The sequence below is a fragment of the Streptomyces sp. NBC_00669 genome (assembly GCF_036226785.1).
Classification (GTDB): Bacteria; Actinomycetota; Actinomycetes; order Streptomycetales; family Streptomycetaceae; genus Actinacidiphila.
The window spans coordinates 6,900,550-7,015,149 of the sequence record NZ_CP109018.1 but is presented as its reverse complement, the minus strand read 5'-3'; the positions used below and the strand labels follow the sequence as shown (position 1 = coordinate 7,015,149).

The following is a 114,600-nucleotide window of genomic DNA, read 5'->3' as shown; positions in this document are numbered from 1 at the left end:
AGCGGCCGGCGGTCGGGAGCGGATCGCGGTCGCCGAGGCGTGGACGCCGACCATCGAGCGGGCCGCGCTCTACCTGCGCCCCGACGAGCTGCACCAGGCGTTCAACTTCGAGTACCTGACCGCCGGTTGGAGCGCGGGCGCGCTGCGCGAGGTGATCGACCGGTCGCTGCACGCGATGGGCGCGGTCGGCGCGCCCGCGACCTGGGTGCTGTCCAACCACGACGTGACCCGGCACACCACCCGGCTCGGCAACCTCCCGCCGGTCAGCGCGGGGCAGAACCCCGAGGCGCCGCCGACCCAGTTGCGCACCCCGGGCGACCGCGCGCTCGGCCTGCGCCGGGCCCGCGCGGCGACCTTGCTGATGCTGGCCCTGCCCGGCTCGGCCTACCTCTACCAGGGCGAGGAGTTGGGGCTGCCCGACGTCACCGACCTGCCTGACGAGGTGCGCCAGGACCCGTCGTTCTTCCGCGCGGCCGGGCAGGACGGCTTCCGTGACGGCTGCCGGGTGCCGATCCCGTGGTCGGGCGGGGCCGCGCCGTACGGCTTCGGGCCGGCCGAGGGCGGGCCGAGCTGGCTGCCGCAGCCCGGGCAGTGGGCCGAGCTGAGCGTCGAGGCGCAGACCGGCGACCCCGACTCGACCCTGGAGCTGTACCGCGCCGCGCTCGCGGTGCGCCGCGACCACCCCGCGCTCGGCGCCGGCACCGCCGTGGACTGGCTCGACGCGCCCGAGGGGGTGCTCGCCTTCCGCCGTGACGCGACCGGCGGCGCCTTCGTCTGCACCCTCAACCCCACCTCCTCCCCGGTACGGCTGCCCCGGCCGGGACGGCTGCTGCTGTCCAGCGAGGGACCGGCCGCGGCACCGGACACCCGGCGCCCGGACACCCGGCGACCCGACCCGCTGGGTACCGACGGCGACCCGATTACCGGAGGTTCGGGCGAATTCGTCACGATCGCCGCCGACACGGCAATTTGGTGGGCGATCTGACATGGCGGTGTTCCGCCCCGTAGCATCCGGTGCTGTGACCGCGCGGCTCGCAGACATCGCAGCCCAGGCGGGGGTCAGTGAGGCGACGGTCAGCCGGGTGCTCAACGGCAAGCCAGGTGTTTCCGCGGCCACCCGTGAATCCGTGCTGGCCGCGCTGGACCTGCTCGGGTACGAACGCCCGGTCCGGTTGCGGCAGCGCAGCGCCGGCCTGGTCGGGCTGATCACGCCCGAGTTGGGGAACCCGATCTTCCCGGCGATGGCGCAGGTCATCGGCCAGGCGCTGACCCGGCAGGGCTACACCCCGGTGCTGGCCACCCAGACCCCGGGCGGCTCCACCGAGGACGAACTCGTGGAGATGCTGGTCGAGCGCGGGGTGGCGGGCATCATCTTCGCCTCCGGCCTGCACGCCGACTCCACCGCCGACACCGAGCGGTACGCCCGGCTCAAGGGCCAGGGCGTGCCGTTCGTACTGATCAGCGGCCACTCCGACAAGATCGACGCGCCGTCGGTGTCGGTGGACGACCGCGCCGCGGTCCGGCTGGCCGTCACGCACCTGGCCGCGCTCGGGCACCGCAGGATCGGCCTGGCCGTCGGGCAGAAACGGTTCGTGCCGGTGCAGCGGAAGATCGAGGGCTTCCTCGCGTCCATGGGCGACGTGCTGGGGCTGTCCGCCGACGACGCCCAGGCGCTGGTGCAGCACTCGCTGTACACGCTGGAGGGCGGGCAGGCCGCGGCCGGCGCGCTGATAGCCGACGGCTGCACCGCGATCGTCTGCGCCTCGGACATGATGGCGCTCGGCGCGATCCGTGCCGCCCGGCAACTGGGCCACACGGTGCCCGGCGACATCTCGGTGGTCGGTTTCGACGACTCCCCGCTGATCGCCTTCACCGATCCGCCGCTGACCACCATCAGGCAGCCGGTTCCCGCCATGTGTCAGGCCGCGGTGAACGCGCTGCTGGAGGAGATCGGCGACAACCCGCCCCCGCACAGCGAGTTCGTCTTCATGCCCGAACTGGTGGTCCGCGGCTCGACGGCCGCCGGACCCGCCGACCGCGGGGCGCCGGCGGGCGGTTGACCGGTGGCGGTCGGGCACGACACGCGGGATGTCCGGTTCAGCGGGCATGGCACCCGTTTGACCGGCCGGGTCTGGCAGACTGGTGTCCCATGGGGGAATCGACCGCCAACACCGCCAAGTCGCTGAAGGACCGTCGTACCGACCCTTCGGACGCCGCCGGAAACGGCGCCGGGCGGGGCGCGGGCGGCGCCTATCGGGCGCCCGGCCCCGGCTGGTCGCCCGGCGCGCTGCTGCACCGGCTGCGCACCCCGCGCCGGCCCCGGCTCTGGTTCGAACTGGTGCTGATCGGCGTCAGCTACTGGGTGTACTCCCTGATCCGCAACGCGGTCCCCGCCGAGCGCAGCACCGCGCTGCGGCACGCCGCCGACGTGTGGAGCTTCGAACGCCACCTCGACCTCGGCATCGAGCACAGCGTCAACCATGCGCTGAACTCGGTGACATGGCTGATCGTGGGGATGAACTACTACTACGCCTCACTGCACTTCGTGATCACCATCGGTGTGCTGGTGTGGCTGTACGTCGCCCACCCCGACCGCTACGCGCCGCCCCGGCTGGTGCTGTTCGCGACCACCTGGCTGGCGCTGATCGGCTTCTGGGCCTATCCGTTGGCCCCGCCGCGGCTGCTGGCCGGCGCCGGCTTCATCGACACGGTCGCCGTGCACCACACCTGGGGCTCGCTCTCCCAGGGCAGCCTGGCGCACGTGTCGAACCAGTACGCGGCGATGCCGTCGATGCACATCGGCTGGTCGCTGTGGTGCGGCGTCACCGTCTTCAACCTGGCCAAGCGGAAGTGGGTGCGGGTGGTGGCCCTGCTCTACCCGCTGTTCACCCTCACGGTGATCATCGCCACCGGCAACCACTTCTGGCTGGACGCGATCGGCGGCGTGGTCTGCCTCGGCGCCGGCTACGGCCTGGTGTGCCTGCTGTACGGACGGTGGGTGTACCACCTGCCGCGGTCCTGGGAGCAGCAGTTGGAGGAGCAGCACACCGCGAAGCGCTGACCGAGGCAGGCCCTGAGCGCGGCAGGCCCCGGGCCCGGGGCTTCAACCCGAAGGTCCCGAACCCGCAGGTCCCGCACCCCTCCCGCTTGCGCCCGATCCGCGTCACGCCTCGTAGAACAGCCGCTCCACCACCGCGCGGGCGCGGCGGGTACGGCGGCGGTAGTCCTCCAGCATGTCCCCGACGTGGCCGGCCGGGTAGCCGAGGTAGCGGCCCACCGCGGCCAGCTCCCGCCCGTCGCCGGGGAAGGTGTCGCCGGGGCGGCCGCGGACCAGCATCACCGCGTTGCGCACCCGCGTCGCCAGCACCCACGCCTCGTCCAGTATCCGCAGGTCCGGCTCCGCGATCAGACCCTCGGTGTGCGCGGCGGCCAGCGCGTCCCGGGTGCCGGTGGTACGCAGCGACGGCAGCCGGGCGCCGTGCTGGAGTTGGAGCAGCTGCACCGTCCACTCCACGTCGGACAGCCCACCGCGGCCGAGCTTGGCGTGGGTGGTGCGGTCGGCGCCACGCGGCATCCGCTCGCTCTCCATCCGCGCCTTGAGCCGGCGGATCTCGCGCACCGCCTCCTCTTCGAGACCGTCCTCGGGGTAGCGCAACGGGTCTATCAGCGCGATGAACCGCTCCCCCAGCTCCAGGTCGCCGGCCACCGGGCGGGCCCGCAGCAGCGCCTGGCTCTCCCACCCCAGCGACCAGCGCCGGTAGTACGCCTCGTACGACGCCAGGCTGCGCACCAGCGGGCCGGACTTGCCCTCCGGCCGCAGGTCGGCGTCGATCAGCAGCGGCGGGTCGGCGGTGGGGATCTGCAGCAGCCGGCGCAGCTCGTTGGCGACGGCGATCGCGGCCCGGCCGGCGTCGCCGCTGTCGGCGCCCTCGCGCGGCTCGTGCACGAACATCACGTCGGCGTCGGAGCCGTAGCCGAGTTCGCGACCGCCGAAGCGGCCCATGCCGATCACGGCGAGGCGGGTGGGCAGCGGGTGGGCGTCGCCGCCGGTGACCGCGTTGACCGCGGCCCGCAGCGCGCCGGCCACGGTGGCCGAGGTCAGCCCGTACACGGCGGTGCCGACCCGGTCGACGAGGACGGCCGGGTCGAGCGGGCCGTCGGACTCCTCGTCGTCGCCGTAGGTGTCGATCAGGTCGCCGGCGGCGGTGCGGAACAGCTCGCGGCGGCGGACCCCGCGCACGGCCGCGATGGCCTGCTCGGGGCTGTCCGCGCGGCCGACGGCGGCCAGCACCTCCTGCTCAAGCGCCAGGTGGTCGCGCGGGATCAGGCCGTCCCTGGAGCCGAGCAGGGCGACCGCCTCGGGGGCGCGCATCAGCAGGTCGGGGGCGAGCCGGCCGGAGGAGAGCACCCGGGCCAACCGCTGGGCGGCGGCGCCCTCGTCGCGCAGCAGCCGCAGGTACCACGGGGTCTTGCCCAGCGCGTCGGAGACCTTGCGGAAGCCCAGCAGCCCCGCGTCCGGGTCGGCGGAGTCCGCGAACCAGCCGAGCAGCACCGGCAGCAGGGTGCGCTGGATCGCGGCCTTGCGGCTCACCCCGCTGGCCAGCGCCTCCAGGTGGCGCATCGCCGCGACCGGGTCGGCGTAGCCGAGCGCCTGGAGCCGGGTCCGGGCGGCGTCGGTGCTCAGCCGCGTCTCGTCGCTGTCGAGTTGGGCGACGGCGTCCAGCAGCGGGCGGTAGAACAGCTTCTCGTGCAGCCGCCGCACCTCGCGGGCGTGCCGCTTCCACTCCCGGTTGAGGCTCTGCACCGGCTCCGCGCGAAAGCCCAGGCCCCGGCCGAGCCGGCGCAGTCCCGCCTCGTCGTCGGGCACCAGGTGGGTGCGGCGCATCTTCTGGAGCTGGATGCGGTGTTCCATCAGCCGCAGGAAGCGGTAGGCGGCGTCCAGCGCGGCGGCGTCGGCGCGGCCGACGTAGCCGCCCCGGGCCAGGTCGGCGAGCGCGGTGAGGGTGGTGGCGCTGCGCAGGCTCGTGTCGCTGCGGCCGTGCACGAGTTGGAGGAGCTGCACCGCGAACTCCACGTCGCGCAGCCCGCCGGGGCCGAGCTTCAGCTCCCGCTCGACCTGCGCGGCGGGGATGGTGTCGACGACCCGCCGGCGCATCTCCTGCACGTCGGTGACGAAGTTCTCCCGCTCGGCGGCCTGCCACACCATCGGGCGGATCGCGGCGACGTACTCGGCGCCCAGCGCGGCGTCCCCGGCGACCGGCCGCGCCTTCAACAGCGCCTGGAACTCCCAGGTCTTCGCCCAGCGGTGGTAGTACGCGACGTGGCTGCTGAGGGTGCGCACCAGCGGGCCGTTCTTGCCCTCGGGCCGCAGGTTGGGGTCCACCGGCCAGATGGTGCCCTCGGCGGTGGTGTCGGAGCAGATGCCCATCATCCGCACGGCCAGCCGGGTCGCGGACCGCAGCGCCGCGGTGTCGTCGGCGGTGCCGTCGCCCTCGGCGGCGTCCTCGGCCGGTTCCGCGACGAAGATGACGTCCACGTCGGAGACGTAGTTCAGTTCGTGGCCGCCGCACTTGCCCATCCCGATCACCGCGAGCCGGCAGGCCGCCGCGTCCTGCGGCAGCTCCGCGGCGGCGATCGCCAGCGCGGCCCGCAGCGTGGCCGTCGCCAGGTCGGCCAACTCCGCGGCGGTACGCACCAGGTCGTTGGTGCCGCAGACGTCCCTGGCCGCTATGCCGAGCAGGCACCGCCGGTACGCCGCGCGCAGCGCGTCCGGGGTGCGGACGGCGGCCAGCCCCTCCTCGAACTCCTCGACCCCCGGGTGCAGGTCGCGCGCCTCGTACGTCACCAGGGCGTGCCAGTCCTCGGGGTGCCGGGCCAGGTGGTCGCCCAGCGCCTCGGAGGCGCCCATCACGCCCAGCAGCCGGTCCCGCAGCGGTTTGGCGCTGGTCACGGTGTCCAGCAGGGTGCGGCGCTCGCCCGGGTCCAGTGCCTCGGCGAGCCGGACCAGGCCGAGCAGCGCCTGGTCGGGGTCGGCGGTGGCGCCGAGCGCTTCGAGCAGCACCGGGTCACCGCGTACGCCCGCCAGCACGTCGTCCTCCAGCAGGCGCTCGGCGGTCGCGGCATCGGTGAAGCCGTGCCGCAGCAACCGGGAGAAGGTACTGCTGCGTCGCCCCTGCATCGGCCCTCCCGGGGGTCACCACACTCAACCCGCACTACAACCCGCACTCACCGCACGGCCAACGGCCGCACCCGCTCCAGTCGCCCTTCCGAGCCTAGCCGTCCGGCGGGCCCGGGGCGCCCTGCGGGGCCTGCGGGTTCGCCGGATCGACCTGCCGCGCGGGCACGAGTACCCCGTCGCGCGCGATCCAGTGCCCGGCCGCGCCCGGACGTGCGGCGAGGTAGCGCGCGATGTCCGAGGCACGCCGGCCGCCCGCCTCGCGCAGGCCCGCCGCGAGGTGGTCGAGGTAGGCGGCGGACGGCACCGTCCACGGCACCTCGGCCATCGACCAGGGCGCGGTGAACGTCAGCAGCGGCACGCCGTCCAGCGAGCCGGCCCGCACCAGCGTCTCGTAGCGGCCCGGACCCAGCCGGTCCCGCCCGGTGGCCAGCACCCGCGTGAGGTCGAGGTCGCGGCCGGGCTCGGCGTACATCTCCTGTGCGGCGATGTCGGAGAACTGGCCGACGGTGATCAGGTGCGCGCGGGCCAGGGCGCGGCCGGGCGTGTCCGGGTCGTAGAAGGCACGGCCGCCGCCCCACACCGGGGAGTGCGTCGCGAAGTACACGGTGCCGGGCAGCTCCCACGGCACGGATCTGGCCGGCGGCGCGGCGTCCCGGCACCCCGGGTAGGCCCGCGCGCCGCCCGCCGGACGGCCCCCGACCAGGTACCGGGTCAGCCGGGCGAGATGCGTGTTCGAGCCGTAGGAGACGTACCAGACCGTGTGCGCGCCCATCCACCCAGTGTGACCCGCGCGGACCCTTACGGCATCAGAGTGGCACGGGTGCCGGTGCGGGTTCACAGTGGTAGGGAGCCCGCATTTCGTCAGCGAGCAGTCGAGAGGGAAGGGGCTTGCCCCATGACAACCGCGGAGAGCACTGCGAAGACAGCACCCGGGCGCAAGAAGGACACCGCCGGGAAGACGACGATCGCCAACACGGTGGTGGCCACCATCGCCGGGATCGCCACCCGGGAGGTCGAAGGGGTTTACGCGATGGGCGGCGGCGCCGCTCGTGCCGTGGGGGCGGTCCGCGACCGCGTCTCCCGCTCCGACGACCACACCCGCGGGGTGAAGGTCGAGGTCGGCGAGGAGCAGGCGGCCCTCGACATCGACGTGGTCGTCGACTACGGCACGCACATCGCCGAGACCGCCTCCGACATCCGGGGCAGCGTCACCAGCGCGGTGGAGCTGATGACCGGACTCGAGGTCGTCGAGATCAACATCAACGTCCGCGACGTCCACGTCCCCGGCGAGGACTCCGACACCGACGAGGACGAGGGCCGCGTCCGCTGACCCGCCCCCGGGCACCCCTGTCCTGCCACCCCCGGAGCACCGCCCTAAGGCGGGCCCGGGGGCGCCTCGCTCAGTCGCCGACCTGCGGTTACAGGTTCGGCAGGTTCTTCCGCAGCTCGAACGCGGTGACCTCGGAGCGGTACTCCTCCCACTCCTGCTTCTTGTTGCGCAGGAACTGACGCCGCGCCCTGCCCACCTGCCCGACGACGACCGCCCGGCCGCGTGACCTGCGGCGGAGCGGTCGTCGTTGGTCGTTGTCGGTCGCCCGTGGCTGACGCCTGACGGCCCATGGACGGCCCCGACGGCGGATCATCTCGGTAGATTGGCTCTTCTGCCCGGATCGCGATCAAGCAGTGCCACACAGCGCAGAATGTGTTCACGGGCGGGACGTTCTCGATGCGCACCCGACGCCAAGGCTGCTGATAGCCATGCCGGTCCCTTGGCCACTGGCAAGCTAGGAGCGAACCCCTCAAGTTCCCCAACGGTCACAAGAACGATTCCCAAATCATCCAATGCACCGATAAGCTCTTGAGCCGCCGGAGCGGACTGTCCACGAAATGCGAGCTCCCCGTACTTCTTCAATTCCGCCCACGGGCTTTCTTGGATACGGAGCTGAACGCTCAATTCAGCTTTAGCCTTAGCGTCAAATGGCTCGCTCTCGCGCCCAGCGAACACGGAATTCACGGCCGCCACGACGTGGCCCACGGTGACCGGAGTTCCTCGCTGCCCCCTAAACTGGGCCGTCGCAATATCATAGCTATGACGAAGAAGCCCCCAGTCCCCACCGACAGCGCTCACAAGTCGTGAAATATTCGCTTCGTCATTCAATATATCAATATCTGGAATGACGACAGTTGGCACATGGATGGATCGCAGCGCGCCCGCCAGCTTATGCATTGCCGACTTACCATAAGCGGGCACAAATAGCACATCGGTGGCGGGAATTGGAATTTCAGAAACTGGTTCGTGCTCACCCAAAGCAGCGGAGTAGAAGCGGCAATCACGATCCGACTCGCCAATCACCGTAAGTCTATGGAACAGTGAATCCAGCACGTTAGTGTATTTCAGCAGAGGATCGCTCCACAACTCTCTAATTTCATCTACAGCGAGTTGGTGAGCCGTCGATTCTCCACCCTGACTCCGATCCAACCTAACCACCGTCGTATCTACGCTGGACGCCAGGATGCCAGTTAGCAGATTTTTATCATGCGTTGCCAGGACTACTTGAATTTTCTTCTCTTTAGCGATTCTGCCCAGGATGCGCCCCAGCGCGTTGGCTTGCGGCGGATGCAGGAACGCTTCTGGCTCGTCGATGAAAACAATAGGACGAAGCGCGGAGATTAGCGGAAGGAGGAGACCGATTAGGCTCTTCATACCTTCTCCTTGCTCATTCAGCGGAGGGAGACTTGCCACGCTCATTCGGTACTCACGAGTGACAGCGTCAGCAGGCGGCGCCTTCAAATCTACAGCCCCCACCCTCAATTGGATCATCTTAGCCATTGAATCGAGCGTCAATTCTTGCCTAAACACCTCCCTACAGATCCCCTTGATCTCCTCCAATAGCTCCAGGGAGTCTTCAACTCTATGGATAGGAGTGAGCGCGGGCGAGTCAATATTATCCCGCATTTCTTGAGGTTGGACGAAACCCACCCTCTGCCATGGATCGCCAAATAGCGCAAAAAGATCAAAAAGATCAGAGAAAGTGTCGGGTTCTTGCCCACGGAACTGATACATAAGGCGGACGCTGTGTTCATTTACCGGTCCAGAACCGCCAAAGTGAACCAACCCGCTCCTATAATATAGGCCGTGATTCTCGACAAGCCAGGCTGCGCAGTCCCGAACACTCCCGGCGATATCCACCTCAACTTCGGAAACCAATCGCCAGCGATCAATATTCCGAGCCTGCCCTACTCCGCGACGCAGATACTCACTCGACTGCCTCAGGAACGTCGACTTTCCTACATTATTTCCCCCGACGATAACAGTGACTCCCGTTTTCGGAGTTTCAACCCGAAATCCATTCGAGAGCAAAATCGATTCAATCGATACGGAGAAATCATCGGCGTTTCCGTCGGCGAGGTCCGGAGGTAGCGCGCCAGCTTCCATGTCCACTCCAGTTTCTCCGACCCCACGAGTCATCCAACTCCCAGGGGTAACAATCCTGCGATCCATCAAGCATCTCCGAGAGCAACTACTCTTTCACATGAGAGGGAGCGAACAGCAAGGAATTGTCAACTAGACACCTACGGAGGGAAGCTAGACGCGACCGGGACCAACGAAGGGAGCATCATGTCTGATCGGGTCAGCCCGCGCGGCACCTACAAGAAGGTAGCCGACGCCCTTAGGAGTCGAGTCCAGTCAGATGTCACCGTGACCGAGCTACCCTCCCATGCTGAGATCGTTCATGAGTTCGATGTGTCACGTGGTGTGGCGATCCGGGCAGTCAATCTACTCAAGGAGGAGGGGTTGGTTGAGTCAGTTCCCGGCTTGCGTTGGCGCGTCGTGAGGGGTGACCGGCAGCCACCCCCACGTCTATTGATGGATCGGATCGCTGAGGTCATCACCGAGGATGGACTGACGGTTGGTGCGTCCTTCCCCAGCACCGCCGCGCTGTGTGAGCGTTTTGGCATGTCGCGGCCGACCGTGCGGCGGGCGCTGGACAAGTTGGAGGCGCAGGGGTTGTTGAGTGCGGGCAGTCAGGGGAAGGTTCGGACTGTGCTTGCTCTGCCGGGCCGGGAAGGGACTGCGAAGCCTTGAGCGATGGTGGACTGACCGCGTGGGCGTATCCGCTCGCTGAGTCGTTGCTCGCCGATGCGTTGCCGCGGCGGTGGGCGCACGTGCAGGGGGTTGCCGCGCGGGCGCGGACCCTCGCGCCGATCCTCGGGGCGGATGCGGAGCTCCTGGAAGCCGCCGCCGTGCTGCACGACATCGGTTACGCGCCGGACTTGGTGAAGTCCGGGCTTCACCCGCTGGACGGGGCCCGGTACCTGCGTGAGGTCGCGCACGCCGACGAACGCGTTGTGCGGCTGGTGGCGCACCACTCGTGTGCGTGGATGGAAGCCGAAGCCCGCGGGCTGGTTGCCGAGTTGGGCGAGTTCGCGCACGGGGCACCGGAGTTGGACGACGCTCTGTGCTACTGCGACATGAACACCACCCCGGACGGGACACCGACGAACCCGATCGACCGGATCAACGAGATCACGAGTCGGTACGGGCCGGAGAGCCTGATCGGGACGTTCATCCGGCGCGCCGAACCCGAGATTCTGGCCAGCACGGCGCGCGTGCTCGAACGGGTCGCCGCGGTGAAGCGTCAGCCGATGTAGGTACCGGGGCGGGACCGGTCAAGGGCGTGGTCGATGCGCATCCGCATCGTGGGGTGCACGTCGTAGTTCGGCAGGTCGGCGATTGGCACCCACCGCACTTGTACGGTCTCGCTGCTCGTACGCAGTTCGCCACCGACCGGCTGGGCGCGGAAGCACAAGCTGAACTGCTGCCGTGCCTCGCCGTCGTCGTACAGCATGATGTGCCCGGGGTCTGTGTAGACGCCCGACAGGTCTGTGACCTCGACATCGAGCCCGGTCTCTTCCCGTACCTCCCGGCGTACGGTGTCGCCGATCGACTCCCCCAAGTCGTGACCGCCGCCCGGCAGGGCCCAACGGCCATTGTCCGAGCGCTGGATGAGAAGCACGTCGCCCGCATCGTTCTGGACCAGGGCGACCGCGCCAGGGTGCACCGAGTTGGCCGGCGGGGCGGCGGGGTCGTGCAGGAAGTCGGTGCGTCCCATGGCTCAAGCTCCCGTGATGTCGTGCTCAGTGACTTCGCGGGCTGCGGCCCACGTCTGATCGATGCTATTCGCGTACGTGTCGAACAGGCCGCCCCCGGGGAGGCGCCGCAGGTGGAGCACTGGCGCCATGTACGCGCCGATGCCGTAGACGTGCGTGTTCACCAGCACCTCGTCATCCGCTCTGAACAGCGAGTTGTACAGGGTGGCGTCGTGCAGCCGAAAGTCGATGTCCGGGTGGCTGGCTGCCAACGGGCGGTAGTTGAACAGGGCGTTGCGGATCTTCCCGTCCATGATCCCGTGCCCCTCGTCTATCCCGCGCTGCCGCACGGCTGAGCAGCCGGGGTCCCCGAGCAACAGCCGGATCTGAACTCCCCGCTCGACCTTGGTCTTGAGCAGGTTGAGGAAGAGCGGGTCTTCGGAGAGCCACAGGCCGGCGTATACGAGCACGTCGATACGCCGTTCGGCCCGTCCGAAGATCTCGCGCCACAGGCCGGCGGGCACCGTGTGCCGGTGCGGGTACACGGTAACGATCTCCGCCCTGCTGAGGTCCGTAGCGGACTCGACCGCCCGGGAGTCGTCCCACAGCGTCGTGACATCGACCTTCAGCAGTGCCGCGGTGGCGTACTGGTGGCGCCGGTACGGGACTTTGCCCTGTGTGATCCAGCGTTCAACCGTCTTCGGGTTGACCTCGATCGCGTCGGCGAGGTCGCCGACGGTCATGCCCTGCGCGAGGAGGGCTGACCTTAACCGCTCGTTGGACATCGCTACCCCCGATGGGACGTCTAGGGACGTCTCGACGGTAGCCAGATGCACCCGAGCTGTCCATGGGCGAGGTAACGAACGCCCCTCACCTGGGGCGACTCTGATGGTGCGCCAGGAAGTCCCGGCGCGAAGCCAAGGAACTCAGTCGAGTGACTTGACACGAAGGCAATGCAGTACATGTAATACATGTACTGCATTGCAGCGCCTGAGGTTCCTCGGGTGAAGCAGAGGGCGGGGACGCTGCAATCCCGCTAAAGGCCAGGTGGAACAGGGCTTCGGCCCGTACTGGCGAGGTGGCCCGGCGACCGCGAGCAACGGCCGGAGTGTGGGGACCGCGGTCCCCCTTGCAGTGCTTCACCCCTGTCCCTTCGGCCGAGAGGAGATCCGCCGATGAGCCGTCGATGTACCTGGGGTGCCGCCGGGAACTGACCAGCCGGCCGCAGCCCTTCGCGTCGTTGCGTGGTGCCGAGAAGGCGGGATAGCCGCCGGCATCGCGAGTGCACGTCGAGCGCGCACGGGCCGTTCCGCCCTCGTCCTTCTGGGATCGGGGGCGGCGCAGTCCGTGGCTGCTCGAACGATCAGCCGAAACGAGCGCAGCGCCCGGGTGGCCGCCCGGGCGCTGCTGTACAGGCACCGCTTGGAGGTCCCTGTGTTGTTCATCATCGGGCTTACGGACGCCGACCGGGAAGAGCTGTCCCGCAGGGTGGCCGAGGCCAACAAGCGCTCCGAGCAGGGACGGGGGCGCTGATGTTCAGTGCCGTCATCGCGGTCATCGGGACCCTGGCTGGGTCCGTGGTCGCCTACATTTTGCAGGAACGAGCCGGCCGTGCGGCCCGGGCCGACGCGCGCGCCGCCGACCAGGCCAAGGAGCGGCTTGCGGCGCTCACCGCTCTGGTGTCCGCGCTGGCGGATCACCGCCGGGCGATGTGGGTTCGTGAGGACCTGCGACTGACCGGCGACGCTCCCGAGGCGTATGCGGCTGCGCGGGCCGAGAGCCACGCCACCCGCGCCGCGATCACCGCACCGTTGACCATGCTGGCGATCCTCGCCCCCGAGTTGGCCCCTGTGGCCCGCGAGGCGGCCGATGCCACCTACGCCCTGCGCGGTGCCCCGGACCCCGATGCGCTCACCGCCCGCCGCACCGAGGCCATCGCCGCGGTGGACCGGCTGATTGCCGAGGGCGCCCGGAACTGACCCCGCACCACCAGCCCCGGCCCCGCCCGTGCGGGGGCCGCGACGACGCCCGATCAGATCGGGCCCGGGGCGCTTTTCTTCTTCGCCGCGGCGGTGGGACTCCCGACCAAGGTCCGCCCGCCGCCGCGGCTCTCCCTGTCCACTCTTCCCGTTGGGAGTTTCCATGCACGCTGCCACCTTCGCGGCGACGTTCGTTGCCTTGTACGTCGCGCATTCGGTGGGTGACCACTGGGTGCAGACCTCGGCTCAGTCCGCGGCCAAGGGCCGCCCCGGGTGGGTCGGTCGCCTGGCCGGTGCCCGCCACGTCGCCACCCTGACCCTGACCAAGTTGGTTGTGCTGCTGCCGGCCGGGCTGCTGCTCGGTCTGCATCTGTCGGTGTGGGGTCTGATCGCTGGTCTGGGAGTCGATGCGCTCACGCACTGGTGGGCAGATCGCCGTTCCACGCTCGCGCGTCTCGCCGAGGTGCTGGGTCAGGGCGGCTTCTACCGCCTCGGTGCCCCGCGGCCCGGCCACGACGACAACCCGTCGCTGGGCACCGGCGCCTACGCGCTCGATCAGAGCTGGCACCACCTGTGGCTTCTGGTCGGCGCGCTGCTGATCACCCTCGTCTGACCGGCCTGACGACTGCCTGATCCGCCCATCCCTGCCGGTCTGGTGGGGACGGGCGGTGAGGGGAGTCGGACAGTCCGGCCCGGAGAGGAACCCATGCCTGCTATGACCGCCGCTGAGCTGCGCGACCGCGCTATCCGGCACCTGACGGGCGCCGCCCGACCGACGCCGCAGGACATCGCCGAGGCGGACGTGTGGTCCCGCCTTGCGGTCTCCGCCGCGATCAGCGAGACCGGCACCATCCCGGTTGCCGCCGCGGACCCTTCCTGACCTGCACCACCCGCCCCGGCATCACGCCGTGAGGGCGCCGGATCGAATCCGGCCCGGGGCGCTTTTCTTCCTGGCTGCGGCGGTGGGACTCCCGACCAAGGTCCGCCCGCCGCCACGGCTCTCCCTTCCCCTTCGATTGACGGAGATCTCCCATGCGTGCGTACATCGGCCGCCACCTGGCGGCCACCGACAACGACTTCGTGGAACTGGCGTTGGGTACCCCGGTTGAGCTGTGGCTCGGGGTGCCCGGCGAGAGCGACGAAGAGCGCGCGGCGCGGCTTGCTGCGGCGGCTGACATCCTCGCCGACGACCCGACGATGCCGGACCGGGTGAGCCGCGTCGCGGCCGAGGCGATCGAGGCGTACGCGCCGGAGCTGTACGCGGTCGCGGTGCTGCCGCGGCCGGCCGCGCGTCGCCGGAAGAACCCGGGCGGGGTGGCGGCATGAGTGCCGTGGTGGAGCTTCCGCCGCTGTCGCGGGGTGAGCGCGTCTTACTCGCGGGCGCGTCGGTGCTGGGTGTGGGTGTGGGCGGTGTCGGTCTGGCCATGAGCTTTGACACGGTGACGGCGGCTGCCGCGCGGTGGGGGTTCGCCACGCCGCAGATGCTGCCGTTGGCCATCGACCTTGCCATTCCGACGTTCACCGCGGTGACGCTGCTGCTGATCCGTATGGGCATGGCGCTGGCGTGGGTGCGGTTCGTGCCGTGGGCGTTGACGCTGGTGACGTGCTGGCTCAACATCGCCGCCGGTACGTCGCTGTCCGCTCGGGTGGCGCACGGGACCATGCCGTTGCTGTGGGTGGTGCTGTCGGAGGTCGCGGCGCACGTCTACGCGGTGCGGGTCGGTATCGCCACGGGCAAGCGGATGGAGAAGATCCGCAAGTCCCGGTGGCTGCTCGCCCCGATCACCACGTTCGCGTTGTGGCGGCGGATGACGCTGTGGGAGATCACCTCCTACGGCGATGCGCTGGCCCGTGAGCGTGACCGGCAGCTTGTCCGCGCGGACCTGCGCGCTGAGCACGGGCGGCGGTGGCGGTCGAAGACGGACTGCCGTATGCGGGTGCTGCTCAAGCTCGGGGAACTCGCCCCCACCACCACGGGGGTTCCCGCCCCGGCGACACCGTCTGCGTCTGCGGAACCGGTGCAGGCACCTGCCGAGTCGCCTACGCCGGCGCCGCGCAAGCGCCCCGCCAAGCCGCCGGCCAAGCGCCCGGCCCGCCGCAGCCTTGACGACGTGCTGGCCGACGCCCGCACCGCCACCGAAGGGTGGCCGGTCCCGGAGCTGACGGCCGACCGTATCCGGCAGGCCGTGAACTGCGGCGCCGCCCACGCCCGCAGCGCTCGTGACGTGCTGCGCGCCGAGCGCGGCACGGCCGCCGAACCGGTCGGCGACGCTGAGGCGGTGGCCGCATGAACACGCTGCTCGCCGCGACCGCGGCCAGCGTCCCGGTGGCGGCCGGATGGTCGGCGCACTGGGCGTGGCTGCGCGGCCGGTTGACCGCCGCCCGCCGTGACCCGCTCACCGGGTTGTGGACGAGGGAGGCGTTCACCCGCCGCGCGGCCCGGCTGCTGCGCGACCCGCGCGCGGTGGTGGTGCTCGCCGACGTGGACCACTTCAAGCAGGTCAACGACACCCACGGCCACGCGGCCGGTGACGCCCTGCTCGCCGCGACCGCCGCCCGGCTGGCCCACTACACCGGCCGCGCCGGGGTTGCCGGGCGGCTCGGGGGCGACGAGTTCGCCGCGGTCCTCATCGACCGCGACAACACCGCCGCCGACCTGCTCGCGGTGCTCGGTGGGGTGCTGGCCCGGCCGGCCGACGGTATCGACCCGGCGGTGCACACCACGGTTTCGCTGGGGTGGGCCCGTGCCGCGGACTTCCCCGGCGAGGACCTGTCCGCGCTGCTGCGGCGGGCGGATGAGGCGATGTACGCGGCCAAGCGCACCCGCGCGCTGGTGGGTCGGGCCGGTCTCGGCTCGCTGCTGGCGACCCTGGCCGGCCGCCGCCCCGGACGGCGCGGCACCTCTGCGGGGGTGGCGGCGTGAGCGGGGTGCGGATCGGTTCGCTGTGCACGGGCTACGGCGGGCTGGACATGGCCGTCCAGACCGTGTTCGGCGGGTCCCTGGCGTGGGTTGCGGACAACGACCCGGGCGCGGCACGCATCCTGGCCCACCACCACCCCGAGGTGCCGAACCTGGGGGATCTGACCGCTGTCGACTGGGCCTCGGTGGCGCCGGTGGACGTGGTGTGCGGTGGGTATCCGTGTCAGCCGTTCAGTACCGCGGGCAAGAGGAAGGGAACCGCCGATGCCCGGCACATCTGGCCCCACTTCGCCACCGCCCTTCGCGTTCTACGACCCCGCCTCGGGGTCTTTGAGAACGTCGCAGGGCACCTTTCCCTCGGATTCGACACCGTGCTCGCCGACCTTGCCGCCGGCGGGTTCGATGCGGAGTGGTGCACTCTTCGCGCGTCGGACGTCGGCGCCGCCCACCACCGCAACCGGCTCTTCCTCCTCGTGTGGCCTGCCGACACCGGCCGCCCGGGACTGGCGGGGCGGCGGTCAACGCGGGCAACTGCCGACGGCCGTGGCCGCACTGCTGCCGACTCCTTCCACGTCGGAGGCGCGGGGAGCCGGCCACGCGGCGCAGGGCGGGATGAACCTTCGCCACGCGGTCTCGCTGCTGCCGACTCCGGTGGTGGGGGACTCCAAGGGCGCCCGGCAGGCGACCGCGGACCGTCCGCGCAGCAACTCCCCCACGTTGACGGACCTGGCGTTCTCCGGGGTGCTGCTGCCCACGCCACGGGCGAGCGACGGGGCCAAGGGAGGCCCGAACCAGCGCGGCAGCAAGGGGGATCTGACGTTGCCGTCGGCGGTGCACCGCACTGGGGACGCTACCGTCCGGCCATCGCCCGGTGGGAGACGATCCTCGGCCGCCCCGCCCCCCGGGCAGTTGACGATCTGGGACGCCTGAACCCCGTACTCGTCGAGTGGCTGATGGGCCTGCCCGCCGGCCATGTCACCGCCGTACCCGGCCTGTCCCGAACCGCACAACTCAAAGCCCTCGGCAACGGCGTCGTACCCCGCCAGGCGGAAAGCGCCCTGCGACTCCTGGCGGCTCGCGCCCGCCTGGACCTCGACGAGCCGCCGACGGCACTCCGACGGGAGGCGGCATGAGCACCCCGATCGTCGGCGCCGACCTCTTCCGGACCGTGATGGACGGGGCCGGCGGCCGGTGCTGGTGCACGGGGCAGTGCGGACAGTCTCACCGCAAGACCGAAGGGCGCTGCCTGAAACGGCATGGCCAGGGCCGGGTGCGGCTCATCGCCGCACCCGCCGACCCCACCGTCACCGAACGCGCCGCCATGGGCCTGCCGGTGTCCGGTCTGCGGGCGTGGTGCCCGACCTGCCACACCGGAGCCTGCCGGGCCGTACAACGCACGGCAGCAGCGGCTCCGGAGCCGGACCAGTACGGCTTGTTCGATCTGTAAATCCGCGGGCCCGGCCGCTCACCGACCAAAGCGTCGGCCGGGCCCGCTTCACCTCCTGGAAGGGAAGCAACAGCAGTGAACCACGAAGACGAGAACGAGTTCTTCGACCGGTTGGAAGCCGACCTGTCGGCCGACTACGGCGGGGATGTGGTGGACCTGGGCAAGGCCCGGGCCGCCCGTGAGTCGGCCGACCCGGACCGGCCTGCGTCGGCCGACGCGTCGGCGGATCGGTCGGCCGACACCAACCCCGATCGGTCGCCCGACCCGGCGCCCGACGTGTCGGGTGGTGAGTCGCCCGACTCGGGTGCGGTGATGGTGGACGCTCCCGGGCCGACGGGTCCGGGCGTGATGGACCGTATCCGGGGCGGGCAGCGTCGGGCGGTGCTGCCGCCGTGGGCGCGCTCGCGCCCGGAGTTCGTCACCGCCGCCGGGTGGCTGGCCGGTCACGCCCGGCACACCGCCGCCTTCCACGCCGTGCGCACCCCCTGGTACGCGGCGGTGCTCACCGCCCGCGCCCCGGTCGGCGCGGCGAAGTTCATCGGCGGGGCCCTGCGGTGGGTCGCTGACGCCGAGGGCGAGCCGTTGCGGCAGGCCGCGGCGAAGCGGGAGGACGCCGACGACTACCTGAAGCTGTCCCGGCAGCGCGATGGCCGGGTGAAGCTGCGCGGCATCCTGTTCACCCTGGCGTGCATCGCCGGGCCGGTCCTGGCGTTGGCCCTGTGGGTGCTCGCCCCGACGTGGATGCTCGCGGTCACGGTGGCCGCGCTGGTGGCCGTGTTCGGGTTCGCCGGCGCCCCCGCGGACAAGCCCGTCGTCACCCGCGCCGTGGTCGCGACCGAGGTGGAACGCCTCACCTCCGGCATCGTCGAACGCGCCCTGGGCGCGCTGGGCAATGCGGAGATCAACAAGGCGTTGGGCAAGGGCGGGGAGGGCATCAAGTTCCCCGCGCCGATCACCCGTGACGGTCCCGGGTGGCGGGCCGACGTGGACTTGCCCTACGGCGTGACGGTGACGGACATCCTCGACCGGCGGGACCGGCTCGCGTCGGGTCTGCGTCGCCCGCTGGGGTGCGTGTGGCCGGAGCCGGTGGCCGATGAGCACGCCGGGCGGATGATGCTCTGGGTCGGCGATCGCGCGTTGAACAAGCTCCCCCCGGTGCCGGGTCCGCTGGCCAAGGCCGGTGCGATCTCGCTGTTCAAGCCGGTGCCGTTCGGCCTGGATCAGCGCGGGCGGCCGGTGGACGTGACGCTGATGTACGACAACGTGCTGATCGGCGCCATGCCCGGCATGGGCAAGACCTTCTCCCTGCGCCTGCCGCTGCTGGCCGCCGCCCTCGACCCGCTGGCCGAACTGCTGGTGTGGGAGTTGAAGGGCACCGGCGACCTGGGGCCGCTGGAGAAGGTCGCGGCGGACTACGGGTCCGGCCCGGACGACGCGACCGCGGCGGCAGCGCTGGAGTCGATCCGGTACGTCTACGGCGACCTGGAGCGCCGGGCGAAGGTCATCAGCAGCCTGCCGAAGGACAAGTGCCCGGAGAACAAGGTCACCCCGGAACTCGCCCAGGTGCGCTCGTTGGGCCTTCACCCGCTGGTCCTGGCGATCGATGAGTGCCAGGAGCTGTTCTCCCACCCGGAGTTCGGCAAGGAGGCCGGCCACCTGTGCACGGCCATCATCAAGCGCGGCCGGGCGTTGGGCGTGATGCTGCTGCTGGCCACGCAGCGCCCCGACAAGGACTCCCTGCCCACGTCGATCAGCGCGAACGTCGGCACCCGGTTCTGCTTGCGGGTCATGGGCCAGATCGAGAACGACATGATCCTGGGCACGTCCGCGTACAAGAACGGCATCCGGGCGACCACGTTCACCAAGCGCGACCGCGGCATCGGCTACCTCGCCGGCGCGGCCGACGACCCGCAGATCGTCCGCACGTACTACCTCGACAACCCCGCCGCCGACGCCATCTGCGAACGCGCCCGCACCGCCCGCGAGAGCGCGGGCACCCTGACCGGCCTGGCCGCAGGTCAGGCACCCGACCGGCGCGACAGCACCGCGGACACGCTGCTGGAGGACATCGCCGCAGTCACGCCCGCCAAGGAAGCCAAGGCGTGGAACGACGTGACCGTGGACCGGCTCGCCGAGCTGCGCCCGGAACTGTACGGGGCGTGGGGCGAGATGGAGCCGGCCGACAAGGCGCGGCAGCTCACCACCGCGCTCAAGCCGCACGGCATCACCACGGGGCAGGTCGCCCGGCGGATCGAGGGCAAGACCGTCAACCGGACCGGTTTCGAGCGGGCCCACATCACCGCGGCGATCGCGGAGCGTGACCGTAAGCGGTCCGCGGGCTGACGACCAGGGGTCTCTAGCGCTAGAGGGCCAACCCTCTAGCGCTAGAGACCCCGCTAGCACCCCGCACCCCACGTGATCAGGCCGCTAGATGATAGCGGCCCACCTGCGCAAACCCCGAAAACCGCTCCCGGAGGCACCCCGTGACCCCCATCCTCGCCGCTATCGCCCTCCTCCTCGTCATCACTCTTGGTTACGTCGGTGTGTGTGCGGCTCAGCCGTTCGCCCGGTGCGGGAAGTGCCACGGCTTCGGCTTCGCCACCACCACCGACCGCAAGGGACGCCCCAAGCGCGGCAAGACCTGCCGCCGCTGCCACGGTCACGGCATCCGCATACGCCGCGGCCGGCACGCCTACAACCTCGCCCGCGGCATCCACCGCGACGGCACCCGCTGACCACCCCGACCGGAGCCCCGCCCGTGATCCTGTCCATCTCCGCCGTGCTGCTCTTCGGCGCCGGCACCGCCTTCGCCATCCGCGCCAAGTCCACCTCGTTCGGCGCCGCGATCGTCGTGTTCCTGTTCGGCTTCTACGCCGCGGCCACCGGCGCCGCCGAGCCCATCACCGAGATCGTCACCGCCACCGCACACGCCATCGGCAGCATGCGCGGCTAACCGCAGAACGGAGGAACCCCGGCCATGAAACCCACCGCCTACACCCCGCCCGGCACCACCACCCCGCTCGTACAGCGCCACTGGCTCGCGACCGCCGCGCCCAAGGCCGCCCCGGCCCTGGCCACCACGACCGTGCTCGCGCTGGCCCGGATCTGGAACGCCAACGGTGCTGAGCACTCCATCGGCGACGCCTCGGTCATGGGCGCGCTCGCCATCGGCGCCGCGTTCGCCGGCAACGCCCTGGCCCGCGGTCAGTCCGGTGAACCGGTCGCCGCCGCGGCCGGCTTCACCGCCGCCGGAACGTTTGCTCTCGCCGGGGTCGCCGCCTACACCGACGGTCTGCCCCTGCCCCTGCTGCTGTGGGGCATCGCCACCGTGCTCGGCTACGTCGTCGCCGCCCGCCACTGGCGCACCGACCACCGCGAGCACATCGCGTACGAGCGCGCGACCGAGACGCGCCGCGAGACGCAGCACCACGTCGAAACCGTCGAACTCATCCGCGCCCGCGCCGCCGTGGAAACCGCCCACGCCGGCGGCGAGTACACCGCCGCCCTCGCCGCGGCCCTCACCGCCCGCGCGGCCCTGCCGGGCTGCAACCCCACCGCGCTCACCATGGCCGGCTTGCCCGAACTCCCCACCGCCCGGCACGACACCGCCGCGTAGGAGAACCGTGTTCGACATCCGCATCATCTGCGACCCGGCCGACGCCGACCGCATCACCGAAACCCTCGCCGCGTTCCTGATCACCGGCACCGCCCGCACCTACCCCACCCACGACGGCATGCGCACCCGCCTCTACCTCACCGCCGACCTGCCCAAGCCGACCCTCTCCCCGGAGGACTGACAGCCCGTGCCGAACTATCACGACGCCCACCGGCCGTACATCGCCGCAGTGGTCAACGCCCTGACCACCGCCGGTATCGGCGTGAGCGACTGGTTCGCCGACCCCAACGACCCCCGCGACGCCTGCATCACGCTGACCACCGACGCCACCGAACCCCACTACCCCGGCCAAACGATCGTGCTGACCTGGAACGAGGAAGCCGGCTGGCTCATCGGCGGCGGCGAGCCCGACGAACTCCTCAACTGGGTGGGCGAACTCGACACCCGCGATGTGCTGCCCACCCCGCAGCAGGTAGTCGCCGCTGCCCGCACCGCCTTCACCACCACGCCCCCGACCCTGTACGGCCTGGCGCCCGTCTACCGCGAGTTCGAAGACGACAACGACGGCTTCGAGGCACGCCTCGCGGCCTACGACACCCCCGAAGACTGACACACCGCGGCGGCGGGACTCCCGACCAGGTCCTCCCGCCGCCGCGGCTCTCCCTCTCCGCCCGAAGACAGACAGGAGACCACCAGAATGCCCTATCCCGACCCCGCCGCGCCGCTGTTCGCAGCCCTCGGTCTGGCCGGTACCGGCGTGCCCGTGCTGCCCCTGCGCGCGGGCAAGGTCCCGTTCGGCAACTGCCCCGCGTGCGCGCGGAACGCCTGCGGTGGCCGGGCCAGCATGAAGACCCACGGCCCGTGCTCGTGCCCGCACCCCTGCCACGGGTGGGCCGCCGCCACCACCGACCCCGCTGTGATCGGCTCCCCGGCATGGCGGCCGGCATGGCGGGCTGCCGCGGCGATCGCGTACCACCCGGGCGGTGCCGGGCTGACGGTCGTGGACCTTGACCACGCCGACGCGATCACCTGGGCCCGCGCCCACCTGCCCGTCACCCGTACCGTGCGGACCACCCGCGGCGAGCACTGGCTCTACCGCGGCACCATGCAGTCAGCCAACGGCGTTCGGAACGGCGTGGACATCAAGTCCACCATGGCCTACGCCCGGTGGCTCGGACCCGGCACCGGCACCCTCACCGCCCTCCCGGACACCGTGCGCGGGCTGGCCGAGCGGAAGCCGTCCGCGGCCCGGCCGGTTTCCGTCGCCGTGCCCGCGGCGGGCGCGGGTGGGTGCTGCCCGCACCGCAGTCCCGCGTACTTGGAGCGGGGGATCACGATGGCGGAGCAGACCATCACCGCCGCCCCCAGCGCCGTGCACACGACCGTCTACCGCACGTTCCTCGCGGTGCTGTCCGCGCACGGCCGGTGCGGCTGCCTCACCGACCACCACGTCACCCGGCTGTTCACCGCCGCGCAGTCCAAGGGCGAGAGTGCCCGGCACTGCGCGGACGCGTGGGCCAACGCCCGTGCCCGGTTGGGGGTGTAGCGGTGTCCGACGACGACAAGACCCCGGGCCGTGAGGTCATCGCCGACTACGCCCAGACGCACTTCCGGTACTTCCGCACCGCCGACGGCACCGTCTACGCCCAGCGCAACGGCCACCCTGTGGCCCGGCCGATCCGCTCCCAGGGCACCACCGGCAGCCACCGGCAGGAACTCATGGTCGGCCTGTTCCGCGACGGCGTCGGCGTCTTCAACGGCACCGCGTTGAAGGAGGCCCTGGACCTGATTGAAGCCCTTGCGCTGTCGGAGGACGTGCAGCCGGTGCACATCCGCGTGGCCCCCGGGTTCGACGGGGCGACGTGGCTGGACCTGGGCAGGAACGACGGCCGGTCGGTCCGTATCCACCCCACCGGATGGGACATCACGGTCCCGGACCCGCGGGAAGTGTGCTGGCGCCGCACCCAGCTCACCGGGGAACTCCCCCTCCCGGCCAAGGGCACGGATGGCAAGGGGATCGACCTGCTGTTGGGGCTGTGCAACTTCGCCACCGCCGAGACCGAGTGCCTGGCCATCGCGTGGCTGATCGGCTGCCTCGCACCGGGCGTGCCGGTGCCGGCGCCGTTCCTCACCGGCCCGCAGGGCGCGGGGAAGTCCACCGGCGGGCGGATGCTGATCCGGATCATCGAGGGCATGAGCGGGGACCTGCGCCGGGCCCCGAAGGATGAGGAGAACCTCATCGCCGCGGTGGCGGCCGGGTGGGTCACCGCGCTGGACAACCTGTCCCACATGACGCCGGACCTGTCCGACGCGATGTGCTGCATCGTCACCGGCGCGGAGAACGTCAAGCGGGCCCTGTTCACCGACGGCGACGTCCACCGCTCCCGCTACCGCCGCCCCCTGCTGCTGACCGGGATCGATGTCGGGGTCATCCGCCCGGACCTGGCCGAACGACTGCTGCCGCTGCGGCTGGAGCGGCCCCGTATCCGGCGCACCGAGGCGGAGTTGTGGGCGGAGTACGCCGAGGCGCTGCCGGTCGTGCTCGGGTCCCTGCTGGACCTGACCGTCAAGGTCCGCGCGATCACGGCGGAGACCCCGACGGACCTGCGGATGGCGGACTTCGCGCACCTGTGCGCCCAGCTCGACGCCGCCACCGGGCTGGGGGCCCTGCGCTCCTACCGGGCCAGTTTGGACGACCTGAACGACGACGTGATCGAAGGCGACCTGCTGGCACAGACCGTTCTCCTGCACGCCGAGAGCATGCCGCCGGGCACCGAGCAGCGCATGACCTCCACCGAGTGGCTGCACGCCCTCAGCCGCCTCTACAGCGGTGAGGACTGCCGGCCCCTGCCCAAAGGGTGGCCGACGACCGGAAAGGTCCTCTCCGACCGCCTCAAGCGCCTCCAACCCACCCTCGCCGCCCGCGGCGTCCTCATCGACACCGGCCGCACCTTTGAAGGCCGCTACCTCGAACTGGCCCGGCCCGCGCCGACCCAGCCCGAGCAGCAGAGGTTCTAACCGCCGGGCGGGACAAGCAAGAAGAGCACCACGGGCACCACGGCCGGGTGCTCTTCTTGCTGTTCGGCCCACGGCCGCCCAAGGGGCGCGCCGCGAAGCGGCCCCTTCTTCGCGCTCTGAGTCGCGCGCAACGACTACAGACACCCCCTCTCTTGTCCTAAGAGGGAAGACGCTGCGTCATGTGCGTCATGTGGGCCGCAAAACCGCCGCCCACCTGCGGGAAAGACCATGACGCAGACGGCCCGCCCTGCGTCATGGCTGCGTCATGTGCGTCATGGGCGCGACACCCCATGACGCAGCCCATGACGCACGCATGACGCAGACCCCCGCCACTGCGTCACGCAAACCCGCAGGTCAGCACCCCGCATGACGCACATGACGCAATGACGCAGAAATCCGAACCTCGGACACAGCCCGACACCCGACCACTCACGAGGACACCCGTGCCCGTCCCACCCACGGACCCCCGGGCAACGCTTCGCTCCGGCCTGCCCGACCGCTATCTCACCCCCGACGACATCTGCGCGCTGCTCTCGGTGCCGCTGGAGACCGTCTACGCCTGGCGCAAGAAGCGCACCGGCCCGCCCGGATTCCGCATCGGGAAGCACCTGCGCTACGACCCCGCCGCCGTGCACCGCTGGATCACCGAACAGCAAACGGCCGCCGACGCCGCTTGACTCCCGCCCCACCCACCGGGGGCGGCCGCACCACGGCCGCCCCCGGTTTCCGTCCTGGAAGGACACCATGGCAGGACACATCCAAGACCGCTGGTACAAGACCTCGGAGGACGCGAACGGCAAGACCGTCCGCGTGAAGACCGACCGCTACGGCACCGGCCTCCGCTACCGCGCCCGCTACATCGGCCCCGACGGGACCGAGAAGTCCAAGAGCTTCCCCGACCGGCAGAAGCGCAAGGCCGAACTCTGGCTGTCGGAGATCGAGGCCGACATGTCGCGCGGGGCGTACATCGACCCGGCGGCCGGCCGGACGACGTTCCGGCAGTACGCGGAGAAGTGGCTCACCTCCCAGACCACGGACGCGACAACGCGCACGAGCGTGGAGTCACAGATCAAGCTGCACGCCATGCCGTATCTCGGCTCTCGGCCGCTCGACTCGTTCAAGCCGCAGCACATTCGGAACTGGCTGAGCGAACTGGAACGCGTACTGCCGGCTTCCTCCTACCGCCGGGTCATCTTCGCCAGCGTTTCGGCAGTGCTGGCCGCGGCCGTGGAAGACAGCCTGCTCGCCAAGAACCCCTGCAAGGCGCGTACGGTCCGTGCCCCCTCCCCGGGCACGGGACGCGTACGGCCGTGGGCCACGGCGCGGGTGTTCGCCGTACGGGCCGCGCTGCCCGATCGGTACCAAGCGACGATCGACCTCGGAGCCGGGTGCGGCCTGCGGCAGGGCGAGATATTCGGCCTGCCGGATGACGAGGACGAATGGGCGGGCGGGTGGCTGCACGTCGCCAATCAGGTGAAGGTCGCGAACGGGCGACTGGTCTTTGGCCCGCCCAAGCGGGCGAAGGAGAGGGACGTGCCGATCTCCGCGAGCGTGGTCGACGCCCTGAAAAGGCACCGCGAGCGGTTCCCTCCGGTCGACGTGTCCCTGCCCTGGTTGAATCCGACCGGTCCCATGGTGACCAAACGACTGCTGTTCTCCCTGCCCGGCGGGGGTGCGGTCCGGCGGACGGATTTCAATACGCGGGTGTGGAAGCCCGCGCTCGTGACCGCCGGTGTCATTCCGGAGCCGGAGAAGGGGAAGCGGTACGCGGCGGCCCGGGAACACGGGATGCACGCCCTGCGGCACTTCTACGCCTCGGTCCTGCTGGACGCCGGCGAGAACATCAAGGCCCTGAGCACCTACCTGGGGCACGCCGACCCCGGCTTCACCCTGCGGACCTACACGCACCTCATGCCGAGCAGCGAGGGGCGCACCCGCGACGCCGTGGACAGCATGTACCGGGCCGCCGCTTCCGCACCGGACGGCCCACAGACGGCCCAGGAGTGATGAGGCGGCCCCGTCCGGCCGGTGGGGGCGCCACCGGCCGGACCTCGCGAGCAACCCGAGCGTACGGTCTGACCTGCGGTTACAGGTTCGGCAGGTTCTTGCGCAGCTCGAACGCGGTGACCTCGGAGCGGTACTCCTCCCACTCCTGCTTCTTGTTGCGCAGGAAGAAGTCGAAGACGTGCTCGCCGAGGGTCTCGGCGACGAGCTCGCTGCGCTGCATGAGGTCGATCGCCTCGCCGAGGTTCTGGGGCAGGGGCTCGATGCCGAGGGCGCGGCGCTCGGAGTCGGTGAGGGCCCAGACGTCGTCGTCGGCGCCGGCCGGGAGTTCGTAGCCCTCCTGGATGCCCTTCATGCCGGCGGCGAGGAGGACGGCGTAGGAGAGGTAGGGGTTGGCGCCGGAGTCGAGGGAGCGGACCTCGACCCGGGTGGAGCCGGTCTTCCCGGGCTTGTACATCGGCACGCGGATGAGCGCGGACCGGTTGTTGTGGCCCCAGCAGATGTACGAGGGGGCCTCGCCACCGGCGCCCGCGGTGCGCTGGGAGCCGCCCCAGATCCGCTTGTAGGAGTTGACCCACTGGTTGGTGACGGCGGCGGTCTCGGCGGCGTGCCGGAGCAGGCCCGCGATGAAGGACCGGCCGACCTTGGAGAGCTGGAACTCCGCGCCGGACTCGTAGAACGCGTTGCGGTCGCCCTCGAAGAGCGAGAGGTGGGTGTGCATGCCGGAGCCGGGGTACTCCGAGAACGGCTTGGGCATGAAGGTGGCGTGCACGCCCTGCTCCAGGGCCACCTGCTTCATCACCAGCCGGAACGTCATCACGTTGTCGGCGGTGGACAGCGCGTCGGCGTAGCGCAGGTCGATCTCCTGCTGGCCGGGGGCGCCTTCGTGGTGGGAGAACTCGACCGAGATGCCCATCGACTCCAGCATGGTGATCGCCTGGCGGCGGAAGTCCATGCCGACGTTCTGCGGGGTGTGGTCGAAGTAGCCGGAGTTGTCCGCGGGGGTCGGCCGGCTGCCGTCCAGCGGGCGCTCCTTGAGCAGGAAGAACTCGATCTCGGGGTGCGTGTAGAAGGTGAAGCCGAGGTCGGAGGTCTTGGCCAGGGCGCGCTTGAGGACGTAGCGCGGGTCCGCGTAGGAGGGGGAGCCGTCGGGCATCAGGATGTCGCAGAACATCCGGGCGGTGCCGGGTGCCTCCGCGCGCCAGGGCAGGATCTGGAAGGTGCTCGGGTCCGGCTTGGCGATCATGTCGGACTCGTACACCCGGGCGAAGCCCTCGATCGCGGAGCCGTCGAAGCCCATGCCCTCGTCGAACGCCTGCTCCAGCTCGGCGGGGGCGACGGCGACCGACTTCAGGTAGCCGAGCACGTCGGTGAACCACAGCCGTACAAAGCGGATGTCCCGCTCCTCCAGGGTGCGGAGAACGAACTCCTGCTGCTTGTCCATATCCATCCATCCTCGCCGGTCAGGCACCGCTCCCCCGCCGTCGGCAACCCGGGGGATCAGGAGCATTGCACCACACCGTTTCGCACGGGTTGCGGGCGCCGCTCCTCCATAGTGCACGCCGGACGGGATCGGGCGGAGACGTCAGCTGAAGGTGTCGATCGAGGCGATCTTCCAGCTGCCCGCCTGGCGGACCGCGTCGACCGCGAACATGGCCGCCGAGTAGGCGCTGCCGGCGTTCGCGCCCTTGGCTGTGGAGGTGTTCGCCTGGTCGGCGTAGACCAGCACCCGGGCCCGGTCGCCGCTGATCATCTCCACGCCGGTGTCGGTGACGGTGGTGGTCAGCACGAGCTTCTGCTTCGGGGCGGCCGCCTTCACCTGGGCGATCATCGTGGCGTACTGCTGGACCGCCTTGCCGGTGAGCACCTTCTTCGCGGCGGTGTCGGTCCGGGCGGTGTCGGTGTAGTCGTAGGAGAAGACGGAGTTCACGTCCTGCGCGATCTGGCCCTTGACCTCGGCGGTGCGGGCGTTGTCGGTGAGCGCGGTGTTGGAGGTGGCCGAGCCGTCGTGCAGGGCGGACGCCTTCCCGGCCGCCCAGGCCGCGAAGCCGCCGAGCAGCACGGTGAGCAGGGCGAGCACGGCGATGGTGAGGGGGAAGCGGGCGGGCAGCCGCAGGGACGCGGTACGGCGCTGCGCCGCCTCGTCCTTCCCGGCGGTCTCGGTCCGGGCGGCGGGGCGGCGCGGGCGGACCGCGGTCGCGGTCACGGTCGCGGTCCGGCCGGACCTGCCGGGGGCGCGCTCGGCCGTGCCGCTGCCCGTGCCGCTGCCCGTGCCGGAGCCGGCGCCCGCGGCCGTACGGTCGGGCCGGTCGGTACCGTCGGTACGGTCGCGGGCCGGTCGTACGGTGCGCTCGGTCGCCGCCGCGGACGCCGCGGCGAGCCTGCGCTGCCGGTTGATGAGGTGGCGGGTGGTCGACATGGGCTGCGGTCCTCTCGCGGACGACGTGCGGCGGTACGGCGGTGCGGGCGTCAGTGGCCGGCGGTGGCGGTGGGATCGGCGGTCGGGGCTGCCGTGGGGTCGGCCGCGGTGGAGGCGCTGTCGCCCATCGGCGCGTCACCGAGCGCGCTGAGCTTCCACCCGGCCGAGGTGCGGGTCATCTCGCCGAGCAGCCGGCTCTCCTTCACCGCGGGCTTCGACTTGGGCGCCTGCACGGTGATCTGGAGCGCGACCATCACATCGGCCTTGCCGGTGCGGTCGTCGAGGTCGGTCACCGCGCCGCTCAGCACCTTCGCGGTGCTGACCGTCTGCGCCTGCTGCACCTGCTTCTCGAAGTCGGCCCGGCCCTGCACGAGTTGGCTGTGCAGGTCGCCCGTGGTGCTCTGCTCCCAGACGGCGAGGCCCGCCGCGAGGTGGGCGTGGTCGAGCGTGTTCATGTTCTGCACGGCCTGCTCGCCCGCGGCCAGCACGGTGTCCCGGGTACGGGCGAACGCCGCGTTGTCGTCGTGCGCGGCGGAGTACCACGACCAGCCGGTCCACGCGGCGGCGACGGCCGCGGCCACCACCAGGGCGACCGCCGCGCCCAGCAGCGGCCGCCGTCCGGTGGGCGCGGGGGGCCGTACCCGCGCGGGCTCGGCCGCCTTCGCGACGTCCTCGACATCCGCGATGTCCGCGACGTGCTCGACGTGCTCGACGCCCTCGGGGTCGTCCTTGCGCGGTGGGCGCGAGCCGAAACGCATACGTGGCATCTGCCTCTCCCCTAGCGGGCCTTGAGAGCGGTGATCCGCCAGTGGCCGTTCTTCTGCTCGGCGGTGACCGAGAGTTGGGCGGCGGCACTGGTGGCGGTGGAGCCCGCGCGCTGCGCGGTCTGGTCGAGGAAGACCAGCAGGCGGGCGTGGTCGGCGGTGAGGCTGACCACGCCGGCCCGTACGACCCTTGTGGTGAGGGTGAGTTGCTGGGTGGCGACGTTCTGCTTGATCTGCGCGAACAGCGCCTGGTACTGGGTGGCCGCGCTGCCCGCGAGGACGTTGCGGGCGGCCTGCTCGGTGGCGTCGGTGCCGTCGGGCGTGTACGCGAAGATCTGGCTCAGCGCGCTGCTGACGTCGCCGATCACCTGGTCGGTGGCGGCGCTGTCGGTGAGCGCGTGGTTGCGGGTGGCCGCCGGGTCCTTGAGGTCCTGCGCGGCGTAGAGCAGGCCGCCGGAGCCCAGCAGCAGGACGGCGATCGCGGCGGCCCCGGCGATCCGCTGCCATCCGTACGACCGTGCGCGCCGCAGCACCCGCCCGGCCCACGCGCCCCGCCCGCCCGCGCCCGGCTCCGCCGAACGGTCGGTGTCGGCGTCGGTGTCGACGGGATCGGCCGGGTCGGCGCGCTCGATTCGCTCGGCGCGCTCGGCTTCCTCGGGCGCGGCCGCGGTCTTGTCCGTTGTCGTCATGTCGGTGGTCATCCCTTAGCTCGCGCCGATCGGGACCGCGGTGAGGGCGGCGAGTTTCCAGGTGCCGGCGGTACGGGACAGGTTGGCTTCGAAGCGTTTGCGATCGGTGCTGGCCGTACCGGACTTGGGGGTGAGGCGGACCTGGACGGTGACGATGATCTTCGCGGTGCCGGCCCGGGTGTCGAGCTCGGTGACGGCCGCGTCCGTGACGGTGCCGTTCGTGGAGGTGCCGGCCGCCTTCATCGTCGCGGTGTCGGAGCCGTGCGTACGGGTCAGCTGGTCGTGCAGCGGGCCGGTGGTCACGCCGAGCCAGCTGTCGAGGTCGCGGTCGACGTGCGCGGAGTCCACGGTGTTGAGCCGGGCCACCCCGCGCTCCCCCGCGCCCAGAGCGGCGTCGCGGGACTTGCCGTAGGACAGCGCGCCGTCGCCACGGGTGTCGGCGTAGGACCAGGCGGAGAGCCCGCACAGCAGCAGCGCGGCGGTCAGCATCGTGGCCCAGGCGACCGCGGTGCGCCGGGCCCGCAGCGCGCGCAGCACGCCGGCGGCCCGGCGGCGCGGAGTGGACCTCCCCTCGGCGACCGCCGCGGCCCCCTCGTCCGCACCCGGCCCCGACTCCGGCGCCGGGTCCGGCTCGACCTCCGGGTCCGGCTCGACCTCCGTTTCCGGCTCCCCCTTCGCATCCGGCCCCGACCCCTGGTCCGGCTCCGGCTCCGCCTCCGTACTCACGTCCGGCTCCGCCTCATCCGTCGTACCGCTCATCGTTGGTCCTCCAGGCCGAGCAGGCCCGCCATGGTGGTGGGCCCGGCGGCGGGCAGCGCGGGCAGGGCGAGGGCGCCGGGCAGCGCCGGCCCCACGGCGGGCGTGGCAGCGGGAGCCGCGCCCGTCGACGACTGCGTGGACGTCGGCAGGACCGACCCCGGCTGCGCGGGGGTCGGCACTCCCCCGCCGCCGGGCGCGTGCGCGGAGCCGCGGACGTCGGTGCCGGAGGAGGCGGGCGCGGTGCAGCGGGCCGCGGTGTTGAACGCGGTGGCCGGCGGGCTGGTGTCGAGGCCGTTGCGGTAGGTGGTGCCGCCGTATCCCGACGTGCACGGCAGCGGTGAGAAGAAAGTGACGGCCATGCCGAAGTCCAGCTTGCCGTTCTTGACCGCCGAGGAGCCCGCGGCGGCCACGGCGGGCATCTTCACCAGGAACTCCTGGATGCCATTCTGCCGGGTGACCGCGATGTCGGAGGTGGTCAGCAGGTTGGCCAGCACCACGCTGAGGTTGGGGCCGACGTCCCGCAGCAGCGCGCTGACCTGGGTCGCGGCGCCGGGCGCGGCGGCGATGAGGCGGCGCAGGTCGGTGTCGGAGTCGTCGAGCTGCGCGGCGAGCTGGTTGGCGCTGGTGGCGAAGTTCTTGATCGCGTCGGACTCGTCGACCTGGGTACGCAGCACCGTCCGCCCGTCGTTGATGAGCGTGGTGTCGGCGGGGAGGTTGGCGTCGGCGGCGGTCAGGAACTCGCTGCTGGTGTCGAGCAGGGACTGGAGGTTGTCGCCCTGGCCGCTGAACGCCAGGCCGAGTTCGTCGACATCGGTGCGCAGGGCGTCCAACGGCACGGACTGGGCGAGGTCGTTGACGCTGGTGAGCAGGTTGGTGACGGGCGCGGGCACCTTGGTGCTGGCCTGCGCGATGGTCGAACCGCCGTGCAGGTAGGGCCCGTCGCTGGTGCGGGGTTGCAGGTCGATGTACTGCTCGCCGACCGCGGACAGGCTCGCGACGACCGCGGAGAGCCGGCTGGGGATGTGCGGGGCGGAGTTGTTGATCCGCAGTTCCGCCTCGACGCCGTCGGGGGTGAGCCGGATCGGGCCGACCCGGCCGACCGAGACACCCCGGTAAGTGACGTCGGCGTGCTCGAACAGGCCGCCCGCCTCGGGGAGTTGCACGTCCACGGTGTAGTAGCCGCGCAGGCCCACGTAGCGGCCGAGGTCGGCGTAGCGGACGCCGACGAAGCCGATCACGAGGACCGCGACGATCAGGAAGGCGATGTTCTTGGCGACGGTGGCGCGGGTCAGCATCAGTGGCCCCCTGAAGTGGTGGCCGACGGGGAGGTGCCCGAGGCGGTGGTGCCCGAAGGCGTGGCGCCCGAAGGGGTGCTGCCCGACGGCGTCGTGACCGAGGGCAGCGGCAACGGCGGACCGGTCGGGGGCTTCGCGGACTTCTTCCGCACCGAGGGGTCCACGGACTGCAGGCCCGGGTAGTCGCTGTCGCCGGCCTGGAGTTCGGGGATGAGCTGGGTGCCGGAGGCCGCGGTGAGGTCGAGGTAGACGTTGAGGTAGTCGCCCTTGACGCCGTTGAGTACCTCGTCGGTGAACGGGTAGGTGAGCAGCACCTGGAGGGAGTCGGGCAGGTCGTCGCCGGCGTCGGCGAGCCGTTGGAGGGTGGGGCCGAGGGACTTCAGGTCGGCGACGATGTCGTCCTTGCTCCGGTTGACCGTGTCGGTGGCGACGCCCGAGAGGGTGTCGAGCGAGCGGAGCATGGTGACCAGCGAACCGCGCTGCTGCTCCAGCACCTTCAGGCCCGGGCTGAGGCTGGTGAGCACGGTGCCGATCTTCTGGTCACGGGTGGCGAGGGTCGCGGAGAGCTTGTTGACGCCGTCGAGCGCGTCGGTGATGTCCTTCTTGTGGGCGTCCAGGTCGGAGACGAGCGTGTTGACCTGGGTGAGCATGTCGCGGACCGCGGGTTCGTTGCCGCTGAGCGCCTTGTTGAGCTGGGTGCTGATGGTGTGGATCTGCTGGATGCCGCCGCCGTTGAGCACCAGGGACAGCGCGCCGAAGACCTCTTCCACCTCGGGGTTGCGGTTGGTGTGCGAGGTGGGGATGGTGTCGCCGGCTTGGAGCTTGCCGGTGGCGGGTTCGGTGCTGGGCGGGTCGGCGAGCTGGATGTACTTCTCGCCGAGCAGGCTGGACTGCTCCAGGTGCGCGTAGGCGTTCGACGGGAGTTTCACGTTGCCGTTGAGCTTCATGGTGACGATGGCCGACCAACCGCTGTGCGCCAGCGCGATCTTGGTGACCCGGCCGACGGCGACGTCGTTGACCCGTACCGACGCCTGCGGCACCAGGTCGAGGACGTCGGCGAACTGGGCCCTGACGGTGTAGGGGTGGCTGCCGAGGTTGGCGCCGCCGGGCAGCGGCATGCTCTGCACGTTGGTGAAGGAGCAGCCGGTGAGGGTGAGGGCGGTCGCGGTGAGCAGGGCCGCGGCGGCCGCGTGGCGGGCGTTCACTTGGCCGCCCCCTTGCTGCCGCTGCCGGTGCTGCCGGTGCTGCCGCCGCTGCCGCCGCTGCCGTAGACCGTGCCGACCGGTGGCAGCGGCAGCGGTGGGGTCGAGGCGTTCGGGCCCGAAGTGGCCTTCTTGGCAGCGGTGTTGGAGGTCGTGCCGGTGGTGCCCGTGTCGGTCGGGTCGACGCTGCCGCCCATGCTCAGCTCGTTGATGTCGGTGCGGCCGTCGAGCGTTCCGGTCTTCGGGTTGTACGTGTTGAGGAGGTTGTCGGCGGCGAGCGGGGCGTCGTCGAGGAGTTCGGCGAGCGAGGCGCGCTGGTCGACGAGCGTCTGCGTGATCGGGGTGAGCTTGGTGATGCTGGTCTTCAGCCGGCTGCGGTTGTCCTGGATGAAGGTCTTCACCGAGCCGAGCGCGGTGGACAGTTGCTGGAGCGCGCCGCCGAGGTCCTCCTTGTCGTCGGCGAGGAAGCCGCTGACGGTGGAGAGCTGGTCGGTGGCGGTCTTCACCTTGCCGTCGTTGTTCTTGAGCATGGTGGTGAAGGACTGGAGGTAGGCGAGGGTGGAGAACAGGTCGTCGCTGTGGCCGTTGAGGGTCTTGGTGGCCTGGCCGAGCTGGTCGATGCTGTCGCCGATGTCCTTGCCGTTGCCCTTGAGGTTCTGCGACCCGACGTCGAGCAGGTTCGACAGGGCGCCGGTGGTGTTCGCGCCGTTGGGGCCGAGCGCCTTGCTGAGCTGGGTGACGGAGGCGTAGAGCTGGTCGATCTCGACCGGTGTCGCGGTGCGGCTGGCCGGGATGACGCCGTGATCGGCCAGTTGGGCACCGCCGGTGTACGCGGGGGTGAGCTGGATGTAGCGGTCGGCGACCACGCTGGGCGCGACCACCACGGCGCCGGCCTTCGCCGGCACCTTGATGCCGTGATCCAGCCGCAGCGCCACCTTGACCTGCTTGCCCTGCGGCTTGACGGACTCCACCGTGCCGACCTTCACACCGAGGATGCGCAGGTCGGACCCCGCGTACACGCCGACCGTACGGTCGAAGTACGCGGTGACGTGCTTGCCGGACGGCCCGCCGAAGGCGACGAACCCGGCGGTGACGGCCGCGGCCGCGACGATCACCAGCACCACCGCCACGGACAGCGCGCGGCGCGGTAGCCGGGCCGCGCGGCCCGGCAGGCCCCGGCGGCCCGCGCCGCCTCCGCCGATCTCGTCGTTCTCCCTCGGGAGGTCCGGCAGCGTCAGTCTGCTGGTACGGCGCAGCCGCCGCGGGAAGGCGCTCACGACGCTCCTCCGGTCGCCTTGGGCGGCATGCAGCCGGTGGTCGGCGGGGTGCCGCTGGGCAGGTAGTTCTTCGGCACCAGCCCGCACAGGTAGCTGTCGAACCAGCGGCCGTTGCCGAGGGTGTTGCCGACCACCTGGTAGTAGGGGCCGGCCAGTGCCAGCACCTTGTCGAGGCTGCTCTGGTTGGCGAGCAGCACGTTGGTGACGCGGTCGAGGGCGGCCAGGGTGGGCGCGAGCTGCTTGTCGTTGTCGGCGACCAGGCCGTTGAGCTGGGTGCCCAGGTTCTGGGTGCCGGTGAGCAGGGAGTGGATGGCGGTCCGCCGTTTCTCGACCTCCCCGAGCAGCAGGTTGCCGTCGGAGATCAGCTCCTGGAAGCGGCTGTTCTGGTCGGAGAGGGTCTTGGTGAGCTTCTTGCTGCCGCTGAGCAGCGAGGCGAGCTGCGCGTCACGGCTGGAGATGGTCTTGGACAGCGACGACAGCCCGGTGGCGGCGGTGCGCACCGAGGCCGGGGTGTCCTTGAACGTGTCGGAGATCGCCTGGAAGCTCGCCGCGAGCTGGTCGGTGTCGATCGCGCCGAAGGTCTGTCCGAGCCCGTTGAACGCCTGCGTCACGTCGTACGGCGAGGTGGTGCGGGACTTGGGGATGGTGTCGCCGGGGTCCTGCTCGCGGTCGCCGAGCGGGTCCAGCGCGAGGTACTTCTCGCCGAGCAGCGTCTTGATGCCGATGGCGGCGGTGCTGGCGTCGCCGATCCAGGTGTGCCGGACCCGGAAGGTGACCTTGACCTGGGCGCCGTCCAGCCCCACATGGGTGACCTTGCCGACCTTGACGCCCGCCACCCGCACCTCGTTGCCGCTCTTCAGGCCGGCCGCCTCGGTGAAGTGGGCGGAGTACGTGGTGCCGCCGCCGATCAGCGGCAGCGCGTCGGCGTTGTACGCGACGAGGCTGAGCAGGGCGAGCACCAGCAGGCCGACGACGCCGACCGCGATCTGGTTGCGCTCGCGCAGCGGCCGGAAGAGCGGGTGGCCGCGCCGGGCGGGGTGGCGGCGCAGGCGGAGCGTGGGCGGTCTCAGCCTCATGACCGGCACCTCGATTCGGTGATCGCTATACCGGTGGGCGGCGCGCTGCCGTCGGAGGTGGTGACGCCGTGCACGGTGGCCTGGCACAGGTAGAGGTTGAGCCACGAGCCGTAGGAGGCCAGCCGGCCGATGGTCTGGAACTTGCCCGGGGTGGTGGTGAGGAACTTCTGCAACTGCGGTGTGTTGTCACCGAGGTTGGTGGAGACCCGGTTGAGCTGGGCGATGGAGTTCTTCAGCGGCTGCCGGCCGTCCTGGAGCAACCCGGCGGTGCTGGTGGTGAGTTGGGAGATGGCGGTGATGGACTGGCCGATCGGCTCGCGGTCGGCGGAGAAGCCGGTGACGAGTTGCTGGAGCGAGGTGATCAGGTCGTTGAAGCCGGCCTCGCGGGTGTTGACGGTGGTCAGCACCGAGTTGAGGTTGTCGATCACCTGGCCGATCACCTGGTCCTTCGCGGCGAGCGTGGTGGTGAGCGAGCCGATGTTGCTGAGCAGGCTGTCCACGGTGCCGCCCTCGCCCTGGAGGACCTGCACGATCTCCCCGGAGAGCTGGTTGACGTCCTTCGGGGAGAGCCCCTCGAAGAGCGGCTGGAAGCCGTTGAAGAGTTCGGTGAGGTCCAGCGCGGGCGTGGTGTGGCCGAGCGGGATGGTGGCGCCCGGGTGCAGGGTGCCGCCGACCGGGCCGCTGCCCTGCTGGAGGTCGACGTAGCGCTGGCCGACCAGGTTGAGGTACTTGATGGTCGCGGTGGCCGAGGCGGGCAGGGTGCGGCCCTTCTGCACGGAGAAGTGCACCTTCGCGACCCGGTGCCTGACCACCTTGATCGACTCGACCTGCCCGACCTTGACGCCGGCGATCCGGATGCTGTCGCCCTTGTTGAGCCCGGTGGTGTCGGTGAACTCGGCGTTGTAGCCGGAGGTGTTGCCGACCCCGGCGCCCGCGATGCTCACCGCGAGCACGGTGGTGGCGAAGGCGGTGACCAGGATGAAGATCAGCGACTTGACGATCGGCCCGGTCAGGCTGCGGCGGTTCACTTCACCGTCACCTCCGCCCCGCGGTAGACCGGCCCGGTCAGCACGCTGCTCCAGTCCGGCAGCTTCCCGGGCGAGGTGTTCATGCCGGGCGCGAGCAACTCGTCGACCAGCTCGTTCTCCTGCGGGGAGTTGGCGATCGGGGTGGTGCCGCGGCCGGTGTACGGCACCGGGTAGCACTGCGGGCCGCCGCTCGCGTCGTACACCGGGGTGTCCTTGCCGGCCACGTACTTGCCGCGGGAGGCGACGGCGGTGACGTTGACGTGCAGGCCGGGTTCGTCGGTGCCCTTGCCGAGCGCCTTGTCCATCGCCGGCACGAAGTCGGCGAGGGTGCGCAGCGTGCAGGGGAAGGACGGGGCGTACTGGGCGAGCAGTTGCAGGGTGCCGCGGCTGTCGGCGGCGAGGTGGATCAGGTTCTCCTTGTTCTGCCGCAGGTAGGTGGTGAGGTCCTGCGCGGTGGCGGTCGTCGAGCCGTACAGCGTGCTGAGGTTGGCCTGCTGCTGGGCGATGGTGCCGCTGGTCTTGGTGAAGTCGGTGAGCGCCTGGACGATGTCGGGCGCGGCCGCGTTGTAGGTGTTGCTGACCGTCACCAGTTGCTTGATGTCGTCGGTGAGCGCGGGCAGTTGGGGGTTGAGCTTGGTGAGGTAGCGGTCGAGCTGGACCAGGGTGGTGCCGAGTTCCTGGCCGCGGCCGTCGAGCGCGGTGGCGACCGCGTTGAGGGTGGCGGCGAGTTTCTGCGGCTGGACGGCCGTCAGCAGCGGCATCACGTTGTCCAGCACCTGTTCGAGTTCGACGGCGTCGGCGGAGCGGTCCTGCGGGATGGTGCTGTGCGCGGCCAGCGCGGGGCCGCCCGAGGGGCTGCCGGCCGGCGGTACGAGCGCGACGAACCGCTCGCCGAACAGCGTGGTCGGCAGCATCTGCGCGGTGACGCCGGCCGGGATCTGGTGCAGCTTGCCGGGGTCGATGGCCAGCGTCAGCCGGGCGCCGGTGCCGTTGGCGTGGATGGCGGTGACCCGGCCGACCACGACGCCGCGCATCTTCACGTCGGCGCCGAGGTTCATCTCGTTGCCGGCGCTTCCGGTGTCCACGGTGACCTTGGCGGCGTTGCTGAACGACTTGTCGTAGACGGCGACCGCGAGCCAGGCCAGCAGCGCGGGCACCAGCAGGAAGATGATGCCGGCGGTGCGGCGGCGGGCGGCGCCGCTGCCGCGGACCGGGCGGGCCGGCGGGGCGGGCGGGGCCGGCGGCGGCCCCGGGGTACGGGTGTCGGTGGTGGTCATCCCGCCACCCGCACGGTGGTGGTGGCGCCCCACAGCGCCAGCGACAGGAAGAAGTCGGTGAGCGAGATGATCACGATCGCGTTGCGCACCGACCGTCCGACGGCGATCCCGACCCCGGCCGGGCCGCCCTTGGCGGTGAAGCCGTAGTAGCAGTGCGCGAGGATCACCACGACGCTGAAGATCAGCACCTTCAGTATGGACAGCAGTACGTCCTCCGGTGCGAGGAAGAGGTTGAAGTAGTGGTCGTAGGTGCCGGGCGACTGGCCGTTGAACCACACGGTCACCAGCCGGGAGGCCGCGTAGCTGCTGAGCAGGCCGATGCCGTAGAGCGGGATGATCGCGACCACGCCGGCGATGATCCGGGTCGTGACGAGGTAGGGCATCGAGCGCACGCCCATGCTCTCCAGCGCGTCGACCTCCTCGTTGATCCGCATCGCGCCGAGCTGCGCGGTGAACCCGGCGCCGACGGTCGCGGACAGCGCGAGGCCGGCGATCAGCGGGGCGATCTCGCGGGTGTTGAAGTAGGCGGAGATGAAGCCGGTGAACGCGGCGGTGCCCAGCTCGTTCATCGCCGCGTAGCCCTGGAGGCCGACGACGGTGCCGGTGGCCAGCGTCATGCCGATCATCACGCCGACGGTGCCGCCGATGACGCTCAGGCCGCCGCTGCCGAAGGCGACCTCCGACAGCAGCCGCAGCACCTCTTTGAGGTAGCGGCGCAGGGTGCGCGGGACCCACAGCACGGCCTTGACGTGGAAGAGCAGGTGGTCGCCGGTGTCGTCGAGCCAGCGCAGCCAGCGTCCCGGGCGCGCCCGGCGGGCGCGGGGCGGCGGCGGGGCGGCGGGCTCGGGCGGCTCGGGCCGCGGGGCGTCCTTGTCGAGCAGGGCCATCGCTCAGGCTCCCTTCTGCGGCACGAGCTGGAGGTAGATCGCGGTCAGCACCACGTTGACCACGAACAGCAGCAGGAAGGTGATGACCACGGACTGGTTGACCGCGTCGCCGACGCCCTTCGGGCCGCCCTTGGGGTGCAGCCCGCGGTAGGCGGCGACGATCCCGGCGATGAAGCCGAAGATCACCGCCTTGATCTCGGAGATGTACAGGTCGGGCAGTTGGGCGAGCGCCGAGAAGCTGGACAGGTACGCGCCCGGGGTGCCGTGCTGCACGATCACGTTGAAGAAGTAGCCGCCGGCGGTGCCGACCACCGACACCAGGCCGTTGAGCATCAGGGCGACGAGCATCGTGGCCAGCACCCGCGGCACGATCAGCCGCTGCACCGGGGAGACGCCCATCACCTCCATCGCGTCCAGCTCCTCGCGGATCTTCCGCGAGCCGAGGTCCGCGCAGATCGCGCTGCCGCCGGCGCCCGCGATCAGCAGCGCCACGATCAGCGGGCTGGCCTGCTGGATCACCGCCAGCACGCTCGCCCCGCCGGTGAACGACTGGGCCCCCAACTGCTGGGCCAGCGAACCGACCTGGAGCGCGATCACGGCGCCGAACGGGATCGACACCAGCGCCGCGGGCAGGATCGTCACGCTCGCCACGAACCAGAACTGCTCGATCAGTTCGCGGATCTGGAACGGCCGCCGGAAGGTGTCCCGGACGGTGGTCGCCGCAAGCGTCAGGAGCTGGCCGGTCTCGCGCAGCGCACCGGCGCCGGGGATGGAGCGGCGCGGGACGGCCGCGGCGCGCGCGGGCGGGGCTGCCTCCGGCGCGGACTCCGGTACGGGCGGCGCGGTCATCCGGCCACCTCCGCGGCGGGCCCGGTCATGCGTGCTCCTCCTGTACGGGGGCGAGTCCGGCCTTCATGGCCGTCCGCGCGGCGACCGGCAGGTCGTCCCACATCGCCAGCACCCGGGCCCGGCGGCGCTGCACGGCCAGGCGCGGCGGCAGTCCGGGGCTCGGTTCGAGCTGGGGGGCGATCCGGCGCGGCAGTTCGGCGGGCAGGTCGGTCGACTGCTCGCGGGCCAGGGTCGCTTCGTCCTTCTCCTCGGCCATCCCGATCGGCCCCTCCTTGCGGCCGCCCAGGAACTGCCGCACCACCGGCTCGTCGCTGGTCAGCAGCAACTCGCGCGGCCCGAAGGCGACCAGCCGGCGCCGGAAGAGCATGCCCATGTTGTCCGGCACGGTCGAGGCGATGTCGAGGTTGTGCGTGACGATCAGCATCGTGGCGTCGATCTGCGCGTTGAGGTCGATCAACTGCTGCGAGATGTACGAGGTGCGCACCGGGTCGAGCCCGGAGTCCGGTTCGTCGCACAGGATGATCTGCGGGTCCAGCACCAACGCCCGTGCCAGCCCGGCGCGTTTGCGCATCCCGCCGGATATCTCGCCGGGCAGCTTCCCCTCCGACCCGATCAGGCCGACCATGTCCATCCGCTCCATGACGATGCGGCGGATCTCCGACTCCTTCTTGCGGGTGTGCTCCCGCAGCGGGAAGGCGATGTTGTCGAAGAGGTTCATCGAGCCGAACAGCGCGCCGTCCTGGAACATCAGGCCGAACAGCTTGCGGGTCTCGTAGATGTCCCGTTCCTTGCCGCCGACCATGTCGACGCCGTTCACCATCACCCGTCCCCGCTCCGGTTTGAGCAGGCCGATCACGGACTTCAGGAACACGGTCTTGCCGGTACCGGAGGGACCGAGCATCACGCTGACCTCGCCGGGCGGCAGAGTGAGCGTCACGTCTTCCCAGACGGTCTGTTTGCCAAAGGACTTCGTCAGACCCTCGACGATCACTTCGATTCCCATTGCACCTCCCGGGGGCGGTTGTGGTGGACGGACGGGTGGGGGGCGGTGGTGCGGTGGACGGAGGTACGTCCGGCGGCGGCGGTCACTTGGTGGACCCGGCGCGGACGGGGAGCTGGGGCAGGGGGATGTCGGGCTGGTCGCAGTACTCCGCATCGGTGCTCGAACACAGCGGCGCCTGGACGAAGTTGAGGGTGTTGCCCGGCCCCGACAGGGACGCTGTGAACAGCGCGTCCAGGTTGTCGCCGTCGTGCGTGTCGCAGCCGGTAAAGGGCGGGATGACCAGGTTGCCGTCCACCAGTGGGCCACCCAACTGGATCGTGTAGTCCGGCCTGCCGTCGTCGCCGGGCAGCCCCTCGTCCTGGCGGCCGGTGAGCACGACGTTGAGCGGTGTGGCGGTGTGGCAACCGGACCCGATGTTCATGGACACGCCGTTGACCTTCACGTTGCTGAGGCGTAGGTCCTGGTAGCCGCCCACGATGGTGATCTGAGGGATGCCACCGCTCTGCGGGTCGCCGGAACTGACGACTGTCATGGGACCCTCGGCGACGAAGTTCACGTCCGCGGTGATGGGCACGAATCCGAAACCGAGGAAGGTCGAATGTGACGAGGGAAGGTCGATCCCGAGAAGGGAATCCACCTCGTAGTAGTCCTCACTCGTATTGAGAGCGAGCCGACGGTTCGAGTTGAGGGTGGCCAACGCGGGCGTGCCACGAGGGTCGTTGACGATCATTGCGCCGCTGAGCTTGTTGACATTGGAGAAGCCGGTGAAGTAACCGCACAGGAGGACATCCGGATAGACCACTCCGGCGGGGGGCAGGACGATCGCGCCAGGTGGTGGAGTAGGCAGTCGGCTAGGGTCCAACTCGCCCTTCGGCGCCGCGTCGCAAGTGGTCCGTCCGGAGTGCGGAGGGGACGCGTCCAGCGGGACGATGGTGCTGCGGGTTCCGGTCGGCGAACCGCCCGCGGGCGTGGAGGACGTGGGGGAGCCGGACGGCGTACCGGGCTTCCCCGTGGCGCCGGTCGAGGTGCCTGAGGACGGCGTCGAAGAGGTGCCACCGGGCACCGTCACCGTCCCGAGGGTGATGTCCTGACCTGCCTTGGCCGCGCACAGCCCGGTGATGTCGGTGAGCGGCCCTGCGGCGCTGCCACTGGCGACGGTGCCGGAACCGGAACCGGAACCGGAACCGGCGGGAGCGTTGCCGGAGATGTCCGACGGGCTGACCGCTCCACTGTCGTCCGAACTGCTTCCGCCCGTACCGGAATCGGCGGGGGTCGACGGGTCCGCGGTGGGTGTGCCCGGGTCCGAGGGCGTACCGGCAGCGGACTGCGGATGCAGCGTCAGGTCCAGGTCGCCGGCAGCGAAGACCAGATCACCCCCGGCCGTCACCGAGACACCCGGCACCTTGCCGGTGAAGACCAGGTCGAGATCGCCGCTGCCGGCCACGGTGGTGGACTTCGCGGTCAGGTCCGGCCAGATCACCACGGTCCGCGAGGTGCCCTGGGTGATGTTCGTCTTCATGTCGGTGCTGCCGCTGAGGGTGTCGGCCTCGGCCGGGACCAGCGCGGTGACGGCGGCCCGCGGGATGCCGACGGTCAGCGTCAGGTCGCCCGGCTGGATCGGCTTGCCGACGGTCCCGTCCGCCGGGTACGCCTGCTTGATGCCGACGCTGATGTCCTGCGGGTCCTGGCCGGCACCGAACTGGCAGGTGTACGCCAGCGAGACCCCGTCGGGCTCGCCGCTCGCCGCCGAGTCCGTGCCCGGCAGCAGCCCCGCCAGGAGCGCGGCGGCCGCGACGCCCGCGAGCTGCACCACTCGACGCGGACGCGGTCGGCTCACTCGCACGGCACCCCTCATTTCCGAACTCCTCTTCCAGCCCTGGCGGCAGGACATTACGTGTGGGTAATAAGGGTGGACAAGTGATCGAACGGCCGAAGATCCGGCGAATTTCCGGAGCCCGGAATTCTTGTCATCGGGTGACAAACGGCAACCGGAATTTTGTCCTCCAGTGAGTACTGGAGACCCCGCGCGGCAACGGTCAGCCGGTCACGCCGTCCGGCCGGATCGTCTGCGCCGGGGTGACGGGCATGGTGGTCCCGAAGTCCACCGGGTCACCGTCGTTGAGCAGGCCGATAATCGCGCCGTGGACGTTGTACGCCTCCATGTTCCCTCCGGTGAGGGTGAGTTGATGAGTGGCGTTGTCGTAGCTGAACGTGACGGAGCCCGTGCCGGAGCCGGGACCGCCAGGACCGTCGAAGTCGGCGGTCGCCGCAGACCCCACCGCGTGCAACGAAAGCCCCGTCAAGGTGCCCGTTGTGGTGTCCGTCGCCGGGGCGTAGCTCGTCGCATCCAAGTGCCAGGGCATGTCGCCCGCTGTGAAGTTCAGGTTCCAATCCAGCGGACCCCCGCAGTAGAACCCTTCGACGGAGCTCCACTCCCCAACGCCCTGCCCCGTCGGCACCGAACCTGCCATCAGCGTCCCCAAAGCGGTCACGGGCTGAGGTTCGTACGGGGTCCCGCACACCCACTGCACTCCGTACACCTCGTCGGTCACCGTCATCCCGCCCGAGACCGTGAACGCTCCCCCCGGTGTGACCGTCCACCCCCCGTCCGCGGCGGGCCGTGGTTCCGCCGACGCCGGAGCGCCCACCATGAGCGCGCCGCCTACAGCAGCCGCGCACAGCACGGCGCTCGCCCTGATCCCTCGCCGGGTGAATGTCATCCCGCCCTCCCCCTCGAAGCCGTTCTCATGACGCGCGTCCCCTCCCTGGCACAGGGACCCCGGCCTCAGACCACGGGCCGGGGTCCCTGCTGGTGCGGCGGTACAGCAATGCCCTGGTGCGGCAATGCCCTGGTGCAGCGGTGCGGTGGTGCAGCGAACCCGCCCGCTACGAGACCCGCCGGGTCACGGCGAGGTGATCTGCAGGGTGCTCGGCGAGACGATGTAGTCACCGGTGTAGGAGGTCGCGTCACCGGTGTTGATCAGGCCGAGGCAGGTGCCCGACACGTTGTAGGCGTGCAGGTTGCCGGTGCCCAGCACCTTCAGGTCGTGCGTGGAGTTGGTGTAGCTCACGTCCAGCGTGGCCGGCGTGGTGGCGCTCGCGCCCGCGAAGGTGGCGGTGCAGCCGAGGCCGCTGATGTGCGCCTCGACACCGGTCAGGGTGCCGGTGGTGACGCCGCCGCTGTAGCTGACGGCGTTCAGCGCCCACGGGGTGTTGTCGGCCGTGACGGTGAACGTGATGCCCAGCGGCCCGGAGCAGGTGGTCCAGGTCACGCCGGCGATCGACGCGATGCCGGTGCCGCTGGCACCGGTGGTGTTCGGCGCGCTGCCGGTCGCGGAGGACGTCTTGCAGGTGAGCGTGGTGCCGGTGACGGTGTCCTTCAGCACGGTGTTGGTGGAGGTGGCGGTGAACGCACCGCCGCCGGTGACCGACCACGTGCCGGCCGCGGAGGCCGGGCTGATGGCGAGGACGAGGGACGCGGCGAGCGCCGCGCCGGTGACGACGCCACCCTTGACGAGAGGGGAGACCTTACGCATGGGCTGTTCCTTCCTGGGAGTTGGTGTGCCTGATAAAACCGATGTCTGCGCTGCTCGGGCGCAATTCGGTTGCGACTCACTACCTGGAACGTGGGTACCGATTCCAGTCGGTTGCCCTTGCGGTGGAGGACGTTACGCACGGGTAACCGAACGGCGCAAGAATCCGGCCGAAGAATCTCCACCGGCCACTACCGACCGGTATTTTTCTGTCACCGGGGCAACATCGCCACCGGGCGGTTTGTAAAAGAGTGAGCACTTGCAGGTCCGCGGCCCACTTCGCGATCAGTGCGCCCCCGCGGCCGCGAACACTGTGCTACGGCTGCCCGCCCGCGGGCGAACACGGACCCGCGCAACCAGGGATGACAACGTTTCCGTGTCCATGGGGCTGCGCTCCGTAGACGTTTGGTCTATGTTGCACCGAGGTCACCGAGGCGCGATGGGGCGCACGGGAGGGGGCGGACATGACCGTAATGCGGCAGACCCCGGAGCAAACGGAGGCACCGGGTCCGATTCCACGGGAGTTCGCCGCGATCATGCGCCCTGAACTGCCGAGTCTATTAAAAGAGATGGCGGCTGAAATCGTCGCCGCGATCCCCGAATACGGGCATCTCCTGGAGGGCCCCAACAGCCGGGTGATCAAAATCGGGATCGAGCAGAGCATCGCCACGTTCGTGGACCGGGTGGCCGCCCCCACCGCCACCACCTCGCTGCGTGACGACCTCTGCCGCCGGTTCGGCCGCTTCGAGGCGTACGAGGGCCGCAGCCTGGACAACCTCCAGGCCGCGTACCGGATCGGCTGCCAGGTGGCGCTGCGCCGGGTGCGTACGGTCGGGCGCCGCTACAACCTGTCCGCGTCCTTCATGCTGACCTTCGCCGACGCGCTCTTCGCCTACATGGGCGACCTGGCCGAGCTGTCCCGCGAGGGATACGTGCAGGCGCTCGCCGAGTTGGGCGAGGAGCCGGACAACCGGCGCCGCCGGCTGCTGCGCCGCATCCTCGGCGGCACCGCGGTGGCGCGCAGCGCGCTGGCCGAACTCGCCGAGCACGCCGCGTGGCCGCTGCCGGAGGAGGTCACGATGGTGGCGGTCGCCTTCGGCACCCGGCCGGCCCGCACCGCGCTCGATCGGGACGTCCTCCAGGACTTCGCCGATCCCGAACCGCACCTGCTGATACCGGGGCCGTTCACCGAGGAGCGGCGCGCCTCGCTGACCGCGGCGCTCGGCGGCTGCCGGGCCGCGGTCGGGCTGACCACGGCGCTCGGCGAGGCGGCGGATTCGCTGCGCTGGGCGCGGCACACGCTGGCGCTGGCCAGTTCGGGGGTGGTCGGGGGTTCCGGGGCGGCCGGGCGTGCGGGGGTGAGCGGGGGCGCCGGTTCCGGAACGGTCGACGGTGCCTCCGACGACGACTCGCTCATCCTCAGCGAGGACCATCTGCTGCCGCTGTGGCTGCTGGGAGACCCGGCGCTCGCCGACCAGATGGCCCGGAAGTACCTCGGCCCGCTGGTCGGGTTGACGCCGGCGCAGCGCACCCGCCTGATCGACACCTTACGGATCTGGCTGACCACCCGCGGCACCGCGGGCCAGGTCGCCGACCAGTTGGGGGTCCACCCGCAGACGGTCCGCTACCGGATGCGCATCCTCGACCGCGCCTTCGGCGACCAACTGGCCCACCCGGACGACCGTTTCGCCACGGAGATCGCGCTGCGGGCCTTACACCTGCGCCAGTACGGGGAAGACGGCTCCCCCACCGCGTAATACGGCCCCTGCCACGGAACCGGCCACGGTCCCGGCCTCACCGCGACGCGCGCTCGCCCTGGGTTCCCGGCGCCCGCGTCGCCCCACCGCACGCCCGCCGAAACCCGTTTGCCGCCCGCACCGGCCCCTGCTACTTTTCCGGAAGCCGTGCGAGAGAACAAGGAGGTGGTACCCGTGAACACAGTATCTCCATGGGTGCTCCCCTCCAGGGTCACGGCCGGGCGATAGGTCGTCCGGGAGCGCCGATCACGCGCACTCCCGAAAGGCACGACCATGCAGTTCGTTTCCGAGCAACGCCTCGACGACGGCGTCCTCGCCCGCGAGTTCACCCTCAGCGACATCCCCGGCACCCTGTGGACGCCGGAATCCGCCGTACCGACCCCGCTGATCCTGATGGCCCACAACAACGGCCTGCCCAGGACGGAAGCCCGACTGGTGGCCCGGGCCCGGCACCACGCGGCGGCCGGCTACGCGGTCGCCTCCATCGACGCCCCCGGAAGCGGTGACCGGCCCCGTTCGGCCACCGACGACCAGGCCCGCGGCGAGCTCCGCCGGGCGATGCGGGCCGGCGAACCGGTCGACGAGATCTTCGAGTCCTTCGTCGGCCCGCTGGTCGAGAAGGCGGTCCCGGAATGGCGGACCACCCTGGACGCCCTCCTCACGCTGCCCGAGATCCACGGCGGCCCGGTCGGGTACTCGGGGTGGACCGCCGTCGGGATCGGGCTGGCGGTGGCCGAGCCGCGCATCAAAGCCGCCGGTCTCTTCGCCGGCGGTTACGTGCCCCGCGCCCAGCGCGAGGAGGCCCGCCAGTTCACCGTTCCGCTGCTGTTCCTGCTCCAGTGGGACGACAGGGGCAACCCCCGGCAGCGGGCCCTGGACCTCTTCGACGCCTTCGGCACGCAGGAGAAGACGCTGCACGCCAACCTCGGCGGGCACACCGGCACCCCGGCGTTCGAGCTGGTGGACGGGACGCGGTTCTTCGACCGCCACCTGAAGTAGGACCGAGCCGCCAGGCCGGAAGTAAGACCGAACCGCCAGGCCGGCCCCGGACGGTAGGGGGAGGCCGTGGGCGGTGCGGCTCAGGCCGCCGCGCATCGAGGACCGGCCCTGCCCCTCCTCGATGCGCGGCGAACCTCGACGTTCTCCACGGCCGGCCGCACGCCGAGGACGCCCTCGGCACCGAGGGCAGATGGGGGCGCCCGACGTTCGGCTGCCACAATGGCCCCCATGGACGCAGCAGAAACGAGGAGCAACCTCGGACCAGCCCGCCGTTCCCACGACGCTTCGGCGCGTCCGCCCCTGCCGCTCTGGGTGCCGCCGGTGTGCGCCGTCATGTTCGGCGCCGCCGTGGCCCTCCAGACTCCCCGTGACGGCATGCCGGGCCTGACGGCTCCCCTCGTCGGCCTCGTCCTCGCCCTCGGCGCCTACGCGCTGGTCACGGGCGTCCGCGCCCGCCAGGGCACGCCGAAGCGGCGCGTTTCCCCGGCGGCCCTGGCCGCGACCGCGACCGGCGTCGCCGCCTTCTCGACGTCCTCCCTCAACAGCACCAGCACGTCCGACCTGCGCTGGCTCTATCTCGCCGCGGGTGTCGTCGTCGCCGGGATCGTCTGGTACCGCCTTCAGAGGAACGCGCCTGGCAGCGCCCGCAGTTGACGGTGCCCCCGCGCGGGGAACCCGTCGGCTCGAAACGAGTGGTCAGAGCGGTCCTGGGAGGGCGCGGGAGCCCGTCACCGATCCGTGAGGAGCCCGGGCAGCTTGCGCATGTCGTCGAAGACGACGGTGCCGGGGCCTTCGAGCCGGTGCGCGGGAATCATTCCCCCCGCGTAGGCGAACGCGCGCATGCCCGCGGCTCGGGCCGCCTGAAGTCCGTACGGGCTGTCCTCGACGACGGCGCACGCCTGCGGTGAGACGCCCATCCGCTGCGCGGCGTGGAGGAACAGGTCAGGCGCCGGTTTGCCGTGCTCGACCTCGTCGGCGCTGAAGATGCGGCCCTCGAAGCGTTGACGGAGACCGGTCAGTCCCAGGGTGAAGCGCATCTTGTCGTGGCTTCCGCTGGACGCGATGCAGGTGGAGAGATCGGCAATCGCGTCAAGGGCGTCAAGGGCATCGACGACTCCGGGGACGGGGACGAGGTCGGCGGCCAGCGCCTCGCGGTAGAGCGGCTCGATCTCGTCCTGCCAGCCGGCCGGCAGGCTCTCCCCGAGGTGGGCCTCCACCTCCCTCGCCATGGACTGGTTCGAGCGGCCCATGAACCGCTCGACGATCTCGGCCTCGGTGAGGTGCCACCCCCACTTCGCCAGGACGAGGGCATCCACGCGCACGGCGATGCGCTCGCTGTCGACCAGTACCCCGTCGCAGTCGAAAATGACGAGTTCCATCGCATGGCTCATAACTGCAGCGTAGACGGGTCTTCTGGACCCGGGTACGCGACGACGAACCCGTGCTCTGCCACGGGGCAGGACACCCCGACGCCCCGGCGCGCGAGCCTTGACCCGGACCGCAGATCCGGCAGGCACCCAACGGCCCTGCGCTCCGGACCGGTCCGGACCACAGGGCCGCCACGGGCTACCGCGAGGGAAGCTCCCCCGTCCGGACGCTGCGCACGAACGCGCTCCAGACGTCCGCGGGAAAGACGAGCGCGGGGCCGTCAGGGTCCTTCGAGTCCCGAACCGGAACCACTCCGGGCATGCCGTCGACGACTTCAAGGCAGCTGCCCTGATCAGAGCCGCTGTAGCTGCTCTTGCGCCAACCGGTGAGCGTCGAGGCCGTTGCGATTATGTGGTCAGTGGTCATGTCCGAAATCCTTCGCTGTGGCTCGCAGGAGGGTGAGCGACTCCTTCAGCGGGAGCGCGTCCGTCAGGGCAAGATCGTATGTGTTCTGGAACCGCTCAACCATCGCCGGTGAGTCGTGCACCTTGCCCGTGTACAGGCCCTCGACGTAGGCGACCGGCGGTTGGTCCTCGAACCACATCAACGAGACCATGCTGGCGAGCAGCGAGTGCGTCCCGACGCCGAAGGGCAGCACGTGCACGCGGATGCGTCCGCTCTCGACCAGGTCGGCAAGGTGGAGCAGTTGCTCGGCCATGACCCGGGGACCGCCGATCGGTCGCCGCAATACGGCTTCATCAAGTACCGCCCACACGACGGGCGTCACGGGATCTTCGAGGACCAGGGCTCGTTCAAGCCGGGTGACCACGGCTCTGTCACGCGTTTCGGTGCTCAAGGGCGGGTATCCAGCGCTCAGCACCGCTCGTGCGTAGTCCTTGGTCTGCAAGAGGCCAGGGACGTATGACAGCGCGAACTCCCGGATGACGGTCGCCTGTTGTTCGAGCTGTAGGGCCGTTTCGAAGTGGTCGGCAACCTGCGCCCCCTTACCCGTCGGCAGGAAGCTGGTCAGGACGTCACCCGTGTTCAGCGCGGCGTCCAGGCGTCTCGCGTCGTCCTCCGACGGCCATCGCCGACCGGCTTCGATGTGGGCGATATGGGAACGGGTCATCATCGCCGCGTCGGCTAATTCCTGCTGGGTCATACCCGCTTTGATGCGCTGCTCTCTCAGCCACTCTCCATAGGCCATGGCCATGGCTCAACTCCATCTTGTGACGGTCGATTTGTCACCGGTTACCCCCTGTTGATCGTAAGGCGCGCACCCCACGCTTGACTACGGAAGTCGAGGTTTCGGTCACGCAGCGATGAACAATCCGCGCCGGCGTACGGACGAACCGACTCTGACGGGACCCCCGCGACCGGGCCAACGGTCCGGGGGCATGGACAACCTGAAGAAAGCAGGCTGACATGTGCGAGTTTATGGGCTCGTGGTGGTCCGGGGCGAGGGTAAATCCGACCCGCCGACGTTCCACAGGGGCTACGGGGCGGGCGGCGCGGTGAGCGTTCGGCGGCTTCCGTGGGCAGGGCCCGGCGGACAGGCGTGTTACCTGACCTCGGACGGAAGCGACGCGTCCTCGGCGATGTGGCGGCTGGCCGACGAGATGGAGTCCGTGCAGCTCGGGATAGGCCGGGAACTGCTGGGCTTTGCCCGTCGGACGCTGACGGAGACGGCACCGTCGGATGGCGAACTACGGGGCGTGGTAGCGCAGTTGTGCAGGGCGTTGTCGGACGCGTTGCGGGTTGCCGACAGCCGGGGGGCGTTGCTGGGCTTGCCCGTGAACGGGGACCAGGGGACACCGGCGGACAAGGGAGCACGGTGATCCGTCACGCCTTTGACGCGTGAACTCCCCCTTGTAGCTCAGTCAGGAAGAGCCCGGGCAGCACCGCACGCTCTCCGTTCATTCGTGCGGGCAGGCCCGATGACTCCGGTTCGAGTCCGGACAAGGGGACGTGGCGGCCCGGCACGCGGAATTCCCGCGCGCCCAGGCCGAATACCACCACGACCGACACCGTGGAAAGGAGAGCCGTATGGCCGGCACGAGCGGCGGGGACGGCAAGACGAAGATGCTCATCGACTGGGAGTGGTTATCCGCGCGGGAGTTGTACGCGAGCGAACTGGCCTACCGGCGGCAGCAGGCGGGGCTGACGCTCATGGAACTCGCGGCAAAGTGCATGTACGAACAGTCCTATCTCCACCGGCTGGAGCGGGGACAGCGACTCGGCACCCTGGAAGCGGCCACGGCACTGGACAAGGTGTACGGCACCGGCGACCTCCTGGTGAAGCTGTGGCACCTGGCCAAACGCGAAGCGAAGGACAAGCCGTTCCTCGGACTTGCCCCGTTGGAAGCCGACGCGGTGAGCGTCCAGGAGTACGCCGTCAGCGCCGTGCCGTACCTGCTCCAGACCCGCGCCTACGCCGAAGAACAGCTCCGCACCGCCCGCCCGCGCAGCATCAAGCAATTGAGCGCCCAGGTCGCCGCGCGACTGAAGCGGCAGGACCGCCTCACCGGACCCAACCCCGTCCACTACCGCGCACTGATCGACGAAGCCGTACTACGACGCAAAGCCCGCGACCCCCAGACGTGGACCGGCCAACTGGAACACCTCATCGAGACCGCCCAGCAGCCCGACGTCTCCCTGCACGTCGTCCCGTTCGGCACCGGACCCCACCACATCCGCAGCTGCCTGGAACTCATCTTCTTCCAGGACGGCCACACCGTCGCCTACACGCAGAGCAGTTGGAGCGGCCACCTCGTCGAGGAACCCGAAGACGTCGAACCCCTACGCCTCGCCTACGACCTGCTGCGGGACAGCGCCCTCACGCCGGCGGACTCGCTGACCTTCCTCCGCACCGTGCTGGCCGAGCACGCACCGCACAGGTGAAGGGTGCCCCCGTCCCCGGCTGGAGTTCCGGGAACAGGGGCACCCTGGGTCGCGCACGTGCCGTAGGGCCGTAGGGCGAACTACGAGGCGTAGGCCTCCAGTTCGGAGAGCTGGGCGGCGGGCCAGCCCGTGTTGGCCGTGAAGGTGAGCTTCAGGTAGCGGGTGGAGGCCGAACCGAGGGAGACCGTCGCGGTGTTGCCGGAGGACGGGTCGAAGGTGTAGCCGGCCGAGGACTTGAGCGAGGTGAAGGTCGAGCCGTCGGTGGAGCCGAGGACGGAGAGGGTCTCGGTCCGGGTGGCCCACGCGGTGGCCGGCGGCAGCTTCAGGACGAGGCGGCCGACGGTCTGGGTGGAGCCGAGGTCGACAGTGAGGGACTGCGGGAAGGCGTTGTCCGTGCTCTCCCAGTAGGAGTTGGCGTCGCCGTCGACCGCGTTGGACGCGACGTAGACATCGTCGTGGCCGGTGTCGGTGACCGGGCGGCCCTGCGCCAGGTTGCCGTTGGGCGGGGGCGTCGTGCCGCCGGTGGTCCCACCGTCGGTCGAACCGGAAGTCGTGCCGGAGGACGTACCCGAAGAGGTACCCGAGGACGTACCCGACGACGTGCCGCCGCTGCTGTCACCGGCACCCGGCTGCGGCCAGGTCGAGCAGTCGCCCCACGTGCCGGTCCACCCGCTGTTGCCCGTGCCCTGGTTGATGGTGAAGGGCGCGAGGCCCACCGGGTAGGAGCAGTTGTAGACGCCGGTGGCGCCGGTGCCGGTGGCCGTGACGTTGCTGAACGTCGCGGAGCCGGGCGTCTCGGCCTGCACCACCACGGTGCCGGTGTTGGTCGCGGTCGCGCCGCTGACCGTCACCCCGCTGACGTCGTAGCCGTGGCCGCCGCCCGAGACGAACTCGAAGTCGCTGTAGGGGCTGTCGATGAAGGTGGTGTCACTGATCTGGACGTCCACCGTGGTGATCGCCGAGTCGTACGAGTCGACCCGCAACGCCCCCATCGGGTGGCTCCAGTTGGGGTTCATCGCGCCGGTGCGGATGAGGGTGTTCCCGGAGACCGTGACCTTGCCCGAGAGCGGGTTGAACGGCTGCAGGAACGCCTGGTTGGAGATGGCCATGCCGCTGCCGAGCGCGTTGGTGTCGGCGATCACGTTGTTCGACGCGGTGTTGTTCGAACCGCCGTAAATCGCGATGCCGTTGGCCAGGTTCGGCTGCACGATGGTGTTGCCGGTGAAGGTGTTGCCGGTGTCCGGCGAGCCCAGCGACCACATGGCGAGCGAGTCGTCACCCTGGTTGCGCAGGAAGTTGTTCTTGACGGTGACGCCCTGCGCGCTGCCGTCGAGGTTGAGGCCGTCGGCGGTGGTGCCGATGATCCGGTTGTTCTCGACGGTGAGGTTGTCGTTGTTGCCCGTCAGCCACAGGCCGCACTTCTCGCGCTGAATCCACATCCCGGAGACCACGGAGTTCGGGCCGAGGCTGCCGGTGACGAAACTGTCGGGCGAGCTGTCGTTGCGGGTGCTGACCGCGCCGATGACCGCGAAGTCGTAGAGCTTGGTGTTGCCGGTCGCGCTGGTCTGGTCGATGAAGTGCGAACTGTGCACCACCGAGTACCAGTTGCCCGCCCCGCGCACGGTGACGTCGTCGATCGGGAGCTGCGAGGTGATCGTGTAGACGCCGGACGGTATCCACACCTCCTTGCCCGCGGCCTTGGCGTCGGTGATCGCCTGGCGGAACGCCTGGGTCGAGTCGCCGCTGCCGCTGGGGTCGGCGCCGTCGTCGACCACCGAGACCGAGTTCGCGGGCTGCGCGGCGGCCGCCGCGACCTGCTCGAAGTCGGCCACGTCGATGGTGGCGGTGCCGGTGTCGCCCGAGTCGAGCTGGAGCTTGACCTTGTCGCCGGAACCGAGGTTCTGGCCCAGTTGTATACGGGAGTCGTCGAAGAAGTGGTGGGTCTTCGAGCCGGCGATGTTGCCGGTGTCCACGTAGCTGTACTGCGAGGTGACGGCGAGTTTCTGGCTGAGCTTGGTGCCGTTGACGTAGACCGACAGCGTGCCGGAGGCGCCCTGCGGCAGGTTGTAGGCGACGTCGACGGCGTTCGCCGCCTTGGTGAGGGTGAACTCGACGTACTGGCCCTGGTTGATGGTGACCGCCTGGCGGCCGGACGCCTCGGAGGCGACGGTGCCCTGGGTGTAGTCGGGCCCGATCACCTTCCCGTTGGTGTTTGCCGCTTCGGCCTCGTACTCCGTGAACGGCACCGACGCGCCGCCGCTGACGTCGAACGGCGAAACCGCCGACGCCTTGGCGGAGTTGGCCGCGCTGGCGGCCGGGGCGGTGAGGGTCAGGGCGATCAGGCCGCCCGCGGCCACTGCCGCCGCGGTGGCCGAGGCCAGCACAAGCGAGGAGCGACGTCTGGTGTCCATGGGGTGGGGGGGTTCCCTTCTGACGGGAGTCGCTGATGTGACGCACACCCTAGGGATGACGAACACGACACAGCAAGATGTCGATCGGATTTCGCAAAAATTGGATGGCTTGCAGAGATCTCGCAAATAGGCCGCAAGAATCTTGCGGTACCTGTACTAGAATCGACGCCATGACACGACGACTTGCCGAGGTGGCAAAGAAGGTCGGGGTGAGTGAGGCCACCGTCAGCCGCGTGCTGAACGGAAAGCCGGGCGTCTCCGATGCGACCCGGGCTGCGGTCCTCACCGCCCTTGACGTGCTCGGATACGAACGGCCCACCCAGCTGCGCGGAGAACGCGCCCGGCTGGTCGGCATGGTCATGCCCGAGCTGCAGAACCCCATCTTCCCCGCTTTCGCGGAGGTCGTCGGCGGTGCGCTGGCCCAACAGGGGTTCACTCCCGTGCTGTGCACGCAGACCGCCGGCGGCGTATCGGAAGCCGACTACGTGGAGTTGCTGCTCCAGCAGCACGTCTCCGGTGTGGTCTTCTTCGGCGGGCTCTACGCCCAGGCCGAGTCACCGCACGACCACTATGCCCGCCTGGCCGAGCGCAACCTGCCCACGGTGCTGATGAACGCGGCCATCGACCATCTCGACTTCCCCCGGGTCTCGTGCGACGACGCGGTGGCGGTCGAGCAGGCGATGAACCACCTCATCTCCCTTGGCCACCAACGGATCGCGCTGGTGCTCGGCCCGCCGGACCACGTGCCCTCGCGCCGCAAACTGGCCGCCGCCCGCCGGGTCGACCCCTCGGTCACCGTCGAGCACGCGCTGTTCACGCTGGAGGGCGGGCAGGCCGCGTCGAGCCGGCTGCTGGCCCGCGGCATCACGGCGTTCATCTGCGCGTCCGACCTGCTGGCGCTCGGCACGATCAGGGCCGCCCGCCGGCGCCGGCTGTCGGTGCCCGAGGACATCTCGGTGATCGGCTACGACGACTCCTCGCTGATGAACTGCACCGAGCCGCCGCTGACCACGGTCCGGCAGCCGATCGAGGCGATGGGGCGGGCCGCGGTGGACCTGCTCGCAGGCGAGATCAGCGGGGCCTCGGTCGACCACGACGAGCTGTTCTTCGAGCCGGAGTTGGTGGTCCGCGGGTCCACCGGACCGGTCCGTGACGCGGCCCGCATCCCCCACCCCGAGGCTCGCGCCAACGCGTGAACGGCGCCCGGCACGCCCGGGTGACCCCAGGGGGCGCGAGGAACTGCGCGAGGAACCGGCCGCCGGCCGGTGGTCCGGAAACTCACCGTTGCGGCTGGGCCTGCGGACCCGGCGTGCCACGGCGACGGGCTGGTCGCGCGGTGCCCCGCGCCCCTCATTCGTGACCGGCACCCGTCAAGCGCCCCTGACCAGCGGTCATGGGCCGCCGACCCCCGACGACACCGCACACCTTCCCGTCGTAACCAAGTCGTGTCTTTGCGAAATTCACGCGACATCTTGCGGACATCTATCGGGTTAAGTACGTTGAGCCAACCCGGGACGGCGGCGCACTCTCGCGCCGGACAGCATGTGCCTCACGTGCCACGGGGGTCCCAGATCGCAGTCCAACGACGCGCAGTGGTTCAGGGGAAGGGTAGAAAATGAGCAGAATCGGCTACCGCAGACTGGTGGCAGTCGCGCTGGTCGCGGGGATCGGGTTGACCGGTGCCGCGTGTTCCAGCAGCAAGAAGGACGACTCCGGGAGCAAGCCCAGCAGCGCCAGCGCCGGAACCCCCTTGGACAAGAAGACCAAGGTGACCATCAGCGTCGACTGCGAGCCGCCGACCACGAAGAAGGCCGAGCGCAAGGAGTGGATCGAGGACGTCGCCGCGTTCAACAAGATCTACCCGAACGTCACGGTCAAGAGCAAAGACGCGTTCCCGTGCGAGGACCCGGCCAAGTTCACCGCGCAACTGCAGGCCGGCAGCCAGACGGACACGTTCTACTCGTACTACACCGACCTTGAGCAGGTGCTGGACGCCGGCCAGGCCGCCGACATCTCGGACTACGTCAACGCCAAGACGATCCCGAACCTGGCGGGCATCGACCCGAGCGTGCTCAACGTCCTCAAGGACGGCGGCAAGCTCTACGGTCTGCCCACCTCGAACTACAAGATGGGCCTGATCTACAACCGGAAGATCTTCCAGGAGGCCGGGCTCGACCCGAACAACCCGCCGACCACCTGGGACCAGGTCCGGCAGGACGCCAAGGTGATCAGCGACAAGCTGGGCAGCAAGGGCATCACCGGCTACATGGACAACTCGGCGGGCAACCAGGGCGGCTGGCACCTGGTCTCCGAGATGAACGGCATGGGCGTCCGCGCGGTCAGCGAGGACGGCAGCAAGGCCACCTTCAACGAGGCCGGCACCAAGCAGGTCCTGCAGACCCTGCACGACATGCGCTGGACCGACAAGTCCATGCCCGCCACCCCCGGCCTGGTCTGGGGTGACGTCCAGAAGGCGATGGGCACCGGCAAGATCGGCATGTACGTCGGCGCGCCCGACGACGTCACCCTCGAGGTGCAGCAGTACCACGCCGACTACAAGGACCTGGGCATGGCCCCGATCCCCGGCGGCAAGATCGCGCTCATGGGCGGCAACGACTACATGTTCAAGAAGTCGGACAGCCCGGACCAGATCAAGGCCGGCATCGCCTGGATCAACTACAAGTACCTGACCCTCGGCAAGGGCCAGTTCAACTACGTGCGCACCAAGGCGGACGGCCTGCCGGTCGGCCTGCCCGAGCCCTTCTTCTTCACCGGTTCGGCGAAGGACCAGGACAACCAGCTCAAGGCCGCCAGCGCGACCATCCCGGTGGACAACTTCAAGACCTACACCGGCGTGGACACCCCGGTGCTCGCCGAGCCGCCGAACGCGCAGAAGGTCTACACCGTCCTCGACACCGTGATGTCCGGCGTGCTGACCAACAAGAACGCGGACATCGACAAGCTGCTGAACACCGCGACCGACCAGGTGAACCAGCTCCTGGCCGCCAGTAGCTGACCGCACAGCCCCGCGGGGGCCGGTCCGGCGACCGGTCCCCGCTTCGCGGGCACCTGACATCACCGCACCACTTTCAGCCGAGGAGCCCTCATGGCGGCGACGACCGTCCCCGAGAAAACGACCAAGCGCCACGCCGGGCGCCCGGCCGGCCCAGGCCGACGTGCCGAGAGAAGCGGGCTGCGCCGCAAGGTGGCGGAGAACCTCCAGGCCTACGGCTTCCTCGTCGGCGCGGTCATCTGCTTCCTGGCCTTCTCGTGGTACCCGATGGTCCGCGAGTTCATCATGAGCTTCCAGGACAAGAAGCGGGGCGTGACGTCCTGGGTCGGGATGAAGAACCTCGACCGCGTCTACCACGACCCGTTCTTCTGGACCGCGTGGAAGAACACCGCCGAGTACACCGGCTACGCGCTGGTCATCGGGTTCGCGCTGCCCTTCTTCGTGGCGATCATCCTCAACGAGCTGCGGCACGCGCAGGCCTACCTGCGCATCCTCGTCTACCTGCCGGTGATGCTCCCGCCGGTGGCCGGCGGCCTGCTCTTCAAGTACTTCTACGACCCGGACTACGGTCTCTTCGACCACATCCTCAAGACGCTCCACCTACCGACGTCGCAATGGCTCGACTCGTCCCATACCGCGATGATCTCGGTGGTGATCGCGGCCACCTGGATGAGCATGGGCAGCGCCACCCTGATCTACCTGGCCGCGCTGCAGAACATACCCGGCGAGCTCTACGAGGCCGCCGACCTGGACGGCGCCGGGCTGTGGAGCAAGATCTGGCACGTCACGATCCCGCAGACCCGCATGGTGCTGTCGCTGATGCTGCTGCTGCAGATCGTGGCGACCATGCAGGAGTTCACCAACGTCTTCGTGCTGGCGGGCGGCAACGGCCCGGAGAACTCGACCATGACGGTCGTCTACATGATCTACCAGTACGGATTCCGCTACAACAACCTCGGAAGCGCCGCGGCGCTGGGCCTCTTCCTGCTGCTGGTGCTGATCGTCTTCTCGGGCGTCTACACGCGGCTGAGCCGGACCAGCGAGCAGGACGGATAACGGACCATGGCAGCCATCTCCTCGCAAGCGAACCGCACCCTGATCTCGTCGGCCGCGCTCAGCCGCCGCAAGGGCAGGATCACCTACCGGATCGTGCTGACCGTGGTGCTGATCGTCTTCACCCTGGTCTTCCTCGGCCCGCTGTACTGGATGGTCACCGGCGGCTTCAAGTCCGCCAGTGAGGTCGTCGCGAACCCGCCGACGTACTTCCCCAAGCACCCCAAGCCCGGCACCTACCACACCGCGTGGACCCAGCTGAAGCTCGCCAAGCTGCTCTTCAACACGCTGTACTACGCGTTCGGCGCGCTCCTCTTCCAGCTGGTCTTCGACGTCGCCGCCGCGTACGCGGTCTCCAAGCTGCGGCCGGTGTTCGGCAACATCATCCTGGCCGGCATGCTGGCCACGCTGATGATCCCGTCCGCGGTGCTGATCGTCCCGCAGTACGTCACGGTGCTCGACCTGCCGCTGCTGCACTTCAACCTGATCGGCACCCCGTGGGCGATCTGGCTGCCGACGGTGGCCAACGGCTTCAACATCTTCCTGCTGAAGCGTTTCTTCGACTCGATCCCGAACGACCTGATGCACGCCGCCTCGATCGACGGCGCCGGCCCGCTGCGCACGCTGTGGTCGATCATCCTGCCGATGTCCCGACCGATCCTCGGCGTGGTGTCGATCTTCGCGGTGGTCAACGTCTGGAAGGACTTCCTCTGGCCGATGCTGGTGGAGCCCGACCCGAACAAGCAGCCGATCAACCTCGGTATCAACTCGCTCTCGCAGGGCGTCCCGGAGAACGTCATCATCGCCGCGCTGGCCATCTCCGCGGTGCCGACCCTGCTGATCTTCCTGCTCTTCCAGCGCAACATCATGTCCGGTCTGACCGCGGGCAGCCTCAAGGGCTGACGCCCCGACCGCTCCTCCGGCCTTGCGACCGCACAACCCACGCACCCGCAAGCCCCATCCGCACCACCCAGCAGCACTCCGCCGCCGGTCCTCATGCCAGCATCCCCGCCATCAGGGGCCGGCGGCGGGGTCCCACCTGCCCGAAAGGACGTTGACGTGGCAGACACCCCTCAGCCCGAGGCCGACGAGAACTGGTGGCGCGGCGCGGTCATCTACCAGGTCTACCCGCGAAGCTTCGCTGACAGCAACGGAGACGGGACCGGTGATCTCGCCGGCGTGCGCTCCCGGCTGCCGTACCTGGCCGAGCTGGGCGTCAACGCCTTGTGGTTCAGCCCGTGGTATCCGTCGCCGATGGCCGACGGCGGCTACGACGTCGCCGACTACCGGGACGTCGAGCCGGTCTTCGGCTCGCTCGCCGAGGCCGAGAAGCTGATCTCCGAAGCCGTCGCGCTGGGCATCAGGACCATCATCGACATCGTGCCGAACCACATCTCCGCGGTGCACCCCTGGTTCAAGGAGGCCCTGGCGGCCGGCCCGGGCTCGCCCGCGCGCGAGCGGTTCTGGTTCCGGCCCGGCCGCGGCGAGCACGGCGAACTGCCGCCGAACAACTGGCCGTCGCAGTTCGGCGGCCCGGCCTGGACCCGCACCACCAACCCCGACGGCACGCCCGGCGACTGGTTCCTGAACCTCTTCGACTCCGAGCAGCCGGACCTGAACTGGAACCACCCGGAGGTCCTGGCCGAGCACGAGGACATCCTGCGGTTCTGGTTCGACCGCGGCGCCGGCGGCGTCCGCATCGACTCCGCGGCCATGGTCTCCAAGGACCCGGACCTGCCCGACCTGCCGGACCCGTCCGCCGGCGCCGACGCGGTGCTGCCCGCGCACCCGTACGTCGACCGCGACGACCTGCACGACATCTACCGCGACTGGCGGCGGATCGCCGACTCCTACCCCGGCACCCGCATCCTGGTCGGCGAGGTGTGGCTGCCGGACGCCGAGCGGTTCGCCCGCTACCTGCGGCCGGACGAGATGCACACCGCGTTCAACTTCGACTTCCTGGCCTGCCCGTGGGAGCCGGCCCGGCTGCGCACCTCGATCGAGACCACGCTGGCCGCGCACGCGCCGGTGAGCGCGCCCGCCACCTGGGTGCTGTGCAACCACGACGTGACCCGCACGGTGACCCGCTACGGCCGGCAGGACACCGGGTTCGACTTCGCCACCAAGGCGTTCGGGGTGCCGACCGACCTGGAGCTGGGCACCCGCCGGGCCCGGGCGGCGGCGCTGCTGACGCTGGCGCTGCCCGGCTCGGTCTACCTCTACCAGGGCGAGGAGCTGGGGCTGCCGGAGGTCGAGGACATCCCGACCGGCAAGTTGCAGGACCCGATGTACCTGCGCTCCGAGGGCACCAACCCGGGCCGCGACGGCTGCCGCGTGCCGCTGCCGTGGTCCGGTGACGTCCCGCCGTTCGGCTTCAGCCCGGCCGGCTCGGCCGAGTCGTGGCTGCCGCAGCCGGCGGAGTGGGCCGCGCGCACCGCCGAGATCCAGTCCGCCGACCCGGCGTCCATGCTCTCGCTCTACCGCGCCGCGATACGGCTGCGGAAGGACGAGCCCGAGCTGGGCGGCGACGGCCCGTTCGAGTGGCTCGACAGCGATGTCGAGGTGCTCGCCTTCCGCCGCTCGGACCGGTTCGTCTGCATGGTGAACCTCGGCGAGGCCGCGGTGGAACTGCCCGCGCACGAGGAGCTGTTGCTCACGTCGGGGCCGCTGACGGAGAGTGGCCGGGTGCCGCAGGACACGGCGGTGTGGCTGCGCGTCTGACCGGACCACCTCCGGGGCGGGGGCGCCACGCCAGGGCGCCCCTGCCACCCGGAACCCGTTCCCCCGTTGACCGGAAACGGTTACGGTGTTCCTGTGCGCGGTCGCCGGCGGCGGGCTTGGGCCCGTCGTCCGCGGGAGCGCGCGACAGCACGTGTGGGGCCGGCTCACCTTGTCAGGGCCGGCCCCATACGTATGCCCGGACCCGGGGTCGGCACGTACACCCGGGGTCGGCACGCCCGGGTCGGCACGTACGCCCGGGCCCCGGCTCAGCCGAGCAGCCGTCGCAGCCGGCCGGCCTGGCGCTCCTGGGTGCCGGGAGGGTTGCGGGGGCGCTCGGGGTCGTCGAAGCATCCTCCCCCGCCCGGCCGCTCGGGCGCCGCGTTTTCCGGGTTCGGTGTGGGAAGGGCGACAGCGACATCGCGTCGGGGTGACGATTAGACTGGGAGGCGTGCCTCAACTACGCCTCGCACTGAATCAGATCGACTCCCGCGTCGGCGACATCGCCGGGAACCGCGCGGAGGTGCTGCGCCGTACCCGCTACGCGGCCGAGCAGGGTGCCCACCTGGTCGCGTTCCCCGAGATGATGCTGACCGGCTACCCCGTCGAGGACCTCGCCCTGCGCGCGTCGTTCGTCGAGGCCAGCCGGGCCGCGCTGGAGGACCTGGCGCGCGACCTGGCCGCGGAGGGGCTGGGCGGGCTGCCGGTGGTGGTCGGCTACCTCGGCCGCAGCGAGAACGCCCAGCCGAAGTACGGCCAGCCCGCCGGCGCGCCGCAGAACTGCGCGGCGGTGCTGCACGGCGGCAAGGTCGCGCTGCGCTTCGCCAAGCACCACCTGCCGAACTACGGGGTCTTCGACGAGTTCCGCTACTTCGTGCCGGGCGACACGATGCCGGTGATCCGGGTCGGCGGCGTCGATGTGGCGCTGGCGATCTGCGAGGACCTGTGGCAGGACGGCGGCCGGGTACCGGGCGCCCGGGAGGCCGGCGCGGGCCTGCTGCTGTCGGTCAACGCCTCGCCGTACGAACGCGACAAGGACGACACCCGGCTGGACCTGGTCCGCAAGCGCGCCCGGGAGGCCGGCTGCACGCTGGCCTACCTGGCGATGGTCGGCGGGCAGGACGAGCTGGTCTTCGACGGCGACTCGATCGTGGTCGGGGCGGACGGCGAGGTGATCGCCCGGGCGCCGCAGTTCGCCGAGGAGTGCGTGCTGCTCGACCTGGAACTGCCCGCGGCGGCCGCCGAGGTGCCCGCGGGACGGGTCGCGGACGGCCTGGAGCTGCGCCACGTGACGCTCTCCGCCGAGCCGGTCCCCGCGTACCGGCCGGAGTTCACCGGCGTCGAGACCGAGCGGCTGGGCGACGAGGCGGAGATCTACGGCGCGCTGGTCACCGGCCTGCGCGCGTACGCCGAGAAGAACGGCTTCCGCTCGGTGCTGATCGGGCTGTCCGGCGGTATCGACTCCGCGCTGGTCGCGGCCCTGGCGTGCGACGCGGTCGGCGCGGAGAACGTGTACGGGGTGTCGATGCCGTCGGCGTACTCCTCGGACCACTCCAAGGGCGACGCGGCCGAGCTGGCCCGCCGCACCGGGCTCAACTTCCGTACGGTGTCGATCGCCCCGATGTTCGACGCGTACATGGAGTCCCTGAAGCTGACCGGGCTCGCCGAGGAGAACCTCCAGTCGCGGCTGCGGGGGGTGACGCTGATGGCCATCTCCAACCAGGAGGGCCAGATCGTGCTCGCCCCGGGCAACAAGAGCGAGCTGGCGGTCGGTTACTCCACGCTCTACGGCGACTCGGTGGGGGCGTACGGCCCGATCAAGGACGTCTACAAGACCACCGTCTTCCGCCTGGCCCGCTGGCGCAACGCGGCCGCGGAGGCGCGCGGTGAGACGCCGCCGATTCCGGAGAACTCGATCGTCAAGCCGCCGAGCGCGGAGCTGCGGCCCGGCCAGGTCGACACGGACTCCCTGCCGGACTACGACGTGCTGGACCGCGTGCTGGAGCTGTACGTCGACCGGGACCAGGGCCGCGACGAGATCGTCGCGGCCGGGTACGACGAGGAGTTGGTCACGCGCGTGCTCAAGCTCACGGACACCGCGGAGTACAAGCGGCGGCAGTACCCGCCGGGTACCAAGATCTCGGCGAAGGGTTTCGGCAAGGACCGCCGTCTGCCCATCACCAACCGCTGGCGCGAAGGGGGTTGAGCGGACCCGCCCGGCTGCCCCGTCCCCGCCGTACGGGAGGGACCTCGCGGTCCACGGCGGCTTGTCGGGCAGCCGGCGGACAGGGGCACCCCGGAGGGGCCCGTCAGGGCAGTTCGAGCCTCGCTGCCACCGGGAGGTGGTCGCTGCCGGTTCTGGGGAGGGTCCAGGAGGACACCGGCTCGATTCCCCTGACCATGATCTGGTCGATCCGCGCCATCGGGAAGGACGCCGGCCAGCTGAAGCCCATGCCGTTGCCGGCCGCGCCCTGGGTGGAGCGCATCTGGGAGGTGACGGAGGCGAGCGCGCGGTCGTTCATCGTGCCGTTGAGATCGCCGAGGAGCACCACGTGCGGCAGTTGCTCCGCGGCGATCGCCTTGCCGAGCGCGTCGGCGGCCCGGTCGCGCTGCCCGGCGGTGAAGCCCGCGTCGAACTTCACCCGCACCGACGGCATGTGCGCCACGTACACCGCGACCTTCCCGTGCGGGGTGTCGGCGGTGGCGCGCATGGCCCGGGTCCAGCCCAGCCGTATGTCGACCGGGCGGACCGAGCTGAGCGGGTACTTGCTCCACAGCCCGACGGTGCCCTGCACGGAGTGGTACGGATACGCGGCGGCGAGGTCGCGGCTGTAGCGGGACACCTCGTTGGAGGCCAGCTCCTCCAGGGCGACCAGGTCGGCGTGGGCGGCGATCACGTCCTTGGCGGTGCCGTCGGGGTCGGGGTTCTCGGCGTTGACGTTGTGCGTGAGCACGGTCAGGTCGCCGCCGGACCCGGACTTGTCGGTCATCAGCCCGCCGAAGAGGTTGAACCACACCACGGCCGGCAGCACCACCGCGATCAGCGCGGTGACCGAGCGGCGCAGCACCGCCACCACCAGCAGCACCGGCACGATCAGCCCGAGCCAGGGCAGGAACGTCTCCAGCAGGCTGCCGAGGTTGCCGACCCGGTTCGGCACCCGCGCGTGGAAGACCAGCAGGCCGGTCAGCACCACGGCGACCACCGCCGTCGCGATCCCGCGCCGCCACATCCCGTCCGGCCGCCACCATCGCAGGAAGCGGGCGCGCAGCCGGTCTCGGGCTCCGGACGCGGCTCCCGACCCTGCCGGGTCACCGCCGTCCGTGCTCGCGTCCGTGCTGTTCTGCGCCTGCGTCATAGAAGTCCTTGCCTGCCGCTTGCGGGTGCTTCAGAACCCTAGGGCCTGTCGTCGGATCTCCGCGGCGTCGCACCGCCCGGCAGGTGCGTCTGCCGCGTTGTCGTCGGTCCCCGGCTCACCGGACACCGCTCCTTCAACCGCGGAGTGCCGACACGGAGTTCCCACGCGGAGATCCGTGCGACCGACCCGAGGCGACACTACGGGATTCGTATGTGAACCGACGGCTTGACGGGGGTGTCGGGTTCCGCGGCACGGCACTTACCGGGAGGACTGTGACAAGACCATCACACAGCGGCCGGCGGCCCACCGGATTCTCCGGGTGGGCCGCCGGCCGCTGACGAGGACGGATGACGGTGACGGGTGACAGGCGACGGGTCAGTCGCGGGGGCGCATCCCGTCCAGGAGGGTGTCCACCACGCGGTCGGCGAGGTCCTCGGGGAGCGAGGAGTCCGGGCGCAGGGTGGCGCGGGCGAGCACGGGACCGGCCACCATGTCGCAGAGCAGTTCGAGGTCGGTACCGAGTTCGGGACGGATCTGGCCGGTGGCGATACCGCGCTCCAGCAGCGCCCTGAGCATCTGGCGGCGGCCGGCGATGACGGTGTCGTGGTAGCGCTTCCACAGCCGCGGGTTGCTCTGCATCTGCGTCACCATGGTCCGCAGCAGCGCGGACTCCCGCTTGGCGAGGCTGTGCCGGCGGATGAACTCGACCGCGCAGACCAGGTCCGCACGCAGGTCGCCGGTGCGGCTGACCGGTGGTGGCGGGTCCACGGTGTCGAGCACGTCGAACAGCAGCGCGTCCTTGCCGGACCAGCGCCGGTACACCGTCGCCTTGCCGACGCCCGCTTCCCGGGCGATGCCCTCCATGGTCAGGTCGCCGATCGACGTGCCCTCGGAGATCAGCCGCAGCACGGTGTCGATGACCGTACGGTCGACGGCCGCGTTGCGCGGGCGTCCGCGCGGTGCCGTGGCCGCCGCCGTACCGTCCGGCGTACGGTCCGCGGCACCGCCCGGCGACGTGCCCTCCGTCACTGCTCGACTCCCACCATCTCCCGCTCCTCCGAGCCGCCGCCGGCCGCGCGCGCCGGTGCGTCCTTGGGGGGCAGGAAGGCGAGCGCGATCACGCCGCCGATGATCGCGACCGCGGCGGAGGCGGCCGCCGTGATGTGCATGGCGTGGATGAACGCGTCGTTGGCGGGCTGGATCAGCACGTTGCCGCGCGGGCCGATCTTCTGCGCGACGCCGAGGGTCGCCTCGATCGACTCGCCGGCCGCGTGCCGCTTGTCGGCGGGCAGGCTGCCGAGGTGGGTGCTGATGCCGTTGCGGTAGACGGTGGACATCACCGAGCCGAGCACGGCCACGCCGAGGGCGCCGCCGACCTGCCGGAAGGTGTTGTTGACCGCGGAGCCGGAGCCGGCCTTCTCGCGCGGCAGCGACGACATGATCATCACGGTGGCGGGCGGCATGACGTGCGCCATCGCGGTGCCCATCACGAAGAACAGCACCTCCAACTCCCAGATCGGGGTGGACTGGCCGAGCATGAGGAAGCCGAGGAAGGACAGCCCGGTCAGCACCATGCCGCCGGCGCACACCACCCGGGCGCCGAGCTTGTCCACCAGCAGCCGGGCGCGCGGCGCGAACACCATCTGGGCGGCGGCCAGCGGGAGCAGCAGCAGGCCGGACTGGAGGGCGCTGTAGCCGCGGACCGACTGGGTGTAGAAGACGATGAAGAAGGTCACACCCATCAGCGCGAAGAAGACCAGGCCGATCGCGGCGACCGAGGCGGAGAACTGCCGCTTCTTGAAGTAGGCGACGTCCAGGGCCGGGTGGTCGCTGCGCGCCTCGTACCAGACGAAGCCGCCGAGGATGGCGAGGCCGCCCACGGAGGTGGCCCACACCTCCGGGCGGGTGAAGTCGCCGTACTGGCCGCCCTTGATGATGCCGTAGATGAGCAGCACCAGGCCGGCGATGGACAGCAGCACGCCGACCGGGTCGAGCCGGCCGGGCCGCGGGTCCTTGGAGTCGGGCACGATCAGGAACATCGCGATCAGCGCGGCGACCACGATCGGCACGTTGACCAGGAAGACCGAGCCCCACCAGAAGTGCTGGAGCAGCAGGCCGCCGGTGATCGGGCCGACCGCGATGGCCAGGCCGACCACGCCCGCCCAGATGCCGATGGCGCGCGGCTGCTCCTCGCGCTCGAAGACGTTCATGATGATGGCGAGGGTGGCGGGCATGATGAACGCGCCGCCCAGGCCCATCACGCCGCGCCAGGCGATCAGTTCGCCCGCGGAGCCGGCGAACGCGGACAGCGCGGAGCCGCCGCCGAACACGAACATGCCGAAGAGCAGCACCTTCTTGCGGCCCAGCCGGTCGCCGAGCAGGCCCGCGGTGAACAGCAGGCCGGCGAAGACCAGGGTGTACGAGTTGATCGCCCACTCCAACTCGCTCTGGCTGGCGCCGAGTCCGGTCGGGGCGGGTTGGGCGATCGTCTTCATCGCCACGTTGAGGATCGAGTTGTCCAGCACCACGACGAGCAGGCTGAACAGCAACACGGTGAGAATCGCCCAGCGGCGGCGATGGATCGCCTCGGGCACCTTGGTGACTATCACATCAGCGGCCATTGCACGAGGGTACCTCATTTACGATACGGCCCCGTCTCGTATCGTAAAGCCCGGGTAAAAGCAGCACCTCAGCGGAGGGCTTTCGGCGCGGCGCCGGGCGTGTCAGCATGGGAGGTGGTCCGGGGACGCCGTCAGGGCGCCTCGAGATGACATGAAGGAGCCGTCACCATGACGCAACTTCCGGCTGCCCAGAACCCAGCCGACAACCCCAAGGCGCTCTACGGCGGGACCGGCTCCCGCCGGGTGACCGTGCGTGATCTGGGCGCCGCCAAGGAGCGCGGCGAGAAGTGGCCCATGCTCACCGCGTACGACGCGATGACCGCGTCCGTCTTCGACGAGGCGGGCATCCCCGTGCTGCTGGTCGGTGACTCGATGGGCAACTGTCACCTCGGCTACGACACCACCGTGCCGGTCACGCTCGACCACATGACGATGCTGTCCGCCGCCGTCGTCCGCGGCACCCGGCGGGCCCTGATCGTCGGCGACCTGACCTTCGGCTCGTACCAGGAGGGCCCGGTGCAGGCCCTGCGCAGCGCGACCCGGCTGGTGAAGGAGGCCGGCGTCGGCGCGGTGAAGCTGGAGGGCGGCAAGCGCTCGCTGGCCCAGACCGAGGCGCTGGTCGAGGCCGGCATCCCGGTCATGTCGCACATGGGCCTGACCCCGCAGTCCGTGCACACCCTGGGCTACCGCGTGCAGGGCCGTGGCGACGAGGCGGCGCACCGCCTGATGCAGGACGCCAAGGCCGCGCAGGAGGCGGGCGCCTTCGCGCTGGTGCTGGAACTGGTGCCGAGCGAGGTCGCCGCCGAGATCACCCGCACCCTGGAGATCCCCGTGATCGGCATCGGCGCCGGCCCCGACACCGACGCGCAGGTGCTGGTGTGGACCGACATGGCCGGGATGACCGGCGGCAAGGTGCCGCGCTTCACCAAGCAGTACGCCGACCTGCGCCGCACCCTGGGTGACGCGGCGAAGGCGTACGCGCAGGACGTGGTGGGCGGGGAGTTCCCGGCCGAGGAGCACACCTTCCACTGACGTCGGGGGGCGAGGCGGGCGGGTCCGGGTGTGTCCGGGCCCGCCCGCCTGCGCCTTCCGCGGCTTTTCCGCCTCCCGGATGAGACATTCCGGCCGCGGGTCCGTATGGAGGGCGTGAGCGCCGCCGCCGCGGCGACCCGCCACCCTTGGAAAGCCACCCGCTGATGTCTCGATCCGCGATACGCGAACTCGACCGGGAGCCGCCGGTGCGGCAGGATGCGCCCGTGGACGGACCCCCTCCGGAGCTACCGGAACAGGCCGGTGCGGCGCGGCCGGCCGGCCCGCCCGGGCCCGACGGCACGGCCCGGCCCGGTGCGGTGGCCGGTGCCGCGCCGGTGCCCGGTGCTGGGCCGGTGTCCGGTGCTGGGCCGGTGCCCGGTGCCGAGCCCGCGCCCGGGTCGGGGTCCGGGTCGGGGTCCGGGTCCGGGTCGGGGTCCGGGTCCGGGTCGGGGTCCGACGGCGCGGTCCCGGAGGAAGACCTCATGCGGGCGCTGTACCGCGAGCACGCGGGCGCCCTGTTCACCTACGTCCTCAAGCTCGTCGCGGGCGACCGCCACCTCGCCGAGGACGTCGTGCAGGAGACGCTGCTGCGGGCCTGGAAGAGCGCGGCGCAGCTCGACCCGGCGGCCAGGTCGCTGCGGCCCTGGCTGGTCACCGTCGCCCGGCGGATCGTGATCGACGGCCACCGCAGCCGGCAGGCCCGGCCCCCCGAGACCTCCCCCGCCGCCCTGGACCTGCTGCCGGCGCGCGACGAACTGGAGCGCTCGCTGCGCCTGATGACGATCTCCGACGCCCTCCAGGACCTGTCCCCCGCCCACCGCGAAGCGCTCGTCGAGACGTACTTCAAGGGCCGTACAGTCAGCGAGGCCGCCGAGGAGCTGGGGCTGCCGCCCGGCACCGTACGGTCCCGGGTCTTCTACGCGCTGCGCGCCGCACGGAACGCGCTGGAGGAGAGAGGGGTGACCACCTCGTGAACCCCATGACGCCTCATGTGGACGTGGGCGCCTATCTGCTCGGGGCCCTCGACGACGCGCAGATGTCGGCGTTCGAGGAGCACCTGGCCGGGTGCGACGAGTGCGGGCGGGAGCTGGACGAGCTGAGCGGGGTGGTGCCGGTCCTCGCCGAGCTGCGGGAGGACGGGATCGGCTTCCCCGAGCCGCCCGGCGACGCGCTGCTCGACCGGCTGCTGCGGCAGGTCTCCGGCGAGCGCCGGGCCCGCCGCAGGCGGCGGCTGGTCGCGGTCGCGGTGGCCGCGGCGCTGGTCGTCGGCGGGCCCACCGTCGCGGTGCTGGCCACCCACGACGGCACCGCCACCCCTGCCGCCAGTGCCCTCCCGGGCGCGCAGGACTCGGCGCGCGACCCGTCGACCGGGGTGTCCGCCGTCGTCGGGCTCACCGACAAGGCGTGGGGCACCGCGGTCAGCCTGCGGCTGGCCGGGGTGCGCGGCCCGGACCACTGCCACCTGGACGCCGTGGGCCGCGACGACTCCCGGGAGACCGTCGCGACCTGGTCGGTGCCGCAGGGCGGGTACGGCACGGGCGAGCAGCCCAAGGCGCTGACCGTGAGCGGCGCCACCGGGATGCACCCCACAGCGATCAGCCGGTTCGAGGTGCGCGCCGCCGACGGCACCCTGCTGCTGAGCATCCCGCAGGCCGGCGCGCAGCCCACGGACCGCCCGCGCGGCACCGCCGGCTGACCCGCCGGGCGCCCGGCGATCACCGCACCGTCTCGTCACCACCGCGCTGACCTGCTGCTTTCGTCACCGATATCCCGCCGACATATCGCTGTCGGTGGGATATCGGTGCCGTGTCGGTGGGGCCCTGCATGGTGGTGGACATGACGACGCGACTGACAGAGAACGGTGGGACCGCCGCCGTCGAGGTGCGCGGTCTGGTCAAGCACTACGGCCCGACCAAAGCCCTCGACGGGGTGGATCTGGAAGTGCGCCAGGGCACGGTGCTCGGCGTCCTCGGCCCGAACGGGGCCGGCAAGACCACGCTCGTACGGGTGCTGTCCACGCTGGTGCGGCCGGACGCCGGCAGCGCCCACGTGGCGGGCTACGACGTACTCAAGCAACCCCGGCAGCTGCGCCGGGTGATCGGGATGACCGGGCAGTACGCCTCGGTCGACGAGAAGCTCTCCGGCCGGGAGAACCTGTACATGATCGGGCGGCTGCTCGACCTGCCCCGCAAGGAGGCCAGGTCCCGCGCCGACGAGCTGCTGGAGCGCTTCTCGCTCACCGAGGCCGCCAAGCGGCCGGCGATGCAGTACTCCGGCGGTATGCGCCGCCGCCTCGACCTGGCGGCGAGCATGATCGGCCGCCCCGCGGTGCTCTACCTGGACGAGCCGACCACGGGCCTGGACCCGCGCACCCGCAACGAGGTGTGGGAGGAGGTGCAGCGGATGGTCGCCGAGGGGGCGACGGTGCTGCTCACCACCCAGTACATGGAGGAGGCCGAGCAGCTCGCCCACGAGCTGACGGTCATCGACCGCGGCCGGATCATCGCCGGCGGCAAGGTCGCCGAGCTGAAGGCGAAGGTCGGCGGGCGGACCCTGCGGATCAGGCCGAGCGAGGCCGCAGAGGCCGCCGGGATGGCCGCCGCGATCGCCGAGGCCGGGCTCGACGGCGTCGCGGGCGCCCGCACCGACGACGACGGCCTGGTCAGCGTGCCGATCCTCAGCGACGACCAGCTCACCGCCGTGGTGGGACTGCTGGGCGCCCGCGGCTTCGGCATCGCGCACATCGAGACCCATCTGCCCAGCCTGGACGAGGTGTTCCTCGCCGTGACCGGCCAGAAGGCGTCGGCCGCGGAGGACAAGCCCACCGGCGACGACGGGCCCGGCCCGGCCGCCCCGCACAGCATGACGGACGCACAGCAGAACGTGGAGGTCTCGGTATGAGCGCGGCATCGGCCACCCTGGCCGCACCGGCGAAGGTCACGGCGAACGAGGGCAGGATCGGCCTGCGGGCCAACCTCCGGCACATCGGTGCCCTGGCCCGCCGCAACATGCTCCAGATCAAGCAGGACCCGGAGTCGATGTTCGACGTCCTGCTGATGCCGGTGATCTTCACCCTGCTCTTCGTCTACGTCTTCGGCGGCGCGGTCTCCGGCAAGGGGCACCAGCACGCGTACGTGAACTACGTGGTCCCCGGCCTGATGGCGATGATGGGCATGAACATCGCCATGGCGGTCGGGACCGGCATCAACGACGACTTCCGCAAGGGGGTCATGGACCGGTTCCGCACGATGCCGATCGCGCGGTCCTCGGTGCTGATCGCGAAGATCGTGGTCGAGGTCGGCCGGATGATGATCGCGATGGCGATCCTGCTCGGCATGGGCTTCGCGCTCGGCATGAGCGTCGGAACGGACGTCCCGCACCTGCTGATGTCGGTGCTGCTGTCCCTGGTCTTCGGCGCCTCGCTGATGTGGATCTTCATCCTGCTGGGCCTGACGATGAAGACCGCCCAGGCGGTCCAGGGAGTGGCCATGCTCGTGCTCATGCCGTTGCAGTTCGGCAGTTCCATCTTCGCCAAGCCGACCACGATGCCGGGCTGGCTGGAGAGCTTCACGAAGGTCAATCCGCTCTCCAACCTGGCCGACGCGTCAAGGGCGTTGATCAACGGCGGCCCGGTGGCGCACTCGGTGTGGATGGTGGTGGCCTGGTCGATCGGCATCACCGTGGTGACGGCGCCGCTGGCGGTGGCGCGGTTCCGCAAGAAGACGTGACCGGCCGAAGGCGGCACCGCACGCGGGTGCCGCCCGAGGGACCGTCAGTTCGTCTCGCGATCAGTTCGCCTCGCGCATCAAGGCGACGGCCTCGGCGACACCGAGGCCGTCGCCCGCGGCGTACGCGGCGGCGTATCCGTCCTCGCCGAGCAGTTCGCGCAGCCGGCGGCGGGTCCTGTCGATGTGGCGGGCCTCCAGCGGTGCGATCGCCAGCGGGCGCAGCCGGTCGTGCGCGGACAGCAGCTTGGCCGCGCGGGTCAGCCGCTCCGGCTTGACCCCGGGTTCGGATTCGGCGAGCAGGACCAGCAGTTCCACGACGCCGGGTGAGATCACGATCGCCAGCCGGGGGGTGATCACCTCGGCCAGCGGATGGCCGCTGAGTTCGGTGACGCCCTCGGCCAGCAGCGCGAGGCCGGCCGCCGGCTCACCGGCCCGGCCCATCAGGTAGCCCTTCATGCCGTTGAGCATCCCGACCACGAAGCCCGGTATCGGCGAGCCGCTCGCACGGGTGTCCTGGATGGTTCTCTCGATCAGCTCCCTCGCCTCGGGCACCCGCTCCAGGCGGTTGAGCAGATTGGCGAGTTGCACCTTGCCGAAGAAGGCGGCGCCGTCGGCGGCCGAACCGAACCGCTCGGCGTCCGCGATGCCCTCGCGCATCACCCGCTCGCCCTCCACCACCTCGCCGACGCTCGCCAGCGCGTCGCCGAGCCGGACGGTCACCACCGGGACGTGCTGGTGCGCGCCCATCTTGCGGGCCAGCTCGATGCCCTCGCGGCAGCACTCGATCGCCCGGTGCCAGTCCCCCATGTTGCCCGCGGCCTCGGCCTCGGCCGACATCGTCTCGGCCGTGCCCCACTCGTCGCCGAGTTGCTGGAACAGCTCGCGGCTCTCGCTGATGTCCGCCAGCGCCGCGTCCATCCGCTCGCTGACGTCGTTGTTGACCTTCGCCCGCAGTTGCAGCGAATAGGCCAGTTCCCAGGTGCGGCCGAAGGTGCGGCAGGACTCGACGGTCTCGTCCATCAGCTCGTGCAGCCGCGTGAAGTCCCCGGCGAAGAACGCGCCGAAGGGGCGGGTGATGCCGGGCTGCCGGGCGGACTGCGGCAGGTGCGGCGGATAGGTCTCGATCAGGGCGAGGCCGGTGGCGGAGATGTCCCCGTCGGACCACCAGTCGGTCTCCTCGTCGTGCGCGGCCAGCTCGATCACGCGGACGTACCGGCGCGCCTCGAGCAGCCGCTCGCCGTCCAACGGCGGCGGGTCGTCCAGGACGCCGCGCTCGACCGGCACCAGGCTCGGCGGCTCCTGAAAAGGGTTCGGGCCCAGCGCCGCCACCACAGCCGGCCAGTACTTCCGCTCCGAGACGTGGTTGCGCACCTCCCAGAACCAGGCGCAGCCGATCACGAGCATCAGCGCCTCCTGCTCGTCGGCGGTGTCCACCGCCCGGCGCAGCGCCGCGCGCAGGTTCTCCTGCTCGCGCTCCAGCCGCTCGAACCAGACGAGTTGGCCGCGGCCGCGCAGCTTCGGGTCGGCGGTGCGGACGTACTCGCGGAAGTACGTCAGGTGCCGTCGCGCGACCCGGTCGCGCTCGCCCGACTCGTCGAGCCGCTCGGCGGAGTACTCCGCGATGGTCTCCAGCATCCGGTACCGGGAGCCGTCCGCGCCCTGTTCGGCGAGGACCAGGGACTTGTCGACGAGGGAGGCGAGCAGGGCGGCCGCGTCCGGCGACGCTATCCGCTCGGCTGCGGACGCCGCGCTCCCGGCCGGCGTCCCGTCGCCGGACTCCCCGCCGGACACGGGGTCCGCGCAGACCGCCTCGACCGCGTCGAGGGTGCAGCCGCCGCGGAAGACGGCGAGCCGGCGCAGCAGGACGCGCTCGGCGGGGTCCAGCAGGTCCCAGGACCAGTCGACGACGGCGCGCAGGGTCTGCTGGCGGGGCAGCAGCGTGCGGCTGCCGCCGGTGAGCAGGCGGAAGCGGTCGTCGAGCCGGTCGGCGAGCTGCCGGGGCGACAGGCTGCGCAGCCGGGCCGCGGCCAGCTCGATCGCCAGCGGCAGGCCGTCGAGCCGCCGGCACAGCTCCGCGCAGGCCACCGGGTCGTCGTCGACCGAGAAGCCCGGGCGGGCCGCCGCGCCCCGGTCGGCGAGCAGGCGCAGCGCGGTCGGGTCCGGCAGCGGGTCCAGCGGGCGCACCAACTCGCCGGGCACACCGAGCGGTTCGCGGCTGGTGGCGAGCACCGACAGGCCCGGGCAGTTCGCCAGCAGCGACTCCGTGAGGGTGGCGGCGGCGTCGATGACGTGCTCGCAGTTGTCCAGCACGAGCAGCAGTTCGCGGCTGGAGCAGTAGTCGGCGAGCTGCCGTGCCGCGTCGCGCGGGCCGGTCTCCGCCGCGATCGCCGCCCCGGCGGCACCGCCGGAGTGCAGCAGCGTCTCGCGCAGCCCGAGCGAGCTGATCACCGCTTCGGGGAGGGTGCGCGGGTCGCTCACCGGGGCCAGCTCGGCGTACCAGACGCCGTCGGCCCAGCGGCCCGCGACCAGGTCACCGGCCTCCTGGGAGAGCCGGGTCTTGCCGGTGCCGCCCGGGCCGGTGATCGTCACCAGCCGCCCCTGCGCGAGGTCCTGCCGCACCGCCGCGAGGTCGCTCTCCCGTCCGACGAAGCTGGTCAGCCGGGCGCGGGCGTTGCCGAGCCCGCACTCCACGGGCCCGCGGCCGCCCGCGGTACGGCCCCGGTCCTGATCGGCCACGGCCGCGCCGCCGGCGGGCGTGCGGTCGTACGTCCAGCCCGCGGGCGCGCCGTGGGCGGAGTCCGCTCCGGGGACGGGGGTGTGCGCGCGGGCGTGGGCGTGGCTACGGGCGGGCGGCGTGCCGGTCGCGCCGGGGCGGCTCCGCGGGCCGTGGTCGCCCTCGCCGGCCCGGTCGGACGGCGCGGCCGGTGCCGGGTGGAGCAGTTCCGCGTGCAGGCGGCGCAGTTCGTCGCCGGGGTCGGCGCCGAGCTGGTCGGCGAGGTCGCGGCGGACCGCCTCGTACGCGGTGAGCGCCTCCGCGGTACGGCCGGCGGCGCGCAGGGCGCGGATGTGCAGGGCCCGCAGCGGCTCGTCCAGGGGGTGCTCGGCGGCCAGTTCGGCGAGTTCGGGCAGCACCTGCCCGGCCCGGCCGAGCGCGAGTTCCGCGGTCAGCCGCTGCCGGTGGGCGTCCAGCCGCAGCGCCTCGCTGCGTACGGCGGCCGTGCCCCGGTCCGGCAGGTCGGCCAGCGCCGGGCCGCGCCACAGCGCGAGCGCGTCGCCGAGCAGCCCGGCGGCCTTCACCGGGTCGCCCTCGGCCAGCGCCTGCGCGCCTTCCTCGGCCAGCCGCTCGAAGCGGTACAGGTCCACGTCGTCGCGGGCCGCCTCCAGCCGGTAGCCGCCGCCGACCGACCCGACCGCGTCGTGCCCCAGCGCCCGCCGCAGCCGCCCGACCAGCGCCTGCAACGCCCCGGTGGCCCCGGCCGGCGGCTCGCCGTCCCACACCTCGTCGATCAGGACGTCCGCGCCGACCACCCGGCCGGGCCGCAACGCCAGCGCGGTGAGCAGCGCGCGCAGCCGGCCGCCCGCGAGCGCGACGGGTTCGCCGTCGCCCCGCAGGGCCTGAGTGGAGCCGAGGATCGCGTATCGCACGGCCCCATTCTTACGGAGTCGGCGTGGCCGGTGTCACGAAGTGCGCGGGGCCGGCGGCGCGGCGGCGCCCGGGCACGGCGGGTACCGGCGGGGTACGGGCCGGAACCAGGGCCTGCCGCCGTCCGTTTTGCGGACGTGGCACGTGTCCGAGCCCGCCCGGGATGGCATGATCGGGCGGCATCACACCGCTGACCCGCCCGCCGCCGACCACGCCCGCCGACCACGCCCGCTGATCGCCCCCGCGAGGAGCCCGCACATGACCGTCACCCCGCTGCGCATGACCAGGCGAGGCGAGAACCGCCGGATCAGCCCGGTGTTCCTCGGCATCACCGCGGTGATGGTGGTCTCCGGCTGGGCGGTGTGGGCGGGCTACGCGTCCGACGCCGGCTTCGCGGTGTTCCTGTTCGTGCTGTCCGGCTGGCTCTTCTCGCTGTGCCTGCACGAGTACGCACACGCCCGTACCGCCCTGCACAGCGGCGACACCAGCATCGAGGCCAAGGGCTACCTCACGCTGAACCCGCTGAAGTACGCCAACGCCGCGCTGTCCATCCTGCTGCCGCTGATCTTCGTCATCCTCGGCGGCATCGGCCTGCCCGGCGGCGCCGTGCTCATCGAGCGCAACCGCATCCGCGGCCGGCTGCGGCACAGCCTCATCTCGGCGGCGGGCCCGCTCACCAACGTGCTCTTCGCCATCCTGCTGATGCTGCCGTTCACCCTCGGCCTGGCCGACTCCTGGCCGCACGACTTCCAGGCCGCCCTCGGGTTCCTCGCGCTGCTCCAGGTGACCGCGGCCATCATGAACTTCCTGCCCATCCCCGGCCTTGACGGCTACGGCGTGATCGAGCCGTGGCTGTCCTACGAAGTGCGCCGCCAGGTGCAGCCGTTCGCGCCGTTCGGGATGCTCGCGGTCTTCGGGGTGCTCTACATCCACTCGGTGAACGTCAAGTTCTTCGACGCGATGTACCACGTGATGACGTGGTTCAAGGTGCCGGACTGGATGGCGGGCTACGGCTACTACCTGTTCCAGTTCTGGAAGCACTAGGGCGCGTTGTGGAAGGAGCGCCGTCCGCCCGACGGGCGGGACCCGTGGCGTCCGGTGCTCCCCTCAGCCTTCGGCGGGGTGAGGTGCCCCCAGAACACGGCCTGGCCGCGCCGCCAGGTCAGCCGTCGGGTCACCCGGCGGCGCGCTGCCCGGCCGCGGCCGTCAACTTCGCCTTGCGGTAGTAGTACCAGCACATGTTGCTGGTGAGGCCGGCGAGCAGCACCCAGACCACCCCGATCCACTGGCCGTTGACGAAGGACACCACCGCGGCCGCCACGGCCAGCAGGCACACGATCAGGGAGTAGAGGGCGAGGCGGGGCATGGCGGTCGGGCTCCTGTGCTGGTGGGGGTGGTCGGGGGTGGCGCGGCCCGGCGGGCCGCCGGACGTCACACGTCGGTGACGCGCAGCCCGGCGTGGGCCTTGTAACGGCGGTTGACGGAGATCAGGTTGGCCACCAGGGACTCGACCTGGTGGGCGTTGCGCAGCCGCCCGGCGAACACGCCGCGCATACCGGGGATACGGCCGGCCAGCGCCTGTACGAGGTCGGTGTCGGCGCGGGACTCGCCGAGCACCATGACGTCGGTGTCGATCGACTCGACCGCGGGGTCCTGGAGGAGCACCGCCGACAGGTGGTGGAAGGCGGCGGTGACCCGGGAGTCCGGGAGGAGCGCGGCGGCCTGCTGGGCGGCGCTGCCCTCCTCGGGGGTGAGCGCGTAGGCGCCCTGCTTGTCGAAGCCGAGCGGGTTGACGCAGTCGATCACGAGCTTGCCGGCGAGGGGTTCGCGCAGCGCTTCGAGGGTCTTCGCGTGGCCCTCCCACGGGACCGCCACGATCACGATGTCGCTGCGGCGGGCGCACTCCGCGTTCTCGGCGCCCTGGACTCCCGCGGCGCCCTTCTCGCCCTCGGCCAGCTCGGCCGCGGCGGCCTCCGCGCGGGCCGCGTCCCGCGAGCCGATCACCACGGACTGGCCGGCCCGCGCCAGGCGGTAGGCCAGGCCCCGGCCCTGGTCGCCGGTTCCGCCCAGCACTCCCACCGTCAGCGCCGACACGTCCGGGAGGGCCCAGGGGTCCTTGGCGGCGGGCTTCTTCACATCGTCAGCGGTCATGCGGCCCATCTTCGCACCGCCCCGCCCCCGTGGGTGTCTGCGCCTCCCGGACAGTAACGGACGGCACAGCGGCGGAAGGCGCGGCGGACCGCGGCGGACATGCCGCAGGCGGCAGGCGGACCGCGGCGGACATGCCGCGGGCGGCGGCGCCCGGCGGCTACCCCGAAAGGACGGGGCGGTCGGCGGGGCCGGCGGCGTCGACCGGGGCCGCGTCCCGCGAGTCGTAGGACATCAGCGCGGGCAGCGCCAGCGCCAGCAGGCCCACCGAGGCGACGCAGGCCAGCCCGCCGGACCAGACCGAGGTCCGCGCGGAGCTCAACGCGGCGACCCCGCCGGAGCGGACCTGGCCCAGTTGCGGCCCGGTGGAGTACGACAGCAGCTCGATCCCGGCCAGCCGGCCGCGCAGGCCGTCCGGGATGGTCGCGTTCCACATGGTGGAGCGGCCGATGCCGCTGACCATGTCACAGGCGCCGGCCGCGGCGAGGAACACCAGCACCAGCCAGATCCGGCCCGACCAGCCCGCGCAGGCCATCGCCAGCCCCCAGCCCGCCGCCGCGGCCACCACCATCCGCCCGTGTCCGCGCACCCGCGAGGCCCACCCGCTGGTGAGGCTGACCAGCAGCGACCCCACCGACCCGGCCGCGTACATCAGGCCGAGCGACCACCGCGCGTGCAGGTCGTCCGCCAGGAAGGGGAAGATCGCCGCCGGGTAGGCGAAGAACATCGCGACCATGTCGATCAGGTACGTGCCCAGCAACTCCTTGCGGCTCCAGGCGTACCGCGCCCCCTCGGCGATCCCCCGCAGCGACGGCGCGCGGGCGTCGTGCGCGGCGGGCGAGCGGCGCAGCCCCAGGGCGAGGAGGACCGAGACGGCGAAGGTCACCGCGTCGATGCCGTAGGACCAGCCGAGGCCCGCGTAGGCGATCACCAGGCCCGCGACGGAGGGGCCCGCGATGGCCCCGATCTGCCAGCGCAGGGCGTTCAGCGACGCGGCCGCCGCGAGCTGGTCGCGGGGCACGATGCGCGGCACGATCGCGTCGAGCGCGGGCCGCTGGAGCCCGGCCAGCGCGCTGGACAGCGCCGCGCCCGCGTACAGCGGCCACACCGCGGGATGCGGGACCGACGTGTTGAGCAGCAGGCCCACCACCAGCAGGCCCTGCGCCGCCTCCGCCCCGACGATCAGCGTCTTGCGGTCCACCGCGTCGGCGAGCGCGCCCCCGTAGAGGCCGAACACGATCAGCGGCACCAACTCCACCGCGCCCACCGCACCCACCGCGACCGCGGAACCCGTCAGCTCCTTGATCTGCACCGGCAGCGCGACCATCGTCAGAAAACTGCCGAAGTTCGTCACCACCCCCGCCGACCACATCAGCCGGAAGTCCCGCGAGCTGCGCCAAGGCGCGAGATCGGGCAGAAGCCCCTTCACTTTCACCCGCGCGAATCTGCCCGCCCCACCACTCCCCCGGCAACGCATTTTCCGTTGGCGGCGCGACAAACACCCACCGGCTGTGACGCGGCGAGGAACGGAAGAGCCGCACACACTCAGGGGCGCGGGGAACTGCGCGCTCAGCAGGCCACCGGCCTGCGGCCGGACACGGACCGCAACGAGAACGGCGAGCAGCCGAGCGAGGCACGGAAGAGCCGCACATCCCCAGGGGCGCGGGGAACCGCGCGACCGGCCCACCACCGAGGGGTGGTCCCTCGCCCGACAGAACGGGGCACCCGGGCGGGTCGCCCCCACCTACTCCCGTGAGTCCCACTCGTCGTTGCGCTCAGCCACCCGCTCCATCGCGTGCTCGGCCTCACCCTTCGTCGCGTAAGGCCCGAACCGGTCCTTGGAGGGGCAGTCCGGCCCCTCCTCGACCCGCTTGTGCTTGAGGCAGTAGAACCACTCCCCCGGCTTCCCCGCGGGCTTGCTCGCCTTGTGAAAGGCCATCGCGCTCTCCTTCTCGCTCACCGGCGGGTGCGGGCCGCCCGGCCCGGCCGAGCCCCTCCCGTTGCCGGGCGCCGCCCCTTCCCATCGTGCCCGATCTCCCGTGGATACACTCGTCGGCATGTCTGGTCAGTCGCTGGTCGTACCCGGCACCCTCTCCCCCGCCCGCCAGGTGCCCGGGGCGATCCCGCGCCCCGAGTACGTGGGCAAGCCGGGGCCGACCCCGTACACGGGTCCCGAGGTGCAGGACGAGGAGACCGTCGAACGGATGCGGATCGCCTCGCGGATCGCCGCGCGGGCGATGGAGGCGGCGGCGAAGGCCGTGGCGCCCGGGGTGACCACGGACGAGCTGGACCGGATCGCCCACGAGTACATGGTCGACCACAAGGCGTACCCGTCGGACCTGGGCTACCGCGGCTTCCCGAAGTCGCTGTGCACCTCGGTCAACGAGGTGATCTGCCACGGCATCCCGGACTCGTCGGTGCTGCGGGACGGCGACATCGTCAACCTGGACGTGACCGCGTACATCAACGGCGTGCACGGCGACTGCAACGCGACGTATCTCGTCGGGGACGTGGACGAGGAGTCGCGGCTGCTGGTGGAGCGCACCCGGGAGGCGCTGGAGCGCGCGATCAAGGCGGTGCGGCCGGGCCGCCGGATCAACGTGATCGGGCGGGTGATCGAGTCGTACGCGAAGCGCTTCGGGTACGGCGTGGTGCGCGACTTCACCGGGCACGGCATCCACACCGCCTTCCACTCGGGCCTGGTGATCCCGCACTACGACGACCCGCGGGCGACCACGGTGATGCAGCCGGGGATGACCTTCACCATCGAGCCGATGCTGACACTGGGCACGTACGAGTACGACCTGTGGGAGGACGGCTGGACGGTCGTCACCAAGGACCGCAAGCGGACTGCCCAGTTCGAGCACACGCTGGTCGTGACGGCCGAAGGAGCCGAGGTACTCACGCTCCCTTGACGGGCGGCGCCCGGTAGGGTTTGCGGCGATCCCACCGGGTACGAAGGAGAGCCGACGCGCCATGATCCGCCGCAGGTTGTGCCTCGGGGCCGCCGCCATCGCGCTGACCGTGCCGCTGGCCGGTTGCGTGACGGTGCACGGCGAGCGCGCACTCATCCCGTCGATACGGCCCGCCGAGGCGGCCAAGGTGCTGGCGAACTTCGCCGCGCAGAACAACAAGGCGACCAAGTCGTACGACGAGCAGGCGATCGCGGCCATCGAGGCCGGGCCACTGGGCACGATCGACCAGGCCGGGGTACGGGCCAAGCACGCCAACAACCCGCAGGGGAACGCGGATTACTCGGCGCTGAAGTTCTCGCACGCGAAGTTCCTCATCCCCGAGCAGCGCGGCTGGCCGAAGTTCTTCGTGGCGGAGGCGCAGACCGACCGCAACGGCGACTCGCGCTGGCTGCTGGCGTTCCGCCGCGGCGGCCCCGACGAGCCGTGGATGGCGGACTTCCTGGGGGTGGCCACGCCCGACGCGCTGCCGCACTTCGCGGTCGACAAGCACGGCCACGCCGAGGCGTTGCCGCTGGCGGGCACCGATCTGCAGGTCCAGCCGGGGCAGTTGAGCGCGCAGTACACCGACTACCTGGACAGCGGGAAGGACGACGGGAAGAACGGGGCCGGCCCGGCACAGGTGTTCACGGACGGGCCGGCCACCTCCGGCCTCAAGACGAGCCACGAGAAGTCCGCGCGGACCGCCGACACCGTGACCCAGTACGCCGATCAGCCCGACATCTCCGGCGACTTCGCGCCCATCGCGCTGCGCACCACCGACGGCGGCGCGATCGTCTTCTTCGGCTCGCGCCACCAGTCCCGGGCGACCTTCCGTGCCGGGTACCAGCTCACGCTCGACAAGGACACGAAGGCGCTCACCTCGGGCACCCCCAAGACGTCGATCACTCTCGCCCGCGTCGCCCAGAACATGGTGGCCGTGCCGCCGAGGAAGGCCGGCGCGAAGGTGACGTTCCTCAGCAGCCTGACGGGACTGGTCTCCGCGAAGGGTGAGTAGGACGGGTGCCCCTGGGTGAGTGCGGCTCGCCGCGTGCTTGCCCGGGGTTCGCTCAGCGGCCCCACGCGACGGACTCGGGCTCGAACTCGTAGCCGAACTGGGCGCAGGCGTCGGTGAGGACGGCGAGTACGGGCAGCGGGTCGGGCAGCGGCAGGTCGGGGCCGTGGCCGTCGAGCCACTGGACGGAGTTCCCGGAGGGCAGCCGCGCGGGCGGCAGCAGGACGTAGCTGCCGCGGCAGTGCCAGCGGATGCCGGGGTGCTCGTCGGCGGTCTCGGGGTGGCTGTCCAGCTCGCAGGGCCACCACTCGTCCTCGTCGGCGGGGGTGCCGCGGGTCGCGGTGAAGAACATCAGCCGGTCCTCGCCGTAGGCGGCGACCGGCCCGATCGTGGCGGCGTCGACAGTCAGCCGCTCCAGGGCGAGCCGGCCCGCGTCCGCGGGGACGTCGAGCACGTCGTGGCCGATGCCGGTCGCGGTGACGAAGTTCGCCAGCGGGTTGGTGCGCAGCCAGTCCTCGACGCGCTGCGGCTCGGTGGACGCCTGGGTCTGCCAGGCCAGCGAGATCGGGTGCAGGCCCGGGATGGGGCAGCCGATCCGCTCGCAGGAACAGCCGAAGCCCTCGGGGTGGGCGGCGGGCACCAGCCGGTAGCCGGCCTGGGCGGCGGCCCGGGTCAGTTCGTCGCGCCGCGGGTCGGGCACGGAGGGGCGGGAGCGGGAGCCGCGGGCGGAGCGCGGCGCCCGGGCGGGGCGGGCGGCGGTCGAGGAGGACGACCCGCTGTCCGCGCCTCGGCGCAACCAGCCGGACAACCTGTTCCTGCCTGCCATCGAGCTCCTTCCCTCGCCCCCGGGGCCACCGGCGGTACTCGACACGGTACGCCCACGGTTGAGGCCATCCTGCCTCCTGGCTGGATTGAACAGCCACTCGGGGTGGAAGTGTTCCCGTGCAACCTTTACCGACGGGGTGTCGGCAAGGTCTTGACGAAAGAAGTTAGGTAAGCCTTACTTAGGTGGACCTGAGTCCCCGCCCGACCGATGTTTCAGGAGTTCCCCTTGTCGCCGCTGCCCGTCGCCGCCCCCTTCTCCACCGTCATCCGCACCGCGAGCCAGGACCTGCACACCCAGGTGAACAACACGGAGTTCATGAGCGACATGCTCGGGGGCCGTCTCGGCGTCGAGGCGTACGCCCGCTACACCGAGCAACTGTGGTTCGTGTACCGCGCGCTGGAGGACGGCTCCGCCGCGCTCGCCGACGATCCGGTGGCCGGGCCGTTCCTGTACCCCGAACTCCTGCGGGTGCCTTCGCTGGAGCGCGACCTGGACCACCTGCGCGGCCCCGGGTGGCGGCGGAAGGCGGTCCCGGTGCCGGCCACCGCCGCGTACACCGCGCGGATCGCCGAGGTCGCCGCCTCCTGGCCGGCCGGTTACGTCGCGCACCACTACACCCGCTACCTCGGCGACCTCTCCGGCGGGCAGGTGGTGCGCGACACCGCGCAGAAGACGTGGGGCTTCGACCACAAGGGGGACGGCGTGCGGTTCTACGTCTTCGACGCGATCCCCAACCCGGCCGCCTTCAAGCGGGAGTACCGCACCCTGCTGGACGCGATGCCGCTCGACGCCGCCGACCGGGACCGCGTCATCGCCGAGTCCCGCCTCGCCTTCACCTTCAACGGGGCTTTGCTCGCGGAGCTCGCGGGCGCCTGACCCCCCGAGGTGCCCCGTCCGGCCGGTGGAGGGACCACCTGCCGGTGGGGGCTTGTCGCGCAGTTCCCCGCGCCCCTTGGGGGTTGCCGTCCTTCCGCGGAAGGAGCCGCACCCCCCAGGGGCGCGTGGGGGTGGTCCGTCAGCCGGCGGAACCGCGCAGCCGCTTGGGTCGGGCCACCAGAACGGTCGCCGCGGCGCCCGTCACCACGAGGGCGCCCGCGGCGCCGAGGAGCAGGGGGACGGGGGTGTCGGAGCCGGTGGACGCGAGCGTCGCGCCGGCGTCGGTGCCGCCGGCGGTGGCCGCCCCGGGAGCCTCGACGGACGCGTCGGACACCGTGGGAGCGGGGCTGCCCGCGGGAGCGGTGGGCAGCGCCGCCCCCTCGTCGAGGGAGACCGCGACCGTCACCGGGTCGAGCGCGTCGCCGGCCTGGTAGAACCCGCTGAAGACCTTCGCGCCGTCGGCGGACAGCGCGGCCGCGGCCGAAGTGATCGTGACCACCTGGCCGTTGACCGCCGGCGCCACCCCGCTGAGCGTGGCCACGTCGAGGTCGTCGTAGCTGCTGGACTTGCCGGTGGTCATGTCCTTGCTGGTGACGTCGGCGGTGAGGGTGCCGGTGGCGCCGTTGGTGCTCACCTTGAGGTCACTGAAGGACAGGTCGAGCGCGTAGGTCCCGCCGGTGAGGTGCCCGAGGAAGTGGACGCCGCCGGAGAACGAGGCGTTGAGCGTCTTGCCGTCGGCGTCCCACGTGCCGGTGCCCTTCGGGAAGCGGTAGCCGGAGGCGGTGGCGGTGGCGCCGCCGGTCGACTCGACCTTGCCGTCGGCGATCGGGCCGGTGACGTAGCTGCGGAAGGACTCCTTGACGCCCCAGTCGAGGTTGCCGTCGACCACGGTGGCAGGGGTGCCGGGTGCGGCGCTGGTGGGCGGGGTGGTCGGTTCGGTGCTGGGGTCGGTGCCCGGGGCGGTCGTGGGCGCCGTGGTGGGCGGGGTGGTGGGTGGGGTGGTCGGGGGCGTGGTCGGCGCGGCGCCGGCCGTCACCGCGAGGTCCGCCGGGTCGAGCGCGGTGCCCGCCTGGTACATGCCGTTGAACGCCTGCGCGCCGTCGGCGGTCAGGGCCGCCGCGATCCCGTCGTAGGTGATCGCGCCGGTGGCGTCGTGGCCCGCCGTGGCCGCCGACAGGTCGAGCGAGGCGAAGTCAACGTCGTCGGAGGTGGCGCCGGCCGCGGTCACGTCAGCGGTCAGGGTGCCGGTGGTGCCGGTGGTGGTCAGCTTGATGTCGGCGAGCTTGATGTCGAAGCCGTGCAGCGTCGAGGCGAACTCCACGCTCCCGTCGAACGCGACGGTCACCGCGTGCGTGCCCGTGTCGTACGTCCCGGTGCCGCCGGAGAAGCGGTAGGTGCCGTCGGCGTTGGTGCCGGCCCCGTCCGCGGTGGTGATGGTGCCCGCCGCCGGGCCGGTGACGTAGCTGCGGAAGGACTGCTTCAGGCCCCAGTCGAGCGTGCCCCCGCTCAGGGGCAGGGTCGGCGGCGCGCCGTCCGCGGCGGCGGCGAGCGCGGGCAGCCCGAGCGCGGCGGCGCCCCCGGCGGTGGCGGCGGCTATCGCCAGGGCGAGCACGCGGGAACGGTGCCGGCGGGGCATGCGGGTGACTGCGGACATGGTCGAAGGTCTCCTCGACGGAAGGGGATGGGCGGGTGATCGGGTGAACGGTGGGGGGTCGGTGACAGACGGGGGCCGGTGGGCCGCGAACAGGCGTGCGCCGAGGGCCGCTTCGGGCCGCCGTCAGTCGGCCTCGGGCCCGGATGTCGGTCCGGGCCCGAGACCGGGTTGGGGAGCGCGGGGTTCGGGAGCGCGGGGTTCAGGAGCGCGGGGTTCCGTCGCGCGGGGTTCGGGAGCGCGGGGTTCGGTGACGCGGGGTTCCGTCGCGGCCGGTCGGGGTTCCGTCGCGGCCGGTTCCGTCGTGCCGGGTTCGGTCCCGGCCGGTTCCGTCGTGCCGGGTTCGGTCCCGGCCGGTTCCGTCGCGCTGGGTTCGGTCCCGGCGAGTTCGGTCGGGGCAGATTCAGCTGCGGCCGGTTCCGTCGCGGCCGGTTCCGTTGCCGCCGGCTCGGTCGCGGCGGGTTCCGACGCGGCGGGTTCCGTCGCGGCGGATTCGGTCGCGGCCGGTTTTGCCCGGCGGCGGTTGCGGTTCCTGAGCAGCACGGCCGCGGCCAGCGCGAGCACGACCGCCGCGCCGAGGGCCGCCACGGTGACGGTGCCGGCCGAGGTGCCGTCGGCGGCGTTCCCGGTAGGCGGTGCGGCGGCCGGCGACGGGGTGGGCTTCGCCGCCGGTGCGGCGGCGGCCGTGGTCGGGGTAGTTCCGATGTCCGGCAGCGCGGGCAGCTTCGCGGACGCCGTGAGGGCGGCCGAGACGCTGAGCGGGTCCATCGGCGTGCCCGCGGTGTAGAGGCCGTTGAACCTCGCGGCGCCCTGCGCGGTGAGCGTGGTGGGCGCGTCCTCGATGGCGAGCAGGCCGTTCTTCGGGGTGGGCGCGGCGGGCACCGTGAAGGTCGCGAAGGGGACGCCGTCGGCGTAGAGCGTGCCCTTGGTGCCGGCGAGGTGCACGCGGACCGCACCGAGGGCGAGGTCGAGCCCGTACGAGCCGTCGGCGGCGCGCATGCCGAGGAAGCGGACGGTGCCGGCGAAGTGGGCGTCGAGGGTGTGCCGCTTGGCGTCGTAGCTGCCCCGGCCGCTGCCGAAGCGGTAGACGGCGCCGCCGTCCTGGGCCCCGCCGGACACCTGCGTACGGCCGCGGGCGAGGTCGCCGGTGACGTACTCGCGGAAGGTGCGGCGCACCCCCCAGTCGACGGCGCCGTCGGCGAGGGTGCCGGAGGTGGCGGCGGGCGCGCCCGAAGTGGGCGTGGCGGTGGGCTTCTTGGCGGGCGCGGTGGTCGCGGCAGCGGCCCGGTGCAGGTCGACGGAGAGCGTGACCGGGTCGAGCGCGGTGCCCGCGGTGTAGTACCCGGCGAAGGCGCGGGCGCCCTGCGCGGTGAGGGTCGTGGGGACGTTGCCGAGGTTGAGCTGCGTACCGGTGACGCCCTGGGTGCTGACGCCGCCGAGGGCGAGCGCGGCGAGCGGGACCTGGGCGGTGGTGGTGACCTTGCCGGTGCCCTTGTCCTTGCTGCGCATGTCGGCGTAGAGGGTGCCCGCGTGGCCGGAGATCCGCACGGTGGGGCGGGAGATGGTGAGGTCGAGGAGGTAGGCGCCGTTGCTCCGCCGGTGCCCGAGGAAGCGCACGCCGCCCTGGAAGCCGGCGGTGAGCGCGCCGGTCGCCTGGTCGTACGAACCCTGCGCGGACGGGAAGCGGAACTGGCTGCTGCCGACGGTGTCCGCGCCCCCGGTCAGGCTCCAACTGCCTTGCGCGATAGGGCCGGTGACGTAGCTCTGGAACGACGCCTTGATGCCCCAGTCGAGCCGGCCGCCGGAGACCGTGCGGGTGCTGGAGGCCGCGGGCGCCGCCTTCACGGCCGCGGGGGCCTTCGGTGACGCGGGGCCCTTCAGTGCCGCGTGCGCGGAGGTCGCCGGCGGCAGCAGGACGGCGGCGAGCAGCGCGGCGCCCGCGGTGGCGAGGGTGGCGACGCGTGCCCGAGGAGGCACGCGGCGGCGCGCTCGGGCCCGGACGCGGGCAGGGCGGAGCAACGGCATACGGACCCCTCAAGGACTGGATAACTTAGGTAAGGCTAACCTAAGCTAACCTCCTCGGAAGCGGGAAGCCCCGCCCCCGGGTCCGGCACGGCGACGACGACAGGCGGTATGCGGTGAAGAGACGGTCAGCGCGGCGGACTGACGGTGCCTCGGCCGGAGGGCCGTCGCGCCGGACCCGGGAGCGGGCGCGCCGGAGGCCGCGGGGGCGCGGGGAGTTGCTCGCCCCGGTGGCCGGGATCGTGCTCGCGGCGCTGCTGGCCGGGTGCGGAGGGAGCGCCGGGAGCGGGCCCTCGGGTTCGTCCGCTTCCTCCGGGACCACCGGTTCCTCGGGCGCTTCTGGCTCCTCGACCGCGGCGCCCGCCGACACGGTGCAGCCGCTGTCCGGTACGCCCGTGCCCCAACTGCCCGCCACCGTAAGGTCGTCCGACGGCCGTACCGTCACCGTCCGCAGCGACGACCGGATCATCCCGCTCACCGGCGGCCTGTCCGAGGTGGTCTTCACCCTCGGCCTCGGCGACCACGTGGTGGCCCGCGACATCTCGGCGACCTTCGCCCAGGCCGCCGGGCTCCCCCTGATCACCCGCGCCCACGACGTCTCCGCGGAGGGCGTGCTCTCGCTGCACCCCACCCTCGTGCTCGCCGAGTCCACCACCGGCCCGGCCGACGCGATCGCGCAGATACGGGCGGCGGGCGTCCCGTTGGTGGTCCTGCCGACCGCCACCTCGCTGTCCGACGTGGGCCCGAGGATCGACGCGGTGGCCGCCGCGCTCGGCGTGAAGCCCGCCGGCGCCCGGCTACGCGAGCGCACCGCGCGGCGGATCGCCGCCGTACGGAAGGCGATTCCCGCCGAGGCCCACCAGCCGCGGGTGGCCTTCCTCTACCTGCGCGGCACCGCGTCCGTCTACCTCATCGGCGGGCGCGGCTCCGGCGCCGACTCCCTCATCGCCGCGGCCGGCGGCATCGACGCGGGCGTCGCGTCCGGCCTGGACAAGGACTTCACCCCGATCACCGCCGAGGCCCTGGTGAAGGCGGCGCCCGACGTCATCCTGGTGATGACCAAGGGGCTCCGCTCGGTGGGCGGGACCTCCGGCCTGGAGAAGGTGCCGGGCGTCGCCCAGACCCCGGCCGGCCTGGACCACCGGGTGGTCGCCATCGACGACGGCACCCTGCTCAACTTCGGCCCGCGCACGGATGTCGTGCTGCGCGAACTGGCCGACGGAATAAGGAAGTCGGCGACGTGACAGCCCGGCAGGACGAGGTGCCGGCGATCGCGGTGGCCACCGTCCGCCCGGCCGCCCGCCGGCGCCCCGGGCCCAAGTCGCCCGGAGCGGCGGCTCGTTCGGTGGGGGCGCGTACGCGTACCGGTGCCGCCGGCGCGTACGACGGCACGTCAGCGGTGGGCTCGTACAACTCCCTTGTCGTAGAAGCGGATACGGCCGCGGATACTGCTTCGGATACAGCCGCGGATTCGGCCGTCGGTCCACTCGCGGGCCTCGCGGAACCCTCCGAACCTCCTTATCGCAAGCGCCGGTTGACCGTTCTCCGGCCCGGCGTCGCGCGGCGCGAGGCCGTACTCGGTACGACGCTGGCCGTCGGACTGGTGCTGCTCGCGCTGCTGTCGGTCGGTGTGGGGGCGTACCACATCGGTACGGGGGACGTCGTGGCGTCGGTGGCGCACCGGATCGGGTTCGGCGGCCATCGGCTGGACCGGGTCGGCGAGTCCGTGCTGTGGGACGTGCGGGTGCCGCGGGTGGTGCTCGCGGTGCTGGTCGGGGCGTCGCTCGGCTGCGCGGGCGCCTTGATGCAGGGCGTGTTCGGCAACCCGCTGGCCGAGCCGGGGGTGATCGGGATCTCCTCGGGCGCCGCCGTCGGTGCCGCCGGGTCCATCGCGCTCGGCCTCGGCTTCGCCGGGAACTGGACGGTCACGGTCTGCGCGTTCGGCGCCGGCCTGCTGACGGTGCTGGCGGTCTACGGGCTCTCCCGCTCCGGCGGCCGCACGGAGGTGGTGACGCTGGTGCTCACCGGCATCGCCGTCAACGCCTTCGCGGGCGCCGCGATCGGCCTGTGCGTGTTCTACGCGGACAACGCGCAGCTCACCGAGATCACCTTCTGGCAGCTCGGTTCGCTGTCGCAGGCGACCTGGCCCAAGGTGCTCGCGGTGCTGCCGTGCGCGGCGGCCGGGCTCGCCGTCGCGCCGTTCTTCGCCCGCCGCCTGGACCTGCTCGCACTCGGTGAACGCCAGGCGCGGCACCTCGGTGTCGACGTGGAGCGGATGCGGCTGGCGCTGATCGCGGTGGTGGCGCTGCTGACCGCCGCCGCGGTGGCGGTCGCCGGCATCGTCTCCTTCGTCGGGCTGGTCGTGCCGCACCTGCTGCGGATGGCGGCCGGCCCCGGCCACCGCTTCCTCCTGCCGGGCAGCGCGCTCGGCGGCGCGGTGGTGCTGGTGGCCGCCGACCTCGCCGCGCGGACCCTCGCGGCGCCGGCGGAACTCCCGCTCGGGGTGCTGACCGCGCTGGTCGGCAGCCCGTTCTTCTTCTGGTTGCTGCGCAGGACCCGTGGCCGGCAAGGGGGTTGGGCGTGAACGTACGACGCCTGCGCGGCGGACCGGCCGGCATGGGGCTCTTCCCGCGCCGGCCCGCACCGCCGGCCCCGGCCCGGCCCGGCGACGTGCTCGCCGAGGCCCGCGCGCTGCGGGTACGGCTCGGCGCGCGATCGGTGCTGGAGGACGTGTCGCTGGCCGTACCCGCCGGGGAGGTGCTCGCCCTGGTCGGCCCGAACGGCGCGGGCAAGTCCACGTTGCTGGCCGCGCTCGCGGGCGACCTGCCGGCCGCCGGCGGCGAGGTGCTGGTCGGCGGCGCGCCCGTAGCGAGCTGGACGCCCGCGCAACTCGCGCTGCGCCGGGCGGTGTTGCCGCAGTCCGCGCCGCTCGCCTTCCCGTTCACGGTCGACCGGGTGGTCCGGATGGGGCGCGCGCCCTGGGCCGGGCGCGGTGCCGGCGACAGCTCCGGCGACAGGGACGATGCCGCGGTCGCCGGCGCCATGGCGGCCACCGGCGTCCACGCCCTGTCCGGGCGGCCGTATCCGGCGCTGTCCGGCGGCGAGCGCGCCCGCGTCGCCCTCGCGCGCGTCCTGGCCCAGCAGGCGCCGCTCCTCCTCCTGGACGAGCCCACCGCGGCGATGGATCTGCGCCACCAGGAACTCGTCCTGCGCGTCTGCCGCGACCAGGCCGCCGCCGGCCGCGCCGTCGTGGTCGTCCTGCACGACCTCGGGCTCGCCGCGGCCCACGCCGACCGCGTCGCCGTGCTGTCCGCCGGCCGCCTCACCGCCCACGGCTCCCCCGCCCGCGTCCTCACGGCCGGGCTGCTCACCCGCGTCTACCAGCACCCGGTGGAGGTCTTCCGCCACCCCCGCACCCACCTGCCGGTGGTGCTCCCGCGCCGGTAACCCACGGTGGGGAGGCAGCGCCTGCCTCGGGCCCCGCGCTTGGAAAGGTGTTGGCAGTTGAGCGTTCCGTCTCCTCCGGTCCAGGTTCGGCAGGGCGCCGCAGACGGTCGCGGTGAAGCCGTGCTGGGGGCTGGAGCGCCCCCTCACGCAGGCCGACCCGGACCTCTGCGCCGGTCGAGAACGTCTCGTCGGGGAGCGCTCGGGCGGGTGCGAGGTCGCGCAGGAAGTGCGTGGAGGGCGGACCGCTGCGGGGCCGGGGTCCACCGGGTGCAGCGGACCGCCTGACAGCATGATCGTCGACACGCTCACACCCCGACGTCCGCTCCAGCCCGGTCCCGCCTGCGTCCTGCTTGCCGCCCTGGCGATCCGGACCGCCCGTACCAGCGACGCCGGGCGCTGACCGAGGCCCGCTCCGGCTGCACTTGCCGGCCGCACGCGGTCGGGTGTTCGCGGTGCCGTGCCACGCACTGCGGCGGGTCAACCACGTGTGGCCGCGCCAACCGCCGGATGTCGTCCTTCGCCGGCACGGCCGCTACGACGGCGGTCGACAGGGAACCGCGCGAGCCGATGCGGCCGCTCTGGCATCGCTTCAGCCGGCCTTCGCCGGCCCTGCCGCTCGGCACCTCCGTGGCGGACGCGTGGGGGACGTCGACGATGGATTCGGGGGACGCGCGGCCGTGGGCGCCGGCCAACCGTGTTCGTCCCCTTGTGCTCCGAGCGGCCGTGGTGTCCCCGGTTTCTGATGTACTCCCTGAGTGCGAATGCGTCATGCCGCTGTCCGTCTGCCCCGTGGCACCATGGGATGATCATGACGATACGTGTGCTGATCGCCGACGACCAGGAGATGGTGCGGCGCGGGCTGCGGCGGACGCTCGCCGCCCAGCCTGACATCGACGTCGTGGGCGAGGCCGGCGACGGCGTCACCGCACTGGCCCTGGCCCGCGAACTGCGGCCGGATGTGGCCCTGGTCGACGTCCGGATGCCGGGGCTGGACGGGCTGGAGGTGACCCGGCGGCTCGCGGGCGGCCCCGAGGGGGTCCGGGTCGTGGTGGTGACGACCTTCGACCTGGACGAGTACGTGTATCCGGCCCTGCGGCATGGTGCCTCGGGCTTTCTGTTGAAACGGTCCGGGCCCGCGCTGCTGGTGGAGGCCGTTCGCGCGGCGGTCGCCGGGGACCAGTTGATCAGCCCGTCGGTGAGGGTGCGGCTGCTGAAGGAGGTGACCGGCGTGGGGCGTGGTCGGCCCGCCCCGGCGGCGCCGGGAGAACCGCTCACCGAGCGGGAGACCGAGATCGCCGGGCACGTCGCACTGGGCAAGACCAACGCGGACATCGCCCGCGAACTGTTCATCTCCGCCGGGACGGTGAAGACGCATGTCGCCGCCGTCCAGCGGAAACTGGGCGTGCGCAACCGGGTGGGCATCGCCGTCTACGCGTGGGACGCCGGATTCGCCGACGCCGCCCGGACAGCGGAGGGACCTGCGTGATGGGCCGACGCCCCCGCCCCGCCCCGTCGGCCGCCGCGGCGGGTCGCACGGACCTCACCGCGACGAAGGCCCCGACGAAGGCCCCGACGGAGGCCGCGGCGGAAGGCGGGCTCCGGATCGGGTGGGCCGCGGGGCTGGCGGCGCTGGTACTGCTGCCCGCCGTCGCCGGGCGCCCGGTGGCGCTCGTGACGGCGGTGCCCGCCGCGCTGGCCGCCTTCGTGCTGTGCCTGCGCGTGCCCTGGCGCCGGGTGGCGGGTGTGCCCGCGGCGGCGTCGTCCGCCGTGTGCCTTGCCTCCTCGGCCGCCGATCTGGCCTTCCGGGGCCCCAAGGGCTACGTCGTGCTGTGGGCGGTGGTCGAACTCCCGGCGCTGCTCCTGCTGCTGCGGCGGGTCGCCCGCCGGGCGCCGGAGCGGACGGCCCTGGTGACGGGCCCGCTGCTCGCGCTGGCCGCGGTGTTGATGCCGCTGCGGCTGGCGGCCGCTGAACCGCCCGTAGCGCCGCACGCGGTCGTGCTGAGCTGCGTGCTGGGCCTCTTCCCCGCGGGGCTCGCGGCGGGTGTGGGGCTGTACTTCCGTGCTGTGGAGGCGCGGCGCGGGCGGGCCGTGGTCAGCGCGCTGCACGCCCAGCGGCTCCAGGTCGCCGCGGATCTGCACGACTTCGTCGCGCACGAGCTGACGGGAATCGTCGTCGAGGTGCAGTCCGCGCGGTGGGCGGGTGGCCTGGACGAGGAGGAGACGGCGGAGCTGCTGGCCCGGGTGGAGGCGGCCGGTATGCGGGCCCTGGAGTCCATGGACCTGACGTTGGGCTCGCTGCGGGAGGGCGTGGCCCCCGACCGTACGTGCGGCCTCGCCGACCTGCCCGCCCTCGTCGGCCGTTTCGCCGCGGCCGGGCACGGCCCGCGGGCCGAACTGGTGCTGGAACCGGGCCTGGAGGACGTACTGCCTCGGCTGTCGGACGACGCCGCCTACCGCGTGGTCGTGGAGGCGCTGACGAACGTGCGCCGTCACGCCGAGGGCGCGGCCCAGGTGACGGTGACCGTCGCGCGTACCGCGGGTGGCGTGGAGGTGACGGTCGCCGACGACGGCCGCACGGTCCCGGCCCGTACGGGCCCCCGGCACGGCGGCGGTACGGGTCTGGCCGAACTGACCCAGCGTCTCGAAACCCTCGGCGGCTCGCTGACCTGCGGTCCGCACCCGACGGGCTGGCGCGTACGGGCGCTGCTGGCGGCGTGACGCCCACCCGGCGGACGCCCGGGCACGAGGCACCCGGCACTCGGGCATCGGTGCGCCGGCTGCTCCCCCGCGATATCTGCCGAACGGCAGATGCGGGCGCACCCCCCGCTCGCGCACCCTCGGAGGGCCTGATCACCGACCCACCCGGAGGACCCCGTGCGCCCCCTCGTCCCGGCCGGCGCCCCCGCGCTTGCCGCCGTCCTGCTCGCCCTCGGCTCGCTGACCGCCTGCTCCGTGGACGCGAAGAACGCCACCCCGCGCAGCACGGCGTTCGCGTTCGGCGGCGACACCCTCGATGTCCGGGCGCACGGCATCCCGACCGACCTCGTCGCCGCCGACCGGAAGGACGTCGAGGTCACGCGCTGGTTCGACGCGAAGGCCGGCAGCAAGAAGACGCTGGTCTGGAAGCTGCACGGACGGACCCTCGACCTGGACGCCCGCTGCAAGGGGCTCGCGCTGTGCGACGCCCGCTTCCGCGTGGAGGTGCCGCGCGGCCTGACCGTGCTCCGCGACGGCCGCCCCACGAAGCTGCGCGGGGGCAAGCACTGATGCTGGAGCTGATCGACGTCACCAAGACCTACCGCGGCGGCAAGCGCGCCGTGGACGGCGTCACGCTGCGTCTGGCCCCCGGCATGCTGGGCCTGCTCGGCCCCAACGGCGCCGGCAAGTCCTCTCTGATGCGGATCGCCGCCACCGTCACCCGCCCGGGCAGCGGGCGTGTGCTGTGGCACGGCGCTGACGCGGTCGCCCGGCCGAACGCGCTGCGCGCCGCGCTCGGTTACCTTCCCCAGGACTTCGGCGTCTACCCGAATCTGTCGGCCCCGGAGTTCCTGCGCTACCTCGCCGCCGCGAAGGGCCTGTCCGCGCGCACCGGCCGCGCCCGTACCGCGGAGCTGCTGCGGCTGGTGAACCTCGAAGAGGCCGGCAGGCGGCCGCTGAAGGGGTTCTCGGGCGGCATGCTGCGCCGGGTCGGCATCGCGCAGGCGCTGCTCGCCGACCCCGAGGTGCTCATCGTCGACGAGCCCACCGCCGGACTCGACCCGGAGGAGCGGGTCCGCTTCCGCAACCTGCTCAGCGACCTGGCGGCCGACAAGATCGTGCTGCTGTCGACGCACATCGTCTCCGACGTCGAGTCCGTCGCCCACGACATCGCCGTGGTGGCCGGCGGCCGGCTGCTCTATCGCGGCACCCCGGAGGAGCTGCTGCGGCGCACCGCGGGCCTGGTGTGGGAGCTGTCGGCGCGGGCTGAGGACCTGGCGGCGGTGCGCGCCCGCTTCACCGTCAGCCGCATGGTGCGCACGCCCGGCGGCGTCAGGGTGCGGCTGATCGCAGGGCACCGCCCGGCGCCGGAAGCGGTGCCCGCGGAGCCGGACCTGGAGGACGCCTACCTGGCGACGGTCGCGGATCGCCGACAGGAAGCCGCGTGATGAGCGCCGCATCCGCAGGACGCGGACTCTCCTCGGTCTCCTCGGTCGCCGGGGTCGCCCTCGCCGACCTGCGCGACCGGACCCGCCGCCCGTCCTACGCCGTCACCCTGCTCGCCACCGTGGCCCTGGGGTGGCTGGCCGTTCCGGCGGCCGGCAGCCACTGGGTGATCCTGCAGATCGGCGACCACCGCGGCACGTACAACAGCGCCTACGTGGGTCTGGCCACCGCGCTGGCCGGGACGCTGTGGCTGGCGCTCGGCGGCTTCTACGTCGTGCGGGGTGTGCCGGCCCGCGACGAGTCCTCGGGCGTCGGGCGGCTGCTGGCGGCGACCCCGCTGCGCACGACCGCGTACTTCGCGGGGAAGCTGCTCGGCAACGTCCTGGTGCTCGCCTCGATGCTCGGGGCGCTCGCGGTGACCGCGCCGGTGATGCAGCTGCTGCGCGGCGAGTCGCGGGCCGTGGACCCGGTGGCGCTGCTGTTGCCCTTCGCCGTGCTGGCGCTGCCGGTCATGGTGGCCGTCGCGGCGGCCGCGCTGCTCATCGACACGGTGCCTGGGCTGCGCGGGGGGCTCGGCAACGTGGTCTGGTTCTTCGTCTGGCTGGCCTTCGCCTTCGCCGGGCAGGGCCCGAGCGCGCCGCTCGGCGGCATCGGCGTGCACGAGGCCACCCGGTCCATGCGGGCCGATCTGCTCGCCCAGGCGCCCGGCGCGCGCGGCGGCTTCAGCCTCGGCTTCACCTACACCGACACGCCGCTGCGCGTCTTCACCTGGGACGGCTTCACACCGGGCGGCAGCTTCCTGCTCGGCCGTGCCGCGATCGTCGCGCTCGCGGTGCTCTGCGCGCTGCTGCCGAGTCTGTGGTTCCCTCGTTTCGACCCGGCGAGGGCCCGCGCCACCACGCCCGTACGCCCGCCTGCGCCGCCGTCGGCCGCCGCTGCGCCGAGGCCGGCGCCCGTGCAGGGCCCGCTCACTCCCGCCAGTACCGGCGGGATGCTCTTCCCGCGCCTGTACGCCGCCGAGCTGCGGATCTTGATGCAGGGCACCCGCTGGTGGTGGTGGGGCACAGTGGCGCTGCTGACCCTGACCGCCTTCGCCGCGACCGGCAGCGGTGCGACCCGCTTCGTGCTCCCGGCGGCCTGGATCTGGCCGGTCCTGCTGTGGTCCCGGCTCGGCTCCCAGGCCGCCGAGCACCGGGTCGACGCCCTGCTCGGCGCGGCCCCCCGCCCGTACCGCCGAGTGCTGGCCGAGTGGGCGGCCGGCGTCACCCTCACCGCCGCCACCGGGCTCGGCCCGCTGGCCGTCCTGCTGCGCGACGGCGACTCCCGCGGCGTCGCCTGCTGGCTCGCGGCGGCCACGTTCATCCCCTCCCTCGCGCTCGCCCTCGGCACCCGCAGCCGTGGCCACCGGCTCTTCCAGGCCCTCTACGTGCCGGTGTGGTACGCGGCCGCGAACGGGCTGAGCGCCCTTGACTTCATGGGCGCCACCCGCGCCCCCGGCACGGCCGCCACGCTCCCCCCGTCCGTGCTCGCCGCCCTTTCCGCGCTGCTGCTCGCCAGCGTCCTGGCCCCGCTCCTGCACGGCCCCTCCCGGCAGCGGCCCAGCGAACCGGCGGACCCCGGATCGCCGCCATGACCTCGGCGGCCGCCCCCTCGGCCATGAGGTGCCCGGCCCGGGCAGCCGACGGGTCCGGGTCCGGGCTCTCCCCAGATCGCCGGAGATGTCACGCTGAGCCGGATCAAGGAGCGGTGGACGAGCTGGCGGGGGCGGGCGATCGAGCCTGTGGTGCGGGAATCCCTCGCCCGTCTCCTGCCGGACGGGCGCCTGCCCGGCGCCCCGGCGATCGGCGGGTACTGGACCCGCAGCAACGACGTCGAAATCGACCTGGTGGGCGCCGACCGGCAGCCGGTGGCCAAGCAGTTGCTCTTCCTCGGCTCGGTCAAGTGGCTGGAGAATTCCGCGTTCGACAGCCACGACCTGGTCGCGTTGCAGAAACACCGAGGCGCGATCATCGACGAGCCGGTGCCGCTCGTGGCAGTCTCTCGCAACGGGGTCAGCTGTTCCGGGCTTCAGGCGGCGTACGGCCCGGAAGAGTTGCTGTGCGGCTGGCGCAGAGCATGAACGCGGATGAGCCTTGTGGTCGCGGCTCCGGATGTCCACCGCCGTTCGGTGCCGTCCGGGCAGCGAGGCGCCGAGGGGCAGCACCTGCGAACGACGTCAGTGGAGACTCACCCGCGAGCGGAAGGCCGCGGAAAGCCACGCGGAGCCTCCCGAGGTCGAAGCGACACGCACCGAGATCCGCATGGCCTTTGCCGCTGAATTCGCGATGGCGCCGATCAGCGCCCGGGTGCGCCGGCTGTTCCGGCTGACCTGCGACCGCGACCCCGGCGGTCGCGAGGACGGCGTCGCCGAGTCGGTGGTGCTCGGAGGTCCGTCCCGCCAGGGGGAACGCCCTGTTCGGCAGTTGCGGTCACAGTCGCGTTCACCCCCGTTCAGCACGGTCCAAGCACCACCCGCAGCGCCTCACCACCGCGGGTCAGGACACTGACGGACCGCCCCGAACACCCGGAGTCGCCGTTGTCAGGCGCCCGCGCCCCGCTGGTCGAAGGCACTCGCGATCGCGTGGATCTCGCCGCGCGCCTGGAGGGTGATCTCGTTGCCGTCGTCGAGGGTGATCCGCACGTCCTGCCAGGTGCGGCCGCCCTCCACCCGCAGCCCCGTGATACGGGACAGCGGCACCGAACCGAGGTGCTCGTGCACCTGGTTGAGCATCGGGTCCGCCTTCCACACGTGCAGGGCGTCCGCCGTGATCCCCAGCACCATGGCCGCGTCCATCGGTACGTCGGTGGCATCGGTGATCTTGCGGGCCGCGGATCGGGCCGCGGGCCTGGCGACCAGGTAGTTGCCGAGCGGCGTGAGCATACGAGCGGGGCTGAGCGCGGTGTTCAGCCGCGCGTACGCCGCCGCTTCGAGCTTCTCCCCCAGTTGCGCCGACAACGTGGTGGTCAGCTCGCTGTCCTTGATGTGCATGAGTTGCTTCTCCTACTCCCCGGTCCTGTGCACGCCCGACGGGCCGCAGGCGGAATCGCCAGCACCGGCGGAAGGGAGCATAGTCATGGTCATCACCCCGTGTGAAAAAAGGAGTTGGCCTGCCGTGTCGGCTCCTCGCGCTCACCGAACCCGCTCCTCGGCAGATCCGTCGGGGGCGCGGCGAGGCGTGTCGTGTCCACTCGGCCGGACCGGACGGAGGCAAGCAGGTGCGGGAACTCGGTTCCGCGGTCGTGCTCGTCACCGGCGTCATGGCAGCCGGGAAGTCCACCGTCGCCCAACTGCCGGCCGAGCGGCTGGCGCGCTCCGTGCACCTGCGCGGCGACGGTTTCCGGCGGATGATCGTCTCCGGCCGCGAGGAGTTCACCCCGCGGCCGAGCACCGAGGCGACGGCCCAACTGCGGCTGCGCCACCGGGCGTCCGCCGCGGTCGCGGACCTGTACGCGCGGGAGGGCTGGACGGTGGTCGTCCAAGACGTCGTGCTCGGCGGGCACTTGGACGCCTACCTTGAGGCCGTCACGACGAGGCCCCGGTATCTGGTCGTCCTCGCGCCCCGCCCCGACGCGGTCGCCGCGCGGGAGGCCGACCGCCCCAAGAACGGCTACGGCGGCCCCTGGACGATCGACGCTTTGGACGAGGCGCTGCGCCGGGACACCCCGCGCCGCGGGCTCTGGCTGGACACGTCGCACCAGACCCCCCACCAGACCGTGGACCAGATCCTCGCCGGCCTCGACGCGGCCCGCGTCGCCGGCTGAGAACGGGCCCCACGTCAACTCGGTTTCCAGGAGCGGAGCTTCTCCGGGTTGCGGACGACCCAGATCCGCCTGATCCGGTCGTCCGCGACGTCGAACGCGAAGACCGTGACGGCGCGGCCGCGTTGGAGGGCGACCAGCCCGGGCCGGCCGTTGACCGTGCGTTCCAGGAAGGCCATGTCGTCGGGCCTGCGGCGGGCGATCTCGATCCACGCGCGGGCGATCCGCCCGGCCCCTTCGATCGGCCGCACGAAGGTCGCGGCGAGGCCGCCGCCGTCGGCGGTCGCGGTGGCGTCGGGGTCGAGCAGGGAGATCAGCGCGCCGATGTCCTTGGCCTCCCACGCCTGCTTGAAGTCCTTTACGACAAGGGCGCGTTCGGCGGACGCGGTCGTGGAGGGCCGCGAGGCGCGGACCCGGCGGCGGGCCGAGGAGGCCAACTGCCGGCAGGCCGCCGGCGTACGGCCGACGATGCCGGCCACCTCCACGAACGAGTACCGGAAGACGTCGTGCAGGACGAACGCGACGCGCTCGGCCGGAGTCATCGCTTCGAGCACGACCAGGAGGGCCAGATCCACCGACTCGTCCAGGGTGACCCGGTCGGCCGGGTCCGCCTCGGCCGCCACGCCCGGCCGCCCGTCGATCCACTCCGTACGGTCCGGCAGCGGCTCGGGGAGCCACTCCCCCACGTAGGTCTCCCGCCGGGCCCGCGCCGAGCCGAGCAGGTTGAGGCAGATCCGGCCGGCGACCGTCGTCAACCAGGCGCCGGGGGACGCGATGGCCTCCTGCTGCCGCGGCGACATGGCGTACCAGCGCGCGAAGGTCTCCTGGACGGCGTCCTCGGCCTCGGCCAGCGAGCCCAGCAGCCGGTAGGCCAGGTTGATCAGCCGGCGCCGCTCCCTCAGGAACGCGTCCAGGCCCGGATCGGGCCGGCCGTGTACGTACCCGGTTCGGGTGGTCATGGTGCCGACGGCTCCCTCGGTTCGTCTCCGCCCTCCCCTTTACGACACCACAGCCCGCCGGAGTGTGAGGCCGGCGCCGCCGCCTCACACTCCGGCGGCCCGCGTTGTCGAACCGCTGAGAGAGACATCCCTTCCGGCGAACAGAGAGTCCACCGACATCATGACCGCAGCGACATCCGCAACGTCCCCGACACCCGAACCACCCGCGACGCCCTTCACCGAAGCGGCACCCGCCCAGCGCCTGGAGCGGGCCGCCGCCGCGCTGGCCGCGCACGGTTTCACCGTGGAGATCCTCGACGACGCCCCCGCCGCGCGCGCCCGCGTCAAAGAGCTGATCCCGGCGGGCGCCGGCGTGTTCACCGCCGCCAGCGAGACCCTCCGCCTGTCCGGCATCGACGACGACATCAACGCGGGTGGACGGTACGACGCCGTCAAGCCACGCGTCCTCGCGATGGACCGCGTCACCGGCGCCGACGACATCCGGCGGCTGCTCGCCGTCCCCGACGTCATCGTGGGCAGCGTCGCCGCGCTCACCGAGACCGGCTCCCTCGTGATCGCCTCCGGCAGCGGCAGCCAACTGCCCGCTTACGCCGGCGGGGCCGCCCGCGCGATCTGGGTGGTCGGCGCGCAGAAGGTCGTCCCCGACCTCGACACCGCGCTGCGGCGCGTCGAAGAGCACTGCCTCCCGCTGGAAAGCGCCCGCACCCGCGCGGCGTACGGGTGGCCCAGCGCCGTCAACCGCGTTCTCGTCCTCCACGCGGAACACCTCCCCGACCGCGGCACCGTCCTCCTCCTCCGCGAAGCGATCGGCTTCTGACCCGCACATCCCCAGGGCCGCGCCCAACCCCCCACCAACAGGCGGCCCGTCAACGGGCGGCTCAGGGGCGCGAGGAACTGCGCGCCCAACCACCCACCAACAGCTGATCCCTCAACCAACAAACCACACCACCCCGAAGGGCAAGGGGCGCGGGGAACGCCGCGCGCAACCACCCACCGGCAGGCGGCCCTTCAACCAACAAACCACACCACCCGGGCGGGTCAGGGGCGCGAGGAACTGCGCGCCCAACCCCCCACCGACAGCTGACCCCTCAACCGACAAACCACACCACCCCGAAGGGCAAGGGGCGCGGGGAACGCCGCGCGCAACCACCCACCGGCAGGTGGTCCCTCAACCGACAGAACACACCACTCGGGCGGGTCAGGGGCACCCGAATGAGCGCACAATGCACTCGTAGGACCCCGCGTCCTCCCTCGGGCCGACCGTCCGACGGGAGGGCGCTCGTGCAAGTCAGGCACTCACCCATCCCCCGAGGAGCCCCCATTGCGCATCGCGACGCCCCGCCGGTACCTGATGTGCCCACCGGCGCACTACCGAGTGACGTACAGCATCAACCCCTGGATGGACCCGAAGAAACCGGTGGACCCGGCGCTCGCCCTGTTCCAGTGGGAGGACCTGCGCGACCGCTACCGCGCGCTCGGCCACACCGTGGAGGTGATGGACGCGCTGCCCGACCTGCCCGACATGGTCTTCGCGGCGAACGGCGCCACCGTGGTGGACGGCCGGGTGCTGGGCGCGCGGTTCGCCAACCCGGAGCGGACCGCCGAGGCCCCCGCGCACCTCGCCTGGTTCCGCGCCCACGGCTACCCCGACATCCGTGAACCGGACCACGTCAACGAAGGCGAGGGCGACTTCGCGGTGACGTCCTCCTGGCTGCTGGCCGGGCAGGGCTTCCGCAGCAGCCCGCTCGCGCACGACGAGGCGCAGGAGTTCTTCCGCCGCCCGGTGATCAGCCTCGAACTCACCGACCCCCGCTACTACCACCTCGACACCGCGCTGGCGGTGCTCGACGACACGTCCGACGAGATCATGTACTACCCGGGCGCCTTCACCCCGGGCAGCCGCGCCGTCCTCGAACGCCTCTTCCCGGACGCCCTCCTGGCCACGGAGAAGGACGCCGCGGTCCTCGGGCTCAACGCGGTCGGCGACGGCCGCAACGTCCTGCTGCCGCGCGCCGCGAAGGGCCTGCACAAGCCGCTGCGGAGCCGCGGGTTCGTCCCGGTGCCGGTCGACATGTCGGAGTTCCACAAGGCCGGCGGCAGCGTCAAGTGCTGCACGATGGAGCTGCGCCCGCCGACCGGCTGACCCGGCGACGACCGAACCGGCTCGACCGGCCGACCCCGGCGGCCGGTTCAGGCGTCGGCAGCCGGTTCAGGCGTCGGGCGCGGCCTCACCCAAGGCACCGCGCAGCAGTTCGCGGAAACCGCGCCGCAACTCCTCCCTGCTGGGGGCGGCGGCGTGGTGACCGCCCACCGCGCAGGAGAAGAGCACGCCCTCGGACCAGGCGGTCAACGACAGTGCGTGCCGCTGGGGTTCGGCCGAGCCGGCCGCGGCCATCATCGCCGCCAGCGGCTCCTGGAACCGCCGCCCGGCCGCGTCGTAGACCTCGCGCAGCTCCGGCCGCCGGGTGGCTTCGAGCGCGAGTTCGTACCGGCTGACCAGCAGGGCGCGGTGGCGGGTGAGGTAGCGGTGCAGGGCGAGGGAGAGGGCGTCGGCCATCAGGTCCGCCGGCGTACCGGCCTCCGCCGCCGACGTGCCGGCCTCGCGCCGCGCACCCGACCGCTCCCCTGGGCCCTCCCCCGGCGCGGGCATGCCCGGGGGCAGTTCGCTCAGCGCCAGCACCGACGCCTCGCGCTCGGCCAGCCGCCGTACCGCCGTTTCGAGCAGCGCCAGGCGGGTGCGGGCGTGGTTGGAGGTCGAGCCCTGGGGCAGCCCGGCCGCCTCGTCCACGGCACGGTGGGTGAGCCCGCGCATGCCGCGTTCGGCGAGCAGGGTCAGCGCGGTGTCGGCGACGAGGTCGGCGCGCGCGGCGGCGGAGTGGCTGGCCATGCCCCATCTCTACCACCTCCACTACATCCGTAGTACGGTGAGCCGCATCCACTACAGCTGTAGTGAACGGGGGTCCGGCCCCGGCCGGGACAGGAGGAAGGACATGTCCACTGCGCACGCCGTCGTCATCGGCGGCGGCATCGGCGGGCTCACCGCCGCGCTCGCGCTGCACCTGCGCGGCTGGCGGACCACCGTCCTGGAGCGGGCCGACACGCTCGCGCCGGTCGGCGCCGGCATCGCGCTCGCGCCCAACGGGCTACGGGCCTTCGACACGGTCGGCCTCGGCGCGGAGCTGCGCGCACTGGGCGCGTGGCAGGGCGACGGCGGGATGCGCAGCCCCTCCGGCCGCTGGCTCGCCCGGACCAGCAGCGCGGCCGCCGCCGAGCGGTTCGGCGGGCCGATCGTGCTGGTGCACCGCGCGGAGCTGATCGGGCGCCTCGCCGCGCGACTGCCGTCCGGCGCCCTGCGGACCGGCAGCGCCGCCCAGCTCCTCGACGAGGGCGACCCCGACGGGCGGCCGGCGGTCGTACGCACCGTCGACGACCGCGAGTTCACCGCCGACCTCGTCGTGGCCGCCGACGGCATCCACTCCCGGGTGCGTTCCGCGCTCTTCCCCTCCCATCCCGGGCCCGCGTACAGCGGCTTCACCTCCTGGCGTACGGTCGTCGCCGCCCCGGCCGAGCCCTTCGCGCCCCACGAGACCTGGGGCGCCGGCCGCCTGTGGGGCACCCAACCGCTGGCGGACGGCCGCGTCTACGCGTACGCCGCCGCGCTCGCGCCGCCCGGCGGCCACGGCACCGGTCCCGACGGGGAGCGGGGCGAACTGCGGGAGCGGTTCGGGCGGTGGCACCAGCCCGTCCCCGCGATCATCGCCGCCGCGGCGCCCGCGGAGGTCCTCCGCAACGACCTCCACCACCTGCACGAGCCGCTCCCCGCCTTCCACCGCGGCCGTACGGTCCTGCTCGGCGACGCCGCCCACGCCGCCACTCCCTTCCTCGGGCAGGGCGGCAACCAAGCGGTCGAGGACGCGGTGGTCCTCGCGTATCACCTTGCCGGTGCGGAAACGGGTGCCGCGCTCGCGTCCTACACGGCCGCGCGGCTGCCCCGTACGACCTCCGTCGTCGCCTCCTCCGCGCGCGTGGCCCGGCTTCTCTCCACCCGGCACCGCTCCACCACCCTCCTCCGCGACCTCGCCATCGCCGCGGCTTCCCGTATCTCCCCCACGGCCGCCCTCCGCAGCTTCGACCCCATCGCCTCCTGGAACCCCCCACGGTGCCCCTGACCCGCCCGGCTGCCCCGCCCTGCCGGTCGAGGGACCACCTGCCGGTGGTGGGCTTGTCGCGAGCAGGCACCGTTAAACGCACTTTGGTGCGGGACGGGATCGGCTGACCATGGAAGCCATGGGGGGTATCGGGGAGTACTGCGGGTGCGGGAAGTGCGTGGTCGGCGTGCGGCGGTTGAGCCGGAAGTCGGACGCTACGTCGTCACCGGAGCGGCAAGAGGAGCAGGTGCTCACGGGGGTCGCTGCGATCGGCGGGCACATCATCGCGTGGGCGGATGACTGGGAGGTGTCGGGAGCGACCAACCCGGTGGACCGCTCCGCGCTCGGCTTTCTCCCGTACCCAGCCGAGGGCCTCCGGCTCCTGAGAAAGGCGGGGGGGCTGCTTCCCCCTGCCGGGGCGCGGCGGGGCTGTGCTCAGCCGTCCGCGCCCGCGTCTCTTCTCGCCCGCCCGTTCACCTCCCAGTCCGCACAAGCCGCCACCAGCGCGGGCAGTACCTCACCCTCCAGGCGGTCCACCTGGGCGCGGAGCTTCGCGATGAACGCGGCCAGCCCGGCGGGGTCCAGGTCGTTGACCCAGCAGCCGTTCGTGATGTTGATGTTCACCACGGGGACGCGGGGTTCGGGGTCCTCGGCGTAGGGGTGACAGTCGATGCTGCCGTACAGGATCTGCTCCTCCGCAGGCTGCTCGCCCCTGCGGTCGCTGGTGCGGACACGGACCGTCTGGCCCTCGAACTCCGCGCAATGGCTGACATCGCTGAGCCGAACCCCGAACTCCTCGATCGGCACACCCTCTTCCGACGGGTCGTTCTCCGCCCAGGCGGGCAGATAACCGGACACCGCGTGCCCGAACGCAGCGGCGATCCGCCAGCGCCCTCCGGAAGCCGGTAAGGCGGCAGAGTCAGGAGCGGCACGGCGGGACGTGCTGATCATCTACAGAATCCTTGTCTCTCTGGTTGGTTCGGGACCTCGGCCCCACCGGGGGCAGACACATCTACGCAGGTCCGCGCCGCAGCGGGAACGCGGCCACGGGACTCGGCGGATCGCACCGTCCGCACCAATGCATCCGGCACCAATGTCCGCCGACCGCAGATGAACCGCTCCACACGCCTGACAGGCATACGCAGCACAACTCCTCACTTCCACCAAGCGTTCAGACGATGCCCGCAAAGGGCACCCGCCCCGGCCGCACGGGCGACCAACCCCCGTGAGCCCGCCCCCGCCCGGGGTGGGAAGGCGGAGACGTTGCAGGGACTCACATCAGCCGGGACGGACGATCAGAAACGACGGGCCAAGCCCGTCGGGGAAAGTGCGGATCAGACCCGACCGCCGGCCCCACCACCAATCCGCACACAGCAGCCAGCCCGACCAGCAGGGCAATACGCGTCCACCCCAACAACAGGACGACGCCCCACTTACGGATCACTGGCCCGCCTCACAGGTGAGTACGCCCCATACCCGTTTTCCCCATGGCAAGCGTTCGGTGCCCCACTGCTTGGTCACGTCGTCCACGAGAGCCAGGCCGTGCCCGCGCAGGTCGTCGGCTTCGGGGCACAGGGCCAGAGGGAGAGTAGGTGATCGATCCACCACCTCAATGCGCACGGTGTCGAGCGCTGGGCGGATGATCACGACTCGAATCAAACGGGACTTGGTGTGCTGGGCAGCGTTGGCGACCAGTTCGGTGACGACAAGGGCGCCGTCGTCCGCGAGGGCTTCCATTTCCCAGGCGCACACAGCAGCACCGATCAGTCGGCGGGCGATCTTCGCGCTCTCAGCAGCACACGGAAGCGTTTCGGAGTATCCGGGGTGTCCTCGGGGACGTGCGACAGTCTTCACGGTCATCTCAATGCCTCGGTCGGTGTCGAACGACATCTCGGGGGGATTCGTTCCAGACTGTCGATGTACCGAGGTCCGTGACAGGGACGCCACGTCCCACTTTGAGGACGTTAAAAAGCGACTCCCACGAACTCGGCCAGTGCCCGCAACCCGGCTGGGTGGTTGGGCAGCGACCACAGATCGCGCACGATGGCGACGGCGAGAGTGTGGTGCTGCATCCATGTCGGCGCCACCCGACGCAGCGACTCCAAGGTCTTGACCGCGCCGGACGCGTCCCCGAGGTCGGTGTGGGCACGTGCCACGTCAAGGAGCAGCCAGGTGCGCCATGACGGAGGGGTGTCCTTCGAAAGGCGCATGCCCTTGGCCAACTTCAGGGCGTCCTCAGGGTGGCCGTATTGGACGGCCAAACGAACGCGCTCGATCCGGACGGATGACGGACTGAAGACACTGACCATGCGGTTGTCGGTGCCAGCGGGAAGCTTGGAGACGTGGGCGGCCTCCTTCTCTGCCGCCTCCATCATCTTCGTCGCCCGCGCGTAGTCGCTGTTTCTGGCAGCCGACGTGGCGGCACTCATGGTCAAGGCGCCCCATACCTTCAACCCGTCAGCCGTGCCCGTGTGACCGGCGGCCTTCATCGCGTCGGCGGCGCGCAGAGCAACGCCCAGGGCATCGGCGAGCCGCCCCTGCCGTTGATACGTCCAAGCCACGGAATTCACGATCATGGGTACGAGCAGCGGGTCCGACGAGCACCCGGCCGCGTCTACCGCACGCTCCAGACTCGTCAACGCCAAGTCGGTCTTCCCCATGCGGACAGCGACATGCCCGCCGAGTTGAAGTGCCTTGCCGAGAGCGGCGAACCCGGCTCCTCGGCCCTTCTCACTGCCGGTGACGGCGGCTGAACGCGCATCGGCAATCAGCCCCGGAAGCACCTTCATCACGATGTCGAACTCAGCCGCGTGGTAATGCGTCCAAGCGTCCGCGATCTGCTCGCGCAGACGGTCCAAGGAGAAGTCCGGACCGATCGGAGGTGGCGGCGGCTCCCAGAGAGTGGGCATGATCGCGCGACGCACAGCAACGAAGCGCGGACCATCGTTCTCACCGGTCGCGGCAACCGCCGGAGGGTCGCCCAGGAGCGTCGTCAGCTCCACGCCCAGACCGTTGGCAAGCGCATGCAGCGTGGGAAGCCTCGCCGAGTGCTTCCGTCCTTGCTCCAACTGACGAATGACGTCGACCGACACCTCAGAGCGCTCAGCCAGTTCTTCCTGCGTCAGGTCAGCCAACCGCCGCAGGCGTCGCAGCGTCCGTCCCAGGTCCTCACTTGCCACGTCCTCACGGTACGCCGTCATCCTGATCCAGCCAGAGCGCCATCGCTGGACCAGACAGCCCCGAATACCGTGACCAGCTGAGGCAAGGGCCAGAACCCGGACACCTTCCCCCTTCGCCTTTTCCGCAGGTCACACCGGCCAAAGCGTCACGCGCTAGCCCACGGGAACGGTAGAACGGTGCGTAGAGAAGGGGTACCTCGCGCAGTTCCCGCGCCCCTGAGTCTGAGTAGGTGCGGCTTGAACCGTGCTTGGCGCGGGAGGAGCCGCAGTGCCCCAGGGGCGCGGGGAACTGCGCGCGCAACCGCCCACCGAGGGGTGGTCCCTCGACCGGCAGAACGGGGCAGCCGGGCGGGTCAGGGGCACCGTAGAGTGCCGGGATGGACGTTTCGAGCGGTGCGCAGCACGACGCGGTGATCGTGGGCGGCGGCCACAACGGACTGGTGGCCGCCGCGTACCTCGCCAGAGCCGGCCGCAGCGTGCTGCTGCTGGAGCGCCTGCCGGCGACCGGCGGCGCCGCGGTGTCGACGCGGGCGTTCACCGGGGTGGACGCCCGCCTCTCCCGCTACTCGTACCTGGTGAGCCTGCTCCCCCGCAAGATCGTCGACGACCTGGACCTGCGCTTCGCGGTGCGCCGCCGCCGCATCTCGTCGTACACCCCGCACGGCGACAGCGGGCTGCTGGTGGACGCGGAGGACACCGCGCGCACCCGGGAGCAGTTCGCGCGGCTGACCGGCTCGGAGCGGGACTTCGAGGCGTGGCAGCGCTTCTACGCGATGACCGGGCACGTCGCGCGGCAGGTCTTCCCGACGCTGACCGAGCCGCTGCCGACCCGGGCGGAGCTGGAGCGCAGGGTGGGCGATCCGGCCGCGTGGGAAGCGCTGTTCGAACGGCCGCTCGGCGAGACCGTGGAGGCCGCGTTCACCGACGACGTGGTGCGCGGCGTGGTCCTCACCGACGCGCTGATCGGCACGTTCAGCCACGCCCACGACCCGTCCCTGCGGCAGAACCGCTGCTTCCTGTACCACGTGATCGGGGGCGGCACCGGCGACTGGGACGTGCCGATCGGCGGGATGGGCGCGTTCACGGACGCGCTCGCGGCCGCCGCCCGTGCGGCGGGCGCGCGGATCGTGACCGGCGCGGAGGTGACCGGGATCGCGACGGACGGCAAGGTCGCGGAGGTGACGTACGAGGACGCCGGGAGCGGCCGGACTTGTACCGTCGCGGCCCGCGACGTGCTGGTCAACGCCTCCCCGGACGCGCTCGCCGGCCTGCTCGGCGCCGCGCACCCGCCCCGGCCGGAGGGCGCGCAGCTCAAGGTGAACATGCTGCTGCGCCGCCTGCCGCGGCTGCGGGACCGCGCGGTGGACCCGCGGGACGCGTTCGCCGGCACCTTCCATGTCGCCGAGGGGTACGGGCAGTTGCAGACGGCGTACGAGCAGGCGGCGGCCGGGCGGGTGCCGGACGCGCCGCCGTCGGAGATCTACTGCCACTCGCTGACCGACCCGTCGATCCTCTCCCCCGAGCTGGCCGCGACCGGCGCGCACACCCTCACCCTCTTCGGGCTGCACGCGCCCGCCCGGCTCTTCGCGGCCGACCCGGAGGGCACCAAGCGGGAGTTGCTGGCCGCGACGCTGGCCCAGCTCGACGCGGTGCTCGCCGAACCGCTGGCGGACTGCCTGGCCACCGACGCGGACGGGCGGCCGTGCCTGGAGGCGAAGTCGCCGCTCGACCTGGAGCGGGAGGTGGGGCTGCCGGGCGGCCACATCTTCCACCGCGACCTGTCCTGGCCGTACGCCGACGAGGAGCCGGACGGGCAGAGGGCCGGGGCGGCGGACGGGGGCCGGTACGGTGATACCGGCGCCGATGTGACCCAGGCCACAGGGCGTTGGGGGGTCGGCACCGGATGTGCGAACGTCTTCCTCTGCGGGGCGGGCGCGGTCCGCGGCGGCGGAGTCAGCGGCGTCCCCGGGCACAACGCGGCAAGAGCGGTACTGGAGAAGGCACGATGACGAACAGGCCCGCGGTGATCCACCGCAAGGACGGTTCCCGGCGCGGTTTCGGCCGCCAGTGGCGGCGCACCGGGCAGTGGCACTCCCTCGACGGCGAGGGCGACCTGCCCGAGCAGCGGCGCTGCACCGCCGACGTGGTGGTGGACTGCGCGGTCTACGAGGACGGCTGCCGGGCCGCCTCCCTGCCCCCGCAGCAGGCCCTGGACGAGGCCCGCAAGCGCGGCGGCTTCGCGTGGATAGGGCTGCACGAGCCGGACGCGGAGCACCTGGAGGAGATCGCGGAGGTCTTCGGGCTGCACCCGCTCGCGGTCGAGGACGCCGTCCACGCCCACCAGCGGCCGAAGCTGGAGCGCTACGGCGACACCCTCTTCCTCGTCCTGAAGACCGTCGTCTTCGTCGAGCACGAGAAGCTCACCGCGACCAGCGAGGTGGTCGACACCGGCGAGGTGATGATCTTCCTCGGCCCCGACTTCGTGGTCGTGGTCCGGCACGGCAGCGCGCCGGGCCTGGCCCGGGTCAGGCGCGCCCTGGAGAGCCGCCCGGAGATGCTCGCGCACGGCCCGTCCGCCGTGCTGCACGCCATCACCGACCAGGTCGTCGACGACTACCTCGACGTCGCCGACGCGGTCGAACTCGACGTCGACACCCTGGAGTCCGACGTCTTCTCGCCCGAGCACGGCGACGACGCCAGCCGCATCTACCAACTCAAGCGCGAGCTCATCGAGTTCAAGCGCGCCGTCTTCCCGATGGCCCGGCCGCTGGAACGCCTCACCGAGGGCGCCGACGGCCTGATCAACACCGAGATGGGCCGCTACTTCCGCGACGTCGCCGACCACCTCTCGCACGTCCGCGAACACCTCATCGCCTACGGCGAGTTGGTGGACGGCCTGCTGTCGGCCAACCTCAGCCAGCTCGCCGTGCAGCAGAACGTCGACATGCGCCGGATCAGCGCGGGCGCCGCGATCCTCGCCATCCCGACGATGATCGCCGGCTTCTACGGCATGAACTTCCACCACATGCCCGAACTCGGCTGGACCTACGGCTACCCGATCATGCTCGGCGTCACCGCCGTCCTGTCCGGCCTGTGCTACCGCGCCTTCCACCGCGTCGGCTGGTTGTGACCGGCCGGAACCGACACCCCCACCGCTCCCGTCCTCCCCGGCAGGACGCCCGGAACCCGCAGGGCTCCCAGGGGAGTTGACATGGCGGCAGAACGGCACGGCGCCAACGGGCTCGCGGCACCGCGGAATCGCACCAGGGCCGCGCCCGACCGTCCCGCCCGCGCACCGGGTTCGGCGGCGTCCGCGCGGGGTGTACGGCGTAGCGGCGCCGCGCTCCTGATCGGCGCCTGCGCGGTCGCGCTCGCCGCGTGCTCCGGGTCCGGCTCGGATACGGGGTCCCCCGCGCGGTCGGCGTCCGGCGCCGCCGGTGCCGCGCCCTCGGTCTCGCGGGCCGCCTCCGCTGCCACGCTGAGCGCCGTCGCCGAGCCCGCCCTCGACCTCGTCGGCCGGTACCGTCCGGCCGGCTACCTCGGCGGGCCGGTCGCGTCGGGCTACGACTGGGCCGCGCACACCGGGGAGGAGATCGCCGAGACACTGCCCGGCCCGCACCTCTTCCAGATCGCCTGCTCGGGCAGCGGCCACCTCACCGTACGGGCGCGGGGCGGGACGAAGGACGTGGTCTGCGGCGGCGGGGCGGTGGCCGTGCCGTTCCGCGGAAAGCTCGACGCTCTCGTGGACGGCGCGGCCGGCGACAGCGGCGTCTACGCCTGGCGCGTGCTCAGCGGGGGTCGGCGGAATCCGTAGCGGGGCCCGGCCCGGCCGGCGGCTGGTCCGGCGGCCACGGGTCGCCCCAACGGGCGTCGCGTGCCTCGCGGTAGAGGGGGCCCTGGCGCTTGCTGACGGTGGTGCGGGTGAGGTCGCCGGCGGCGGCGCACAGGTCGAGCAGCACCTGGCCCTTGCGGGTCTGGGGGTGGCGGACGACGCGGTTCGCGGCGGGCACCGCCGCCGAGCCCGTCACCTCAGCGGACCCGGCGGACCCGGAGGCCTCAGCCGAATCCCCCGGCCCCGCGGGACGGGCCGCGGCGACGTAGCTGAACTTCTCGTCCTCGTACGGCAGGGTGCCGCCCTTGACCTGGCGGTGCAGGGCCGAGCGGTGGACGCGCGCGGCGAAGTGGCACCAGTCGGTGCCGGTGACCGGGCACGGACCGCTGTGCGGGCAGGGCGCGAGGACGGTGAACCCGGCGGCGACGAGGCGGTCCCGGGCACCGATGATCCGCGCGTAGCCGTCGGGGGTGCCGGGTTCGGCGACGAGCGCCACGCCCCCGGGCCGGGTCGCCGCGGCGGCGGCCCCGACCAGGGCGGCGCGGTCACCGGGGGTCAGCTCGCCGAGCACGTAGGAGACGGTCACGAGGTCGGCGGCGGGCAGGGCGGGCGCGCCGGACAGCGGAGCGCGGGTCCAGGTCGTGGCGCGCACGGACGGCGTCGCGGAGTCCGCGGCGAGCGCGCGGCCGAGGTCGAGGGCGGCCGCCGACCAGTCCAGTACGGTGCCGGCCGGGCCGTCCGCCCCGGGCCAGACGTCTCCGACCGCCCACCGCGCGGCGCCGGTGCCACCGCCGAGGTCGAGATGCGTGGCCGGGGTCCAGCCCGCGGTACGGGCGTGCAGCGCCGCGAGCGCGGAGCGCGCGGCGGCGTACGTGGCGGGCATCCGGTACGCGGCGTAGGCCGCCGCGTCGGCGGCGTCGCGCAGCACGGGCACGGCGGTCGGCGTGGCGCCGCGGTAGTGCTCGATCAGCCGGTCCACCTGGGCGGACGCCTGGGTCGGGGCGGTGGCGGCGAGCCTGCGGGTGAGCGCGGCGGCGAGATCGTCGGGCAGGTGCACAGTGGGAACGAGAGACACGACGTCCTACTGTAAGGGGCGTTCGACCAGGGTTTCTCCCCTTACCGCACCCCTGGCGCTGCGGCCGGTCCCGCGCTATACACCGTCGAGCTGACCGTCTGCGGCACGAAGGTCAACTCTGTCATGACATCGACTCGAATATGTGCAATCGGCAGCGGAACGGGCCCTACGTGGCTTAGCGTTCGCTGGTGTCACGGAGCGCCAGCACTTGGGGAAGTGCTGGGGCTCCACGTCGGTCGCGAGGTGCCAGGGGGGTCCATGCGGCGTAGCGAAACAACCCCGGCAACACCTGCCCTGCCCGGAACATCCGTAGACAGTGAGCCACCACCAAGATCCGCGCGCGGCGGCGCACGGCACGCGATAGGCACCAGGGCATCGGCGCGCACCGATGCCCTTGCCGCGCACGCGATGCCGGCCGCGCACGCCACCTCCACCGTGTCCGCCCTTCCCGCTGTTCCCACCGTTCCCGTGTTGTCCGGTGCGCCCGGGCTGCCGCACGCGGCCGGCACGCCCGGAAGACCCGGGGGCGCGCCCGGCGGCTCCTGTCGGGCCCGTGCCGCGCGCGCCCTGCACGGCTGGCACGGCGTCCACCGCGTGCACAGCGCCCACGGCGCCCACGGCGACAAGGCGCCCTGGTACCTGCCGTTGACGCTGACCGTCGACGCGCTGGGCGCCGCTCTCCCGCTGGCCTCGCTCCTGCACCGCACCGGCCGGCCGCACGCCGCCGTCTGCGGCGCGTTGGCGGCCGCGGCCTGGCTCGCGGTACGCGCCTGCCGCCGCCGCTACACCGCCGCCGCGCTCGGCGAGAGCAGCGGCCTGGCCGCCGTACTCGGCGACTGGCTGGTACTGCTCGGTGTCCTGGCCGTGCTGCGCACCGCGTTCGAGGAGAACGCGAGCGCGTCCCTGTCCCTCGCCGGGATCGGCGTCGCACCGCTGCTGGCCACGGCCACGCGTGCCGCCACTCACCGCCACCTGACCGCCGCCCGGCACTCCGCCCGAGCGGTCCGCAGGGTGCTGGTGATCGGCGAACCGAGCGCCGCCGACCACGTGGTGGGCCACCTCACGGCCAGGACCGGGCACGCCTACCTGGTGGTCGGGGTGGTGCCGGTGGGCGGCGCGAAGCTGGAGTGCGCGGCGCCGGTCACCTCCCGGCTCGGCCCGGTCACGCCCTCCGGCCCGGCCGAGGACGCGGGCATCGTGCTGGGCGCGGTCCGCGAGCACCGGGCCGAACTCGTCCTGGTCTCGCCGGGTCCACGACTGACCGCCGAGCGGCTGCGCCGCCTGTCGTGGGCGCTGCACGACGCGGACGTGCCGCTCGCCGTGGTGCCGGGCCTGGTGGACGTGGGCCTGGCCCGGATGCGGCTCGACACGCCCGCCGGCCTGGCGCTGCTGCACATCGCGCCGCCGACCCGGGCCGGTACCCCGGTCGCGGTGAAGACCGCGGTGGACCGGACCGGCGCGGCCCTCGGACTGCTGCTGCTCGCCCCGCTGTTCGCGGTGCTGGCCTCCGCGATCCGGCTCACCTCGCCGGGCCCGGCCTTCCACCGGCAGATCCGGTACGGGCGGGCGGGCGCGCCGTTCACCATGTGGAAGTTCCGCACGATGGTGGTCGACGCGGAGTCCCGCAGGCCCGAGTTGGAGCTGTCCGGCGGCAACGAGAACGACGGGCTGATGTTCAAGATGCGCCGCGACCCGCGGATCACCCGGATCGGCCGGGTGCTGCGGCGCTGCTCGCTGGACGAGCTGCCGCAGCTGCTGAACGTGCTGCGCGGCGACATGTCGCTGGTCGGCCCGCGCCCGCCGCTGCCCGACGAGGTGGCCCGCTACGACGAGGTGGCCCGCCGCCGCCTCGCGGTGCGCCCGGGCATCACCGGGCTGTGGCAGGTCAGCGGGCGCAGCGAGCTGTCGTGGGACGAGACGCTGGCGATCGACCTGCGGTACGTCGACAACTGGTCGCTGGCCGGCGACGTGGACGTGATGGCCCGTACCCTGCGGGCGGTCGTCGACGGACGCGGGGCCTACTGATGGAGCGGCCAAGAACCGCGCGAGGGCCCGAGCCCGGCACCGGCCTCGGGCGCACGCTCGGAGTACGCGCCGCCGGATCACGCGGTAACGGATCGCGCGGCGCCGGCTTACGCGGTGCCGAACCCGGGTTACACGGCGCCGGATTACGCGGTGCCGGGCCCGGATTACGCGGCGCCGGCGCCCTGTTCGGCCCGCCAGCCCGCGTACACCGACGCGATCCCGTCGCGCAGCGCGATCCGCGGCTGCCAGCCCAGCGACCGCAGCCGGGACACGTCCAGCAGCTTGCGCGGGGTGCCGTCGGGCTTGCCGGTGTCCCAGCCGATGGTGCCGCGGTAGCCGACCACGTCCCTTACCGTCTCGGCGAGTTCGCGGACGGTCAGGTCCGCACCGCAGCCGACGTTGACCGGTTCGTCGGCGTCGTACTCCCGCAGCAGCAGCGCGCAGGCCGACGCGAGGTCGTCCACGTGCAGGAACTCGCGGCGCGGGGTGCCGCTGCCCCACAGCACCAGTTCGGGCAGCCGGTCGCGTTCGGCCTCGTGGAAGCGGCGGATCAGCGCGGGCAGCACGTGCGAGGTGGCGAGGTCGAAGTTGTCGCCGGGGCCGTAGAGGTTGGTCGGCATCGCCGAGACGAACCCGGCACCGTACTGCCGCCGGTAGGACCGCACCTGGACGATGCCGGCGATCTTCGCGAGGGCGTACGCCTCGTTGGTGGGCTCCAACGGGCCGGTGAGCAGGGCCTCTTCGCGGATCGGCTGGTCGGCCAGCCGAGGGTAGATGCAGCTGGAGCCGAGGAACAGCAGCCGGCGGACGCCTGCTTGGTGGGCGCCGGCGATCACGCTCAACTGGATGCCGAGGTTGTCCTCCAGGAACTGCACCGGGTAGGTCGAGTTGGCCATGATCCCCCCGACCCGGGCGGCGGCCAGCACCACCGCGTCCGGCCGGGTGTCGCGCAGGTAGGCGGCGGTGCCGGCGGCGTCGCGCAGGTCGAGTTCGGCGCGGGTCCGGGTCAGCACCCGGTGGCCGTCGGCGGTCAGCCGGCGGGCGATCGCGGAACCGACCAGCCCGCGGTGGCCGGCGACGAATATCCGGGCGCCGGGCGGCAGCAGTTCGGTCATGGCGGCGATTGTGCCAGCCGTTCGGGGCGGCATGGTGCCGATCCCCCTATTCCGCCGATTCCGTGAATTGCCCTGACAGCCTGTCCCGGGTGCGTGCCTGACCGACCGCACACCGACGGCCCGGCTTTGCGGCCCCGGCCACGGCCACGGGTCCGGCAACCGGCCCCGACCACTCCACCCTTGGGGGAACACGTGGGCAAGACCGCCCTCATCACCGGCGTCACCGGGCAGGACGGCTCGTACCTGGCCGAACTGCTGCTGTCCAAGGGCTACACGGTGCACGGCATCGTGCGCCGCTCCTCGTCCTTCAACACCGAGCGGATCGACCACATCTACCAGGACCCGCAGGAGGCCCACCGGTCGCTGGTGCTCCACCACGCCGACCTGTCCGACGGGGTGGCGCTGGTGAACCTGCTGCGCGACGTCCAGCCGGGCGAGATCTACAACCTCGGCGCCCAGTCGCATGTGCGGGTCTCCTT

The 114,600-nt window shown here is 71.8% G+C and carries 104 protein-coding genes, 1 tRNA gene and 4 pseudogenes (2 of these 109 cut by a window edge); 63 read left to right on the top strand and 46 right to left on the bottom strand.

Features of this window, described 5'->3' with window-relative positions:
• The 3 genes from OG896_RS29575 to OG896_RS29565 all read left to right on the top strand — a co-directional run.
• Positions 1-985: the 3' portion of a glycoside hydrolase family 13 protein gene (locus OG896_RS29575; protein WP_443057173.1), read on the top strand. Its footprint begins 839 nt before the window's first position; the window shows 985 of its 1,824 coding nt (coding positions 840-1,824); its start codon lies beyond the left edge, outside the window; the stop codon is at positions 983-985.
• 34 nt (positions 986-1,019) lie between these two features.
• Positions 1,020-2,060 (top strand): LacI family DNA-binding transcriptional regulator, encoded by a 1,041-nt coding sequence (locus OG896_RS29570; protein ID WP_329370231.1) that lies wholly within the window; start codon positions 1,020-1,022, stop codon positions 2,058-2,060.
• A gap of 89 nt (positions 2,061-2,149) precedes the next feature.
• A complete protein-coding gene (locus OG896_RS29565; RefSeq protein WP_329370229.1) occupies positions 2,150-3,061 on the top strand; it encodes a phosphatase PAP2 family protein in 912 nt (303 codons plus the stop codon).
• Between the two features lie 102 nt (positions 3,062-3,163).
• Here the strand turns inward: OG896_RS29565 and OG896_RS29560 are convergent, their stop codons facing one another.
• Positions 3,164-6,178, bottom strand: a complete 3,015-nt coding sequence (locus tag OG896_RS29560) for a bifunctional [glutamine synthetase] adenylyltransferase/[glutamine synthetase]-adenylyl-L-tyrosine phosphorylase (RefSeq protein WP_329370227.1) — start codon at positions 6,176-6,178, stop codon at positions 3,164-3,166.
• Positions 6,179-6,272: 94 nt separating this feature from the next.
• Positions 6,273-6,950: a histone deacetylase gene (locus OG896_RS29555; protein WP_329370225.1), complete on the bottom strand. Its 678-nt coding sequence runs from the start codon at positions 6,948-6,950 to the stop codon at positions 6,273-6,275.
• Between the two features lie 123 nt (positions 6,951-7,073).
• Here OG896_RS29555 and OG896_RS29550 point away from each other — a divergent pair, with 123 nt between their 5' ends.
• Positions 7,074-7,508 (top strand): Asp23/Gls24 family envelope stress response protein, encoded by a 435-nt coding sequence (locus tag OG896_RS29550; protein WP_329370223.1) that lies wholly within the window; start codon positions 7,074-7,076, stop codon positions 7,506-7,508.
• A gap of 88 nt (positions 7,509-7,596) precedes the next feature.
• On the opposite strand, the pseudogene OG896_RS29545 reads toward OG896_RS29550, so the two are convergent.
• A pseudogene (locus tag OG896_RS29545) lies at positions 7,597-7,683 on the bottom strand (glutamine synthetase); the annotation flags it as partial.
• A gap of 134 nt (positions 7,684-7,817) precedes the next feature.
• Complete coding sequence (locus OG896_RS29540) at positions 7,818-9,614, bottom strand: ATP-dependent nuclease (RefSeq protein ID WP_329374363.1); 1,797 nt, start codon at positions 9,612-9,614, stop codon at positions 7,818-7,820.
• Positions 9,615-9,797: 183 nt separating this feature from the next.
• Here OG896_RS29540 and OG896_RS29535 point away from each other — a divergent pair, with 183 nt between their 5' ends.
• Positions 9,798-10,265 (top strand): GntR family transcriptional regulator, encoded by a 468-nt coding sequence (locus tag OG896_RS29535; protein WP_329370220.1) that lies wholly within the window; start codon positions 9,798-9,800, stop codon positions 10,263-10,265.
• Entirely contained in the window at positions 10,262-10,831 is a 570-nt protein-coding gene (locus OG896_RS29530; RefSeq protein WP_329370219.1) for an HD domain-containing protein, read from the top strand. The genes OG896_RS29535 and OG896_RS29530 overlap by 4 nt, the downstream gene beginning before the upstream one ends.
• Here the strand turns inward: OG896_RS29530 and OG896_RS29525 are convergent.
• On the bottom strand, positions 10,819-11,292 hold the full coding sequence (locus OG896_RS29525; RefSeq protein WP_329370217.1) for an NUDIX domain-containing protein: 474 nt from the start codon (positions 11,290-11,292) through the stop codon (positions 10,819-10,821). The two genes, OG896_RS29530 and OG896_RS29525, sit on opposite strands and share 13 nt — an antisense overlap.
• Positions 11,293-11,295: 3 nt before the next feature.
• Positions 11,296-12,054, bottom strand: a complete 759-nt coding sequence (locus OG896_RS29520; RefSeq protein ID WP_329370215.1) for an XRE family transcriptional regulator — start codon at positions 12,052-12,054, stop codon at positions 11,296-11,298.
• Positions 12,055-12,801: 747 nt separating this feature from the next.
• Here OG896_RS29520 and OG896_RS29515 point away from each other — a divergent pair.
• The 19 genes and pseudogenes from OG896_RS29515 (at position 12,802) to OG896_RS29425 (ending at position 26,256) form a co-directional block, all read left to right on the top strand.
• Complete coding sequence (locus OG896_RS29515; RefSeq protein ID WP_329370213.1) at positions 12,802-13,248, top strand: protein kilB; 447 nt, start codon at positions 12,802-12,804, stop codon at positions 13,246-13,248.
• 163 nt (positions 13,249-13,411) lie between these two features.
• Positions 13,412-13,861, top strand: coding sequence for a transcriptional regulator (locus OG896_RS29510; RefSeq protein ID WP_329370212.1), 450 nt, complete (start codon positions 13,412-13,414; stop codon positions 13,859-13,861).
• Positions 13,862-13,963: 102 nt separating this feature from the next.
• On the top strand, positions 13,964-14,128 hold the full coding sequence (locus OG896_RS29505; protein WP_329370210.1) for a hypothetical protein: 165 nt from the start codon (positions 13,964-13,966) through the stop codon (positions 14,126-14,128).
• Positions 14,129-14,280: 152 nt separating this feature from the next.
• Positions 14,281-14,574 (top strand): hypothetical protein, encoded by a 294-nt coding sequence (locus OG896_RS29500; protein ID WP_329370208.1) that lies wholly within the window; start codon positions 14,281-14,283, stop codon positions 14,572-14,574.
• Positions 14,571-15,539 carry a DUF2637 domain-containing protein gene (locus OG896_RS29495; protein WP_329370206.1) on the top strand — a complete coding sequence of 323 codons (969 nt, stop codon included), beginning with the start codon at positions 14,571-14,573 and terminating at the stop codon, positions 15,537-15,539. The genes OG896_RS29500 and OG896_RS29495 overlap by 4 nt, the downstream gene beginning before the upstream one ends.
• Complete coding sequence (locus OG896_RS29490; protein WP_329370204.1) at positions 15,536-16,171, top strand: GGDEF domain-containing protein; 636 nt, start codon at positions 15,536-15,538, stop codon at positions 16,169-16,171. The genes OG896_RS29495 and OG896_RS29490 overlap by 4 nt, the downstream gene beginning before the upstream one ends.
• Before the next feature lie 47 nt (positions 16,172-16,218).
• Positions 16,219-16,581: pseudogene (locus OG896_RS29485) on the top strand (DNA cytosine methyltransferase); the annotation flags it as partial.
• A 199-nt stretch (positions 16,582-16,780) separates the two neighbouring features.
• Positions 16,781-17,098 carry a hypothetical protein gene (locus tag OG896_RS29480; RefSeq protein ID WP_329374603.1) on the top strand — a complete coding sequence of 106 codons (318 nt, stop codon included), beginning with the start codon at positions 16,781-16,783 and terminating at the stop codon, positions 17,096-17,098.
• A gap of 199 nt (positions 17,099-17,297) precedes the next feature.
• Positions 17,298-17,615, top strand: coding sequence for a hypothetical protein (locus OG896_RS29475; protein ID WP_329370202.1), 318 nt, complete (start codon positions 17,298-17,300; stop codon positions 17,613-17,615).
• A gap of 75 nt (positions 17,616-17,690) precedes the next feature.
• Positions 17,691-19,958, top strand: a complete 2,268-nt coding sequence (locus OG896_RS29470; protein ID WP_329370200.1) for a cell division protein FtsK — start codon at positions 17,691-17,693, stop codon at positions 19,956-19,958.
• Positions 19,959-20,098: 140 nt separating this feature from the next.
• A complete protein-coding gene (locus tag OG896_RS29465; protein WP_329370199.1) occupies positions 20,099-20,350 on the top strand; it encodes a hypothetical protein in 252 nt (83 codons plus the stop codon).
• Positions 20,351-20,373: 23 nt separating this feature from the next.
• Positions 20,374-20,568 carry a hypothetical protein gene (locus tag OG896_RS29460; protein ID WP_329370197.1) on the top strand — a complete coding sequence of 65 codons (195 nt, stop codon included), beginning with the start codon at positions 20,374-20,376 and terminating at the stop codon, positions 20,566-20,568.
• A gap of 24 nt (positions 20,569-20,592) precedes the next feature.
• Positions 20,593-21,231 (top strand): hypothetical protein, encoded by a 639-nt coding sequence (locus OG896_RS29455; RefSeq protein WP_329370196.1) that lies wholly within the window; start codon positions 20,593-20,595, stop codon positions 21,229-21,231.
• A gap of 7 nt (positions 21,232-21,238) precedes the next feature.
• Positions 21,239-21,412, top strand: a complete 174-nt coding sequence (locus tag OG896_RS29450) for a hypothetical protein (protein ID WP_329370194.1) — start codon at positions 21,239-21,241, stop codon at positions 21,410-21,412.
• 6 nt (positions 21,413-21,418) lie between these two features.
• Positions 21,419-21,841, top strand: coding sequence for a DUF6292 family protein (locus OG896_RS29445; RefSeq protein WP_329370192.1), 423 nt, complete (start codon positions 21,419-21,421; stop codon positions 21,839-21,841).
• Between the two features lie 87 nt (positions 21,842-21,928).
• Positions 21,929-22,777, top strand: a complete 849-nt coding sequence (locus OG896_RS29440; protein ID WP_329370191.1) for a bifunctional DNA primase/polymerase — start codon at positions 21,929-21,931, stop codon at positions 22,775-22,777.
• A 2-nt stretch (positions 22,778-22,779) separates the two neighbouring features.
• Positions 22,780-24,249 carry an ATP-binding protein gene (locus OG896_RS29435; protein WP_329370190.1) on the top strand — a complete coding sequence of 490 codons (1,470 nt, stop codon included), beginning with the start codon at positions 22,780-22,782 and terminating at the stop codon, positions 24,247-24,249.
• Between the two features lie 443 nt (positions 24,250-24,692).
• Complete coding sequence (locus tag OG896_RS29430) at positions 24,693-24,926, top strand: helix-turn-helix transcriptional regulator (RefSeq protein ID WP_329370189.1); 234 nt, start codon at positions 24,693-24,695, stop codon at positions 24,924-24,926.
• A gap of 67 nt (positions 24,927-24,993) precedes the next feature.
• On the top strand, positions 24,994-26,256 hold the full coding sequence (locus OG896_RS29425) for a site-specific integrase (protein ID WP_329370188.1): 1,263 nt from the start codon (positions 24,994-24,996) through the stop codon (positions 26,254-26,256).
• Positions 26,257-26,335: 79 nt separating this feature from the next.
• Here the strand turns inward: OG896_RS29425 and glnA are convergent, their stop codons facing one another.
• The 17 genes from glnA to OG896_RS29340 all read right to left on the bottom strand — a co-directional run bounded on the left by glnA (position 26,336) and on the right by OG896_RS29340 (position 44,314).
• Entirely contained in the window at positions 26,336-27,697 is a 1,362-nt protein-coding gene (glnA, locus tag OG896_RS29420) for a type I glutamate--ammonia ligase (RefSeq protein WP_328463226.1), read from the bottom strand.
• Between the two features lie 141 nt (positions 27,698-27,838).
• Entirely contained in the window at positions 27,839-28,672 is an 834-nt protein-coding gene (locus OG896_RS29415) for a hypothetical protein (protein WP_329370187.1), read from the bottom strand.
• A 50-nt stretch (positions 28,673-28,722) separates the two neighbouring features.
• Positions 28,723-29,277: a hypothetical protein gene (locus OG896_RS29410; RefSeq protein ID WP_366412295.1), complete on the bottom strand. Its 555-nt coding sequence runs from the start codon at positions 29,275-29,277 to the stop codon at positions 28,723-28,725.
• A gap of 173 nt (positions 29,278-29,450) precedes the next feature.
• A complete protein-coding gene (locus OG896_RS29405; RefSeq protein ID WP_329370186.1) occupies positions 29,451-30,125 on the bottom strand; it encodes a hypothetical protein in 675 nt (224 codons plus the stop codon).
• 15 nt (positions 30,126-30,140) lie between these two features.
• The gene (locus OG896_RS40490; protein WP_443057172.1) at positions 30,141-30,884 is read right to left on the bottom strand and encodes a hypothetical protein; all 744 of its coding nucleotides are present in this window, start codon (positions 30,882-30,884) and stop codon (positions 30,141-30,143) included.
• The gene (locus OG896_RS29395; protein WP_329370185.1) at positions 30,881-32,179 is read right to left on the bottom strand and encodes an MlaD family protein; all 1,299 of its coding nucleotides are present in this window, start codon (positions 32,177-32,179) and stop codon (positions 30,881-30,883) included. The genes OG896_RS40490 and OG896_RS29395 overlap by 4 nt, the downstream gene beginning before the upstream one ends.
• Complete coding sequence (locus OG896_RS29390) at positions 32,179-33,384, bottom strand: MCE family protein (protein WP_443057171.1); 1,206 nt, start codon at positions 33,382-33,384, stop codon at positions 32,179-32,181. The genes OG896_RS29395 and OG896_RS29390 overlap by 1 nt, the downstream gene beginning before the upstream one ends.
• Positions 33,381-34,553, bottom strand: coding sequence for an MCE family protein (locus OG896_RS29385; RefSeq protein WP_329374359.1), 1,173 nt, complete (start codon positions 34,551-34,553; stop codon positions 33,381-33,383). The genes OG896_RS29390 and OG896_RS29385 overlap by 4 nt, the downstream gene beginning before the upstream one ends.
• A gap of 101 nt (positions 34,554-34,654) precedes the next feature.
• Positions 34,655-35,734 carry an MCE family protein gene (locus tag OG896_RS29380; RefSeq protein ID WP_329370184.1) on the bottom strand — a complete coding sequence of 360 codons (1,080 nt, stop codon included), beginning with the start codon at positions 35,732-35,734 and terminating at the stop codon, positions 34,655-34,657.
• Complete coding sequence (locus OG896_RS29375; RefSeq protein ID WP_329370182.1) at positions 35,731-36,762, bottom strand: MCE family protein; 1,032 nt, start codon at positions 36,760-36,762, stop codon at positions 35,731-35,733. The genes OG896_RS29380 and OG896_RS29375 overlap by 4 nt, the downstream gene beginning before the upstream one ends.
• Entirely contained in the window at positions 36,759-38,039 is a 1,281-nt protein-coding gene (locus tag OG896_RS29370) for an MCE family protein (RefSeq protein WP_329370180.1), read from the bottom strand. Before OG896_RS29370 ends, OG896_RS29375 begins: the two co-directional genes overlap by 4 nt.
• A complete protein-coding gene (locus tag OG896_RS29365) occupies positions 38,036-38,926 on the bottom strand; it encodes an MlaE family ABC transporter permease (protein WP_329370178.1) in 891 nt (296 codons plus the stop codon). Before OG896_RS29365 ends, OG896_RS29370 begins: the two co-directional genes overlap by 4 nt.
• Before the next feature lie 3 nt (positions 38,927-38,929).
• Positions 38,930-39,775: an MlaE family ABC transporter permease gene (locus OG896_RS29360; protein ID WP_329370176.1), complete on the bottom strand. Its 846-nt coding sequence runs from the start codon at positions 39,773-39,775 to the stop codon at positions 38,930-38,932.
• A 25-nt stretch (positions 39,776-39,800) separates the two neighbouring features.
• Positions 39,801-40,778, bottom strand: a complete 978-nt coding sequence (locus tag OG896_RS29355; protein ID WP_329370174.1) for an ABC transporter ATP-binding protein — start codon at positions 40,776-40,778, stop codon at positions 39,801-39,803.
• Positions 40,779-40,860: 82 nt separating this feature from the next.
• Positions 40,861-42,615 carry a DUF6801 domain-containing protein gene (locus OG896_RS29350; RefSeq protein ID WP_329370172.1) on the bottom strand — a complete coding sequence of 585 codons (1,755 nt, stop codon included), beginning with the start codon at positions 42,613-42,615 and terminating at the stop codon, positions 40,861-40,863.
• A 199-nt stretch (positions 42,616-42,814) separates the two neighbouring features.
• Positions 42,815-43,270, bottom strand: a complete 456-nt coding sequence (locus tag OG896_RS29345; protein WP_329370170.1) for a hypothetical protein — start codon at positions 43,268-43,270, stop codon at positions 42,815-42,817.
• 411 nt (positions 43,271-43,681) lie between these two features.
• The gene (locus OG896_RS29340) at positions 43,682-44,314 is read right to left on the bottom strand and encodes a hypothetical protein (RefSeq protein WP_329370168.1); all 633 of its coding nucleotides are present in this window, start codon (positions 44,312-44,314) and stop codon (positions 43,682-43,684) included.
• 461 nt (positions 44,315-44,775) lie between these two features.
• Between OG896_RS29340 and OG896_RS29335 the strand changes: the two genes are divergently transcribed.
• The 3 genes from OG896_RS29335 to OG896_RS29325 all read left to right on the top strand — a co-directional run bounded on the left by OG896_RS29335 (position 44,776) and on the right by OG896_RS29325 (position 47,721).
• On the top strand, positions 44,776-46,068 hold the full coding sequence (locus OG896_RS29335; protein ID WP_329370166.1) for a helix-turn-helix domain-containing protein: 1,293 nt from the start codon (positions 44,776-44,778) through the stop codon (positions 46,066-46,068).
• Between the two features lie 273 nt (positions 46,069-46,341).
• A complete protein-coding gene (locus OG896_RS29330; RefSeq protein ID WP_329370164.1) occupies positions 46,342-47,067 on the top strand; it encodes a dienelactone hydrolase family protein in 726 nt (241 codons plus the stop codon).
• A 228-nt stretch (positions 47,068-47,295) separates the two neighbouring features.
• The gene (locus tag OG896_RS29325; protein ID WP_329370162.1) at positions 47,296-47,721 is read left to right on the top strand and encodes a hypothetical protein; all 426 of its coding nucleotides are present in this window, start codon (positions 47,296-47,298) and stop codon (positions 47,719-47,721) included.
• 74 nt (positions 47,722-47,795) lie between these two features.
• Here OG896_RS29325 and OG896_RS29320 read toward each other — a convergent pair whose 3' ends face one another.
• From OG896_RS29320 to OG896_RS29310, 3 genes are all read right to left on the bottom strand, one after another.
• Positions 47,796-48,458 (bottom strand): HAD family hydrolase, encoded by a 663-nt coding sequence (locus OG896_RS29320; protein ID WP_329370161.1) that lies wholly within the window; start codon positions 48,456-48,458, stop codon positions 47,796-47,798.
• Positions 48,459-48,633: 175 nt separating this feature from the next.
• Entirely contained in the window at positions 48,634-48,861 is a 228-nt protein-coding gene (locus OG896_RS29315; protein WP_329370158.1) for a DUF397 domain-containing protein, read from the bottom strand.
• Positions 48,851-49,648, bottom strand: coding sequence for a helix-turn-helix domain-containing protein (locus OG896_RS29310; protein WP_329370156.1), 798 nt, complete (start codon positions 49,646-49,648; stop codon positions 48,851-48,853). Before OG896_RS29310 ends, OG896_RS29315 begins: the two co-directional genes overlap by 11 nt.
• A 652-nt stretch (positions 49,649-50,300) precedes the next feature.
• Between OG896_RS29310 and OG896_RS29305 the strand changes: the two genes are divergently transcribed.
• A tRNA-Cys gene (locus tag OG896_RS29305) sits at positions 50,301-50,402 on the top strand.
• A gap of 79 nt (positions 50,403-50,481) precedes the next feature.
• Entirely contained in the window at positions 50,482-51,336 is an 855-nt protein-coding gene (locus tag OG896_RS29300; RefSeq protein WP_329370154.1) for a helix-turn-helix domain-containing protein, read from the top strand.
• Between the two features lie 80 nt (positions 51,337-51,416).
• Here OG896_RS29300 and OG896_RS29295 read toward each other — a convergent pair whose 3' ends face one another.
• Positions 51,417-53,747 (bottom strand): galactose-binding domain-containing protein, encoded by a 2,331-nt coding sequence (locus tag OG896_RS29295; protein WP_329370152.1) that lies wholly within the window; start codon positions 53,745-53,747, stop codon positions 51,417-51,419.
• Positions 53,748-53,917: 170 nt separating this feature from the next.
• Between OG896_RS29295 and OG896_RS29290 the strand changes: the two genes are divergently transcribed.
• The 6 genes from OG896_RS29290 (at position 53,918) to OG896_RS29265 (ending at position 62,737) form a co-directional block, all read left to right on the top strand.
• A complete protein-coding gene (locus OG896_RS29290) occupies positions 53,918-54,943 on the top strand; it encodes a LacI family DNA-binding transcriptional regulator (protein WP_329370150.1) in 1,026 nt (341 codons plus the stop codon).
• Positions 54,944-55,362: 419 nt separating this feature from the next.
• On the top strand, positions 55,363-56,763 hold the full coding sequence (locus OG896_RS29285; RefSeq protein ID WP_329370148.1) for an ABC transporter substrate-binding protein: 1,401 nt from the start codon (positions 55,363-55,365) through the stop codon (positions 56,761-56,763).
• A gap of 90 nt (positions 56,764-56,853) precedes the next feature.
• On the top strand, positions 56,854-57,816 hold the full coding sequence (locus OG896_RS29280) for a carbohydrate ABC transporter permease (RefSeq protein WP_329370146.1): 963 nt from the start codon (positions 56,854-56,856) through the stop codon (positions 57,814-57,816).
• A 6-nt stretch (positions 57,817-57,822) separates the two neighbouring features.
• Positions 57,823-58,716: a carbohydrate ABC transporter permease gene (locus OG896_RS29275; RefSeq protein WP_328463280.1), complete on the top strand. Its 894-nt coding sequence runs from the start codon at positions 57,823-57,825 to the stop codon at positions 58,714-58,716.
• 156 nt (positions 58,717-58,872) lie between these two features.
• Entirely contained in the window at positions 58,873-60,534 is a 1,662-nt protein-coding gene (locus tag OG896_RS29270; RefSeq protein WP_329370143.1) for a glycoside hydrolase family 13 protein, read from the top strand.
• Positions 60,535-60,982: 448 nt separating this feature from the next.
• A complete protein-coding gene (locus OG896_RS29265) occupies positions 60,983-62,737 on the top strand; it encodes an NAD+ synthase (protein WP_329370141.1) in 1,755 nt (584 codons plus the stop codon).
• 103 nt (positions 62,738-62,840) lie between these two features.
• On the opposite strand, the gene OG896_RS29260 is transcribed toward OG896_RS29265, so the two are convergent.
• The 3 genes from OG896_RS29260 to OG896_RS29250 form a co-directional block, all read right to left on the bottom strand.
• Positions 62,841-63,761: an endonuclease/exonuclease/phosphatase family protein gene (locus OG896_RS29260; protein WP_443057274.1), complete on the bottom strand. Its 921-nt coding sequence runs from the start codon at positions 63,759-63,761 to the stop codon at positions 62,841-62,843.
• Positions 63,762-64,262: 501 nt separating this feature from the next.
• A complete protein-coding gene (locus OG896_RS29255; RefSeq protein ID WP_329370137.1) occupies positions 64,263-64,916 on the bottom strand; it encodes a TetR/AcrR family transcriptional regulator in 654 nt (217 codons plus the stop codon).
• Entirely contained in the window at positions 64,913-66,508 is a 1,596-nt protein-coding gene (locus tag OG896_RS29250; protein WP_329370135.1) for an MFS transporter, read from the bottom strand. Before OG896_RS29250 ends, OG896_RS29255 begins: the two co-directional genes overlap by 4 nt.
• Before the next feature lie 168 nt (positions 66,509-66,676).
• Between OG896_RS29250 and panB the strand changes: the two genes are divergently transcribed.
• From panB to OG896_RS29225, 5 genes and pseudogenes are all read left to right on the top strand, one after another.
• Complete coding sequence (gene panB / locus OG896_RS29245) at positions 66,677-67,540, top strand: 3-methyl-2-oxobutanoate hydroxymethyltransferase (RefSeq protein WP_329370133.1); 864 nt, start codon at positions 66,677-66,679, stop codon at positions 67,538-67,540.
• Between the two features lie 467 nt (positions 67,541-68,007).
• Positions 68,008-68,514, top strand: a pseudogene (locus OG896_RS29240) (sigma-70 family RNA polymerase sigma factor); the annotation flags it as partial.
• Positions 68,515-68,519: 5 nt separating this feature from the next.
• A complete protein-coding gene (locus OG896_RS29235) occupies positions 68,520-69,236 on the top strand; it encodes an anti-sigma factor family protein (protein ID WP_329370131.1) in 717 nt (238 codons plus the stop codon).
• 140 nt (positions 69,237-69,376) lie between these two features.
• Positions 69,377-70,441 carry an ATP-binding cassette domain-containing protein gene (locus OG896_RS29230; RefSeq protein WP_329370129.1) on the top strand — a complete coding sequence of 355 codons (1,065 nt, stop codon included), beginning with the start codon at positions 69,377-69,379 and terminating at the stop codon, positions 70,439-70,441.
• Positions 70,438-71,268, top strand: coding sequence for an ABC transporter permease (locus OG896_RS29225; protein WP_329370127.1), 831 nt, complete (start codon positions 70,438-70,440; stop codon positions 71,266-71,268). Before OG896_RS29230 ends, OG896_RS29225 begins: the two co-directional genes overlap by 4 nt.
• A 60-nt stretch (positions 71,269-71,328) precedes the next feature.
• Here OG896_RS29225 and OG896_RS29220 read toward each other — a convergent pair whose 3' ends face one another.
• Positions 71,329-74,913 (bottom strand): AfsR/SARP family transcriptional regulator, encoded by a 3,585-nt coding sequence (locus OG896_RS29220; protein ID WP_329370126.1) that lies wholly within the window; start codon positions 74,911-74,913, stop codon positions 71,329-71,331.
• Between the two features lie 256 nt (positions 74,914-75,169).
• Here OG896_RS29220 and OG896_RS29215 point away from each other — a divergent pair, with 256 nt between their 5' ends.
• The gene (locus tag OG896_RS29215; RefSeq protein WP_329370125.1) at positions 75,170-75,955 is read left to right on the top strand and encodes a site-2 protease family protein; all 786 of its coding nucleotides are present in this window, start codon (positions 75,170-75,172) and stop codon (positions 75,953-75,955) included.
• Between the two features lie 130 nt (positions 75,956-76,085).
• Here OG896_RS29215 and OG896_RS29210 read toward each other — a convergent pair whose 3' ends face one another.
• The 4 genes from OG896_RS29210 to OG896_RS29195 form a co-directional block, all read right to left on the bottom strand.
• On the bottom strand, positions 76,086-76,277 hold the full coding sequence (locus OG896_RS29210) for a hypothetical protein (RefSeq protein ID WP_328463304.1): 192 nt from the start codon (positions 76,275-76,277) through the stop codon (positions 76,086-76,088).
• A gap of 65 nt (positions 76,278-76,342) precedes the next feature.
• Positions 76,343-77,071, bottom strand: a complete 729-nt coding sequence (npdG, locus tag OG896_RS29205) for an NADPH-dependent F420 reductase (protein ID WP_443057170.1) — start codon at positions 77,069-77,071, stop codon at positions 76,343-76,345.
• A gap of 148 nt (positions 77,072-77,219) precedes the next feature.
• On the bottom strand, positions 77,220-78,536 hold the full coding sequence (locus tag OG896_RS29200) for an MFS transporter (RefSeq protein ID WP_443057169.1): 1,317 nt from the start codon (positions 78,534-78,536) through the stop codon (positions 77,220-77,222).
• 267 nt (positions 78,537-78,803) lie between these two features.
• Positions 78,804-78,998, bottom strand: a complete 195-nt coding sequence (locus OG896_RS29195; protein ID WP_329370120.1) for a hypothetical protein — start codon at positions 78,996-78,998, stop codon at positions 78,804-78,806.
• Between the two features lie 118 nt (positions 78,999-79,116).
• Here OG896_RS29195 and map point away from each other — a divergent pair, with 118 nt between their 5' ends.
• Both map and OG896_RS29185 read left to right on the top strand, forming a co-directional pair.
• Complete coding sequence (map, locus tag OG896_RS29190; protein ID WP_329370118.1) at positions 79,117-79,974, top strand: type I methionyl aminopeptidase; 858 nt, start codon at positions 79,117-79,119, stop codon at positions 79,972-79,974.
• Between the two features lie 61 nt (positions 79,975-80,035).
• Entirely contained in the window at positions 80,036-81,028 is a 993-nt protein-coding gene (locus OG896_RS29185; protein ID WP_329370116.1) for a hypothetical protein, read from the top strand.
• Positions 81,029-81,080: 52 nt separating this feature from the next.
• Here OG896_RS29185 and OG896_RS29180 read toward each other — a convergent pair whose 3' ends face one another.
• Positions 81,081-81,851 carry a bifunctional DNA primase/polymerase gene (locus tag OG896_RS29180; RefSeq protein WP_329370114.1) on the bottom strand — a complete coding sequence of 257 codons (771 nt, stop codon included), beginning with the start codon at positions 81,849-81,851 and terminating at the stop codon, positions 81,081-81,083.
• Between the two features lie 225 nt (positions 81,852-82,076).
• On the opposite strand from OG896_RS29180, the gene OG896_RS29175 reads away from it, so the two are divergent.
• Positions 82,077-82,727 carry a biliverdin-producing heme oxygenase gene (locus OG896_RS29175; RefSeq protein WP_329370112.1) on the top strand — a complete coding sequence of 217 codons (651 nt, stop codon included), beginning with the start codon at positions 82,077-82,079 and terminating at the stop codon, positions 82,725-82,727.
• 139 nt (positions 82,728-82,866) lie between these two features.
• Here the strand turns inward: OG896_RS29175 and OG896_RS29170 are convergent, their stop codons facing one another.
• Complete coding sequence (locus OG896_RS29170; protein WP_329370110.1) at positions 82,867-84,381, bottom strand: HtaA domain-containing protein; 1,515 nt, start codon at positions 84,379-84,381, stop codon at positions 82,867-82,869.
• Between the two features lie 123 nt (positions 84,382-84,504).
• Positions 84,505-86,355 carry an HtaA domain-containing protein gene (locus OG896_RS29165; protein WP_329370108.1) on the bottom strand — a complete coding sequence of 617 codons (1,851 nt, stop codon included), beginning with the start codon at positions 86,353-86,355 and terminating at the stop codon, positions 84,505-84,507.
• Positions 86,356-86,630: 275 nt separating this feature from the next.
• Between OG896_RS29165 and OG896_RS29160 the strand changes: the two genes are divergently transcribed.
• From OG896_RS29160 to OG896_RS29120, 9 genes and pseudogenes are all read left to right on the top strand, one after another.
• Positions 86,631-87,644, top strand: coding sequence for a heme/hemin ABC transporter substrate-binding protein (locus OG896_RS29160; RefSeq protein WP_329370107.1), 1,014 nt, complete (start codon positions 86,631-86,633; stop codon positions 87,642-87,644).
• Positions 87,645-87,934: 290 nt separating this feature from the next.
• Entirely contained in the window at positions 87,935-88,984 is a 1,050-nt protein-coding gene (locus OG896_RS29155; protein ID WP_329374357.1) for a FecCD family ABC transporter permease, read from the top strand.
• 32 nt (positions 88,985-89,016) lie between these two features.
• Entirely contained in the window at positions 89,017-89,847 is an 831-nt protein-coding gene (locus OG896_RS29150) for a heme ABC transporter ATP-binding protein (RefSeq protein WP_329374356.1), read from the top strand.
• A gap of 808 nt (positions 89,848-90,655) precedes the next feature.
• The gene (locus OG896_RS29145) at positions 90,656-91,333 is read left to right on the top strand and encodes a response regulator transcription factor (protein WP_329370105.1); all 678 of its coding nucleotides are present in this window, start codon (positions 90,656-90,658) and stop codon (positions 91,331-91,333) included.
• Entirely contained in the window at positions 91,333-92,565 is a 1,233-nt protein-coding gene (locus OG896_RS29140) for a sensor histidine kinase (protein WP_329370103.1), read from the top strand. The genes OG896_RS29145 and OG896_RS29140 overlap by 1 nt, the downstream gene beginning before the upstream one ends.
• A gap of 156 nt (positions 92,566-92,721) precedes the next feature.
• The gene (locus OG896_RS29135) at positions 92,722-93,114 is read left to right on the top strand and encodes a hypothetical protein (RefSeq protein ID WP_329370102.1); all 393 of its coding nucleotides are present in this window, start codon (positions 92,722-92,724) and stop codon (positions 93,112-93,114) included.
• Positions 93,114-93,992 (top strand): ABC transporter ATP-binding protein, encoded by an 879-nt coding sequence (locus tag OG896_RS29130; RefSeq protein WP_329370100.1) that lies wholly within the window; start codon positions 93,114-93,116, stop codon positions 93,990-93,992. Before OG896_RS29135 ends, OG896_RS29130 begins: the two co-directional genes overlap by 1 nt.
• A complete protein-coding gene (locus OG896_RS29125) occupies positions 93,992-95,623 on the top strand; it encodes a hypothetical protein (protein ID WP_329370098.1) in 1,632 nt (543 codons plus the stop codon). Before OG896_RS29130 ends, OG896_RS29125 begins: the two co-directional genes overlap by 1 nt.
• Before the next feature lie 72 nt (positions 95,624-95,695).
• A pseudogene (locus tag OG896_RS29120) lies at positions 95,696-96,109 on the top strand (DUF234 domain-containing protein); the annotation flags it as partial.
• 459 nt (positions 96,110-96,568) lie between these two features.
• Here the strand turns inward: OG896_RS29120 and OG896_RS29115 are convergent.
• Positions 96,569-97,018, bottom strand: a complete 450-nt coding sequence (locus OG896_RS29115; protein ID WP_329370096.1) for a hypothetical protein — start codon at positions 97,016-97,018, stop codon at positions 96,569-96,571.
• Between the two features lie 227 nt (positions 97,019-97,245).
• Here OG896_RS29115 and OG896_RS29110 point away from each other — a divergent pair, with 227 nt between their 5' ends.
• Positions 97,246-97,791 carry an AAA family ATPase gene (locus OG896_RS29110; protein WP_329370094.1) on the top strand — a complete coding sequence of 182 codons (546 nt, stop codon included), beginning with the start codon at positions 97,246-97,248 and terminating at the stop codon, positions 97,789-97,791.
• Positions 97,792-97,805: 14 nt separating this feature from the next.
• Here the strand turns inward: OG896_RS29110 and sigJ are convergent, their stop codons facing one another.
• Positions 97,806-98,747 (bottom strand): RNA polymerase sigma factor SigJ, encoded by a 942-nt coding sequence (sigJ, locus tag OG896_RS29105; protein WP_329370093.1) that lies wholly within the window; start codon positions 98,745-98,747, stop codon positions 97,806-97,808.
• A 160-nt stretch (positions 98,748-98,907) separates the two neighbouring features.
• On the opposite strand from sigJ, the gene OG896_RS29100 reads away from it, so the two are divergent.
• Positions 98,908-99,564, top strand: coding sequence for an LUD domain-containing protein (locus tag OG896_RS29100; protein WP_329370091.1), 657 nt, complete (start codon positions 98,908-98,910; stop codon positions 99,562-99,564).
• 504 nt (positions 99,565-100,068) lie between these two features.
• A complete protein-coding gene (ddaH, locus tag OG896_RS29095; protein ID WP_443057168.1) occupies positions 100,069-100,890 on the top strand; it encodes a dimethylargininase in 822 nt (273 codons plus the stop codon).
• A gap of 66 nt (positions 100,891-100,956) precedes the next feature.
• Here ddaH and OG896_RS29090 read toward each other — a convergent pair whose 3' ends face one another.
• The gene (locus OG896_RS29090) at positions 100,957-101,634 is read right to left on the bottom strand and encodes a TetR/AcrR family transcriptional regulator (protein WP_329370090.1); all 678 of its coding nucleotides are present in this window, start codon (positions 101,632-101,634) and stop codon (positions 100,957-100,959) included.
• Between the two features lie 103 nt (positions 101,635-101,737).
• Between OG896_RS29090 and OG896_RS29085 the strand changes: the two genes are divergently transcribed.
• Positions 101,738-102,916: an FAD-dependent oxidoreductase gene (locus OG896_RS29085; RefSeq protein ID WP_329370088.1), complete on the top strand. Its 1,179-nt coding sequence runs from the start codon at positions 101,738-101,740 to the stop codon at positions 102,914-102,916.
• Between the two features lie 414 nt (positions 102,917-103,330).
• On the opposite strand, the gene OG896_RS29080 is transcribed toward OG896_RS29085, so the two are convergent.
• The 3 genes from OG896_RS29080 to OG896_RS29070 all read right to left on the bottom strand — a co-directional run bounded on the left by OG896_RS29080 (position 103,331) and on the right by OG896_RS29070 (position 106,074).
• Positions 103,331-103,846 carry a DUF6907 domain-containing protein gene (locus OG896_RS29080; protein ID WP_329370087.1) on the bottom strand — a complete coding sequence of 172 codons (516 nt, stop codon included), beginning with the start codon at positions 103,844-103,846 and terminating at the stop codon, positions 103,331-103,333.
• A gap of 489 nt (positions 103,847-104,335) precedes the next feature.
• A complete protein-coding gene (locus OG896_RS29075) occupies positions 104,336-104,785 on the bottom strand; it encodes an ATP-binding protein (protein WP_329370085.1) in 450 nt (149 codons plus the stop codon).
• A gap of 74 nt (positions 104,786-104,859) precedes the next feature.
• A complete protein-coding gene (locus tag OG896_RS29070) occupies positions 104,860-106,074 on the bottom strand; it encodes a helix-turn-helix domain-containing protein (protein ID WP_329370083.1) in 1,215 nt (404 codons plus the stop codon).
• A gap of 377 nt (positions 106,075-106,451) precedes the next feature.
• Here OG896_RS29070 and OG896_RS29065 point away from each other — a divergent pair, with 377 nt between their 5' ends.
• The 3 genes from OG896_RS29065 (at position 106,452) to OG896_RS29055 (ending at position 109,888) form a co-directional block, all read left to right on the top strand.
• The gene (locus OG896_RS29065) at positions 106,452-108,083 is read left to right on the top strand and encodes a phytoene desaturase family protein (protein ID WP_329370082.1); all 1,632 of its coding nucleotides are present in this window, start codon (positions 106,452-106,454) and stop codon (positions 108,081-108,083) included.
• Positions 108,080-109,204: a magnesium/cobalt transporter CorA gene (gene corA / locus OG896_RS29060; RefSeq protein ID WP_329370080.1), complete on the top strand. Its 1,125-nt coding sequence runs from the start codon at positions 108,080-108,082 to the stop codon at positions 109,202-109,204. The genes OG896_RS29065 and corA overlap by 4 nt, the downstream gene beginning before the upstream one ends.
• 81 nt (positions 109,205-109,285) lie before the next feature.
• Positions 109,286-109,888: a hypothetical protein gene (locus OG896_RS29055; RefSeq protein ID WP_329370078.1), complete on the top strand. Its 603-nt coding sequence runs from the start codon at positions 109,286-109,288 to the stop codon at positions 109,886-109,888.
• Here OG896_RS29055 and OG896_RS29050 read toward each other — a convergent pair.
• The gene (locus OG896_RS29050; RefSeq protein ID WP_443057167.1) at positions 109,863-110,981 is read right to left on the bottom strand and encodes a small ribosomal subunit Rsm22 family protein; all 1,119 of its coding nucleotides are present in this window, start codon (positions 110,979-110,981) and stop codon (positions 109,863-109,865) included. The two genes, OG896_RS29055 and OG896_RS29050, sit on opposite strands and share 26 nt — an antisense overlap.
• 471 nt (positions 110,982-111,452) lie before the next feature.
• Here OG896_RS29050 and OG896_RS29045 point away from each other — a divergent pair, with 471 nt between their 5' ends.
• The gene (locus OG896_RS29045) at positions 111,453-113,006 is read left to right on the top strand and encodes a sugar transferase (protein WP_329370076.1); all 1,554 of its coding nucleotides are present in this window, start codon (positions 111,453-111,455) and stop codon (positions 113,004-113,006) included.
• Between the two features lie 164 nt (positions 113,007-113,170).
• Here the strand turns inward: OG896_RS29045 and OG896_RS29040 are convergent, their stop codons facing one another.
• A complete protein-coding gene (locus OG896_RS29040) occupies positions 113,171-114,121 on the bottom strand; it encodes a GDP-L-fucose synthase family protein (protein WP_329370074.1) in 951 nt (316 codons plus the stop codon).
• A gap of 192 nt (positions 114,122-114,313) precedes the next feature.
• On the opposite strand from OG896_RS29040, the gene gmd reads away from it, so the two are divergent.
• On the top strand, positions 114,314-114,600 hold the beginning of the coding sequence (gene gmd / locus OG896_RS29035) for a GDP-mannose 4,6-dehydratase (protein WP_329374351.1). Its footprint extends 727 nt past the window's final position; only the first 287 of its 1,014 coding nucleotides appear in the window; the start codon lies at positions 114,314-114,316; its stop codon lies beyond the right edge, outside the window.

Coding starts and splice junctions, on each gene's coding strand:
- OG896_RS29565 (WP_329370229.1), top strand. CDS start 2,150: ATGGGGGAATCGACCGCCAACACCGCCAAGTCGCTGAAGGACCGTCGT.
- OG896_RS29560 (WP_329370227.1), bottom strand. CDS start 6,178: ATGCAGGGGCGACGCAGCAGTACCTTCTCCCGGTTGCTGCGGCACGGC.
- OG896_RS29555 (WP_329370225.1), bottom strand. CDS start 6,950: ATGGGCGCGCACACGGTCTGGTACGTCTCCTACGGCTCGAACACGCAT.
- OG896_RS29550 (WP_329370223.1), top strand. CDS start 7,074: ATGACAACCGCGGAGAGCACTGCGAAGACAGCACCCGGGCGCAAGAAG.
- OG896_RS29540 (WP_329374363.1), bottom strand. CDS start 9,614: ATGGAAGCTGGCGCGCTACCTCCGGACCTCGCCGACGGAAACGCCGAT.
- OG896_RS29535 (WP_329370220.1), top strand. CDS start 9,798: ATGTCTGATCGGGTCAGCCCGCGCGGCACCTACAAGAAGGTAGCCGAC.
- OG896_RS29525 (WP_329370217.1), bottom strand. CDS start 11,292: ATGGGACGCACCGACTTCCTGCACGACCCCGCCGCCCCGCCGGCCAAC.
- OG896_RS29520 (WP_329370215.1), bottom strand. CDS start 12,054: ATGTCCAACGAGCGGTTAAGGTCAGCCCTCCTCGCGCAGGGCATGACC.
- OG896_RS29515 (WP_329370213.1), top strand. CDS start 12,802: ATGTTCAGTGCCGTCATCGCGGTCATCGGGACCCTGGCTGGGTCCGTG.
- OG896_RS29510 (WP_329370212.1), top strand. CDS start 13,412: ATGCACGCTGCCACCTTCGCGGCGACGTTCGTTGCCTTGTACGTCGCG.
- OG896_RS29505 (WP_329370210.1), top strand. CDS start 13,964: ATGACCGCCGCTGAGCTGCGCGACCGCGCTATCCGGCACCTGACGGGC.
- OG896_RS29500 (WP_329370208.1), top strand. CDS start 14,281: ATGCGTGCGTACATCGGCCGCCACCTGGCGGCCACCGACAACGACTTC.
- OG896_RS29495 (WP_329370206.1), top strand. CDS start 14,571: ATGAGTGCCGTGGTGGAGCTTCCGCCGCTGTCGCGGGGTGAGCGCGTC.
- OG896_RS29490 (WP_329370204.1), top strand. CDS start 15,536: ATGAACACGCTGCTCGCCGCGACCGCGGCCAGCGTCCCGGTGGCGGCC.
- OG896_RS29480 (WP_329374603.1), top strand. CDS start 16,781: ATGAACCTTCGCCACGCGGTCTCGCTGCTGCCGACTCCGGTGGTGGGG.
- OG896_RS29475 (WP_329370202.1), top strand. CDS start 17,298: ATGAGCACCCCGATCGTCGGCGCCGACCTCTTCCGGACCGTGATGGAC.
- OG896_RS29455 (WP_329370196.1), top strand. CDS start 20,593: ATGAAACCCACCGCCTACACCCCGCCCGGCACCACCACCCCGCTCGTA.
- OG896_RS29440 (WP_329370191.1), top strand. CDS start 21,929: ATGCCCTATCCCGACCCCGCCGCGCCGCTGTTCGCAGCCCTCGGTCTG.
- OG896_RS29425 (WP_329370188.1), top strand. CDS start 24,994: ATGGCAGGACACATCCAAGACCGCTGGTACAAGACCTCGGAGGACGCG.
- glnA (WP_328463226.1), bottom strand. CDS start 27,697: ATGGACAAGCAGCAGGAGTTCGTTCTCCGCACCCTGGAGGAGCGGGAC.
- OG896_RS29415 (WP_329370187.1), bottom strand. CDS start 28,672: ATGTCGACCACCCGCCACCTCATCAACCGGCAGCGCAGGCTCGCCGCG.
- OG896_RS29405 (WP_329370186.1), bottom strand. CDS start 30,125: ATGACGACAACGGACAAGACCGCGGCCGCGCCCGAGGAAGCCGAGCGC.
- OG896_RS40490 (WP_443057172.1), bottom strand. CDS start 30,884: ATGAGCGGTACGACGGATGAGGCGGAGCCGGACGTGAGTACGGAGGCG.
- OG896_RS29395 (WP_329370185.1), bottom strand. CDS start 32,179: ATGCTGACCCGCGCCACCGTCGCCAAGAACATCGCCTTCCTGATCGTC.
- OG896_RS29380 (WP_329370184.1), bottom strand. CDS start 35,734: ATGAGGCTGAGACCGCCCACGCTCCGCCTGCGCCGCCACCCCGCCCGG.
- OG896_RS29370 (WP_329370180.1), bottom strand. CDS start 38,039: ATGACCACCACCGACACCCGTACCCCGGGGCCGCCGCCGGCCCCGCCC.
- OG896_RS29365 (WP_329370178.1), bottom strand. CDS start 38,926: ATGGCCCTGCTCGACAAGGACGCCCCGCGGCCCGAGCCGCCCGAGCCC.
- OG896_RS29360 (WP_329370176.1), bottom strand. CDS start 39,775: ATGACCGCGCCGCCCGTACCGGAGTCCGCGCCGGAGGCAGCCCCGCCC.
- OG896_RS29355 (WP_329370174.1), bottom strand. CDS start 40,778: ATGGGAATCGAAGTGATCGTCGAGGGTCTGACGAAGTCCTTTGGCAAA.
- OG896_RS29340 (WP_329370168.1), bottom strand. CDS start 44,314: ATGCGTAAGGTCTCCCCTCTCGTCAAGGGTGGCGTCGTCACCGGCGCG.
- OG896_RS29335 (WP_329370166.1), top strand. CDS start 44,776: ATGACCGTAATGCGGCAGACCCCGGAGCAAACGGAGGCACCGGGTCCG.
- OG896_RS29330 (WP_329370164.1), top strand. CDS start 46,342: ATGCAGTTCGTTTCCGAGCAACGCCTCGACGACGGCGTCCTCGCCCGC.
- OG896_RS29325 (WP_329370162.1), top strand. CDS start 47,296: ATGGACGCAGCAGAAACGAGGAGCAACCTCGGACCAGCCCGCCGTTCC.
- OG896_RS29320 (WP_329370161.1), bottom strand. CDS start 48,458: ATGAGCCATGCGATGGAACTCGTCATTTTCGACTGCGACGGGGTACTG.
- OG896_RS29315 (WP_329370158.1), bottom strand. CDS start 48,861: ATGACCACTGACCACATAATCGCAACGGCCTCGACGCTCACCGGTTGG.
- OG896_RS29310 (WP_329370156.1), bottom strand. CDS start 49,648: ATGGCCATGGCCTATGGAGAGTGGCTGAGAGAGCAGCGCATCAAAGCG.
- OG896_RS29300 (WP_329370154.1), top strand. CDS start 50,482: ATGGCCGGCACGAGCGGCGGGGACGGCAAGACGAAGATGCTCATCGAC.
- OG896_RS29295 (WP_329370152.1), bottom strand. CDS start 53,747: ATGGACACCAGACGTCGCTCCTCGCTTGTGCTGGCCTCGGCCACCGCG.
- OG896_RS29290 (WP_329370150.1), top strand. CDS start 53,918: ATGACACGACGACTTGCCGAGGTGGCAAAGAAGGTCGGGGTGAGTGAG.
- OG896_RS29285 (WP_329370148.1), top strand. CDS start 55,363: ATGAGCAGAATCGGCTACCGCAGACTGGTGGCAGTCGCGCTGGTCGCG.
- OG896_RS29280 (WP_329370146.1), top strand. CDS start 56,854: ATGGCGGCGACGACCGTCCCCGAGAAAACGACCAAGCGCCACGCCGGG.
- OG896_RS29275 (WP_328463280.1), top strand. CDS start 57,823: ATGGCAGCCATCTCCTCGCAAGCGAACCGCACCCTGATCTCGTCGGCC.
- OG896_RS29260 (WP_443057274.1), bottom strand. CDS start 63,761: ATGTGGCGGCGCGGGATCGCGACGGCGGTGGTCGCCGTGGTGCTGACC.
- OG896_RS29250 (WP_329370135.1), bottom strand. CDS start 66,508: ATGGCCGCTGATGTGATAGTCACCAAGGTGCCCGAGGCGATCCATCGC.
- panB (WP_329370133.1), top strand. CDS start 66,677: ATGACGCAACTTCCGGCTGCCCAGAACCCAGCCGACAACCCCAAGGCG.
- OG896_RS29235 (WP_329370131.1), top strand. CDS start 68,520: ATGACGCCTCATGTGGACGTGGGCGCCTATCTGCTCGGGGCCCTCGAC.
- OG896_RS29230 (WP_329370129.1), top strand. CDS start 69,377: ATGACGACGCGACTGACAGAGAACGGTGGGACCGCCGCCGTCGAGGTG.
- OG896_RS29225 (WP_329370127.1), top strand. CDS start 70,438: ATGAGCGCGGCATCGGCCACCCTGGCCGCACCGGCGAAGGTCACGGCG.
- OG896_RS29215 (WP_329370125.1), top strand. CDS start 75,170: ATGACCGTCACCCCGCTGCGCATGACCAGGCGAGGCGAGAACCGCCGG.
- OG896_RS29210 (WP_328463304.1), bottom strand. CDS start 76,277: ATGCCCCGCCTCGCCCTCTACTCCCTGATCGTGTGCCTGCTGGCCGTG.
- npdG (WP_443057170.1), bottom strand. CDS start 77,071: ATGGGCCGCATGACCGCTGACGATGTGAAGAAGCCCGCCGCCAAGGAC.
- OG896_RS29200 (WP_443057169.1), bottom strand. CDS start 78,536: ATGCGTTGCCGGGGGAGTGGTGGGGCGGGCAGATTCGCGCGGGTGAAA.
- OG896_RS29195 (WP_329370120.1), bottom strand. CDS start 78,998: ATGGCCTTTCACAAGGCGAGCAAGCCCGCGGGGAAGCCGGGGGAGTGG.
- map (WP_329370118.1), top strand. CDS start 79,117: ATGTCTGGTCAGTCGCTGGTCGTACCCGGCACCCTCTCCCCCGCCCGC.
- OG896_RS29185 (WP_329370116.1), top strand. CDS start 80,036: ATGATCCGCCGCAGGTTGTGCCTCGGGGCCGCCGCCATCGCGCTGACC.
- OG896_RS29180 (WP_329370114.1), bottom strand. CDS start 81,851: ATGGCAGGCAGGAACAGGTTGTCCGGCTGGTTGCGCCGAGGCGCGGAC.
- OG896_RS29170 (WP_329370110.1), bottom strand. CDS start 84,381: ATGTCCGCAGTCACCCGCATGCCCCGCCGGCACCGTTCCCGCGTGCTC.
- OG896_RS29150 (WP_329374356.1), top strand. CDS start 89,017: ATGGGGCTCTTCCCGCGCCGGCCCGCACCGCCGGCCCCGGCCCGGCCC.
- OG896_RS29145 (WP_329370105.1), top strand. CDS start 90,656: ATGACGATACGTGTGCTGATCGCCGACGACCAGGAGATGGTGCGGCGC.
- OG896_RS29140 (WP_329370103.1), top strand. CDS start 91,333: ATGGGCCGACGCCCCCGCCCCGCCCCGTCGGCCGCCGCGGCGGGTCGC.
- OG896_RS29130 (WP_329370100.1), top strand. CDS start 93,114: ATGCTGGAGCTGATCGACGTCACCAAGACCTACCGCGGCGGCAAGCGC.
- OG896_RS29125 (WP_329370098.1), top strand. CDS start 93,992: ATGAGCGCCGCATCCGCAGGACGCGGACTCTCCTCGGTCTCCTCGGTC.
- OG896_RS29115 (WP_329370096.1), bottom strand. CDS start 97,018: ATGCACATCAAGGACAGCGAGCTGACCACCACGTTGTCGGCGCAACTG.
- sigJ (WP_329370093.1), bottom strand. CDS start 98,747: ATGACCACCCGAACCGGGTACGTACACGGCCGGCCCGATCCGGGCCTG.
- OG896_RS29100 (WP_329370091.1), top strand. CDS start 98,908: ATGACCGCAGCGACATCCGCAACGTCCCCGACACCCGAACCACCCGCG.
- OG896_RS29090 (WP_329370090.1), bottom strand. CDS start 101,634: ATGGCCAGCCACTCCGCCGCCGCGCGCGCCGACCTCGTCGCCGACACC.
- OG896_RS29085 (WP_329370088.1), top strand. CDS start 101,738: ATGTCCACTGCGCACGCCGTCGTCATCGGCGGCGGCATCGGCGGGCTC.
- OG896_RS29080 (WP_329370087.1), bottom strand. CDS start 103,846: ATGATCAGCACGTCCCGCCGTGCCGCTCCTGACTCTGCCGCCTTACCG.
- OG896_RS29075 (WP_329370085.1), bottom strand. CDS start 104,785: ATGTCGTTCGACACCGACCGAGGCATTGAGATGACCGTGAAGACTGTC.
- OG896_RS29065 (WP_329370082.1), top strand. CDS start 106,452: ATGGACGTTTCGAGCGGTGCGCAGCACGACGCGGTGATCGTGGGCGGC.
- corA (WP_329370080.1), top strand. CDS start 108,080: ATGACGAACAGGCCCGCGGTGATCCACCGCAAGGACGGTTCCCGGCGC.
- OG896_RS29055 (WP_329370078.1), top strand. CDS start 109,286: ATGGCGGCAGAACGGCACGGCGCCAACGGGCTCGCGGCACCGCGGAAT.
- OG896_RS29040 (WP_329370074.1), bottom strand. CDS start 114,121: ATGACCGAACTGCTGCCGCCCGGCGCCCGGATATTCGTCGCCGGCCAC.